Here is a 108,345-nt window from a genome sequence, read left to right on the forward strand (position 1 = left end):
CCGAAACCCCACCCCGCCCCACGACACCCCCCCGAACGGCCGGCGGCGACACCGCGCGGCGGTCTGGCCTCGGCCCGGCCGAGGCCCGGGCGGGCGGTGGTCGTGCCGGGCAGGGGAGCGGGGCCGGGTTGCACCCGCGTCCTGCTTCGGTGGCGCCCGGTGCTCATCAGTCCTTTGCGCGGCGGAGCGTGCCGTCCGCGCAGGGGCCGTCGGAGACCACCACCCGGCTGCGGCCCGTTCCCGCCAGGCCCGCCGGGCCGCCGCCGAGCGCGTCCCCGGTCAGCGGGGACGGAGCGTTCCGGGGTGAGTCGTTCACCGGGCCCGCCCGGCACATCCCCACGGCTCCGGAAGCGTCGCCGCTCCGGCCGTTCGTGTCCCTCGCGTCTCCGGACACGTACGACGTCGACACCGCGCGGGTGCGTCCGACGGGCCCCCGCCGGCGCAGCAGCGTGGCCGCCGCCGCGGCCTGCGTGGTGCTGGGGCTCGGCCTCATCGGCGGCGCGCTGACGGGGAGTTGGCTCACCGGGGACAGCTCGGGCGGCTCCGGCACACCGGACGCGTTCACCGCGGCCGGAGACCTGTGGCACAGCGTGCCCGTCGACGAACTCTTCCCGCCCACGGTCAAGGGCGACGGCGCGGGCCCCGGCGGCTCCGACCGCACCTGGACGCGTATCGCCGTGGCCCCCGACAGCGGCTGCGGGGACGCCTTCGACCCGCTCCTGCAGAAGGCCCTCGCGCCCGCCGGCTGCCTGCGCCTCCTGCGCGCCACCTACACGGACGCGACCCGCAGCCATGTGACCACGGTCGGCCTGCTGTTCACGAAGGCGGACGCCGCCGCCATGGGCGTACTGCACCGCCGGTTCGAGGAGCAGAAGCTCGACAGCCGCCGCGACCTCATGCCGCGCACGTACGCGGCGAAGGGCACCGTCGCGGCAGGTTTCGGCGACGACCAGCGCGCGTCATGGACGCTGTCGGTCCTCACCGACGCCCCGGTCGTCACCTACGCGGTCTCCGGCTTCGCCGACGGCCGTGCCGTGGGCGAACCGCAGCCCGCCCAGGACGCGATGAAGGCCGGCGCCACCACACCGCCCGCCCAGGCCGGCCTCGGCCACGACGCACAGGGCCTCGCCGACCGCGTCGAGCGCAGCCTCCGTAAAACCGTCGACTCGGCCACGGAGAAGCCTTCATGAGCCCCCGGACCCCGCGCGGCTCCCGCGGTGCGGCCCGCGGAGCACCCCGCGGAAGGGGCCTGCTGGTCGCCACGCTGGCCGCCGGTCTCGCCCTGCTGCCCTCCACCGCCGCCCACGCCGACGGCATCCGCGCGAAGCAGTGGGCGCTGGAGGCGATGCACACGCAGGAGGCCTGGCAGACGACGAAGGGCGCGGGCATCACCGTCGCCGTCCTCGACACGGGCGTCGACGACGAACACCCGGACCTCGCGGGCAACGTCCTCACCGGCAAGGACATGGTCGGTTTCGGCGCGGGCCGCGGCGACCGCCCCTGGGCACGGCACGGCACGGCGATGGCCGGCATCATCGCGGGCCACGGACACGGCTCGGGCAACGCCGACGGAGTCATGGGCATCGCCCCCGAGGCGAAGATCCTCCCCGTCCGCGTGATCCTGGAAGACGGCGACTCGGCCCGCGGCAAGGCCCGCAACACCCGCGGCAACGCCCTCGCCGAAGGCATCCGCTGGGCCGCCGACCACGGCGCCGACGTCATCAACCTCTCCCTCGGCGACGACTCCAAGTCCGCCCACCCGGAGGCCTCCGAGGACGCCGCCGTGCAGTACGCCCTGAAGAAGGGCGCCGCCGTGATCGCCTCGGCCGGCAACGGCGGCGAGAAGGGCGACCACATCTCGTACCCGGCGGCCTACCCGGGCGTGATCGCCGCGACCGCCGTCGACCGCTACGGCACCCGCGCCTCGTTCTCCACCCGCCGCTGGTACGCCACGGTCAGCGCCCCCGGCGTCGACGTCGTGATAGCCGACCCCGACCGCAAGTACTACGAGGGCTGGGGCACCAGCGCCGCGTCGGCCTTCGTCTCCGGGGCCGTCGCCCTGGTCAAGGCCGCGCACCCCGGTCTGTCCCCGGCGCAGATCAAGGACCTCCTGGAGGACACGGCCCGCAACGCCCCCTCCGGCGGCCGCGACGACTCCCTGGGGTACGGCTTCGTGGACCCGGCGGCGGCCATCAAGGCGGCGGCCGGTCTGAAGCCGGAGAACCTGAGCGCGGCGGCCAACTCCGACAAGTACTTCGGCGAGGGCCCGGACACCGCCGAGGACGACGGGCCCTCGACCGCCTGGGCCGGCCCCCTGGCGGGCAGCGTCGGCGGCGTCCTCCTCGTCGTGGCGGTCATCCTGTGGCGGGGCAGCAGGCGCCCCCGCGACCCCGAAACCCTGTAGGCCCTTCGATCTGCAGACACTCGATCTGTAGACCCTCGATACCCCGCAGGGGGCGTGGCGCGCCGGGTCAGGTCGTCGTCAAGGCGGTCACCGCGGCCTTCGCCGCCGCCTCCACCGTCGAAATCCCCCCGGCCTTGGTGGAGTTGCCGTCCGACAGCACCGCGACGAGGTATTCGCGGCCGTCCGCCGTCACCCGCCCGACACTGTTGATGTCCCACAGCCCGGTCGCGGTCCGCGGCAGCCACCCGTTCTTCAGGGCGAACCCGGTCGGCCCCGCGGCCGACACCCCCCAGTCCTGCCCCGCGGCGATGTCACCCATCAGCCCTCGCAGGTAGGCCCGGGAGTTCTCGTCGAGTTCCGAGTCGTCCGCGTCCCCGAACACCTGCCGCAGCAGGGTGAGCTGATCGGCGGCCGTGGTCTGCGTCAGCCCCCACAGCGCCCCCTCCCCGCCCTCGGTGCCGTCGAGGCCGAAACGTTCGTTGGCCCGCGCCAGCCCTTGAGCCTGGCCGATCGCCTCCCACAGCGCGGAGGCGGACGCGTTGTCGCTCTCGCGGATCATCGCGGAGGCATACGTCTTCTCCTGCGCGGTGAGCTCCCGCCCCGCGTCCTGGGCCCGCAGCAGCAGCGCGGCCAGGATGTCGGTCTTCACGATGCTCGCGGTGTCGAACGCCTCGTCGCCGTACACCGCGCTCCGCCCGGACTCCGTGTCCAGCACGGCCACCGACAGCCGCGCCCCGGCCTCGACGGCGACGGAACCCAGCGCCTCGGCGAGAGCCGCGTCCCCGGACGCGGGGGTGGGTTCCGCGGACGCGGATGCCGTCACAGGTTCCACCGTCGCCTCCGTCACGGCCTTCGTTCGGGTTCGGGATGACGCCGAGGAGGATACGATTTCACCGGCGTCATGCGCCTGCGCCGTCACGTACACCGTGCCCGCGCCCGTGACTCCCAGCAGTACGACGGAGGCGAGCGCCGTCCGCCCGAGACGCCCGAGCGGCCTGGCGCGGGACGGGCGGTCACCGTGCAGGCGTGCTCTGTGAGGGACCATGCCCCGAGCCTGGGCCGTGCCACTGTGCGCCCGGTTAGACGCGTGTGAGAAGCGTGTCAGGGATCGCTGAGAAACCCCTGAGTCCCGTGAACAGCCTGTTTCCGGGACGGGCAGGCACGGGCAAAAGGCCCGCGACCGGCCGACGGCGGCCCGCGTCGGCCCGTATCGGCCCCCGTCGGCGCACGCCGGCCCACGACAGCCCGCCGGAGCAGCCCGCCGCCCGCCCCCGATAGGCTCCGTGCCCGTGGCGAACAAGAACATCCCCGACCCCGGTTTCTCCGACGACGACGGCTCCGCCGATCCCCGGCTGAGCGCGGCGCTCGCGGCCTGGGCCGAGGACAGGTCCGCGCACGGCCCCGTCCTGGCGGCCCTCAAGGACGCGCGGCTCCTCGTCCCCGTCGTCGCCGTGCTCGGCGAGGTCGAGGAGGACGAGAACGGTCTGCGCCACGAGAAGACCAGCGACATGGCCGTCCCCACCCTGAAGGCGGGCGACCGCACCGCGCTGCCCGCCTTCACCTCCACCGCGTCGCTGGCCCGCTGGGACCCGGCGGCCCGCCCCGTCGCCGTACCCCTGCACCAGGCGCTGCAGGCCGCCGCGCACGAGAAGGCCGACACGGTCGTCCTCGACCTGGCGGGACCGGTCGCGTACGAGCTGACCGGCCCGGCGCTGCTGGCGCTCGCCGAGGGCCGTACGACGACGGACCCGCTGGCCGACCCCGCCGTGGTCGCCGCGGTACGCGCCGCGGTCGCCGCCGAGCCCCTGGTGCTCCGCGCCCACCTCGGCCCCGGGCGGGCCGACGGCACCCTGGCCCTCGTACTGGACCCGGCCGCCGCCCCGGCCGGCACCGCCCAGGCCGTCGCCCGGCGGCTCGCGGCCGACGAGACACTGCGGGCCCGCCTGGTGCGCGGCCTCGACCTGGCATTGCTGCCGGCCGAGGCGACGCCACCGGGCGAGCCCCTGTACGTACGCCAGTAGTTACTTTGATGGTCGGATACCTGGGAGCGGGGTCGCGGGGCCCCGGATCAGGTTCCGGTCAGCCGTAGACCGCGCCCGTGTACTTCTCGCCCGGGCCCTGGCCCGGCTCGTCCGGGACGAGCGACGCCTCGCGGAACGCCAGCTGCAGCGACTTCAGGCCGTCGCGCAGCGGCGCCGCGTGGAAGGAGCTGATCTCGGTCGCGCTCGCGTCGAGCAGCCCGGCCAGCGCGTGGACCAGCTTGCGCGCCTCGTCGAGGTCCTTGTACTTGTCGCCCTCCTCGGACAGGCCGAGCTTCACGGCGGCGGCGCTCATCAGGTTCACGGCGACCGTGACCAGGACCTCGACCGCGGGGACCTCGGCGATGTCGCGGGTCATGTCGTCGAAACCGGGGGTCTGGGGAGGGGTGTCACTCATGCCCCACACGATAGGCCCCGGCCCGCCGGGCCCCGCCCGCGGGAGACGCGTACGGCTCCGATGCGCGCCCGGAACCGATGCGCGTACGGCTCCGGCGCCGCGCCCGGAACCGGCGCGTGCCCGGAACCGGTGCCCGCACACCGATTCGCACCACCCGGGGGGAGCTGCTAACCTTGTGTAACGACCGGCCGGACACTCCTGTGCCCGGCCCACAAGTGGAGGCTCCGAACTCCCACCCGACCATCCTCCGGGAAGGCGGGTCACCCGGTCAGGCGGCCCCCATCGTTCCGTACGGACGATGGAGCCGCTGGATATGCGCCCCGCGGTTGACCGCGGCGGTGCTCCGGTCATCCTTGGAGCCACCGCCTGTGTCCCGTCCGGGGCATTTTTCATGTCCCATGGCGGTTGGTTCAGTGAGAAGACGTACGCGAGCTGTCTGCCAGACAGCCGTGTGGTGCTATCCGAGGAGGATCCATCAGCGCCGAGCCCCGCATCAACGACCGGATTCGCGTTCCCGAGGTACGACTTGTCGGTCCCAGCGGTGAGCAGGTCGGGATTGTTCCGCTTGCCAAGGCCCTGGAGCTTGCGCAGGAGTACGACCTCGACCTGGTCGAGGTGGCCGCGACCGCGCGTCCGCCGGTCTGCAAGCTCATGGACTACGGGAAGTTCAAGTACGAGTCGGCCATGAAGGCCCGTGAGGCGCGCAAGAACCAGGCGCACACGGTCATCAAGGAGATGAAGCTCCGGCCGAAGATCGACCCGCACGACTACGACACCAAAAAGGGTCACGTCGTCCGGTTCCTCAAGCAGGGCGACAAGGTCAAGATCACGATCATGTTCCGTGGTCGCGAGCAGTCCAGGCCGGAACTCGGCTACCGACTGCTGCAGCGGCTCGCCTCGGACGTCGAGGACCTCGGGTTCGTCGAGTCGAACCCGAAGCAGGACGGCCGAAACATGATCATGGTTCTCGGCCCGCACAAGAAGAAGACCGAGGCGATGGCCGAAGCCCGCGAGGCCCAGGCGGCCCGCAAGGCGGAGGCGAAGGCCAACCCGGGCAAGTCGCAGAACCACGCGGGTGACGACATCTCGGACGACGAGGTCGTCGAGACCGAGGCCGCCGAGGCCCCGGCCGAGGCTCCCGCCGAAGCCTGATCCCGGGATGCGAGTCCCAGGGGTTTCCGGACGCGAGTCCGGGGACGTCAACCGATCCATATGACGTTCCGTTGTGCCCGGTCTGACGACCGGGCACAGGAACGCCACCGACGAGGAGAGAACGGCGCCATGCCGAAGAACAAGTCGCACAGCGGTGCCAGCAAGCGCTTCAAGATCACCGGCTCCGGCAAGGTGCTCCGCGAGCGTGCCGGCAAGCGCCACCTGCTCGAGCACAAGTCGTCGCGCGTGACGCGCCGCCTCACCGGCAACGCCGAGATGGCCCCGGGCGACGCCAAGAAGATCAAGAAGCTTCTCGGCAAGTGACGTTCCGGCGCTCCGGCGCCGTATGTCAGAACCGGGACCCCATCGATTTCGGACCGTGTGACAACCACCACGGTCCCGCTACAAGGAGTTAACAAGTGGCACGCGTCAAGCGGGCAGTCAACGCCCACAAGAAGCGCCGGGCGATCCTCGAAGCCGCCAGCGGCTACCGCGGTCAGCGTTCGCGTCTGTACCGCAAGGCCAAGGAGCAGGTCACCCACTCCCTGGTCTACAACTACAACGACCGCAAGAAGCGCAAGGGCGACTTCCGTCGGCTGTGGATCCAGCGCATCAACGCTGCGGCCCGCCAGAACGGCATGACGTACAACCGCCTCATCCAGGGTCTGAACGCCGCCAACATCGAGGTGGACCGCAAGATCCTCGCGGAGCTGGCCGTCAACGACGCCAACGCGTTCGCCGCGCTCGTCGAGGTCGCGCAGAAGGCCCTGCCGTCGGACGTCAACGCGCCCAAGGCTGCGTGACACTGGCGCTGGCCTCGGCCGGAACCTCCGTGTGGGCTCGCTTGCCTCAGGGCTGCGGGCCCACATTTGTTTTGCCCGGGCATTGTTCCGTTCCAGAGGGCCGGCTCCTCAGCGCGGCAAGCGGTACGCCCCGCCCCCGTCCGTGAACCGAAGGTGAATTCATGTCCAGCGGCCCCGAGCTGATCTCCCCCCGCTCGCAGCGCGTCTCCGCCGCCCGGCGGCTCGCCAGGCGGAGCTTCCGGGGCAAGGAGCGGCTGTTCCTCGCCGAGGGCCCGCAGGCCGTGCGGGAAGCGGCCGCCCACCGCGTCGGCGGCGAGCCCGCGCTCGTCGAACTGTTCGCCACGGTCGACGCCGCCGAGCGGTACGCCGACATCGTGGGAGAGGCCCGGGACGCCGGAGCCCGGCTGCACCTCGCCGACGACGACGTGATCGCGGACATCTCCACGACCGTCACCCCGCAGGGACTCGTCGGGATCTGCCGCTTCCTGGACACCCCCTTCGAGAAGATCGTCGAGGCGCGGCCCAAACTGGTCGCCGTCCTGGCACATGTGCGGGACCCCGGGAACGCGGGCACCGTCCTGCGCTGCGCCGACGCGGCCGGCGCCGACGCCGTCGTCCTCACCGACGCCTCCGTCGACCTCTACAACCCCAAGTCCGTACGGGCCTCGGTCGGCTCGCTGTTCCATCTGCCCGTCGCGGTCGGCGTACCCGTCGAGCAGGCCGTGCAGGGGCTCAGGGACGCCGGGGTCCGCATCCTGGCCGCCGACGGGGCGGGCGAGGACGACCTCGACGACGAGCTGGACAAGGGCACCATGGGCGGACCGACCGCCTGGGTCTTCGGCAACGAGGCATGGGGGCTCCCGGAGGAGACACGTGCGCTGGCGGACGCCGTCGTGCGCGTACCGATCCACGGCAAGGCAGAGAGCCTGAACCTCGCGACGGCCGCCGCCGTATGTCTCTACGCGTCGGCTCGCGCGCAGCGTGCCCGCCGTGCTCGTTCCTGAGGGGGTCCGTCCGGTCACTCCCAGCTAGTAGGGTGACGGGCCCGGGGACCCGCCCCCAAGCTCTCGGCTGCGCTTGAGCAGGGAGGTTGCCCCGGATGCCGGACGAGAGGTGGGGTACGGGGATGAGTGTCGGCACGAGCGGTGCGCAGAGCGCGCTGCGGGCACACGAGGTGCGGAGCGCGCCCGCGCCCCGGCACGCCGGTCCCGCGGACCTCCCCGAACTCGGCATCGACCCCGACGACCTCCCCGACGGCCTGGTGATCGCCGACGAGCGCGGCCGGGTGATCTGCTTCAACGCCGCCGCCGCCCGGATCACCGCCACCCCCGCCGCCGAGGCCCTCGGCCACCATCTGGAGCGGGCCCTGCCGCTGGAGGACCTCGAAGGCCGCCGCTGGTGGCAGCTGACCGACCCGTACGGCGGTCTCACGATCCGGGTCGGACAGCCCGAGCGCAACCTCCTGCTCCCGGGCGGCCGGGAGGTCCTGGTCACGGCACGGTACGTACGGGTGCGGCCCACCGGCCCGGTCCGCCGGGTCGTCGTCTCGCTCCGCGACACCGAGGGCCGCCGCCGCACCGAACGCAGCCACGCCGAGCTGATCGCCACCGTCGCCCACGAACTGCGCTCGCCGCTCACCTCCGTCAAGGGCTTCACGGCCACGCTGCTCGCCAAGTGGGAGCGCTTCACCGACGACCAGAAGAAGCTGATGCTGGAGACGGTCGACGCGGACGCCAACCGCGTCACCCGTCTCATCGCCGAGCTCCTCGACATCTCCCGCATCGACTCCGGGCGCCTGGAGGTACGGCGCCAGCCGGTGGACATAGGCGCCGCCGTCGGCCGCCACATCCAGGCGTACGTGGCCTCCGGCCAGTCCGCCGACCGCTTCCTGCTGCGCATCGGCCAGCCGCTGCCCGACCTGTGGGCCGACCCCGACAAGGTCGACCAGGTGCTCAGCAACCTGCTGGAAAATGCGGTGCGGCACGGCGAGGGAACCGTCACCATCGACGTGGAGCCCGCACCGTCGCCCCGCGAAGGGGAGGACGTCTGCACGTCGGTCACGGTGAGCGACGAGGGCCCCGGAATCCCGGAGGAGTCCATGAACCGCGTCTTCACCCGCTTCTGGCGGGGCAGCAAGCGCGGCGGCACCGGCCTCGGGCTGTACATCGTCAAGGGCATCGTCGAAGCCCACGGCGGCACCATCACCGTCGGCCGCGCCCCCGAGGGCGGCGCACAGTTCCGATTTACGTTGCCCGTGGGCACCCCGGCGTATCTGCAGTAACGCCGAAGCGGCCCCCACGGGCGCGTTCGCACACCCAGCTCAGCTCGGACGGGCGTCCGGGACGAGCGCCCACCCCCGTTAGACTCGGCCTTTGGCACCTTTGCGTCCCCTTTTCAGGGACAGCGCATTCCAGGGCGCATTTCAGGGACAGCGCGTCCCGCGAGTCGCGACGGGGACCGTCGGCCAACCAATCGGAAGCACGGGAAGAGATGTCGGCACCGAACAAGTCGTACGACCCTGTTGAGGTCGAGGCACTGAAACCGGAAGAGATCGAGCGCATGCGGGACGAGGCGCTCGCCGCCTTCGCCGCCGCCGGTGACCTCGACACGCTCCAGGAGGCCAAGGTCGCCCACACCGGCGGCACCTCGCCGCTGGCCCTCGCCAACCGCGAGATCGGCGCACTGCCCCCGCACGCCAAGGCCGCCGCCGGCAAGCTCGTCGGCCAGGCCCGTGGCGCGGTGAACAAGGCACTCGCCGCCCGCCAGGTCGAACTGGAGGCCGAGCGGGACGCCCGTGTGCTGGTCGAGGAGGCCGTGGACGTCACACTGCCCTACGACCGCGTACCGGCCGGCGCCCGGCACCCGCTGACCACCATGATGGAGCGGGTCGCGGACGTCTTCGTGTCCATGGGATACGAGATCGCCGAGGGCCCCGAGGTCGAGGCGGAGTGGTTCAACTTCGACGCCCTCAACTTCACCCCGGACCACCCGGCCCGGCAGATGCAGGACACCTTCTTCGTCAAGGCCTCGAAGGGCGCTGAGGGCTCGAAGGGCTCCGAGGGCTCCACGGGCACGGACGGCGAGTCCGGGGTCGTGCTGCGCACCCACACCTCGCCGGTGCAGGCCCGCGCCATGCTGGACCGCGAGCCGCCCGTCTACATCGTGTGCCCCGGCCGCGTGTACCGCACGGACGAGCTGGACGCCACGCACACCCCGGTCTTCCACCAGATCGAGCTGCTGGCCATCGACGAGGGCCTGACCATGGCCGACCTCAAGGGCACCCTGGACCACATGGTCCGCTCGCTCTTCGGCGCCGACATGAAGACCCGGCTGCGCCCGAACTACTTCCCCTTCACCGAGCCGTCCGCCGAGATGGACATGCTCTGCTACGTCTGCAAGGGCGAGTCCGTCGGCAACCCCGACCGCCCCTGCCGCACCTGCTCCAGCGAGGGCTGGATCGAGCTGGGCGGCTGCGGCATGGTCAACCCGCGCGTGCTCGTCGCCTGCGGTGTGGACCCCCAGAAGTACAGCGGATTCGCCTTCGGGTTCGGCATCGAACGGATGCTGATGTTCCGCCACAACGTCGAAGACATGCGAGACATGGTCGAGGGTGACGTCCGGTTCACCCGGCCGTTCGGGATGGAGATCTGATGCGGGTCCCGCTTTCCTGGCTGCGGGAGTACGTCGACCTCCCCGCCACCGAGACCGGCCGCGATGTGCAGGCCAAGCTCGTGTCCGCCGGCCTGGAGGTCGAGAGGGTAGAGCAGCTCGGCGCCGGCCTCAAGGGGCCGCTCGTCGTCGGCAAGGTGCTGACCATCGAGGAGCTGGAGGGCTTCAAGAAGCCCATCCGCTTCTGCACGGTCGACGTCGGCACCGCCAACGGCACGGGTGAGCCGCAGGAGATCGTCTGCGGCGCCCGCAACTTCGCCGTCGGCGACAAGGTCGTCGTGGTCCTGCCCGGCGCCGTGCTGCCCGGCGACTTCGCGATCGCCGCGCGCAAGACGTACGGCAAGACCTCGCACGGCATGATCTGCTCCGGCGACGAGCTGGGCATGGGCGACGACGGCAGCGGCGGGATCATCGTGCTGCCGCCCGAGTACGAGGTCGGCACGGACGCGATCGAGCTGCTGGAACTCGTCGACGAGGTCCTCGACATCGCCGTCACGCCCGACCGCGGCTACGCCCTGTCGATGCGCGGCGTCGCCCGTGAGACCGCCACCGCCTACGGGCTCGACCTGCGCGACCCGGCGCTGCTCGACGTGCCGGGCCCGAACGCCTTCGGGCACCCGGTGCAGATCGCCGATCCGCTGGGCTGCGACCGCTTCACCGCGCGGACCGTCACCGGTCTGTCGCCCGAGGCACGCTCCCCGATCTGGCTGACGCGCCGTCTCCAGAAGGCGGGCATGCGCCCGATCTCGCTGGCCGTCGACATCACCAACTACGTGATGCTGGAGCTGGGACAGCCCCTGCACGCGTACGACCGTTCCCGGATCCAGGGTGCGATCGGCGTGCGCCGGGCCGAGCAGGGCGAGAAGCTCACCACCCTCGACGGCGCCAAGCGCACGCTCGACGCCGGGGACCTGGTGATCACCGACGACCGCGGGCCGATCGGCCTCGCCGGTGTCATGGGCGGTGCCAACACCGAGATCGACGACACCGAGGGCACCACCACCGAGGTCGTCGTCGAGGCCGCGCACTTCGACCCGATCTCCATCGCCCGTACGGCCCGCCGTCACAAGCTGGCCTCCGAGGCGTCCAAGCGCTTCGAGCGGGGCGTCGACCCCGAGGCCGCGGCCGCCGCCGCCCAGCGCACGGTCGACCTGCTGGTCCTCCTCGCGGGCGGTACCGCCGACGCCGGGGTCACCCAGGTCAGCTCCCCGTCCGCGCCGCACACCATCACCATCCCGGCGAACCACCCGGACAAGGTCGCGGGCGTCGACTACGGCCGCGAGACCGTCGTACGCCGCCTCCAGCAGGTCGGCTGCGACGTCTACGGGCAGGACGAGCTGATCGTCACCGTGCCGTCCTGGCGGCCCGACCTCACCGACCCGAACGACCTGGCCGAAGAGGTCATCCGCCTTGAGGGTTACGAGAACCTGCCCTCGACGCTGCCCAAGCCCCCCGCGGGCCTGGGGCTGACCGACCGGCAGCGGCTGCACCGCCGGGTCGGCCGCGCGCTGGCGGGTGCCGGGTACGTGGAGGCGCTGAACTACCCGTTCATCGGCACCGAGGTGCTCGACCAGCTCGGCCTGGACGCCGACGACCCGCGCCGCACCGTGGTGACGCTGGTCAACCCGCTCTCCGACGAAGAGCCCGCGATGCGTACGACGCTGCTGCCGGGGCTCCTCGGCGCGCTGCGCCGCAACGACGGCCGTGGCTCGCACGACCTGGCGCTCTTCGAGACCGGGCTGGTCTTCCGGCCGACCGGCGAGGAGGGGACGGCCGTACGGCTGCCCGTCGACCGCCGGCCCACCGACGAGGAGATCGCCGGGATCGACGCCGCGCTGCCGCGTCAGCCGCGCCGGGCCGCCGTCGTCCTCGCGGGCGCCCGCGAGCAGGCCGGCTGGTGGGGCAAGGGCCGTCCGGCGGACTGGGCGGACGCCGTCGAGGCCGCGCGGACCGTCGCCCGGGAGGCCGGGGTCGAACTGACCGTGCGCGGTGACCGGCACGCGCCGTGGCACCCGGGCCGGTGTGCGGCGCTGTACGCCACGGTGGACGGCGAGGAGACGCTCGTCGGGCACGCCGGTGAGCTGCACCCGCGGGTCATCAAGGCGTTGCACCTGCCGGAGCGCAGCTGTGCGATGGAGATCGAGCTCGATCTGCTGGAGCGGGCGGGTGCCGGTGTGGTTGTCGCGCCGCGCATCTCCACGTTCCCCGTCGCCACGCAGGATGTCGCGCTGGTCGTCGACCGGGACGTCCCGGCCGCCGACGTCGAGGCCGCGTTGCGTGAGGGCGCGGGTGAACTGCTGGAGTCCGTGCGGCTGTTCGACGTGTACGAGGGGGAGCAGCTCGGTGAGGGGCGGAAGTCGCTCGCCTACGCGTTGCGCTTCCGCGCGGCCGACCGGACGCTGACCGTGGACGAGGCGTCCGCCGCGCGGGATGCGGCGGTTGCCCTTGCGGGTGCTCGTACGGGGGCTGTTCTGCGTAGTTAGCTCCGCTGGTGTGGGGGCGGGGGCTGCGGGTTCGAGGGTCGGGTGCGGGTGCATCGTGGCTTGTTGCGCAGTTCCCCGCGCCCCTGAAGGCGGCGGTGGGCCCCCTGGGGTTGCTGGGTGGGTGCGGGTGCGTTGTGGCTCGGTGCGCCGTTCCCCGCGCCCCTGCAAGCAGGGGGTGCGTCGTTCTCCGTGACCCTGGAAGTGGGAGGGCGTCTCCGTTTGGGGGCGTCCTTTGTGCTGTTTGGGTGGGGCTCACTCATTTGGGTGACTTGGGTGGGGGATTCGGGGCTGTCGGGGGGTGTGGTCGACAGAATCGACCCGGCCGAACAGGCCGGTGCCTGCGCTGAACAGGGCCTAGGGGGGCCGTCGGCATGATCCGTACAAAGGCTCGGGGGAACCGTCCGACACTCGGTCGCGCCAGGGCCCGTGCCCGCCGCCGGCTCGGCCGCACCGAGGCCCGGCGTCTGGGCCGGAGCCGGCAGCGGCTGCGCCGTCTGCTCGCCCTGGGGCTGCCCACCGCCTGGGGCGCGGTGGCGATCACCTACAAGCTGGCCTGTCCACTCGCCCAGCAGAACGGGCTCGGCGCGCGGATCGTCACCTGCGCCGTGTTCTTCGCCGTCGGCACGGGTCTGGTGCTGCACGTCAGACGAGGGCTGCTGCGGGAGTTGCGGCAGATCCGCAGAGTGGCGGGGGCCGCTCAGGGCGTCCTCCTGCGTCCGCTGCCACCGAGTGTCGACGGGCTGAACATCGCGGCCGCCCAGGTGTCCGCGGACCGCGGGGCCAGTGTCGGCGGCGACCTGTACGAGGTGATCGGCACCGAACACGGCGTCCGGATCGTGATGGGCGACGTCCGCGGGCACGGGCTCGCCGCCATCGGAACCGTCGCGGCCGTACTGGGCAGCTTCCGCGAGGCCGTCCACGACGAACCCGAACTCCCCGGCGTGCTGCGGAAACTGGAGCGGGCCATGGCCCGGCACCTCAGGGAGCGCGCCAAGGCCGAGCACCCCTCGTCCGGGCTCGACCCCGACAACCCGGTCGCCGAGGAGTTCGTCACCGTACTGCTGCTGGAGATCGGCCACGACGGTGAGACGCGCGCCCTGAACTGCGGCCACCCATGGCCGTATCTGCTGCGCGCCGACGGGGGACCGGCCGAGCCGGGAGGCCGGGGGCGAGGGCGAGTGGAGCACCTGGGCCTCGGCGATCCGCTGCCACCCCTCGGGGCCTTTCCCCTCCCCGCCGAACTGCCCGTCGTCCGCTGCGGGCCGCTGCTGCCGGGCGAGGCGCTGTTCCTGTACACGGACGGTGTCGAGGACGCCCGCGACAGTGCCGGCCGCTTCTTCCCCTTACACGCCGCGCTCAGCGAGGCGACCCGCGCCCGCCCCACCGCACCGCAGGCGGTCCTGGGCAAGGTCTTCACCCAACTCCTCGCCCACGCCGACGGCTTCCCCGCCGACGACGTGGCCCTCCTGATACTGGCCAACGGCCGAACACAGATCCCGGCGCCGTACCGGGAGCAAGTGGCCACGCCCCTTTGAGGGCGCGGGACTGTGACATGTGCGGCTCCGCCGCGTGGGCGCGACCAGCCACGACGCACCCGCACCCGACGAGCGACCGTCGGCCCTCCTCCCGTACGACCCAGTGGAACGAAACAAGCCGGTGGAACGAAACGGCGCCGTCCGCCCGCCACGGAGTGTCGGGCAGGCAGCGGGGCGGACGGCGTAATTCCGGGCCGCCGCACTGTACGAGGGGGAGCCGGCGGCCCGGCCGGCCTCTTGCGAGGCAGTTCAGTCAACCGGCTCACCACTCTCAGCGACAGCGCGCGTACTGCCCGGATCCGGGCACTCCGTTCACACCCCGTGTGAAGGGAGAGGCGCTAGGTTGAAAAGCACCGTCTGCACCCAGCCATCGGATGGCCTTCATGCAGCCCAACACTCTGCTCGACGCGATCCTCGACGAGGCCGGAATCTCCCACGCGGGACTCGCCGCCCATGTGAACCAGGCAGGACGGGCACGCGCTCTCGCGCTCCGCTACGAACACACCGCCGTGGCACGGTGGTTGAAGGGGCAGCGCCCCCGTGGCCAGGTGCCCGACCTGATCTGCGAGGTCCTCGCGGCCCGCCTCCAACGGCCCGTCACGCTCGACGACATCGGCCTCGGAGTGCCCGGCGAACCGGCCACCCCGCACGGTACGACGCTCTCCGGCTTCGTCGAGCGGGCCACCGCGCTGTGGCGCTGCGACGAGCAGCAGCGCCCGCACATACTGGGCGCCCCCGCCGTCACGGGTACGCCCGCCGTGATGCCCGTGTGGGAGTGGGAGAACCCGCCGGAGGACGTGGACGTCTCCCGCGGCGGACGGCACCGCGTGCGCATGTCCGACATCGAGATGCTGCGCGCCGCCCGCGCCCACTACGAGCAGATGTACCGCAAGGCCGGTGGCGTCGCGACCCGCACGCGCATCGTCGGATTCCTCAACTCCGAGACCGCGCCGCTCCTGCGCGGCAGCTACACCGACGCCACGGGCCGTCAGCTCCACCGCGCCACCGGCGGCCTGGTGGCGATCGCCGGCATCTGCGCGTACGACTCCGACGCGCACGGGCTCGCCCAGCGCTACTTCCACCAGGCGCTCAGGCTCGCGAAGGCCAGCGGGGACAGGGGACTCGGCGCCTATGTGATCGCGCTCCTCGTCAACCAGGCGCTGTTCATGCGCGAGCACCGGCAGGCGGTGGCCTTCGCGGAGGCGGCGTTGCGCGCCGCGGGGCGCCACATCACTCCGGCGCTCGCGTCGGACCTCTCCGCGATGCAGGCCAAGGCGTACGCACACCTCGGCGACGGCAGCAGCGCGCTGTCCTGCATCCGGCGTGCCGAGCAGGCCGCCGACCGCATCCGGCGCGGCTACGAGCCGGACGAGACCGGTTATGTCCAGCCGGGCCTGGTCAACGTGCAGGTGGCGGAGGCGCTGTTGAGCCTCGGTGACCTGAGTGCCGCACGGGAACACGCGGCGGCCGCCGTGGACAATCCGGCGCACGACCGGGGCAGGGTGCACCGGCTCGCCATGCTCAGCCAGATCGAACTGCGCCAGGGGAACGCCGACAGAGCGGTGGTCACCGCGGTCGAGATGGCGGAACGCGCACGGGGGATGGAGTCCCAGCGGCTGCGCGACAGACTGCGGGCGGTACGCGAACACCTGGTGGCCAGCGGCTGCGCGGGCACCTCCGAGGCCGCCGAACTCATCGACGGAGCACTGCGCGTGCCGCTCTAGAGAACGCTCCGACCACTGATCGTCCCGACCGCCCCCGGGGGCCCTGAGCCCTCCCGGGCGGTTCACTCTGTGCCTGCCGCCGCGCTGGGAGCGGCCCACTGCGAGCCTGCTGTGCGGACACTCCTGCTGCGATATTGCCATCTACCCGGCGGAAGGTGGCAGAAAAGTGCAGTGGACGAAACAGAACGAACAAATCGTGTACGCAAATCGCTGGTTCAGCGTCAATCTCGCGGATGTCGAACTGCCGAACGGCCGGCATCTCGATCACTTCTTAATCCGGCTGCGGCCCGTCGCCGTGGCCACTGTCGTGAATGAGGCGAACGAGGTGCTGCTGCTGTGGCGGCACCGCTTCATCACCGACAGCTGGGGATGGGAGCTTCCCGCGGGTGTCGTCGAGGACGGCGAGGACATCGCCGTCGCGGCGGCCCGCGAACTGGAGGAGGAGACCGGCTGGCGGCCGGGACCTCTGCGCCATCTGATGAGCGTCGAGCCCTCGAACGGGCTCACCGACGCCCGGCACCACATCTACTGGGCCGACGAAGGCGCGTACATCGGGCATCCTGTGGACGACTTCGAGTCCGACCGACGGGAATGGGTTCCTCTCAAGCTCGCTCCCGACATGGTCGCCCGCGGTGAGGTTCCGGCCGCCAATATGGCTGCCGCGCTGCTCCTCCTGCACCATCTGAGGCTCGGGCAGGACGCCTTGCCCTGATCCCCCACCGCGTCCACGGGTCTAACGACCCAGAGCCTGCCAGACCGCCACGGCCAGCGCTCCCACTGCCGTGACGACCGCGACCGCGCGCAGCGGCCAGCGGGTGTGCTCCAGCGCGATGACCCGAGTACTCAGGTCGTCGAGCTCCTTGGCGGTCTGTTCGGCGCGATGACTGAGCAGAGTCATGCACCCCTCGACGGTGGCATGGGCCACATCGAGACGGCGACGTAACTCTGCGACTTCTCCTCGGACCACGGGATGCTCCGGGTCGGCGGTCACGTGTCCGCTCCTTTCCGTAGTCGTCACATCCCTAACATGTGCACGGAAAGTCAACAGGCCTGGTGGGTGCGTGGGGAGCGTGTGCGAGGGGCATATGCGTGCCCGGAGCGCACACGGTGTGTGAATGCGGCGGGCCCGGCCCTCAAAAGAGAGCCGGGCCCGCACAGGGCAGCACTTATACGGAGAGTAGTTGTGCCGTGGGGTGCGCAGTTCCCCACGCCCCTGAGAAGCGCGGGGCGCGGGACGCCTACGGGTACGTGTAGAACCCGGAGCCCGACTTGCGGCCCAGGCGGCCGGCGTCGACCATCCGCTGGAGCAGCGGCGGAGCCGCGTACAGCGGTTCCTTGTACTCCTCGTACATCGAGGCACTTGAAGGGGCGTCTGGGCTGTGATCGTCGATCATTCCGTGACCAGCCCAAAGGATCTTTCTATGTCTTTCCATGGCTTTCGCCGCCTTTCGGCACGCACCCCCCTCAGGCCTCCCTCGGTGGAGGGAACTCCCTGAGAACCCCCTCAGGAAACCCCCTTGGCGAGGGTCTGTGATGACGCATCCGCGAGGCCTCGGAGGTGGGAAAATGACGTAACCCCCCTGCGTCATGTGAGGACGCAGGGGGGCCGTCTCCCGCCGGCCTGACTCGCTTCCCAACGGGCTGCCGGCGGGGGTGTGTGGGGCGACCGGGAGGGCCGCGTTCCATTTACATCTTGTCTAACGGATGACTTCTGGCGAGGTAACCCGTAGACGACTCACTCGTTCGTGTGAACAGACGTTCGAATCCCGCACACTACCCGTAGCCCCACGGCATATGCCACATCGCCGCAGGGCTCGCAGTGCTTGGTGCGCCTGAGAGGTCGGCGCCCTGAGTGTCCTATGCCTCTACTGCTCACCCTCCCCTTCTATCATGATCACAAAAAGCGGAATATACTCCGCAGTCAATCGGTCATGATCACCCGAGCGTAGGGCGGGTGCGAGAGCTCCCTGAAGATGACGGCTGGCTCCGGTCCCGCCAGCGCCAGATCGGGCAGCGGGTCCAGGCCGCGCGACAGCAACAGAACCTGACCCAGGACGCTCTCTACCTCGCCACAGGACTCGACCGGCGCACCGTCCAGACACTGGAAGCCGGCACCGGAAACCCGACCATGGCCACCCTCCTGCGAATCTCCTACGTCCTCGACGTGCCACTCGCCGACCTGGTGAAGTGACCCGCCGCGACCATGGTCTGGGGCCGCGGCGGATCTTCCCACGCTGCCCGCCAGGAGGCGGGCGCGGCGGACCGGTGAGTACACCGCACGTGGGGGTTGGCCCCGCCCGCCCCGCCGGGGGGACGGAGGCGGACGGGAGTTCAGAGGTCGCGCCGTAGCCCGTCGACGCGGAGGCAGGCTAGGACGCCGGCTGGTATCGGGTCGGCCTTCAGTAAGCTGACGTGGTCGACGTGCGCGTAGATGAAGCGCCCCCCGCCAGCCGAGTTGTACGGCTCGACCGCGACCAGGACCTCGTCCTCGGGGTCCTCAATCGGCTCTTGGCAGTGACGACAGACCTTCACCGCCGCCCCTCTCGCATGAGGCGCCGGAGGGCCACCGCCGTGTCGCAGCCCGCGGCGGTCTCACGACACGGCTCGCAGCTCACGGCGTGCACGAACAGCTGCGCATACGCCTTGCCGCCCACGCACCGTTTGTCAGTGCGAGGGAACCAGTCTGCGGTGATCCCATGCACTTCGGCAGTCCGGACGCCTAGATCGACTGCGGTGTCATTGGACAGTGCGTCACCGCACCAGACGCAGGCCCGCCCACACATCTGCGGCTCCGACAAGGTCTCCGGAGCAGGGAGTTCGAGTAAGGCGAGGACGGCGGTCTGATCTGTGTCGATGCTGGTCGCCATGCTCAACGCCTCCGTGCTCGCCGTGATTTGCCTCACGTGACCGTAGGCAGACCATGTCGAGTCGACCCGAACTCTCAGCTCGGGTGAACCACAGGCTCCCCAGCTACACGAGCCCCATCCGCACGGCAAGCTGCTCAGCCTGCCGGGCGTGCATCGCTCGGGCCCGGCGGATCGCCGTCAGCACGAGCTGCCGGGCGAGCGGCGTACGAGCCAGGTCCTCCGGAGCGATGGCCTCCAAGCCGACCAAGGAGAGCAACGTGGCGGCATCGTCTCGGCGCTGGCTGTAGCAGGCCGCCACTTGAAGCCCGAACGTGAACTCCCGTTCCAGCGAGGGCAACCCGGTGGTGTCGATCGCGTCCGCCGTGTGCAGGGCCTCGCCGGTCTCGCCCGCCTCCATGTCGATGGACAGGGCGTGTAGAGCGATGTTCGTTGGCCCGAACACCGTCCATCCGATGTTGCTGTCGTCCGGCACTGCGCGCGCGGCAGGCGCCGCATGCTTGACCAGTCGCTCCCGGGCCTCCCACCAGCGGCGCCGACGGGTCGCCGCGACCACAGCCACCAACTGGAGTGCGCCAGCCATCGCTTTGCGTTCAACCTCCGGCATCTGGGCCGTGGCTACCTGCTCGGCCGCCCGCACCGCCAGCTCCTCCGCCTCGCCTGGCTGGTCGGCAGCAAGGAGCACGTGCCCCAGGTTCCACTGCGCCGCGGCGATGCGGAGCGGGTCATCAGCGTCTTCTGCGGCCCGCATCGCCCGGTCGGCAGCGAGGGTCGCGAGGTCGACGCGGCCCGTACGGCGGAGGTAAGAGCGGAGCAGGCAATACAGATCCGCGGCCGCGCGCAGGACAGCACGTCGCTCCTCGGCGTCAGCGCCGGCACGCGCCGCACGCAAGGTGTGTTCCACGTCGGCGACGAGGTCGGGCAACGTCTCGGCCGCCTCGGTGAACCTCTGCCCGCTCGTCTGCCAACTTTGCCAGGCGCCCTCTACCCGGTCCCTCAGTACGCCTGCTGGTACGGGAGCAGCGGTGCGAGCGGGCCCGTAGCCGAGGAGAGCGCGGCCCACCGCAGTCTCGGGGCTGCTGGCCACTTCTGCCTCGGGGGGAGGCTGGTCGGAGAGCAGGGCCGCGGTGGGGACCCCGAGTTCTTGCGCGAGGGCGTAGAGGATCGGCAACGACGGCATCTTCAGACCGCGCTCGATCTGTGACAAATAGTCCGGTGTGATGCCGACCAGTCCTGCGACCGCGTCCTGCCGGCGCCCTCCGCGGTAGTGCCTGATCCTGTCCCCGATAGGGAGGTCCGCTGCAACCATGGTGCCCACTCCTTGCTCGCTGTATCTGAGCGTAAGGTGCCCGCTACGCGGGGAGATGCGAATCCATGGAGAGAGGGACGGCCGTGCCGGAGCTTGTGCTGTGGGACATCGACCACACGCTGATGGCGACAGGAGGCCTCGGGCCTGAACTATGGGCGCAGGCCTTCAGAGAGGTAACCGGGGTCGAACTGCGTGAGCAGGCTTCCGTGACCGGGTCGACTGAGCGCGTCATCCTGCGGGAAACCGCGCGGCTGCATGATGTCCCGTACAGCGACGAACTGTTCGACGTCTTCGCCGCGGCCCTCGGCGCCGTGCACGCCCGCCGGGCCGTTGAACTGCGCGAGCGCGGGCACGCGCTGCCGGGAGCCGCAGCCGTCCTCGCTCGCCTCCAGGAGCAGGGCGTGCGCCAAACCGTGGTGACGGGCAACGTCCGTGTGGCCGCCGAGGTCAAACTGGCCGTGTTCGGTCTCGACACCTACCTACGCCTCGACGCCGGGGCGTATGCCGAGGACGGTGAGGAGCGGCCCGAGCTGCTGCGTACCGCCCTGGCCCGGTCCACCACCAAGCCCGAGAACGCTGTCTTCCTGGGGGATACGCCCGCCGACGTTGCCGGTGGGCGGGATGCCGGTGTCCGAATGGTGGCTGTCGCGACGGGACGTTCATCGGTAGCAGACCTGCGAGATGCTGGCGCGACTACTGTGCTGGAAGGCTTGGAACACACCGACGGAGTGCTCGACATCATCGCGTGAGCGGTAGCGCCGCCTGCCCCAGACACGACGAAGGGCCCCCTCCCGCCCGAAGGCGGAAGGGGGCTCGTTCAACGGTTGTCCCGAGCCGCGAGCAGCTCGGGGTCCATCGGGACCAGCGGCATACCGGCTCCGCGCAGCTGGTCGTCCTGCTTGCTGATGTGGTCGAGCGCCAGGCCGAGGAGCCGCTCCGTCCGATCCGCACGCGACCGAGACTCTCGCTCAGCGTTCTCAAGAACGCGCATCCTCGCGTGGAGAGCAGTCATCTGCTCCTGGAACCAGTGATACATCTCAGGCGAGACGCTCCACGTACCCACCGGCTGCGCAGGCGCGGCTGGCAACTCTGCGGCCGGTATCTCCTGGACGGTCGTCTTGGTCCTGCCCAGCCACGTCCCCCCGAGCGAACCCAGAGTGGAGACGACCACGGCGAGCAGGCCGAGCCAGCTACTCGGCTCCACGCGTCACCATCCTCGGGACGATCAGCTGAGGCCTGGTCACGTAGGCGACGATCGCGATGAGTAGAGCGTGTGACGCCCACGGGGCGACCGCCCCCCATGCTGTGCCCGAGGCCCCGGTGGCTCCCCCGAGCGCGTATGCCAGGGCCCAAAGCAACGGCGGAGCCATCGCCGCGAACACGCCAGGCAGGTCACGCCCAGCCCGGGCCGGTGAGAAACCGATGGCGATCACCCCGGCGCCGATCCAGAGCCAGCCCCAGCCGGCCATGCACATCAGGTCCAGGAGGACCGAGATGCCACGGACCGTGCCGTAGCGGGGCTGGATGGCGATAGAGGCGCCGTAGCTAATCCAGGCAAGGCCCGAGGAGGCCAGCGCAAGGCCGCGCCAGTCCAGCCGTGCCCAGAACTGGGCCAGCGCGGCACGCATCAGGTGTCCGAGCGAGGCGTGTGCGGAGCCGCCCATCCGGCGATCCAAGCCGCCGTGGCTGGAACGAGCGACAACACGAACGGCTCCAGCGCGTTGGGCATGCTGCTGATCAGTGACGGGTCATCGGTGACTCCGCCGAGGACTGCCAGCCCTGCGAGGCTGGCCAGGTACGCGAGCGCCGAGGAGGCCTTTACCTTCTTCTCGATCGGAGCGGAGGGAGAAGCCATGGTGATCATTCCCTTCAGGGTGTGACGGAGAAGCCGCGGCGCTTGCCGAGCTTCGTGAGAGAGGCGAGCCCGGGCAGGCCGTCGGCGTCCTCGCCCTTGTAGCCGCAGCGCATCTGCCACAGCCCGTACGCGGCCCGCGTGGCCGTACCGAAGTGCCCATCCGCGAGAGCTCGCGCGAGGAGCCGCTCCTCGACCAGGGCGTCCTCGACGACCCTCACGCCCTCGTAGCTGACGGGAGTGCCGGACCGGGGCGGGTCGGCCAGCGCCGCGGAGATGAGCTTGGACAGGTCGACGACCGGCCGGCCTGCACCCGGCTTCGGCACCACGGGCGTCCACACGGTCGGCCGCGGCGCGCCCTTCCGGACCCATGAGTAGAGCGGGCCCCCTGGGCACAGGGTGGCGTAGCCGTCCTGGTGGCCGCCGATCCGGTTACCGGCGCCGTGCTCCTGGAGGTGCTCGATCGCGTCTCGCAGGGCGTGCAGGAGGCCATCGTTCGGCTCGGTCAGACCGGTCTTGCCGACCAGTCCGAGGACGGCGTAGTCGTACCGGTTCAGCGCCTGGTTGCCGTTGGCGCCTGTCCGGCGGCCGGCGCCGCGGCCTTCGAGGACGTAGCCGTGCCAGCAGGCACCGTAGTTGTAGGCGATATCGCTGTAGCCCTCGGCGACGTTGGCGAGGTGTGCCTTCCGGAAGTCCTTCCACAGCGCCACGCAACCGGCGTGGTTCTTCAGCAGGCTCACCGGGACGTCCCCGCCCGTGTAGTGGACCTTCACGCCCCCCGCGGTGGCCTGCGCGGGCGCGGCCGAGGCAGGCCAGCCCAGTGCACCGCGCGTGATCAGCTTCATCAGCTGCCGTCCCGTGCTGAGTTCGAAGCGGCGAGGACCGCCCAGTTCTTCGCGTCCCACAGACGCTCAAGCGCCCGGGTGACCTCGGCGCCGGACAGCGTCTCGGCGAGGCCCTGCGCCAGGTCGTGGAACGGCCTGCTCACCTCCTGGAGATGGGCCGGCAGGTGGTCGTACCGGAAGTTGCCGAGCAGCTGCGCGACAGCGGGATGGAGTTCGGTGGCCATGCGTGCCTCCAGGGCATGAAGAGAGCCCCGTACCAGGCGGCACGGGGCTTCGATGGGGAGAGCAGTCAGACGGGCGAGGACATCACCTCGTACCGCGTCGCGGTCACCGAGATGTTGGGCTGCTGCGACAGGAAGTCCTTCACTGCGTCCACGACGTCCTGCTCCGTGACGCCCGGGATCGGGAAGGACGGAGCGTCGAAGCGCATCTGAAGCGAACACCCCACCTCGGGATCCGTGACGTCGACCGCCGTGATCTGTACCAACGGGTAGTCCATCGAACTCCTCCGATCAGGCCGCGGCCTCGTACTGCCCCCACGCGCGCAGAGCAGCGCCGCTGTCCCACGCCCACGGAGTCACCGCATCAATCAGACCGGCACCGGTAGCCGTCGAAACAGCGTTGATGTTGCCGCCGCTCATCTCGAACTCGAACGTTGTCGTGGTCGTCAGCCGGATCCGGAGCGGCTGACGCGTGCCAGCGGAGTTCGTGTAGCCGCCGGGCGCTGCCGCCTTCTGGATCTCCCCGTACCCGCACTCGCCGATCACGGCAGCGGCCGGTGCCGGAGCCGAGATCCGCCAGTTGTCCGACCCGGAGCCGCCGCCGAAGTTGGCCGTGGACCCGAAGACGATGTCGAGGCGCCAGAAGATCGTCGTTGCGGACTGCGCCCACCGGGCGGTGATCGTCGAGTTGCTGCCGAAGCTCGGCGTGTTCGCGCCGCTCGACGTGGTCCACACCGGAGTCCAGTCGGTCCAGACCGGCGAGATCGACAGCATCCGACCCGCCGTCAGTTTCATCCCAGGTTGGAACGACTCCCAAGGCATCCAAGGCCCCCTTTCACAGAGAAACGATCATCGGTTGCGCCAGCTCCACGACCGTCTCCGACGCCTGGGCCTTCTCCACGCCGTTCACCGCGCGCACCACGGTGAACGACTGCGGCGATGAGGTACCTGAGATCCCGGTTACCGTCATCACCTCGCCGCCCACCCGAATGTCGAACGGGAACTCGGCCGGATACGTGGCCGTCGTGATCCACGTAGGGCCATCCGTCACCGCGACCGACAGCACCGTCGCCGAGGCAGATACACCGGCCGCGAGTTCACTCCCGTCCGTATCGAGCCGCCCGTAGACCGCATCGTCGAGCACCCCCACCTGGTAGGGGCCGGCCGGAGCGCAGACAAGATCGATCTCCCACGTGCGGACCCCGATCCTCTCTGTGTAGCCCAGGACCAGCAGATCGACCGGACCGGGCGGCAGGAACTCCGGCAGGTCCACGATCTGCACCAGGTCGCCCTCGACCATCGCGACGATTGTGTCGATCAGTTGAGGGGCCTTGTGCAGCTTGATCGTGACGACCGGGTACCGGGCTTCATCCCAGGTCCGGACATGCATCAGCCAGTACGCAGAGGGCTCCGCCATGTCGTCATCGAACAGATTGCGATCGAAGGACTCGTCGTACGGACCGACCCCGTTGGGCGGATCGTTTACGGACAGACGTCCTTCAAGCAACCGGGCACGTCCCGAGCTGCCGTTCGGGAGGTTCACCGTCACGTCATTGCGTACCGTGTTGGAGTCGGGCTCAACTGGCGAGAGCGGCCGCGCTACACCCCTCGCTCCGTACGGGAGAGTGAGGGCCGGCGTCTGGTTCTGGAGGGTTGCCCGGGGCCGATAGCGCAGGCCGAGTCGGTCTGGCTCCTCTCCGAAGATCCCCCCATCGGCGTCGGCGGACTCCTGAAGCAGGCCGAGGAGCGTGCCCGGTCGCTGAGGCCCGAGGCGCATTGTGTCGCTGGCTGCGCCCAGCAGCCGGAACCGGACGCCTTCCTCCTGGCACAGACGAACCATTCGGGCCCCGGCGGTCTCGCCGTTGAATGCCTGGTCTGCCGAGTTGAACGGGGTATCGGTCTCGGTGTTGAAGACGGCGAGGTGTCCCCACCTCATGCCGTCCAAGCCGGTGCCGAACGACGACCTGACGTCCACGACGTAGCCCGGCACCGCCGCGACCGTGGTGTTGACGGACAACCCGGAGCCGCCGATGACGATCCACCGGAACACGTACTGGACGTTGCCGCCGGACTGAACTGCCTTGATCTGGAGGCGGGTCCACGCGCCTGTGAACTGTGGGGCCGTGGTGAAGGACGTGAATACCTGCTGCTCTTCGGCGTCCAGGCCTTCGATCCGTACCAGGTTGGTCGCGACGCGGGCCCTCACTCGTCGGGCCGTGCCCGTGGTGCGCACCTCAAAGAGCGTTGTCTCCGCCACGGGCATCGCGTCGAGGTTGTAGACCAGCTCCACCTGCCACGTGCCTGCCGCCACGGGCGGAACCCGCGCGACGAAGCTGGCGCCTGGCTGGACGATCGGCAACGGAGACGAGCCGGGCAGGGTGTCGTCGGACGCGAAGTCGAACGCGCTCGGCTTGAAGGGCTTCACCCCGGCGATGGGGCTGTAGACGCTCGTCGCGTCCTGGCCCTCCTCCATGGGCCAGTACGCCACCGGATTGTACGAAGGGACTCGGCGACGCAATGTTGACGCCACGGCCTTATCGCCCTGGCTCATCCGCTCGAGGATCCCCTTGCCCTCGCCCTGCACCTTGATGAGGTCACCGCGGCCGGACCACTCCGCCGGCCAGTCGCTGAACTCTCCGACGAACCGCACCCGCTTCTTGCTGATCGAGGCGCCGCCGGACAGAGTCCACGTCAGGCTCGTTGCGTCCACGAAGCTCGTCGCTCCGACAGTTGCCGCCGTGAAGTCGACGTTGGCCACGACGGTCCCCCCGATGCCGTCCCGCAACTGGAAGGCGTACACGCTGCCCGAGGGCGGCGAGAACCCGAGACCGGCAAGGTCACCCACCACCAGCGGCGCATTCGAGGCGAAGACCGCACCCGTCGCCGCGGTGACCGTCTCCCCGAGCTGGGTCCACGGACCGGCGAGCGACGGCGCCGTGTAGAAGGTGATGACCCCAGTCGTAGATGCGCGGGTGACCCGTACTGCGAGGCGCCCCGAAGGCGGCACCGACGGCGCCGCGGTCGAGTTGAACCCGGCCACCGCGGCGCCATCCGTGCTCGCCCGCAGCACCAGACTGCCGGCCGCAGAGAGCGACAGTTGCCACGACCTCTGGTTGCCCGTAGTCACGTACTTGCCGCACAGCTCGATCTCTTGGCCCGTGACCCAGTTGGTCAGCGCCATATCGAGCCGGGCGTCGAGGTCCCCCGCAATGTTCAACGCCGTCGCGCTGGGGGTTGAAGCAACGGCGCTCGCGCTGTCAGCTGGCAGGACGAGCCTCTGCTGTCCGGCATGCACGCTGACCTGCATCAGCGTGTTCAGGCCGATCTTCTCAAAATACTCCGAGCGCGGGTTGCGCGGAGAGTACAGGCCCTTCGGCGACTTGAGGGTGAGCGTGCAGGTAGCCCGCTGGACCGCCTGCACCTCATCCCGCATCCCCCGGGTGTGGGTGATGATGTCGCCCGTCATGGCGTGCTGCGTCACATCGGTGAGCACGCCACCGATGCCCAGCTCGGTGGTCGTACCAAGAGGCTCCTGAGGAAATCCCATCAGCGTGACCTCCTTCCCGTCAGGGCGAACTGAACGTCCGGGCCGCCCACCTGGCGGATACCACGCTGCATCCGCCCCATCAGGTAGTCGTCCTCGCCCCGGCCAGACGACCGGAGCTCGAGCACGACGCGCTGGGACGCGGCTGCGCGGGCGCGCCCGCTGGCCATGTCCAGGGAGCCAGCCGCAGGGGTGTCGACGAGGCTGGCCATGCTGCGGTTGACCGCGGAACGCTGACCCTCCACGCCCTTGATGAGGCCCTGCGCCGTGTGGGCGCCGACCTGCGCCATCACGCGGCTGGGGCTCTTGATGCCGAGTGCCTTACGGATGCTCGCCGTCATGCCCTTGGCGATCCGCAGCATGGTCGACTGGATCGTCTTCTCTTGCTTTTTCAGACCGTTGACCAGGCCCTGAGCGGCTTGGATCCCTGCCGAGTACATGGCGGATCCGGCCGTAGTCCCGGCTTTGCCAGCAGCTGTGACGAGCGCCTTCTGCTGAGAGTTGATCTGCTTGATCTGGGTCGCGTTGGCGTTCGCCAGCGCAGCCGCGGACGAGGCTCCCCCTTCCACTCCGGCTTGGGCGATCTGCGCGATCAGGTCGCTCCTGACGCCCTTTTTCCGCAGCGTCGAGAGGTGCTTCGCGAACGTGTCGGCCGCCAGACGGTCCTGCTTCAGACCGGCCAGGATCGTCTCTGCGGTCTGCGGCCAGCCACCGGTGTCCTGCTTCGTGACGTTCGCGCCGTCGAGAACGCCCTTCTTGACGTCCGCGGCCAGCTTGTCGCGCTCCTTCCGCAGGTCAGCCAGCTTCTTCGTTGCCGTCTTCAGCTTGGCGGCGACCTTCCCCTCCCTTACCGCCAGCCAGTCGAGCCACCCCGCCCCCTTGTTGATCTTCTTGAGGGCGGCGCGCTCCTTCTTCCCGGCCAAGGCGTCCCGCACGATGTCCGTCAGCTTGTACGCGGCGGCCCGCACCTGCTTCTGAGAGCCGGTGAGACCGGCGACCAGGCCGCGCGCGATCCAACGACCCTGCGCTGTGGTCACCTTGGACGGTGACGCGATTCCCAGGGCCTTCGCGATCGGGCCCGGGATCACGTTCCTCGCCCAGCCCCTGATCTGACCCTCGATCCAGCCGCCCATCGACTTGATGCCCGACCACAGACCCTGGACGACCTGGCGACCCTTCTCGTTGAGCAGCGAGCCGAGCGAGCCGATGCCCTTGTTGATCCGGCCAGGCAGCCCCTGCACCCACGCGACCATCGACAGCGCCCGCGCGACGGACGCGGCCTTGAAGCGGTTCCAGGCGCCCGTCGCAGACGCCGAGATGCGCGCGCCCAACGGCGCCAGAGCCGCGACCGCGCGCCCGGGAAGACCCCGGACCCAAGCCATGAAGCTGGCGCCCGTACGGGACACAGGGCCCGAGATGTACCGGCCCCACAGGCCCGAGAACCACGTGGTGAACGCGCTGCCGATCGAGTTGAGCCAGCCTCCGACCTGCCCGGCCTTCGAGGAGATCCAGCCCGTGAATCTCGCCCACCACTTCGGGAGGTTCTCGTTGAGGGCGGACAGCATGCGGCCGACGAAGCTGTAGATGATCGTCAACGCGGCCGCGGAGAACGCGGCACCAACCAGCGTCGGCAGCAGCACAATCGCGGCCACGATCGCCGCACCGATCGCCGCGATCTTCAGCACCTTCGTCGGGTTCGCCATCACCCACTCAGCGGCCTTCGACCCGGCCTGGGTCAGGCCTTCGATGATCTTCGGGCCCATCTCGCGGGCCTTCTCCACGAACTTCGTACCGAGGATCGAGAAGAAGCCCGTGAACCGGTCAACGCCCTCCTGGCCGCCCTTGCCCGCGTCGTCCCAGATGTCACCGATGGCCTTCTTCGCCGTGTCCAACGAATCGAGGACCGGGCCCCCGAGGAAGTCCACCACCTTCTGCTGCATGCCCCGCTTGAAGGCCTCCAGCTTGGTGCCGGCGTTGTCGCGCATCGCGTTGCCGAACTTGTCCGCGCTGCCCGCCGCGCCGTCCATGGACTTGGCTGCCTTGTCGACATCGAGCTTGTACGCGGCCGCGCCCAGGTCCTCGCCCGGCCCGCCAAACAGGTCCTTGACGGCCTGCTTCGCTTCTGCAGAGCCCGGGCCCAGCTTCCGCAGCTTGTCCGCGATCTGGTCCATGGCCTTCTCGCCTCTGGCACCGCCCGCGCGCATGTCGTCGATGACCTGCTTGGCGTCCAGACCGAGCGCCTTCAGCGAATCGGCCGCGGGCTTGGCACCCTCCCCGACCCTGAGTTGCAGCTCCTTGAAGGCGTCCCCGATCTTGTCGGTGTCCTTCGTCCAACCGCCCTGCACGGCCTGCTTGATCAGGCCCATCGCGGTCTTCCCCGAGAGGCCGGCCTCCTTCATGACGGGGCTGTACTCGGTGAACGTCTCCAGCAGGTCATCGCCTGCGGTGCCTAGGCCCTTCGACCCCTTCATCAGCAGGTCGAACGCCTGCTTCCCATCCTTCGCGAGGCCGTTCTTCACCATCGCGCCCGCGGCCTGGGCGGCCTGACCGACGTCGACCTCCATCACGTTGGCCAGGTCTGCGGCGTTCGTGGCGATCGATTTGATCTGCGCGTTCGTCGCTCCGGGCGGGATCAGCCCGGTTGAGGCGATGGCCTTGATGGTGTCCGCGGCGCCCTGGAAGTCCTCGGTGATCGCGGAGGTGTAGAGCTGGCCTGCGATCTTGCCGTACCGGGCGGCTTCCTGGCCGGTAGCGTCGAGTTGGGCACCGAGCCGGGCCTTGATCTTGCCCTGGTCCATGGCCTCGCTGAAGGCGCTGATAAGGAGCGCTCCGGCGGCGGCGCCAGCGGCCATGGCGGCACCGCCCGCAACCTGCTTGAGCCTTTCTAGCTTCCCGCCAGCTGCATCGACTGCGCCCGCAGCGCCTTGCTCGGCTCCTTCGGTGAGACCGTCCCCGAAGGAGTTTCCAGCCTGTTGCCCGGCCCGCGCGAACCGACCCTGAGCAGTCCTGAGCCGTCCGTCAGCACCACGAACGAGGCCCTCTCCGAGCCCTTCACCGGCCTGCTGACCAGCCTGTTCAGCGTCGTCGCCCATCTGCTGGCCGGACTGGCGGAGGGCCTGCTCCGCACGTCGCAGAGCTGGGTCCACCGTCCGGTCGTCGACGGACAGGATTGCGTTGAGTTCGCCGACGGTGAGCGACACGAAGGTCACCTCCTGGGAGTGCGGGGGTTTTTCTCGGGAGGTGGCGCGAAGTGCCTGTGCAGGCGTGACTCAGTGGAGAGGAGGCCGAAGACGCGGGCCTGGAACCAGCGCCAGGTCCGGCGCTTGAGGACGCCGCCCCCCACGTCGACCCCGTAGGTCTGGTGAAGGTCGGCCTCGATCAGCGGCCACTGCTGGAGCAGCCGCTCCCACGTCAGGTTCGAGAACCCTTTCGACGGCGCCGAGAGCCCGCCTTCGTACCACTCGTAGAGCCCCGTGGCTTCGTCGAGTTCGCCACAACCGACCCCGAGGTACCGGACTTCTCCTGCCGACGGGTTGTCCGGTTCCCCGCTTTTCCCGGGCGCGTTCCGGTCTTCCAGTACTCCTTGGCGGTGTCCTTATCAGTGGTCACCCAGAACATCGCGGTGAGCGCGACGTGCTTGAAGGGCCCCCACTTCACGTCCGCCAGGAGTTGCTCGTAGGCGTCGCCGAGGCACATGCGGTAGAGATCCCGCTCCTCGTCGTCGCCGAGGACCTCGGTATCCGGAGCCTTGCCACCCGCAGCCAGGCGGGCAGCGAGAGACGTGATCTTCTCGATCCGGATCCCGTCCTCCGCCGAGGGATCCTCGATCCGGTAGACACGAATCTCCCCGTCACGACCCTTGACGGGGAGATCCAGGTACTCGTCGAGGAACTGGTCGAGGGCCTCGAAGTCCTCTTCCTTGGCCGCCATCAGGGTGCCAGCGGGTTCGTGATCGGAGTGAGCGGGCCGTCTCCGGTGAATTCGATGTCCGTCTCACCGAGAGCCGTGTACTCCCCGCCCTGCGGCTGCCAGTTGGGGATGCCCTTGCCCTCGTACGCCTCGGGCAGTCCGGTCCTGTTCATGTAGCGGAGGTGGACCTTGTTCGCGTCGCCGTACGCGTAGTGCGCGAGCCGGATCGCCTCGTGCACCGGGTTGTACACCTTGACGCTCTTGTTCGCCTTGCGGCGGATCTTGACCGTCACCTTCCAGCTCTGGCCGGTCTTCTCCGCAGAGGACCAGCCCTCTCCGTCGTAGTCCGAAGCATCCTCGATGTTCGGCTCGCTCTCGGGCTGGAACTCCCTCACCCCAGGGCAGAGCTGCCAGTCCGGCGCCTCCGCCGTACCCATGTTGATTTCCAGCCGCCACTCGCGTGCGAGCTCGGTCTCTTCGGTAGGGGTCGCCACAGGGTCCTCCTCAGTCGTTCAGACGGATCCCGGACCTGACCGTCCGGAAGTAGAAGTTCGCGGCCAGCTCCATGCGGCCGCGGCTGTCCTGGCCGATCCAGGCCTGCGAGTTGCGCCAGGAGATCTCGACCTGCACACCGCGGGCGTTCCAGCTCTCGCGGTTGTGCAGCACGCGGAAGACGTCGTTCGCCAGCTGCACCAGGTCGAGCGGGTTCGTGCCCGCGCGCATGCGCACCTGGATACCGGTCACCGAGTCCGTGCTGTCGTCGTCGGCCACTGGATAGGGGGTCAGCGTGAGCACCCGGTCCGGGCCGTCCGGCATCCGGCCGAGGACGATGCCCGTCCCGTCCGCCGGCAGCGTCCCCGACTCGGAGTAGACGCCGACGTCCTCGGCGTCCAGGAGCTCGGCGGTCCCGCGAAGCAGGTCGACGTCGTGCGTCTCGCCGCTCACCGCAGCGCCCGCCGCATCTCAGCGGCCACCAGCGCCAGGACGGTGCCGCGCTCGGCGTTGAGACTGTTCTCCAGGAACTTGGCCTCACGCCCGGGAGCGTGCTCGAAGTCCATCTCCTCGTGCTGCCGGACCGCATACGGGGTGTCGTAGCTGACCATCCCGGTCAGATCGGCCTCGTCAACGCTGGCCGTGCCGGAGTGCTGGAGCGTGCCCTCGTCGAGCGGCACCCGGTCGTTGCTGACGCCCAAGACGTGCTCGGCCCCGAGCAAGAGGCCGCGGGCGGCCGCCTGCCGGAGCTCCCGCTGGACGTTGCTGGAGTCGAAGTCGAGCCGGAAAGACTGCGCCACGGCGGCCCCCTATTCGAGCTGAATTTCCAGGTGGTTAGGGGTGCCGAGGTTCTTGCCGTCGCGCCGCTTGGCCTGGATGACCGTGGTCTTCCGGCCATCGGGCAGGGTCACTCGGGACAGGGCCGGCGCGGTGGTGCCGAGGTCGGCGTACGCGGTCGACGTCGACGTGACCTGCTCGCCGCCCGGCGTCCGTACGGCCCGCGTCTGCTCGTCGAGGAAGCACCGCACCGTGACCGGCGGCTCGTAGAGGGTGCCGGTGCTGGACTCGCCGCCGTACGGCTCCACCGCGATCTCGTGAATGAAGAGCCGCCGTGGAATCCGCCTCACCATGTACAGCCGCCCGAGGAGGCGATCCAACGGAGTTTGTCCGCCGGGACGGCCCTCAGCGCGCGCCCGATGCCGGGCGCGTACCGAGACGGCTCATTGCCGCTTCCTGGAGCACCGAAGGTCAGATTCACGGACCCGATGCCCACAGCCGCGAGCGGACCGGATACGTCCGTCTCGACGCCGACCTCGCCCCAGAACTCCACCTGCGAGCAAACGGCTTCAGCGAACGCCGCGGCGACCACCGGATCCGTCGGCATGCCGTCGGCGTCCACGTCGTAGACCGCTGCCTTCAGAAAGTCCGAGTCCAGCAGCTCAGTTGCACGCTCAAGCAGTTCTACCGCGTCGAGCGGCGGTGCCTTGTGCAGCGCATTCGCGAGCTGCGTGGTCGTCGCGTACGAACGGACATCCGCCATCATCGCCGGAGCCGGAGCTACGGCCACCCGCTCGTGCTCCACCGAGGCGCCAGTGCCCGTCACCGTCCACGACAGCCGCCAGATCCCCGCCAACGTGTACGCCACCGGAGCCGTCCAGACCGAGCCGTTCTCCGCACCCGTCACGACGGGCGTCACGACGACCCCGTCAGGCCGCGTCACCAGCAAAGACGCACTCGTCGTCTCGTCCGCCGGAGTGACCGTCAGACGGGCCGTCACGAGGTCCCCGACATCAGGCATCGTCAGCCTCCTCCTGTACTGGAGGCCGCCAGGTACGGCCCGCTGCTGGACGTCGACAGGCCCGGGCCACTCGTGCTCGGCGTGAGCACCGGACCGGACGTACTCGGATCGAGGCGATCGGCTGGCCGCTGCCGACGGCCGGTGAGCGTGAGCGCCTGGCCGTGCTCGACCGCCGAAGTGAGCCGGATCTGCGGGCCGATCAAGGCCTGCGTGACCTCCGCCGCCCGGCCGAGTGGGCACGCCTTCGTCCCTCGGAGCGGCTGCGCGGCCTCGAGTCCGGCCGCCGCTGGCAGCGCGCGCACTCTGTGGCGCCCGACAGGCAGCGCACTCGCCACCTCGTCGGCCCGCCCGAGCGCGAGCACAGACTGCGCACCGAACTGCTGGGCTTCGGCCGTCTCCACCGCAGTGCCGAGCGCCGCGGTCTTCCCGCCGACCAGCGGCAGCGCCGTGCTGAACTCCTCCGCCGCAGCGAGGGCGCCCGGTACGAGCAGCCGCTGAGCCTCGGTCAGCTCGGTGGCGGGAGCGAGGTGGGCCCGCTTCCCACCCGTGAGCGGGCGCGCGGCCGCAGTCTCGACTGCAGCACCGATCGCAGTGGTCTTGCGGCCCGTGACCGGCTGCGCGACCTCGACCACCACCGCGGCGGCTAAGGTCTGCGTCTTGCGACCGGTGACGGGCCGAGCCGTGTCCGTCTCGTCGGCTACGCCCAGGGCGCCGGCCGAGACGGGCGTCAGGCCGAGAGCCTCGCTGGTCTCGACGGCGGTAGGGAGCTGCCGGGCCCTCGACCAGCTGAGAGGACGCGCTGTCGACGTCTCCTCAGCCGGTACGAGGGCCCGTCTCCGGCTGCCCGTGAGCGGCCGTGCGGTCGCGGTCTCGGCCGCCACGGTGAGACCGCGTACCTTGGCCCGGCCGAGTGGCCGAGCCTCCCCTACCTCACCTGCCACACCCACAGTGCGGGTCTTCACACGGCCCAAAGGCTGGGCTGTGCTGGTCTCTTCCGCCGGGACCAGGCCGGACGCCGGAGTGAGCGGCATGGCCGTAGCGGTCTCCTCCGCGACCGGCAGTACGGCTGCCTTCGCCGTGCCGACCGATCGGGCCGCCGTCGACTCGGCTGCGGCGCCGAGCGGCAGTTGCTTCCGGCCGGTCAGAGGCTGGGCGGTCTCGGTCGCGGCCGCCGGCAGGAGTACGCCGGTCTTGGCCTGGCCGAGTGGGCGTGCGACCGCAGTCTCCACGGCCCGGCCGAGCGCGGCCGCACGGGAACCGGTCAGCGCCCGGGCCTCGGCAACCTCCGCCGCGGCGGCGAGCGAAGCCGTCTTGCCCCGGCCGAGGAGCTGCGCGGCCGCGGTCTCTCCGGCGGGCGTGAGCGCGCGGGAGCGGGAGTGGCCGAGCGCCTGCGCGATGTCGGCTCCGGCCGCCGCGCCCAGCGCCCGGGTTTTCCGGCCGGTGAGTGCCTGCGCGGTGTCCCCTTCGGCGACTACGCCGAGCAGCCGCGCCTTCCGGCCTCCGAGGACCTGCGCGCTACCAGCCTCGGCCGCCGTGCCTAGCGCCCGGGTCTTGCGACCGGTCAGGGCCTGCGCGGTGTCCGCCTCTCCAGCACCGGTGAGCGCCAGCTCCTGGCCCGCTCCGGTGTTGAAGGAGTCGAACTCGGCGAAGTCGTTGACCCCGCCGTCGCGGTGAGAGATCAGCTGCACTTGCAGCGTTGTGTCCCCCACCCACGCGGGGTTCGTGGCCGTACGGCGGTTGGTCCACGTCACGCCGTCAGGGCTGGTGTCCCACAGGAGCTGGCCGCCGGTCTCCCGGATCCGCAGCCACGCGTGCGCGGTCGCGTCGTACGGGATCGCGGCCTGGCCCGGGTCGAAGTACCCGGTCCGCACGGCCATGATCAGGTTTCCGGTGACCGCGGACACCTCGAAGATTGCGTCAGTGCCGAGCGTGACGGTTTGGACGAGGAGCTGCGCCCACGCCTCCGTGGCCGCGCCCCCGGCGGCCGGCGGCCACATGCGGACGTGGACGGACGACTCGCGCAGCCGGTACGCGGCGTCGGAGGCGTAGGCGTTGTAGCCGGTGTTGCAGGCAACGCGGGCGCGGCCTCCGGTCTCGCTGTATCCGCCGGGCTCGTAGCTGTCCGGCCACTTCACCGCGTCGACCGTGTTGTCGTTGAAGCTGTCGGTAAGCGCGCTGAACGGGACGCCTGCGAGCGGCGCCAGCGTCTGCGCGGTGCTCGTCTCGGTCGCCGTGCCGAGCGCGAGCGTCTTACGGCGCCCGAGAGCCTGCGCCGCGCCGGTCTCAGTGGCGAGTGTCAGTGCCTGCGCGGTGATGGGGACCGTTTCGACCAGCGCCCACAGAGCGCTGACGCGACGAGCCGTCGCCTGAGAGACGTTCGACCGGTAGCCGATCTGCGCCTGGTCAAGCAGCGCCGTCGTCCACGCGCCGCCCGCCTGCGGATCGGTGTACGAGGTGAGCTGGTAGACGTAGGGCGCCGCGGCCTTCTGCGACGCCCACCCGTTCAGGGCGACGCTGACCGAGGCGGACTCCAGGACGGTGCCCGCGGTCTGCGACTTGATCCGGTAGACCAGCGAAGCGGCCGTCGCCGCGTTCGACCCGATCCGGGCGCCGACCTGGACGAGCGTGACCCGCTCGCCGGAGATCCCAGCCGTCGACGTCGAGCCGAGGTTGAAGTCGTCGGTGGTCGTGGTGCCGGTCGCGACGGTGGCGTTGTACGTCGTCACGTCGTCCGGGGTGACCTCGCTGACGCGCTGCCAGTTCGAGGTGCCGCCGACGGTCGTCGCGAAGCCGGTGTTGTCACCCGCGCTGTCCGGGCGGAGGTGGGTTACGTTCCCCGGGCCCGGAAGCCCGTTCTGCGCGCTGCCGGTGGTGTCGTTGACCGCGACGTCGTCGATGTGGAACTCGCCGGTCACAGCGGTCTGCGCGCCCAGCCTGACCCTCGACCAGCCGTTGATGTTAGAGCACAGGGTGTCGGAGAAGACGGCCCCGTTGATGTAGCCGCGGAAGGCGCCGGTGAAGCTGCCAGCGGTGCCGGCGACGTCGGTGTAGTCCAGCTCGATGCGGTACCAGACGCCCGTGGACAGGGCTGCGGACGCGGTGCCGATGTCGGCGCTGGTGAAGCCGTCCCGGAGCGTCAGGACGCCGGTCGTCTTAAGCCGCAGCAGACCGGGGAAATACCCGCTCTGCCCGATGCCGTAGATGGTGCAGTCGGCGCTCGGCAGGGTGGTGATGCGCAGGTAGAAGCGATGGGTGGTGCGCTTCACGGTGCCGCTGTCGATCTGCTGCTCGACGTACTGCGTCGCGGCTGTCGGGTTGATCCGCAGGGAGGCCGCGCCGGAGCGGCGGACGCTGGTCGAGATCGTCGGGGTGCCGGTGACCGAGAGGATCTCAACCCCGGCGGCCACCGACTGGAGCTCGAACCCGCACGTCCACAGTCGAGCCACGCGGCCCACCCCCTACCGGACGAGATGGGTCAGCTGGCCCGCGCGAAGTCGCTGATCGTGAGGGTGAAATCGGTCCCGTCGGGCGTCATGACGACGTCATGTTTGGTCAGCGGGATCGTGGTCGCGTCGTTGGGCGCCGTGTTGTCGGGCACGTAGCAGATCACCGCAGCCGAGATCGGGTTGCCGGTCGCACCGGTCCAAGTGACGTCGGCAGCGTCCATGTTGCGGCGATCATTCGCGTCGTCGACCGCGGACGTGACGCTGGCCAGCGTCTTCCGACCCATGGTCGTCTGCTCATTGCTCGCGCCCGCGAGCAAGTCGGCGAGGGTGTCGTAGTCGACCATCGTCGAGTCGCCGACGATGCCGGATGTCTCGATGGGGACGAGGATCAATGCGTCGTTGGTCAGGGGCAGGTTCGCGTAGTGGCCGACCAGGCCCTTGGCCACGTTGAACACGATGTTGGCCATGAGTCCTCCAGGACATGCGAAAGGGAGGCCACAAAGGGCCTCCCTTGCCGCGCAACTGATCGGCTACGCGCTCGCGCCGATGATGTGGATGTCGTAGGTGACCGAGGTGCCGGCCGCGCTGTTGGCGATCTTCAGCAGGTCGCCGGTCGACGCGGTCACCGCGTAACCGGTCGGGTCCGCGTCGCCGGTCCCGACCGCCAGGAAAGCGCCCGGCCTCAACGTCACCACGCCGGTGGAGTTCAGCAGCGTCGCCCACTGATTGCCGCTCGACGCACCGACCAGCAGGTTGTTCGTGTTCCCGGCCGCGGCCGCGATCACAAGCCCCTTGACCCGGGCGAACGTCACCTGAGCCCCGAAGGCATCGATGAGCGCGGTCCCGGCAAGGTCGAGGTCCTCGCTCGCCGAGGCCGCCAGGGTCCGACGATCCGAGAACAGCCTGTCGGCGTTACCTGCGCCGCTGCCGGAACCCAGGGACATCCGGCGCGCCAGGATCTGCGGGGCCCGGGCCGTGCCCAGGTCGATGGACGAGCTGGCCTCTCCAGACGCAGAGATCGCCAGCAGCGCTCCCGAGACCGCCATCAGCTACCGCCTCCGTACCGAGCGACCAGCTCGTCCTTCGTGAGGCCCGCGATGTCCGACTGCCGCTCCGGGTCGTCCTCGACCTTGGCGGCGTACTCCTGCCACTTGGCCAGACCCGCGTTCTTCGCCGGAGCCTTGATGACCAGGTCGTCGCCCCCGGGTTCGATCACCGTCAGTTCCTGCCCGACGACCTGCCCCGTCCCGCCCGGGTTCTCCTTGCGGAGCCCCTCGTTCGTAGCCGGGACGTCTGCAGACGGGTCGTGCACGCCGGGCGCGATCAACGTCGGCCTGGACAGGACACCGTCGTTGACGACCGTCGGCGTCTCGGTACCGTCCACGATTTGCCAGTTGTCCAGGGCGTCGAGCCGGGCCGAGCGGCCCTTGATCTCGACCCGGTCCCCGGTCCGCTTGTTGAAGTACTCCGTCATGCTGGCACCGCCGTTCGGAAATCGACCTGGACCAGCGTCTCCGTGGGGGAGCCCGCGGGTGTGCCGAGGACGACGCTGATGTTGTCGCCAGCCGCGCACGTGGCGTTCTGCACCGTGGTGCTGCCCGCCCACGCGTCGGTGGTGGTGGCCATCGGCGCCGCGAGGACGTCCGACGCGCCCTTCTTCACCTGCACCGTGCCGGAGCTGCCACCGGTCCGGTAGGCGCGAACGGCGATGATCGCCGCCCCCGCCGGGACCTTGCAGAGCTGGTAGGTGCCGGCCGCTGCGGAGGCGACGCGGACCTCCTTGCTGTACGTGCGGGCGGTGGAGGTGTCGACCTCGCCCGCCCTGCCGTCCACGCTGTGGACCTTGTAGCCCATGAGGGCTCCCTTCTACGAGTAGGGGCCCGCCCCCGCGGGCGGGCGCGCGGGCAGATCAGACGGCGTCGGCGCCCTTGATGAGGACAGCACGGTTCGCGTCGAGCGTCTTCGTGCCGTACAGGCAGTCGATGCTCACGACCATCTGCTTCTTGTCGATGTCGTAGTCGCGGATGATGCGCAGTGCGAAGCCCTTGTACGGCATGATCGCCGCGTCGAGAGCGCCCTGGGGGAGCTCCAGCGGGCGGAACGCCAGGGCGAACGCGGTCTTGTGGAAGGCGACGTTGACCTCGGTCGTCGGCTGCCCGGTGGTCGGGGAGCCGGAAGGCTGGCCGATGTTCTGCGTCCAGTACGGGTCGAAGCCGGAGACGCGGGGGCCCATGGAGGCTTCCAGGAGGCCCTCGGTGCTGCCGCGCTTGTCGGCCTGCCGCCAGGTCTTCTCGGCGACCCAGCGGGCCTTCGTGGTCGGACCGGCGATCACCGATCGCTGCTGGAGCGGCACGTTCTTCAGGTCAAGGACGGCGCCAGCCTCAACCAGGATCCGGGAGTCCGACCACGGGTAGTGGCCGTTTACGTAGTTGTGGTCCTCGCCGTTCGCGTTCTCGGTGACGGCGCCGACCTCCTGCACGATGTCGTCGCGCAGGGCGAGGACGTCGCGGTCGATCTTCTGGGCGATGGCCTCCATGGCCGGGGTGAGGAGCTGCTCGTCGAAGTCCTGGATCTTCAGCGTCATGTCCTCGCTGGTCACAGCGAAGGACACATCGGCGAAGTGGTTCAGCGTCATGTTGACGCTGGTCTCCTGAGCCTCCTGGACCGTGATGCCGGCGGCCCTGTTGTACTCCTGGGCGGTGAACACGGCGGGCTTGCGGATGGTGATCGCGTCGCCCTGCTTGCGGTTGAACTCCGCCTCGTAGTCGCGGTGGACCAGGCTCGCGGCGACCGTGGTCTCGTACAGGTTGGCGAGGGCCTGGCGCGCGATGACCTGCGCGGTCAGGAACTGGTTGGCCATGGGGTGCTACCTCCTATCCGTTCCGGCGCTTGCGGCGCTCGGCGCGGATCGTGTCGATGTCGTCGGGATCGGAGGAGCTCCCGGCCCCGCCGTTGAAGTCGCTGGACGTGCGCTTGGGCGCCGTCTGGACCTTGAGCTTCGGGTTGTCCTCGGCCGCCTTCTTCATGGCGGCCGCCACTGCCTTCGCGAACCCTGCATCCGTCGGGTCGAGGTCCTGGATCGACGCCATGAACTGGCGCGAATCCGTGATCGCGTCCGGGTCGACGCCCGCCTTGCCCGCGCCCCGGTAGACCGCCAGCTCGATGGCCGTGGACTTGTGGGCCGCCGTCGCGGACTCGACCTGCGCCTTGAGAGCGGCCGGGTCCAGCGGAGCGTCCTTGTCGTCCTTGATCAGGCCGAGGGCCTTGCCGAGTTCCTGGACGATCTCGTTGCGGGCCTCGTCGGCCGCCTGCTTCTTGGCTGTCGTACGAGCCTTGCCCGCGTCTGCGTTCGCTGCCTTCAGGTCTTTCTGGAGCCTGGCGATCGTCGCGGCAGGGTCCTCGTCGCTGGGCTTCTGGGCCGGCGCCTTGGGCTTCGGTTTGTCGTCCTTGCCCGCGTCGTCCTGGCCGTCGCCATTGCCGGTCCCGCCGGCATCGTCGTCGTCCTGGTCGTCGTCGGACCCGCCACCGTCACCGTCCCCGTCGCCGCTGTTGGATCCGGAGTCGTCTCCGTCCCCGCCGTCGGCGTACAGGTACGGGTCGAAAGGGCCCGTGGCGTAGGGGTGCGCCCATCCGGCTCGAAGGCCGTGGCGGGCGAGGGTTCGCTTCTGCATGTCGTGCACTCCCGGTGCGCGTAGAAAAGCCCCGCACCTGGCGGGGCCGTACTGCTGCCGAGCGCACCTGGCGCCCGGACGTCTAGGGCCCGCGTCCGGGCATGAAAAAGGCCCGCACGGTGGCGGGCCTGGATAAAGCTGCTGACGTCAGTCGACGTCGGGAAGCTGGCGGGTCTTCGCGTACCCGCGCACCCACGCGGACCGGCGAAGGTCTCCTGCGTCGTAGGGGCAGGACCGGACGTCAGCGTCGGTGCGGGCAGCTTCAGCACCCTCGGTCAGGGCCTGCACCAGGTCCTCGCGTCCGCCCACGTTCGCCCCCGCGTCAGAGTCTGTTCTGCTGGTCACTGGCTGACTTGCGGGCCTTGTCCGCGGCCGCGCTCGACTGCCCTGTGACCTGCTCTGTGTACTCCGCCAGCGTAGTGCGCGGGTGGTCCGCCCACCACCGTTTCAGCTCTTCTGAGGCACGCGCGTACGCGACGTGTGCGGGCCCGGTGAACAGCGAGATCGGATCCACCCCAGCGGCATCCGCCTCGCGCGACAGGAGCACGCCGCGGAGCTCGTCCTCGGCGGCCAGGAGCTGCGCGTAGATGTGCTCGCTGTACATCTCCCGTACCTGCTCGCGCGTGTACGCTCCGCGGGCCGCTTGCTGCTCTGCCTCCCGCTCAGCGATCCATCGCTCGGTCGACGTCATCCCGGCATACGGGTTGGGCAGCTCGTCGGCCAGGGCCGCCCACTCGTCGACTGCGCTCAGCGGGCCGAGGACCTCGTCCATCACGGCCCGGTCGGCCAGCTGCCCCTCAACCGTGTGTGCGCCCGCCGCTGGCGCGAGCGGTTCCGGCGGGTACCTGCGGTCCAGCTCGGCAGCGATCCGCGCGACCTGAGAGCCATCCGCGTAGCGCATTGCCCAGCCGAGGACCTCGTCCCCGACCACCGACAGGTCTGCCGCGAGATCCCCGCCGGGGAATACCGTGGCGAGCAGCTGGCGCCGGTCGGCCTCTGCCGCGATCCGGGCCAGGTCCTCGCCGGTCGCCTGTCCCGCTCGCTGGCCGAGCTGTTCGTCCGACAGACCGACCAAGGCCCGGTCGACGCCGGGCAGGTCGGCGTCCAGGTCGCGGCGGTCCATCTCTGCAGCGATCCTCAGGGCGTCCGACGGCGGAACATCCCGCAGGGCACGCCCCAGCTCGTCGTCGGAGAAGCTCGTCAGGTCGTCCGTGAGCTGTCCGCCCGGGCGGACCCGGTCCATCAGGACAGCATGGTCGCGCCGGTCGGCCTCTGCCTCGACCCGGGCGAAGTCCCGCTCGTCGAGGGTGCCGGACCGCATCGCGGCGCCGAGCTGCTCGTCCGTCATCTCTGCGGGCGTGCGCGCGTCGCCCGCGCGCACCCGCGCGGCCTCGACCGCGTCCTGCGTCGGCCGCGTCCCGGTCGGCAGGTTGCTTGCCCCGGGCTGCTCCCGGTACCGCTTCCGCATGAGCTCCGGGTGCTCGTCCAGGTGGCCGCGCATCTTGCCCTGCCACCCGCGGACACGCGCCTCGGCCGCCCGCTTCGCAGCTGGGTCCACGGCCGAAGCGGCCCGCAGCTTGTACTTGCGGATGTTCCGCTCGATCTCCCGCTGCCGCTGCGTCGCCTCGTACCCGTCCGGGTCCTTCGCCGCCTTCGTCGGCGGGCGCGTGATGCCCGGCAGATACGCGCTGGTCGTGTGCCTGCAGTTCGGATGCTGAAGGCCCGCTCCACGGGCCTCGTCGAGGGTCCCTCGCACCTCGACCTTGACCATCTGCCCGTCCTCGGTGGCGTGCTCCACCTCCACCGTGCGGCGCCCGTCCGGGCCGGACAGCGCCAGCACCTTCCCCTCCCAAGGCCGGCACTTCGGGCATTCGTGCGGTGACTGCGACACCATGACCAGCTCGATGCCGGCCGCGGACAGCTGGTCGTGATGGGCCTCGACCGCTGCCCGGCCCACGCTCGTCCGCATCGCCATCTCGGCATAGGTCGTCATTGACCAGTTGCGGCCGGAGCGGTCAACGAACGACGCGACGCCCCGCTGGGTGAAGCGGGCGACAGCGGTCTGGGTGGCCTGCCTGCGCGTCTCCACGCCCACCAGGGGCGTAGAGGCGGCCTGCGCCAGGACGTTGCGGTAGACGTCCTCGACGCCCCGCAGAATGCCCCGGTGAGACGCGGTGACGATGTCGACCGTCTCCATCGCGAGACGGTCGACTCGGCGTGTGCCCGGCGTCTGCTCGGCGAGCCGTACGGCCGTTCCGTCGTCGAGGACACCGAGCTCCAGCAGGCCAGCCCGGATGCCGACGTTGTATGCCTCGGCGATCGAGTCGTGCACCTCCAGCGAGGTGGCACGGCCGAGCTCGTCGACCACGGCCTGCGAGCCGCGGCGCAGCGCCTGGACGTCGGCAAGCTTCGCCTCCAGCCACTGCGGGGCGTCGATGCCGTCCGCCAACCGCCGGGCGATCATCGCGAGGAGCCGCTCCTCGGCGTCGGCGTACAGGTCCCGGACTCCCGTAGACAGGTCCTCAGCCATCCAAGGGGAGACCGGCATCGAGCACCCCCTACGGCAGGTCGCCCATCTGCATGGGGTCGGGCACGGTCATGCCGGTCTCGCGATGGATCTCGGCGACTTCCGCCGCGACCTGGGTGTCGTTCCATTCGGGGTGCTGCATCTGGACCAGTGTCGCCGTGGACGCTGCCTGAGCGCGTCGCAGTACGTCCGATGTGTTGGCCAGCGCGAGCGGGTCCTCCTGGACGGAGTCCTCGAACTCGATCGTCGGAGGCTGCACCTGCACTCCGCTGTGGAATACCTCCCGGTCGACCGCCAGGAGCGCCTCAACGGCATGAGACAGGCCCGGCCGCCAGCGAAGGATCTTCCGGCCGCGCGTCGTCATGCTGCGCCGCTCGCGGGACTTGACCTCGGTGGCGGTCACCGCGGCGTCGCCGCCGAGGCCGAACGTCTGCCCGCTGTAGCCAGCCGAGCGGAGGATCTGGTTGACGAGGTCCTCCGCAGTGTCCCGGTGCTCCTGCACGCGGATCTGGAACTGGGCCACGGTCAGGGTCGCCCCGTCGCCCGGGCGGGCGAGGGCGGTAATCCCGACGAAGGCCTCCTGATCCGGATTCCAGCTCGCACCGCGGCCGCGCCCGTTCGACTGGAGATAGGCGTCCGGAACGACGATGCGACCCTTGCCGAGCCGGATGTCCCGCATCCAGCTGGCGTACGTCTCGTCGAGACTGTCCATCAGTGGTTCTACGCCGTCGAGGTCGGAGCGGCCGAGGTCGGCGAGCTTCTCGTCGCAGCGCCAGCGGCGGGAGGGCTGGTTCGGGATGTACGAGACGTCGAGGCCGGCGTAGCCCGTGGCCAGGGCGCCCTCGTCGTTGACCTGTGAGGCGTAGCCCTCGGTCGCAGGGTGCTCTTCGAGAGGGACCGCGCGACCGAGCTTGCCCTTCGTGCCCTGGTACAGACCGTGAAGGATGACGCCCTTCTCGTGGCACTCCAGGTGCCGCCAGACCTGCCCGTCCTCCTCGTGCACGACCTTCCAGAAGATCACCGAAGAGAGCTTGTTCCAGGTGAAGGTGGGGATGGCACGGTCGGCGTGCGTGGCGTGGAGCCAGGGCCGGTCGGCGACGTCGAGGTCGTAGACCGGGCGGAGGTAGATCCCGCCGAGGGCGGCGCCGACCTCGGCAGCGGTCTGGAGGGTCGCAAGCATGCCCTCGTCGGCGAGGACTCCGAGGCGTTTCTGCGTGACGTCGCCCTCGACGGTGAACTTGGGCGGCTCGCTGAACAGGAGGTCCGCGGATCCGCCGCAGAGGTCGCCAGCGATCGGCACGTGCAGTTTGGTCCGGCGCTCACCCGGGGCGGTCGGGGTGCCCCACCACCAGCGGGCGATCTTGCCGACCACGCCGTTCGAGTACTGGAACGGCTTGGCGTCGCCGCCGGTGCCGTAGCCGCCGCTGCCCCCGCCGTAGAGGCTCTCCAGCCGGTCCGGGTCGCCGCTCCACCAGGTATCCCAGGTGTTCATGGAGTCGAGGGCGGGCTTCAAGTGGGGAGGGGGCCAGGCGACGTTACGAGTCGGCAGCGGCATGCTTCACCTCCTTCTCGGAACGCCAGGCGCGGAAGTTGCGTGCGTAGATCCAGCCGTACGCGAAGGCGGAGACCAGGAATCCGTACTGCCGGGTAGACAGGGCGTAAGCGATCCAGAGGAGTTGGGCGCCAAAACCGATGGCCCATCCCAGGGCTCGCTTCCGACCGGCGAAGTAGAGGCCGGTCACGCCAACTGCGGTGAGCAGCCAGGACCACCAGGCGATCACGCGGCCTCCAGATGGGTCGGCAGGTAGGGCCGCCACAGGGACTCGGTGGTGCGGATGCCGTAGCGCAGGGCATCGCAGCTGTGGTCGTTTTCCTTGATCGGCTTGTCGTCGCCGCGCTCAGCCGCTTCGTCGTCCCAGCTGTAGCCGGGCATTTCGTCGATCAGGCCGACGGCGGACTCATGGATGTACAGGTCCTCGGTGGACAGGAGGCTGCTGACGGTCCGGATTCCGTCGAGGACGGTGTTGTCGGCCTGGGTGACGCCGAGGACCTGGTCGCGGTGCAGCTGCTCGATGTACGACGCTGCGGACGGGTCGACGACCGTCCACTCCGGCTGTACCCCCACCGTGTTCGTGCCGGGCTGCGGTACCGCCTTGAGCCACTGCCGGCGGGCCCGGGAGTACTCGGCGTCCGTCATCTGCTTCCGCTCGACGCGGGAGTCGTACCGGTACTCGGAGACGACGTAGAGCTTCCGGTCCACGCCCAAGCCGATCAGCAGGTCGGCGTAGGGGTTGACGGTGCCGTAGTCGATCGCGTCGCACAGCCAGCGATCCATCCGGGGCAGCGTGCTGACCACGTGCTTCTTCACGTCGAATTGCTCGTAGATCGCGCCCTCGGACTGCACCCAGTGGCCCAAGATGTAGCGGCGGTACCAGAGGCCCGTGAAGTTCCGCTTCATGCGGGCCTTGTAGGCCTCGTCCAGGCCCGGGTTGTCGTCCATGACGAAGTGCCAGGTACGAATGCCCAGCTCGTCGGCCCTGTTCAGCCAGTCCTTACGCGCCCAGTGGCCCGGGTTGTCCGGGTTGGTTGTCGCAAAGATCAGGGCGCCTGGGACGGACATGCGGTCGATGAGCCGCTTGAAGAACTCCTTGGGTAGGAGGGTCAGCTCGTCGACGTACGCGCCCGCGCCCGTGAGGCCGCGGAGCCTGGCTTCGGCCTTGGCGTCGTTGGCGGTGATGACCTCGATCTTCTTGCCGAGGATCCACGCGACGCTGGAGCCACGGGTGTAGGAAACCAGCTTGGCGGTCTCGACGCCGACGATGCTCGGGTCCTGGAGCGGGCCGAACACGTTGCGGGCCACGGTGTCGTAGGTCTTGCCGACGACGACCAGGTCCCCGCCGGCCGGTGCTGTCCAGACGTACATCAGCCAGCGCAGCAGCGAGGCGATGGTCTTGCCGGACCGGACGCTGCCCTCCCAGACGTTCAACCACGCCGTCGAGTGGGCGATGCTCCGTTCCTGCTTGTCGGACAGCCCCAGCTCAGTGGTCGCCATGCTTGGCTCGGAGCTTGTCGAACAGGCCCACCAGGAGCGAGCCGACCTCGTCCGCGCCGCCCTCCTCCTTCGGCGGGGAGAGCTTCAAGGAGCGGTCCACGGCGGTAGCGACGAGGGACATGTAGGCCCGCTTGTCGCCGGGGGTCGGCTCGGGGGCGTCGTGCGTGTCGAAGTCATGCTCTTTGCCGCCCCAATCCCAGTAGGTGTGTGGGGCGTTGATCTTCGCGGCCTCGGTCTCGGCAATGTCCTGAAGCTTGATCGCGAAAGCTGCGCGTCGGGCAGCGAGATCGGCGCTGCGAATCTCGGTGGCCTGCTGGACCTGGGCGGCCCGGGAAAAGGAGAGGCCGAGGCCCTTCGCGATCTCGCTGATGGTGCGGCCGCCGCGTCCGAGGATCTCGGCGATCTCGTTGCGACCCTTGCCCTCCGCGTGTAGTTCGCGGACGCGCTCGCGCTCTGCGTCGGTGACCGGCTTGGCGGTGCCCATGGGCGGGTCACCCCCCTGGACATGGCGAAGGCCCGCACGGTGGCGGGCCTTCGTGGTGCGCGCGAGGCGCGATCTATGAGTATTTGTGTCCGGGCACGCCGGACTTGCGCTCAGGATGGATCACGCGGTCGCGGAATGCAACTAAGTCACGCGGCTACTTCACGGTCCACTGGCCGGTCTGGTTGGCGAAGCCGGAGTTCATCGCGAACTGCACGCTCACGATCTTCGAGTTCTTCGGCACCTCGAACACGATCCAGCCGAGTGTCTTATCGCCCTTCGGCATGCTGACGTCGCTCGACATTCCAGGGCCGGCGGCGATCTCACCGAACCATGAGTCGAAGCGCTGCCCTTCCGAATCGACGGCCTTCGCGCCGTTCGACGGGGCATCGGCGTACACCTTGCTGCCCGTGTTGACGAGCTCGAACTGTGCCGCAGCCCAGCGCTTCCCGTCTGTGGGGACGTTGAACTCGTTGCTGCCAGGGGCTGTGGGCAGCCACTTCTTCAGGGTGACGTCGAGTTGCTCGCCGTCTTCCGTTCCCTTGAGGGAGAGGGTGTCGCCGACCGCGGCGTCCTTCGTGTCCTTCTTGCCCGCGTCGCCGGTGCTCTCGGCGCTCGCCTTGGGGGTCGTGGAGACCTCTTCGTCGGGGAGGCAGCCGGTGAGGGCGAGACAGATGGCTGCGGCGAGAGCGGTAGCGGTGATTCGAGTGCGCATGTATCCCTCTGGGGTGTTGGTGTGAGAGGGAATCATTGCGACGGTTGTGTGGGAGATGTGCGGTTGTGGCGGTTCCGTGACGCTACGTTCGATCGTGACGTCCGTCAGCGCCGTCATGACGGGCCGAACAGAGGAACCGTGAGTCGATGAGAGCGCGTCTGCCTCGGTGAATTCGGGACGGAAGTTGGGAGTGTGACGTGGGGCCGTTGCAGTGGGGCGATGTACCGACAGCCGTAGGCGCGTTGTTTGCTGGCGGTGCGGCTTGGTTCGCTCTTCAGACGATCAAGAGCCAGCGCCAGCAGATCGGTGAGCAGCGGCAGTTCATTGGTGATCAACTTCGATTCATGGCCGAGCAGCAGCAGAATCTTGCGCTGGAGCGAGCTGAACTTCGGGCTGCTGCCGAAGACCGAAGATGGTCTCAGGCGCGAAAAGTGGAAGTGAGCCACGTGAGGGCTGCAAGCACCGTTAACGATCAGGGTGAAGCACTGGTAGACCACTGGCTGGTTATCGTGGCGAACAGGAGCGATTCGCCTGTGCACCAGGTTGATGTTCGTTTTGGAACCGCCTACACCGCACACGAAGTCCACGAATGGAACCCCCAGCGCAGCCATCCGACCTACGAACCCGGCGAGCGTGTGGTGGCGCCTGTGGACCTCGTCGGCCCGGGGCGGGCAGTGCGATTCGCTTCACAGCGATGGTCTTCCGCCACAGTCCATAACAACCGGCCCACGGTGTACTTCACGGACGACAGCGGCGTTCGCTGGTCGAAGGATTGGTACGGGAAGCGGGATGAGGTGCCTACCGCGGAGCCGCCAACGCCCTCTTGACGGGTCTAATCGTCTTCGTCAGAGAGCGAGATGAAGGCTTCCTTGATTTTGCCGCTGTACGAGACCTCGGCGCGGACGGATCGGTCGCCGGGGACGCCTGCCTTCCGGGCGTCTTCGACGAACTGGGCGAGCTCGTCGAGTGTCATGTCCTTGGCTTCGCCGGTGGCCCTGAGCACGGTTGGCATGAGGTCAGGATGGCGTACGTGGGCCCCGTCGCGGGAGGGGTCTGCGAAGGGGCCGGGTCCGGCGGGTGGAGTGCGGTCAGTAGTCGGCCAGGCAGAGGGCGTACCTGCCGGCCCGTTGGACCTGGGTGGTTTCGGGTAAGGCCGCGCATGGTCGGCTGCCGGGGTCGCCGAACCAGCCGACGATCCGCTGCGCACCTGGGGTGCAGTCGATGATCCGGAGCTGGGCGGTGACGCAGTCGCCGAGTTCCCACGGGACGTTCGTGCTGCGCGGCCTGGGCGACGGCGCGGCCTTGGTCGGTGTCGGCTTCGCAGCCGGGCGGGGCTTGGACGGCTGGGGAGTAGTCCACTCCGTGCCGTCGAGCATGTGATGGGTGATTGCGACTGCGGTGCCGGCGGGGACGCCGACGGCGAGCATGAGGTAGGCGAGTCCGCGGGCGATGGTCGTGAGCATGGGACTCATGTCGTCCTCTTGGTGTGGCGGTTGATGTTGTCGTTGGGGTTGTAGATCGCCCGGGCAGACCGGATGCGTCGTACACGCGACCTCTCTCCCCTCGGGGCCGGGGAGGGGGTGTTGGTGTTGGTGTTGGCCTCTGACCTGCAACAACAACCGTCCCCATGGGAATCATCGGCAGGAGAGGGGGCCGGCGGGATAGCGTTCTTGTGTACGCCCGGGCCGTTCCCTTTGCCCGTGCGGACGCCTGCTTTCCACTCGATGCCCTCGTCCTCAAGCAGTGCCTTCACTGCCTTCGTGTTCACGACCTTCAAGTCCCGCTGGAGCCGCGTGAGGAGGACGCCGTTGTCGTCGCCGACGAGGCGGCGCAGCGCCTCCCCGACGTCCGGCGTCGACGGCTCCGACACCTCGGTCTCCTCGCCCTTTGCGCGGGCGGTACGCCACGCTGAGATCCTCTGAACGCCGATCGTGCCGATGCTTCCGACGACGATGTAGGCGACTTCGGGGAAGACGGCTACCAGGCGCCAGGCGCCCACTACGATGACCGCGGACAACACGATGAGAGGGCCGCGCCCGCTTCCCTCGTCGTCCTCCGTCTCTTCATCGGCTTCGGTGGGCTCAGTGGATTCCGTCGGCTCGGAGGGCTCAGCGTCCGACTTGCGGGCCTTCACAGCAGCCCCACTACGTAGTCGCCGGCCAGTGACACAGTGGGCGCGACGGCCATGCCGATGAAGCCAGCGATGCTCTTCGCCAGGCCGAGGCTAAGCCCGGCGAAGATCTGCCGGACGAAGTCCCAGCGGAAGCCTCGGCGGCTGCACACGGCGACGATGACGACCGTGATGACGATGACGGCCACGTGCCCGCCCGGAGTGAGGGCGAGGTGGCTGGCCCGCGTCACGGCCGGGGTGGTCGCTCCGAAGCCGTAGACGAGCACGACGTCGCCAACGGTGTTGCTGCCCCACAGGGACCAGTCGGCGGCGCTGCCGATGATCCCGCCGACGCAGAGGATGAGGAGTGCGCCGTACGAGAGGCAGAGGACCTGCGGGGCGAGATCGCGGAGGGCCTTGAGGTTGAACCGTTTCTTGTGGTCCGTCCACCAGCGGGTGAAGTCCCAGGCGAACAGAGAGAGTCCGGTGGCGACGCCTCCGAGGGAGACGATGCCGTAGGCGGGGATGTCGAGTGGCGGCAGTGCCATTGCTGGTCCTCAGTGGAGGAGAGCCGCGATGGTGGCGGCGAGGGCGAGGATGAAGGCGCCGGTGCCCGTGACCGGGAGGACGGCGCGGGGGGCCACTCGGGCCAGGGTGGCGAGGGCGCTGGCAGCGCTCGCTGCACAGAACGCACCGAAGATCACGGTCACGGGCACGGCCTAGGCGCCCATGGCGAACGGCGCGCGCGGCAGGGCCTTGAGGTGCGGCTCGTACCGCTCGACCTCGTCGCGCAGGGTGCCTCGGATGTAGCCGTCGGACGCATCGCTGAGGCCTGCGGCGACGATCGCCGTACGCATGGCGCCGGTGCCCGGGCGCGTGGGCGGGGTGGTGTTGTAGAGGCCGCGGATGACGGTGCAGCGGTCGTCGCTGTATTGGATCGGCGCGGGAGCCTGCGCGGGTGAGGCCGCGGGGGTCGGGATGGATCGGCGGCACACGACCGGCAGGAGCCGCGCGCCCGTCGGTACCACGGGCGGCCGCGGAACGCTCCTACGCGCGGGCGGCGGAGGGGGCGGCGTCGGCACGGGAGCCGCAGGCAGCGCCGGCGCAGCGACCGGAGCCTCCAGCGGGGCCGTCACGGGCGTCATGACGGGGGCGTCATCGACCCTGTCAATGCTGGTCACGGCCGTCACAGGTGCGGTGACGGAGTCGAGGGTGTCGAGGCGGACCTTGACTGCCGCTCGCAGCGTCGTCCACGACTTCCGGGGGAACATCACCCAGGCCAAGACCGGGATGTGCGGCATCCGCTCGGCGATGAGGCCGCGGGCGACGCGCTGCTCGTCCCGAACGTCGCGGCGGTGCAGCTCGAAGAGCAGCTCGACCGCGAAGGAGATCGACGCGAGGCCGATACCGCCGACGAGGCCGCCGACCTCGCGACCGTGCGACCAGTTGAGGACGCCGGAGACGCCGACGAAGGCGAGGACGGCGATCCTCGGGAGGCCGGCGGGGGTGCCGCGCTCGATCGCGCGCTTGGCGTACTGCGCGCAGAGCAGACCGGCGAGGTCGAACATCAAGCTGAGGGCGTAGGCGGGCTCTTCGCGCATGCCCCAGCCCATGAGCTTGGAGCTGATGGACCAGGCGGCGGCGACGAGCATCATCGTGAGGACGATGAACCAGGCGGTCCCGACGCTGGCGCCGAGGCGGCGGCCGGTGCCGGTGGGTGGGGTCTTCAAGGGTTCTCCTGGTGGAGGGAGAGGGCCGCTCCCGCTCGGGGGATTGCGGGGGCGGCCCGGTCTCGGGTCAGGCGTGGCTGATCGCGAAGATCAGGGCCGCGATGCTGAGGAAGATCGCGAGGGCGTAGAGGAGGCGCTCCATGGGTCAGCGCCCCCAGCGGGTGATGCGGAAGCCGCCGCGCTTCTCGGCCGCGCGGTCGCGGTCCTCCCAGTCCCGGCCCTCCTGGTCGGCTTCACGGGCTCCGACGGTCTTGTGGGCGTGGAAGCGGCCGGCCCATCCGCTGACGGATACTCCGGCGGCGGGGTAGGCGCGGGTCATCTTGTCGCGGCGGGCCATCAGCAGCGGCCAGCGGCGTCGAGGACGACGAGCAGCAGGCCCAGGCCCGTGACGGCGAGGCAGATGCCGTACCAGATCACCTTGGTGCGGCGGCTCATCGGACGGCGAGGCTGCTCGTTCATGCGGTCGCCACCGGCCCGTCCTGATCGCCGGTGCCGTCGGCGGCGTCCTGCTTCAGGTCGGCAAGCCACTGGTCGGGGGTCCGGTACCGGACCGGCTTGGCGGCGTGGCGCAGGTAGTCGGCTTCCCACTGCGGCCCGCGGGTGTCGTCGGCGAGGACGTCGCGGATCGCCAGCTGGATGAGGTGCGTCCGCTCGTCGACGGCGGCCTCGTACTTGCTGAGGTCCTCGACCGTGATGGCCGGGGTGGGGAGGGTGAGGGTCTCGCTGATGGCCGCGAGGAGGTTGCGGATGGGCTCGGGGATCGTCTCGGGGCTGGGCTGCTGGCTCATGCCGCCACCGCCGGGGCGCTCACGGGGATGACGCAGATCGTGTCGAGGAAGTCCGGGTCCGCCATGCGGACGATGCGCAGCAGCTGGCCGTCGCGGTCGGCGGCGCCCCACTCGTCGACCGCGGTGCCGTTGGCCCGCTCCTGGGTGATGCCGGCCTCGGCTTGTGCGACGGTCTCGTACCCCCAGTAGGAGCCGTGGTTGTCGTAGTTGTGGGCGAGGCGCTGGGGCATGGGCAGCGGGGTGGGGGTGTGCCGGGGCGCGGGCGGGGTGGGGAGGGTGATGGGGGCGAGGATGAGGGCGGTCGCGGCGACGATGGCGGCGAGGGCCTGCTCGGGGCTGGGCTGCTGGCCCGGCTGATCTGTACCGTGTGTCACGGTCGTTTCTCCTGGTCGCTCAGGGGATTTGGCCCCCCGGCCCATATGGAGCGGCAACTCCGGGCCGGGGTTTTGTGCATGCAGCGCGGGCGTTCACCTCGGGCTGTATGGTGACCATACCCCAAAGTGTGCGGTGACCATACAGGCATTGAGGGATTCGCCCGCCAGGACCAGGAAGGCGCGGGCATTGGCAGATGACGAGGAGGTGCAGCGAGTGTTCGACGCCCTTGACGATGTGGAGCGCATCGCCGATCCGGAGGCGCGGTCGCGTGCTCAGGCTCAGATCACGGCGGCGACCAGGGAGCGGAGTGCGAAGTGGAATGCCGAGCGCGCCGAGCTGGCTCAGCAGTTGCAGGCTGAGGAGGGGGAGTCGGTGCGGGGGATCGCTGCGCGTCTCGGGGTGAAGCCGAGCACGGTGCAGGACCTACTGCGTGGCTACAAGGGCTCGGGGAAAGACCGGCCGCCGGCGGAGGAGCGGAAGCCGGGCGACGGGGTGAAGGGGTAGTTGTGGAACTGGGAGACGGCGCAGGCTGGGTCGGGGGCGTCGCGGGTGTTGCCGCTTTCGTGACCAGCATTTTCGGCCTGTCCAAATCGAGCGAAGCCAACAGGCTTGCTCGGGAGGCGAACAGTAAGAGTGACGAGTCCAACAACATCGCCCGAGAATCTAATGGTGTGGCTCGTGAGGCGAATGGCATTGCTGAGACCGCGAACGCTTTTGCGCGTCACGCAAACGATCTTGCCAATAGGCAGGAAGCTCGGAGCACGGAAAGCCATGCCATCCAGTGGGAAGGCGAATGGATCGCGCCGGGTCAGTATGAGCTGACGTGTCGCGGTTCTAGTGTGGCGCTCGACGTTGTCGCCGTCGTCACGGTCGATGACGAAGAGGCCAAGGTGGAGCGGGACCGGGTGCAGGCTCCCGAACGCTTTCTCCTGCAATTCCCGCGAGCGCAGCAGAATCTGATGAATGAGAGGGTCGAATATGCTGCGGATCAGCGTGCTGCCCGAGCTCACCCTTTCGGGCAGGTCTCTTTCACCAACCAGATGCGATACAGCAATCATTCGATCGAAACCTGGGTGCACTGGAAGACGGAGACAGGTGCACCGAAGGAACACCGGGATACCTGGAATTTGGCGAACTTGGGCGAATTGGAATGAGCTCCTGAGCTGAGTTCAGGCTTCCTAGCCATGTCGCGAACGCAGAGCGCCCCCTCGACCTTCGGGGTCGAGGGGGCGCGTCGTTGTACGTGAGTCGTCAAGACGGGTGAAGGGTGATCCGGGCGGGGAAGTCTTCAGGCGACGGTGGTGTAGCCGGTCCAGGTGCGTCCGCAGCCGCGGCACTTGACGGCGGGGTCCTGGCCGTCGCCGCCCTCGATGCGCAGTACTCCGCGGCAGTGCGGGCAGGGCCGGTCGAGGACCTGCGTCTTGCGGGTCATTTCCAGGGCGTGCTCGACCTGTGAGGCCGCGTGCCGGGCGGCAGTGGCGATGGCGTCCTGGTGGAGCGGGGTGAGCTTGGCGAAGGGCCCGGGAGCCCCGTCATGACGGGCCAGGAGCCAGGCCGCGGCGAAGGGCGCCGTACGTCGGCGGGGGTCCGTGAACGACCAGCGGCGGGCGTCCGCTTCGTCCTTGAGGATCAGTGTTCGCAGGGCGAGGGCGACGTCGTCTCCGGGGCCGGCCACCCGCACCTTGCCGGATGTGGCCGGTCGCTGGACGTGGTCGGCGATGATGTCGGCGGCGTCGACCAGCTGCTCGTCGAGCGCGCGCATCGTGTCGAGGATCTGCACGCGCAGAGGTGCGGCGGTGGCGCCGATCTGGTCGGGGGAGCGCTCAAGGGCGCGCTGCTCCTGGCGCTCGTCGTCGGCCTTGAGGTGGTCGGCGAGGCGGGCGATGCCCATAACGGGGGGCCAGGTGTCGGCCTGCGTGGTGCCGAGAGCCTGCTGGAGATCGGTCCAGTGATTGATCACGGTTTGGAGATGGGTGGCGGCGGTCATCGCGACTCCTGTGGCGTGTGAGTACGGTGATCACTGCCGGGGGCGCGCCTCGCCTGGGGAGGTTGGCGGCGCGCCCCTTCGTGCTGCTCAGCGGCTGCTGTGCGGTCCGTCGTTGGGCCAGGTGAGAGTGCCGTCCGCATGACGGCCTTCGTGTCCGGCGAGCAGGGCGCAGCGTTCGGCGCCGCTCGCGTTGGGCGTGCTGCTGCCTGCGCTGCACGGCGGGCCTGCGAGAGCCGTGCGGATGCGCTGTCGCCAGTCGAGGGCGGACGGGTCGTCGAGGACGGCTCGTACGCGGTCGAGGGCTTGGCCTCGGGCGGCGTAGACGTCGAGGAGTGCGTCGACGGTCTTCTGCTCGGCGATGGTCAGCTCCTCCTTCGGGGCGGTCCGTACGGGGACTGCCAGGCCGGGCGGACGGGGTTGCCGTCCTGGTCGATGACGCGCGGCCGCGGTTCGGAGAGTCCCTGCATCGCTCTCCGCACGCGGTCGAAGGCCTCGTCGTACCGATCGGTGCACACCGTGATCACGGTCGTCTCGAAGGTCCCCGAGAGCTGCGGCATCGAGAAGGCCAGCGCGTCGAGGGCGTCGTGACGGCGCCAGTACGCCTCGTCCGGCATCTCCTCGTCGAGCTCGACGGAGACGACGCCCTCGATCTCCTGCCACTCGCCGTCGAGGAAGACGTGCAGACGGCCCGTCATGACGGGTTTTCCGGGCCGGCGCCGTTGATGACAGCGCAGAGTTCGAGCAGGCGTGTGTCCCACCAGCGGGCCATGCTCGTGCCGAGCGGCGGTGGGCCGGCCTTCACCCAGCGCTCGTACAGGTCGATGACGCGCTGCACGTCAGCGTCGGCGCTGCGGGCGAGGCCTGCGTAGGTCCGGGCGTGGGGCTTGATTACGGCCAGGACCGCACTGACGAGGTCAGGGACGTAGGCAGTGATGCGCAGAGGCCCGGTCCCGTCTTGGCGGAGCTCCTGGCTTGGAGCCGAGGTGATGGCGGCACCGAGTTGCCCGCGCAGCGCTGACATGTCGGGCCGGGCGCAGGATCCGCTGGCGGTCTCCTCGCAGGGGCTGCCGTGGCCGACGTGGTCCGTCGCCTTCCACCCGATGCCTGTGGTGAAGCCCGTCATGACGGGGGATCCGGCGGCCTGCATCGCGTCAGCCGCGCTGGTCGCGCTGTCGAGGGCGGCGAGGGTGTCGAGCGCCTGCTGCCGAGCGCCGGCCCGCACCGAGTGCTTGATGGTCGCCTCGCTGAGGCGGCGTACGCGAGCGATGGCGGCCTGCGCCTGCTCCAGCTCGGCGCCCACGGTGTTGAGGCTGCTCTCCTCCTCCGGTTCGAGACCAGGGACCAGGTCCGACGGCTGCTCGGGGAGCTTGCCGTCGAGGTACGCCTGGCCGATCGCAGCCGCCAGGCGCTGGCCCATCTTCTCCAGCGAGCCCTCAGCGGTTCCGCCGTCGAGGATCTCCACCGAGGCGGCGAGGCCGGAGAGCATGCCGGAGAGGAACGCCTGGACATGCAGCGGTCCGTCGGCGGCCTGGCGCTTCGTCTCCTCAAGGAGGGCCCTGATGTGCCTCCGGACGCGGTCGTCGCCAGCTCGGCGCGGGTTGGGGTGGCTCATGCGCTGCTCCGTGGGTGGTGGTCGGTGTCGAGGTGGGCGGCGACGATGCGGTGGAACTCATCCGTGCACGACCGGCTGTCGTGTCGGGTGCCGTCGCTGTGGCGGGCGAGCATGCAGCACGGGTTCAACGGCTCAGGACGCTCTCCGAGTACGCGCGCCCGCGCCCAGGCGGCTTCGGCGATGGCTCGGTGGTGCGCCGTGTAGTAGCGGGCGGCGCACCAGGCGAAGAACGCCGCGGCGTACAGGCCGGGGATCGCGCACCAAGGGCCGGCCGTCGAGCAGTAGAGGCCGGTGGCCGCGAACCCGCCCGCGCCCAGAGTGCAGGCGCGGGCGGTACGACGGTGCGCGGTCACGGACGGGTCCGGCGCGCTCGGCGCGCTCTGACCCTGCGCATCGCCAGGAGGCCGAGCTCGATCACGACGACGACGGCGACGCCGAGGGCGACGTCCGTGAGGTCGGTGTTGCCGAGGGGGTTCATGAGGGCTCCTGGCGGGTGCGGTGGGCGTGGCGGCGGGCGCCGGATCGGCTCCGGGCCCAGGTCGGGCGCGGGCGGCGAGAGAGGGGCGGGAGCTCCTGGCCCTGGTGGCCGCAGAGCAGCGCGGACAGGGCGATGACGCAGCCCAGGTACGCTGCGACGCCCGTCATGACGGGGCGCTGACGGGCTCGGGCGTCTCCTTCGGCGGGACGTGCTCGGCCTCGACGGTGAACGTGGTGTCGGAGCGTACGAGCCGGTACGCCCACTTGTGGCCGCTGGTGTCGACCTGGTGCTGGAAGTCCTCAAGGGCTTCGGCCAGTTCGAAGCGGTCGCCGAGCCAGCGGTGCCAGCTGCCGCGGCGGTGGGTCTGGATCGTCCACGCGGTGTTCAGCGGGTACGGCGGAGCAGGTGCGACAGCGTCGGCCTGCTCGCGAAGGTGCGTCGCCATGTCGCGGACAGCTGTGCCTTGGAGGACGGTCTCGTGGTCGAGGTGGCCGAACTCGGCGCGCTCCTCGGCGTCGAGACGATCCTGCCGGGCCTCAATCTTGTCGGCGGCCTCGCGTAGCACCTCGGCGCGGTGCTTGGCGTCCAGCTGCTCGCGGATGGCTCGGGCCTTGGCCTCCAGCGGGGCCAGGAGCTGCGCGGCGCGCCGGTCGGTCATGGGGTCGGGCACAGCGTCGGGCGCGCCGAGGCGTCGGACCTCCGTGCCCGCGCGCTCGTTGGCGCGCACCGCGGCCTCGAAGCGCTCCAGGGCGTCGGTGAAGCCGGGGAGGATCACGAAGTGCTTCAGTGCGGCTCGGGTGTTGTCCAGCTCGGACACGGTCGTCTTCTCCTCGGCGCGGGCGGTCAAGAAGTCGCGGAACTCGGCGACCACTTGGGCGTCGTCCGGGGTCATCTGGTGGTGCGGGTTGTTGCCGCAGGGAGGGCCGGACATCAAGGGCTCCTGGGTGGTGGGAGGGTTGGGGCCGGCCGCCCGCGCTGCCTGCGGGCGGCCGGACCGCGGTCAGACGTGGCGGAAGGTGATCTCGGCGAGCTCTTCGCGGGCCTCGGCGATGGTCTTGCGCCCGTTCGCCAGGTCGCCGATGAGGCCGACGGCCTGGTATTCGCCTTCGTCGGTCGCGTCGGTGAGGCGTCCGGCGATCTCGGAGATCAGCTCGAAGACGTCGCCGTCCGCGTCGCCTGTCTCCTCGACCTCCTCCTCCTCGTCCTGGTCGTCGAGGGCGTCCGGGCCCGGGCAGGCGTCCGCCGGGTGCGACTGCCGAGTGCTCTTGTCCGCACGGTGCTGGGCGCACTCGGGGACGGACTGGGAGACGAGGCCGCACGGGGCCTTCGTGCAGGGGCAGGCGTCCTCGATCTCGTGGCCGACCCAGGCGCGGCCGTAATGGTGATCGCTGACGATGGCGGGCTGTTGCGGCGTGCCCGCGGTTGTCGAGGTGGCGAGGCGTTGCACAGCGGCGATCAGGCCCTCGATCTCGTCGACCGGGACGTGCACGGGCTCGGAGCTGGTGCAGAAGCTGACCGCCGGTTCCCCGCCTGCCGGTTCCTGGGGGATGCCGATGTGGAGGTAGTCGCCCTCGGCGTCTTCGAAGCGGTATGCCGTGATGTCGCTCGTCATGACGGGGCGTGACGGGATGTCGAAGGCGTTGCAGAGCGCGATGATGTCGGCTCCAACGGTCCTGGCCCACGGGCCGCGGTCGGAGTCGTCGAGTACGTCCTGAAAGCCGATGGCGTGCGCGGCGAGGCGGCGGGCGATCTCTCGGGCTCGCTCGGCCGCGGCGCGTACGTCGGCGACGTCCTCGACGACGCCTCGGATCGGCCCGAGGCCAGCCCGCCCCGTGGCCGCCTCGTGCATCTCGGCGATCGTGCGACAGGCGCTGAGGTGGTCCTCCTTGTATCGCTCGGCGTCGTGCGCGAGTTCGGCGTTGCTGCGGCGTGCGTCCTCCAGCTCGACGGCGGTCGAGGTGTACAGCCCGAGAGCGTGCTGCGCGCGGCCTTCCCACGACAGCGGGAACTTTTCCCGCGTCATGACGGCGTCGTACACGTCGCGCGCCCACCTGGCGTCGCCGAGCGCGGTGTGCGCGACGTCGTCAGCCGGCGGCTCGACGCCCACGGCCCGGGACAGGATGCGCGACGACCACGGGAGCGGGCCCGCAGCCTGGGCGCCGATCTTCGCGGCGGCGAGCAGGACGATGTCGTACGGCCGGTAGTGCCACTGGGCGCTGCCGGGACCGAGGAGCTTGCGGAGGAACCGCTCGTCGAAGCCGGGATTGCTGCCGACGAGGACGGCGCCGCATAGAACCTGCGCGATGGCGGTGACAGCCTCGGCCCGGCTCATCAAGACAGGCGGGACGGAACCGGTGAACGCGGCCTGAGTGGTGCCGACGGGCAGCAGGCGGCGCTCCTCGAAGCGGCCGACGCGCAGGGCCTCGGGGTCCGCAGCCTCCAAGTCGACGGAGAACTGCCAGAGGTACGCGGTGTCGGTGGTCTGCTCGCCGTCCTGCTCGCGGAGGATGACGCCGACTTCCCAGGCTTCGCCGATCTCGGCGGACAGGTGGGTGGTCTCGCAGTCGATGAAGGCGATGGGCAGGGTCATGAGGTGCTGCTCCTGGTGGTGGAGTGGGATGGTGACCGGGGCCGCCCCCGCCTCGAACGGGGGCGGCTGGCGGGGTGGGCTACTTGCTCCAGCCGAGGAGGCGGAGCTCCGCGCCTTCGCCTTCCATCTCCCGCTTCGAGAAACGCTCTTCGGGCGCCCAGAGGAGGCGGAGGAGCATGTCACCGTGCGAAGACGGGGCGGTCTGGTACTCGCCGTAGAGGAAGCCCTCGTCGTCGAGCCAGATTGCGTTGTGCTCGTCGGTCGGCCTCTCGGCGGGCGGGGCAACGCCGGCGGCGATCGCGGCGGCCAGCCAGGCGGTGGCCTCGTTGAGGAAGAGCTGTTGCTCGTCCGCCGCGAGGCTGCTCCAGTGGGCGGTGGAGCCGTAGGCCGCGTGGCCGATCTGCTGGCGCGCCTTGGCCAGGGCGAGGGCGCGCGGGTCGGTGGGCTGCGTCATCGCTGCGCCTCCGGCCCCGTCATGACGGCCGTCAGCGACCCGTCAGGACGGCTCAGGTCGTCGAGCGCCAGGAGCCGCACGAGGTTGTGGATCCGCTCGTACTTCTCGACCGTCCCGTGCCCATCCCACTGCGCCCGAGGATCGGTCACGTCGACCACCGTCACGTGCCGGAACAGATCGGCGTCGCGCGGGTGGATGTGCCAGGACATCTGCCATCCGCCGGCCACGAGGTACAGCAGCTGCCAGCCGTCCTCGTCCACATCCGGCGAGGGCGCGATCACGGAGGACGAGGGGTGCAGCGCGGTGATCCAGGCGAGGAGCTGCGCACGTTCCCGGTACGCGCCGTCCCGCTCCTTCGTACGGTCCTCGGCCTCACGGGCCAGGCTGTCGGCGTAGCTCTTCCAGCGCTGGAGGTCGTCGGCCGCGAGGCGGCGTTCGTCGACCCGGCGGAACGCGGCAACCATGGCGTCGGCGGGGTCTACGGCCACGGCCGTCAGGCTGGCCCGGGCGGGCTCGGCGACCGTGGGCCTGCAGCGGAACAGGCGCGCGAACCAGGGACGAACCGGTTCCGGTTCCTGGTTCCTGGTGGTTCGGGTTGTTGTTGTGGACATGGTGTCTCCGGTGTTGGCCGGAGGCGGGTACCTGCGTGGGCTCCCTGTCCTCGGGTGGGCTGAATCAGGCGCTGTTGGTGATGAAGTCGGCCATGACGCGGTTGTGACGGGCGTCAGCGAGGGCGTTGTGCTGCCCTTCGGCCTGCTTCGGGAGGTCCTTGGGGGAGAGGCCGGCGAGCTTGGCGAGGGTCACCAGGTCGTCGGTCTGCATGGGGATGCCCTCGGGGAGATTCATCATCGGGCCCCAGAGTTGCGCGAGGGCGACGTGGTCGTATGCCGCGTAGTACGCCCAGAGTTCGACGTAGGGCAGTTCGCCGGTGGTGTGGTGGTCGGGTCCGAGGATGAAGTCCTCGACCATGCGGGCGATCTGCGCGCGGGTGCGGACGTGGGGGCTGTTGAGGTCGAGGTGGCCGGGGCCGCAGTGGCAGCGCAGGGTGCCGGGGTGCTTGTAGGTGGGGAGCGAGGACCAGACGTTGTCGACGAGCCAGGGGTTGGCCTGGAGCTTGAAGACGTCGAACTCGGCGCTGACGGCGTAGAGCTCGGCTCCGTCTTCGCGGACCATGCCGATGCTGACGAGGTCGATGGTGGTTCCGTCGTCGATGAATTCGGTGTCGTAGTAGATCTTCATTCGGTGTCCTGTCGTGGTGGTGGGAGGGCGTCGAGTGCGTCGCCGATGTCGTCTGCGAGTTGGCGCCAGCGAGTGGCGAGTTCGGGTGCGGTTTTTTCGCGGGCTCCGGCGGCGACGAGGAGGGCTTCGATGAGTTCGGAGGCGTCTCGGGTGCCGCCGGAGAGTTTGAGGAGGGCGGCCATCAGAACGGGGGCTCGGTGGGGCCGGTGGCCCACGGGTCGTCCTGGGGCGGCGGGCCCTGGCGGTACTGCTGCTGCCCCTGGGGTCGCTGCTGGTTCTGCGGGGGCCGTTGCTGGCCGCCCTGGCCGTTCTGCTGGCTGGCGGCGTCCTTGAACACCTGGGCGATGGCGAAGGCGAGGTTCGGCGCGATGGAGCGGATGAGGAGGGCCGGCCGCTCGTGCTTCTGGCCGTCCTTCTCCCAGGATTCGGTGCGGATCTCGCCGGTGACGATGACCTCCATGCCCTTGGCAAGGGTCTCGGTAGCGTTCTCGGCGAGGCGTTCCCAGACGGAGCCGCGGATGTAGAAGACGTCTCCGTCTTCCCACTGGTTCGTCTGCTTGTTGAGGCGGCGGCTGTTGAAGGCGAGGGGGATGGAGGCGACGGCTTTTCCGGCCTGGGTGAAGCGGAGTTCGGGGTCGGCGGTGAGGCGGCCGACGCCGGTCAGGGTGGGCAGCAAGGTCAGTTCTCCTCAGTGGTGGTGGGCTTGACGGTGGAGTGGATGGCCTCCATCCACTCGCCCCAGTCCTCGCCGTCGTATCCGCGGCTGTCGGGGTCGCCGGCCAGGGGCTGGGCGAGGACCTGAGCGGCGACCTGGGCGAGCCTGGCGTGAACGTCGGCGCGGGCGATGAGTCCGGCGTGGGTCTCGTGACGGATGGGCATTCCGTGGCGCGAGACGGGGTTGCCCGCGATGTCCTCGTGCGAGGCCTGGGACAGCAGGCGTTCGGCTGCGCGGTAGTGCTCGGGGCCGTTCATTGATGCGGGTCCTCCGGGAGTTGGGGCTGGATGGGGATGGTGATCTGGTCGGGGTGGACGCGGCCCGTCATGACGGGCTTGATGGGCGTCAGCGCTGGCCTGTGACGGGGTGTCGGCTTCGGGATGAGGCCGAGTTTCTGCCCGCAGATCAGGCCGTAGCCGCGGTCTCGGGAGACCTTCGTGCGGAGTGGCCGCGGGCAGTAGCGGCACTTCATGGGCGCTTCTTTCGGCGGCGGGCGTCGAGGCTGGCGACTCCGATGGGGAGGGCGAGCTGCTCGATGCGGTCGGGGCAGGTAGCGATGTGCGGCATGTGGAGTCGCTCCCAGCCGCAGAGCGGGAGGTCCGCGCTGGGGCGGCGGGAGCGCCAGGCGCCGGTTCCGTCGCGCCAGCACGCTGCGTTGCCCGCGGGGTCCGGGTCGGGGTCGACCGCGAGGCGCCGTCCGGCCTCGGTGATAGTCCAGAGGATGGGGCGGCGGCAGTCGCGGCACGGGAGGGTTCGTTTCATGGCGTGGTGGTGGGGGTGGGGACCGCGGTGGTGCGGGCCTGGTGGATGTCGGGGGTGATGGTGCAGGGCTGGCCGGCGGGTGCTTGGCAGATGCGCTCGGGGCACCGGGTTGACATGACCCGGTCGTATTCGGTGTCGCGGCCTTCGTGGGTGCTCTGGCGCCGGTCCTTCGTGGCGCGCTGGTTCCTGCACAGTTCTCCGGCCGGGGCCTTGCACCAGGTGCACTTCACGGCCATGGATGCGAAGCGGTACGGCTTGCGCTGACGCGGGATCGGGCCCGTCATGACGCCTCGACCTCCGGCTCCTGGTCCTCGTCGCGGAGGGCGAGTGCGGCGGCGGCCGCGGCCTTGATGCGGTCCTGCTCGGCGTCGGGGTCGAGCAGCGGGAGGCCGGCGGCCGCGCGCTGCGTGTCCTGGAGCCGGATGGGGTGGGGGTCTTTGAGGCGGCGTTTCCCGGCGGTACAGCTGCTTCCGGCGGCGGCTCCGCAGCGTCGGCAGGCGCGGCCGCGGGGGTCGTGAGTGGTGTCGCGGCCGGTGGGCATTTTGCCGATGCCAGCGCGGGCGGCGGCTGCACGCCCTGCGTAGGGGCCGTGATCATCGCCTGGGGGCAGTGCGAGGCGCTCGGCGGTCCCCAGCGACCTTCCGATGCTGTTGGGGCCTGTGAGGCCGTTTCCAGCGGCTCGGAGGATCTCGCGGAGGGCGGCAGCGGACTCGGCGCCAGTGTGGGACGGGTCGCCGTCGACGACGATGTTCGCGAGCTCGATGCGCTCGGCACGGCGGGCCTTGATCTCGGCGATGATCTCGGCCGGGGCGACGAAGGGCTGGCGAGAGGCGACGGCGACGACGGCCGCGCGGGCTTCGGTCGCGTCGTACGGGCCGAGGACGTCGCCCCAGACGTCGGGGGTGAACTCGTTGATCCGCTGCTGGGGGCACAGCTGGCGGACGTAGGCGCAGAGGGCCGTGGCCTCCTGGTGGTTCATCGGGTGGCTCCTTCGGCGGCTGCGGCGGCTGCTTCGTCGCGGGCCCGGGCGCGGGCCATAGCGCGGTCGAAGAGGTCATCGCCGGTGGTGGGGTCGAGGCCGGGGCCGGTCTGGGGGCCCGCGGCGCTGTTCATGGCCCCGTTGACGACGCTGGCGAGCGTCGAGGGGTGGAGGTCCTTCTGCATCCAGCGGGCGATGCCGCGGCGGATCCAGTCGGGGTGGATGCCGTCCTCGTCGAGGAGGACGCGGATTTCCTTGGACAGCTGGCCGATCACGCGCTTGGGCGGGCGGAGGGTGCAGCGGTCGAGCCACTCGCTGACGATCGTCTGCGCGGTGACGAGAGCTTCCGGAGCGTCGGCCTCAGCGTCGTCGAGGACCTCTCCGTCGAGAACCTCGTCTGGTGTGTCGTTGTGGCCGTCGGCCGACGACGGTTCGTCACCACAAGAGAGAGGTCTTGTAGAGAGAGGAGAGTGAGTAGGCGTCCGGGATTCCCGGACACTGACGTCCGGCGTTTCCGGACACTGAGACTCGTCAGCGTCCGGGTTTTCCGGACACTGGGTTTCTGGGTCAGTGTCTGGGTTTTCCGGATGCTGAGGGGGCTCAGTGTCCGGGTTTTCCGGACCCTCAAGTTCGGGTCCAGGGTCCGGAGTTCCCGGACTCTGATCGTCGTCAGTGTCCGGAGAATCCGGATCCTGAGGGGGTTCGTCAGTGTCCGGGATTTGCGGACTCTGAAGGGGGAGGATCCGGTACTTCGCCGTGCCGTTCTTCTGGCCGGCCGAGACCTTCTCCAGGACGCTCTTCTTCATGAGGGCCTTGAGGACCTCGTACATCTGAGGGCGTGACACCTGCGCACGGCGGAGGATCTTCTCCGACTCGACGGAGGACCAGGTGACCCTCGTCGAGTCGCGGGCGTCGTCCGCCAGCACCGAGAGCGCGAGCTTCTCGCGGTGCGTTAGCGTCGTCGGTGCGTAGTCGAGCACCTCGACGTACAGGCGGCTGCCCACGTGCGTATCTCCTAGGTGGTGATGGCCGGTGGCCCGGCGGCCGATGTCATCCGCCGGACCACCGGGGCTACAGGGCGGCGAGGACCTGGGTGGACCCGGTGAGCTGGTACTGGGTCTTGCCCTCGGTGTTCGCACCCCGGCAGGCGTCGTCGATGGGCTCCCCGTTGCGGACGTGGCGCTGGTACGCGGCCCGGGTCCCGCACGGCGCCAGATTCCACCGCCGGGTGCTCGACTTCTTCGCCTTCGGCTTGGCCACGCTGGCGGCCGGCTGCTTCTTCTCCAGCTCCCACCGCTGTGCCCCGGTGAGTCCGGCGAAGATGCCCTCACGGCCGGTCCTTCCCAACCCCGCCTCGCGGTCGAGGGTGGCGTCCAGGCACTCGCTCTTCACGGGGCAGATGGCGCAGATGGCCTGGGCCTCGCTGGCGGGCGCCGGAGGGAAGAAAATGTCCGGGTCCGCGAAGCGACACGAGGCCCTGAGCTCCCACTCGCGTTCCATGATCACGCTCCTTCTCAGCTGCTGGCGGGTATACGACGGGGCGTCATGACGGGCGTCACTCGAAGAACTCGGGGGCGCCGATGTACGTCTTGTGCTGCTTGTAGTGGCGGTCCGCGGCCCTTCTGGCCTTGCGGCACAGCTCGTCCACCGGCTCCCGATTGCGTTTGTGTCGCCGGGCTGCCTGGTACGTTCCGCATCGCGCGAGCGGCTTGGGCGGGGCCTTGAGTGCCGCCTTGCGGGCTGCTTCGGTAAGGCCTTGGTCTCGGGCTCGGCTCAGCGCGTCGTGCAGCGGAGTGTCCGCGCTGGGAAACCAACGATCGAGGGCCCTGTAGTCGACCCCGAGCAGCTTCGCGATCGTGTGGTGCTCGATGCCCTGACACCGCTGGCGCAGGAGATCCGCCGCATAGGCCGCTTCGGGCGCGGTGAGCTTCCAGCCGTTACGGCGGCCGTTCACCGCGAGCTCGACGGCGACCAAGTCCAGGCAGCAGACGAGCCCGTCGGGGGTGGCCATCCACACGGTGGGGACGGACAGAGTGGTGACGGGGATCCAGTCGCGCTCACGTCCGACCGGGACACCGCGGTGGGATGGGCGGTTCTGGAGCTTCATTCGCGCACCGCCGTCACGGTCGACACCCAGGCGAGGGCGGTGTCGTCGAGTTGCTCGCGGGCCCGGGTCACGGCGACGTACGCCAGGCGGGCTTCCTCGCGCGGCAGGATCACCAGACCGGTGGACTGGTCGGGCTTCGGGGCCCGGAAGTCGCCGTGGATGCGGACCGCCGGCCACTCGCGGCCCTTGGATCTGTGAGCGGTCGATACGACGAGCTCGGCCTGCTGCTCGGAGACCAGTCCGTCCGCTGCGGCGACGATCCGAGCGGGGCCGTGCTCATCGATGAGCTTCGTGAGCACTTCGAGTGAGCTGTCTTCCTCGGCCGCGTACTGACGGACGTCGTCCCAGGACGCGAACCCGCACAACTCGGGGTGGTCGGTTGGGCGACCACCCTGGAGGGCTTCGGCGGCCCACGCGAGGTTCTTGATGGCGGCACCGCCCCCGACGAGCGCGACCTTCCGCCCGGCTGCGAGGCCTTCCATGACGATGCCCATCGCGCCTGCGTTGGTGCGGCAGAGGATGGCGTCCGGGACGTCGAGCGGGCCGACGGTGGACTCGGCGGCCTCCCAGCCGGTGAGGCGGAGCGGGGCGTCGATGAGGCGGAGCCATTCGTTGGCGCGGGCGGCGATGGCCGGACCGAACCGGAAGCTTTGCGAGAGCGTGAGTTCCGGGCAGCCGAGCTCGTGGACGAAGCCTTCGAGCGCGTCGTTCGCGCCGCGCCAGCTGTAGATCTGCTGGGCGGAGTCGCCGACGGCGATGCGCTGGGCGTGCTCCTGGGCCAGGAGCACGGCGGAGAGCACGTCGTTGGTGTCCTGTGCCTCGTCGAGCAGCACAACGTCTGTGGGGATGGTGGGCTTCGAGAGCGCCCACATCTTCAGGTAGTGGTCGTGGGCGAGGTTGAGGACGCTGTCGTCGTTCTTCAGGTCGTCCCAGGCGGCGCGGGCGACGGGGAGGACGAGTTTGACGACCTCGCCGCGGTTCTTCTTGAGGCCGTCGTAATGCGGGATGTGCTTCTGGATGATCTCGTCGTCGGCGCTGTAGCAGTACCGGGTGACGGTGTCCAAGGCCATCCGCATGATGATCTTGGACGTCATGGCCTTCATGCCGCCGAGGTCCGTGAGGATCGTCGGCGTCGCGCCGATGATGCCGAGGATCGAGCGGACGTCGAGGGCCTGCGCGGCCTGGTGGGCGGTCTGGCGCGGGCGGCCGAGCCGCTGCCCGTACCTGGGGTCGAAGGCCAGGCCATGGCCGGTCTTGGCCATGACGTTGGACGGAAAGCTGCGGCGGGCGTCGGACGCGATGGCCGAGTTGTAGGCGACGTAGGTCATGCGCCTACGCGCGTCAGCCTGGGCAATCATGCGGAGCGTTGCGCTTTTGCCGCAGCCTGCGCCGGCCTGGAGGACGAGGTCGAGTCCGTCGCCGTACGAGTCGATCGCCTCGGCCTGTTCGATGGTCGGATTCACCACTGGGGTGCACCTCCTTTCTGGGGTGCGGGCCCGCCCCAGGGAGGGGTAGGGGCGGGCCCGCGGTCAGTGGTGAATCAGGCGGGCTGAGGGACGGAGCGACGGGCGTCCTGCTCGGCGATCTCCCGGGCAGCGTCTTCCAGGCCACGCACCATGGCGGCGAAGTCGGAGGCTGCGGTCTCGCCGCGCTCGCCGTAGTTGGTGAGCGTGTCGAGGAGGGTTTGGGCCTCGTCCTTGGTCAGCTCGTTCGCGGTGCCGATCTGGCGGCCGATGATCAGAGCGGTGGCGCGCAGTCGGTGCTCGCGGGAGTCTTTGGAGCCGAGGCCGACCTTGGTGAAGCAGGCGTGCATCATCCGCATCTGCGGGGCCGTGACGGGCGTAGGGCCCTGGTCCTGCCCGGGGTCGGCCGGGGGGTCCAGCGGCGCGGCGCGGGTCTCTTCCGCCGGGCGGCTGTCGTCGGCCTGCCCGGCGGTCGTGGCCGACGAGGGCGGTGGCGGGCTCGTGACGCCCGTCGTGACGGGCTTGACGGCCTGCCCGTACTCGACGATGACGGGCCCGAGCTTCGCGGGAGCGCCGGTCTTCGGGTGCATGAGGTCGGCGCCGAGCAGGTTCCGCCCCTTGGCCCGCCCGTGGAGTTCCAGCGCCTTCTCATACGTCAGACCGTCGGCGATGAGCTCGTCCACGATGACCTGCACCGGGTCGACGCCCTGGCCGAGCTGCTCCAGGATCGCCTCGGCGAAGGCCTCACCGGGGTGGTGGACGCAGGCGCCGTTCAGAGCCGTGTACCGGGTCTTGGTGACGGTGCCGGTGCCGGCGACCATGTCGATCACGACGTCGACTTCGTACTCGGCCCCCTCACGCTGGACGGTCTTGACGCCGACCTTCGTGACGTTCTTGCCCTCCATCGAGTACTCGTTCTTCGTTCGCATGGTGACGATCACGTGACCCGGGAAGTTGAGCAGCGCGTCGAGCATGTCCTGCTCCAGCTCGTTCACCGGGCCCCAGGCCGTGAACTTGCCGCCGTAGTTCCCCGCCTTCTTCGACTCCTCGTCGACTCGGGCGAGGAGTCCGCCCTTGCCCGCCCAATAGTGCGACCAGCTGTCGATGATCAGGACGGCGAGGCGAGCCTCCTCGGCTGACTTGACCGCGGCGATCAGGTTCTCCGGGGAGCAGAACGCCATCGGCAGGTGGACGAATTCGTGCGCCTCGATGTCCGGACGGCCGGGCACGGGGGCGTACTTGAGGGCGGAGCCGCGCTCGGAGTCGACCACGCCGATCAGACCGCCAGCCGCGAGTGCTTCGGCCATGCGCAGGGACGTCTTGGTCTTGCCGGAGCCGCCGGGGCCCTGAACGGCGATGCGGGCTTTGGCCGTTTCGCGGGTCGCCGGGGCGAAGGTGAAGGTGCTCATGAGGTGCTCCGGGGGTCGCGCTGGGTGGGCGGGGTGAAGCCGCGAGGGTTCGTGGCGAACTGGCGGACGAGGTTGACGGTGCGGATCGCGGCGCCGAGCTTGTGGCGCTTCACACGGACCGCGCTGCTGCTGTCGGCCTCAGCCGGTCGGTACTGCGCTTCGACGGCCTGCTCGACCGCGTCCGCGAGCTCCTGGCCGAACTCCGTGCGGAGCTCGCCGAGGAGGGCCGCGGCGTCTGTTTCGCTGAGCGGCTGACCGCTGGTGAGGGCCTGGTGGGCCTTGCTGTAGGCGTTCACGGGGCGGTGACCTCCCCGCGTAGGACCTGCACGGCGGCGAACGTCCGGGTGATCCGGTCCGCGGGCTGGTCGGTCACGGAGGCGGTGAGGTCCTCCCACCGTCCTCCGCCGAGGTGGTGGGTGAAGCTGATCAGCCGGCCGTACTTGGCGTGCCGTCGCGCCTCGCTGAAGGCCTTCCGCCGGTCGCTGGTGGCGAACTGGCTGCCTTCCAGGGGCCCGTAGAGGTTGCGGGAGTGGACAACGTACGTACGGGTGTTGGCGGTCCGTTCCTTGCCGTGGTGGCGACGTCGCTTCACTCGGCGGCCTCCGGGTCGTACTCGGAGTCGAGCTCCAGAGCGGTCACGATGTAGCCGGTCGGCCGCTCGTCCTCGCCGAAGGCGGCGACCAGCTCGGCGACGCGGTCCTCGTCGTCCTCGATCCAGTCGAGAGCGGCGCCCGGGATGTCACGCCGGCTCATGGCCTCGCAGTGCGCGCGGGCCGCGGCCTCGGTGCCGTAGTGGCCGAGGACGATGCCGGAGTCCGGGTGCTCGGCGCGGTAGACGGCGGTCGGTGCGGCCTCCAGCTCACTGAGACGCTCGATTTCCGCCTCGGCGTCGAGGAGGCGGCGCAGGACCGGCGCCATCCGCTCCCCCATGTAGGAGGAGAGGTTCATGCAGTAGAGGTCCTCCCACGTTGGGTGTTCGTGCTCACATCGGTTCCGCACGGCGTCCCCGAAGCCGAGCAGGAGTCCGGTGGTGGCGGGCTTCGCGTCCCCGAGCTGCTCGGAGAGCTTGGCGCGCTGCTCCGGTGTCAGCGGGGTGGCGTCGCCACCGGGGACTGGGATAGCTCCAAGCTCACGGACGGCGGTCTCGGTGTCACGGATCGGCTCGCTCATGCGCGCTCACCGCCCTCGGTACCCGTCATGACGGGCGTGGCCTGCGGTGACGGGGTGTCCGTGACGGGCGTCAGCGGCCCGTTGAGGCAGGCGACGTTCGCCAGCGTGCAGCGCTCCGGACGTCCGTCGACGGACAGCAACGGCATCCCGTCCGCCGTACGCACGCCCTGGTAGAACCAGACGTCACCGCCAGCGTCGCGCTGAGGCCGCGCCAGGTCGTAGACGATCCCGTCCAGCTCGTACGGAGCCTTCGCGATCTCCGTCGCGAGCGTCCGGGCCTGCGGCAGGTCGTACGCCACGACCGACACCCGGACACCATCCCGGTAACCGTCGCCGCGGACCATGTAGGGGAGCGCGGTCTCCGTGTCGTGCTGGACCCCGAAGTACCGGCGCCACTCGCCCCACTGGGCCTGATTCGTGATGTGGAGGGCTACCAGGACGCGGTCGCCGTCCAACTGCACGCTCTGGTACGAGGGGTGCGAGCCGACCTGGCGCTGGATGACGTCCGCGACGCGGCGGGCTCGCTCGCAGGACTGGTCCCACGCTCGGGCCTGCTGCTCCAACTCGGTCAGCTCCGGCTGCTCCACCGGCGCCGAGGGCTGCGAGAGCTCCGGACCCTCGGGGTGCGCTTGGTGCTCACGCGCCCAGTCACCGGCAGGCGTGCGCCGAAGGACTGCGCCGAACGAACGCTCCGGGTCGACGAGCAGCTGCGCGCCGTCGAGGGCGTGGACGATGGCGGCTGCTGGGTCGCTACCGCTGGAGGCCAGCGCCGCACGGACGATGCGGACTGCCTGGGGGAGGTTCTTGTTCATGCCGACACCGCCTGGTCCGTGAGGACACGCCGCATGGTGTGCACCGCGCGGAACTGGAGGGTCTTGGTCGCACTCAGGTTCTTGTGCATGCGGATTGCGATCTCCGGGAACGACAGCCCTTCAACGAACCGCAGCCGCACGCACTCGCGCTGGGAGACGGTGAGGGACTTCAGCGCGACGACCGTCGTCTGGACCGCCTCGACGATGTCGAGCTCCCGCAACGCGGTCAGCTCTGCGGAGAGCACGCTCTCGTCCACATCCCGAATCTGGCCGACGGGGATTTCCAGACGGAACCGCGCCGACCGGGTGTAGTCGAGGTGGATGTTCCGGGCGATGGTCATGAGCCAGGCGCCGAAGCCACCGCCGCGCTCGGCGTGGAACGTCTCCAGGCGGCTCAGGGCCCGCAGGAACACGTCCTGGGTCAGGTCCTCGGCGAGGGGGCGGTTCATGGTGCGCCGGTCGAGGTAGGTGAACACCTGGGGCCGGAACTCGTTGTACAGAGTGGCGAAGGCGTCGCGGTCGCCTGCAGCGGCTCGGGCGACCAGTTCGGTCACCGAGCCTCCCGGTCGACTGATCTTGGCGTTAGCCTGGGAAGACACAGTCGAATCTCCTTTTCTGTAGAGGGCTTTCGGGTTGTGCAGAGGGCCGCTTCGGGTCGCATCCGGGGCGGCCTTCGTCTGTGCGTCAGGCACGGGCCTGGCGGGCGCGGCCGCGGCGGGCGGTGCGCTCGGCGGGCCGGTGCTCGGTGGTCGTGCCGCGGTGGGACGGCTTGTCGCCGGCCAGCCGCTCGGCCTCGAAGGCCTCGACCGCGGAGAGCGGAAACAGGACAGCTCGGCCGCGCTTGAATCCGTGGGGGGCTTTACCGCGGTGACGTGCGACGTAGATCGCCGTCTTCGTGGTCTTCCATCGCGCGGCCAGCTCGGCCACGTTCAGGTGGGGGGAGCTTTCGCTCTCGGCCGGGGGTGTCATCAGTTGCCTCGTCTTCGCTTCGTGTGATCTCAGCGATGGCAGCCCGGGTCTCCCGTGCGGATCGCAGCTGTACGGCGATCCGCTTCACGACGCCCGGACTGGGTCTGGCCTGGTTGGTCTCGATTCGCGACAGGTACGAGGCAGAGATCCCGATGTGGCTGGCGAACTCGCGCAGGCCGTAGCCCGACTCCTCGCGACTGCGCCGGATGATCTCTCCTTGCGCCTTCACGCTGGAAAGATTAGGAAAGATCCAGCAGTGATGCAAGTGATGTGTAGGAAAGATTAGGAAAGATTACGAAGTGGCAGGTCAGAGGCCCGAAGTCGTCTGTTGAAGCGGCGCGCCACGGGGGTACTTTGTTTCCGGACGTTGCCTGACGTTGCCTGCGGAGCGAGCGGAGACCGAGATGAAGTACGCCCCCGAGATGTGGGCAGTGCTCGGCCGCGCCATCCGCGCGGATCGAGAACGGCAGGGTCTCTCCCTCAAGCAGCTCTCGGCCCGAGTCGCCAAGCTCGGCGGGCAGGCGAGTGACCGGAGTATCGGGAGTCTGGAACGCGGCGTGGTCCCGAAGCGGGGCGACAAGCCGCCGACGCTGGAACCGACCGTCGCCGCCCTCGGATGGCTGCCCGGCTGGGCGGACCGCATCCTCGCCGGAGAGGACCCGAGTGTGGTCCTGCAGCGCTCGGAACGGCCCGCTCCTGAAGAGTCGCCCCGTGCTCACCTGCTGGAACTCGTGCCGACGGTCTACGAATTCAGCCGGACCGCGGCCGGCCTCGGCGCTCCGTCAGGCCTCCGTGACGAGTTCGACCAGCTCGTCCAGCGGATCCTCTCCGCAGTGGCTCCGGACGGTCGGTCGTACGCCCTTGCTGCCTACCGTCCGCACGCTGCCGGCGAGGGCGTGCCGGTCGACGACGTGGCCCGGATCAACGACGCGCTCAACTCGAACGACTGACCTGTACAACCATTTCTGCGGCGCATCGGTCTACCCCCTGCCGCGATCCATGCGCTTGCTGCGCGTCGCGGTTGTCCCGTGGTGCCCGGATTCAGCACCGTGTGAAGTCAGTTGAAATATTTCCCACTGTTTCCTTCCCGTACCTGTGTGTGATCAGGTAAACATGACGATCTGACGCGCTTCCCACCCGTCCATTTCCCTGGGGGGCGCATGTCCGCAGCTCAGTTGCTATCCACCGGTATCCACTACGCGCCAGCCGCGATCTTGGACGATCTCGGGATCGTCGTCATCCGGACGTGGCTGCGTGATACGTGGGGAGCCTGGTGTCGCGACCGCCAGCGCATCGTCATCGCCTCCGGACTCAGCGAGGTGCAGGAACGATGCGTCCTCGCACATGAGCTGGAACACGCGCTGGCAGATGACGCTGAATGCTCCACTCCGCTTGCGCGGATCCGGCAAGAACGGCGCGCCGACCTTGAAGCATCCAGGAAGTTGGTAGCCATCTCGGACCTTGCCGAGGTCGCCCAATGGGCCGGTGACCCGCATACCGCTGCTGCGGAACTGCGCGTCACGGAACGCCTGTTGGAGGTCCGCCTCAACGACCTCGCAGGGGAGGGCTGGCCGTGGCGTCCACAGGATGGATCGAGGACCGCTGGCTGAAGAAGCGCAAGGACCCGAAGACCGGCAAGCGCGAACGCACCGAGCTCTGGGGCTCCAAGACGATGCGGTACCGGGTCTGCGGCATCCCCGGCGTCAAGAAGAGGTCCTTCGAGACGCTGGAGGAGGCCAAAGACTGGAAGGCCGCGACGATCGTCGCGGTCAAGAAGCACGAGTTCGTCGACGAGCGCGACGGAGAGATCCTCCTCGGCGACTACGTCACAGACGAGTGGTGGCCCAAGCGCGACGACCCGGTCAACACCGCCGGCCCCATGAAGTCGAAGATCTTCAATCACATCGTCGACAGTCAGCTCGGCCGTACGCCAATGAACCTGATCGACGAGGACGCCCTCATCGACTGGAAGCGCGAGCTCAAGGGCCGCGGCCTCGCGCCCGCCACGATCGAGGTGATCTGGAACCATCTGTCCAGCATCTTCAAGGCCGCAGTCGGCCGGCGCATCGCGAAGAACCCGTGCAAGAGCGTGGACAAGGGCGTGCGGCCCACCACGAGCAAGGGGACGAAGGCGCGCGCCTGGGCCAGGACCGAGGCCCGCGCGATCCGCACGGCCATGCCGGACCGGTACCAGGTCATCGCGGATCTGGGCATGTTCAGCGGTCAGCGGCAGGGGGAGTGCTTCGGATTCAGCCCTGAGGACATTGACCGCGAGCTCATGGTGCTGAACGTGCGTCGCCAGCTGCTGTGGGAGAACGGTACGAAGCCCTTCTTCAAACTGCCCAAGGGCGACAAGGAGCGGCAGGTCCCACTCTCGCCCACGCTGCTGAGGTTCCTCGACGCTCACGGCAATCGGTTCCCGTCGGTGAAGACGAAGTTGCCGTGGCTGGGTCCGGGCAATGATGGAAAGGACGAGGCGACCGTGCCGCTTCTGGTGACGACCTGGCATAAGAACCGGATGAACCCGAACACCTTCAACGACCGGACGATGAAGCCGGCCCTCGCAGCGGCCGGGCTGATTGCCGAGCGCGACAAGGAGAAGTCGAAAGGTCGGTGGGGCTGGGAGGCCTCGCGCGAGATGATGCACCACCGCTGGCGACACACCTACGCGAGCGTCCAGCTCGGCGCTGGCGAGGATCCGATCTCGGTGTCCCATTGGATGGGGCACGCGTCGCCGGACATCACCCTGCGGATCTACGCCCACTTCATGCCGGACCGTGGGAACCGTGGTCGGACGGCGGTCGACAGGTGGCTGGAGCCGGAGCTGAAGCAGGGGGGTGCCGCGTCGGCGCCGCGGCTGCGCGCGGTGAGTTCCGAGGGGGACGGATCGGAGGGAGTCGCGTGAGGTCCGGCCGGAACCCCCTCACAACTCCCTTGGCCGTGTGGCGAGTTGCCGGAGGCCGCTTCCCGATCATGGGGGAGCGGCCTCCGGCGTGTTCCGGTGATCACTTTCGCGGTGCCGCGAAAGTGATATCGGTGCAGGTCAGGCGTAGGCGTAGAAGCCCGACCCCGACTTCCGCCCAAGGCGCCCCGCGTCAACCATCCGCTGGAGCAGCGGCGGGGCCGCGTACAGCGGTTCCTTGTACTCCTCGTACATCGAGTACGCGACCGAGGCCACCGTGTCGAGGCCGATGAGGTCGGAGAGCTTGAGCGGCCCCATCGGGTGCGCGCACCCCAGCTCCATGCCGTTGTCGATGTCCTCGCGACTCGCCATGCCGGACTCGAACATCCGGATCGCGGAGAGCAGGTACGGGATCAGCAGCGCGTTGACCACGAAGCCCGAGCGGTCCTGGGCGCGGATCGCGTGCTTGCCGAGGATCTTCTCCACCAGGGACTGCGCCCGGCTGATGGTGCCCTCGGAGGTGGTCAGCGCCGGGATCAGCTCGACGAGCTTCTGCACCGGGGCCGGGTTGAAGAAGTGGATGCCGATGACCTGGTCGGGGCGCGAGGTGGCGACGGCGAGCTTCACCAGCGGGATGGAGGAGGTGTTCGAGGCGAGGATCGCGTCCTGGCGCAGCACCACCTGGTCGAGGACCTGGAAGATCTCCGTCTTCACCTGCTCGTTCTCGACGACCGCCTCGATCACCAGATCGCGGTCGGAGAACTCGCCGAGGTCGGTGGTGAAGGAGAGCCGGTCCTGGGTGGCGGCCCGCTCCTCCTCGGAGATCTTGCCGCGCTCGGCGGCCTTGGAGAGCGAGTTGTAGAGCCGGGTCCGGCCAATCTCCAACGCCTCACCAGTGGTCTCGGCGACCTTCACATCCAGGCCGGCGCGGGCGCACACCTCGGCGATGCCCGCTCCCATCTGGCCGCAGCCCACCACTCCGACGCGTTCGATGTCGGTCACATCGTCCCTTTCGCTCTCACTGTCCGCTCTCACTGTCATGGGTCCGGCGGGTGTCCGTTGTCCGGTACCCGCCGACGCCACGCACGTTACTCCGGATCTGTCCTTGTACGACGGGCCGGGTCGGGCATGCTGTGCGAGGTAAACGGTCCGTGACCGGGCGGACCCACTGTGTTTGGGGTGTACGGCATGGGGCGTATGTCACGACGGGGATTCGCGATGACCGCGGCGGCCGGACTGTCGGGACTCGTCACGGCGGGAGTGGCTGTGGCGGCGGAGATGTCCGGGGGAGGGGGCGGCGGTGGAGGGGACAGGGGCGGGCACGGCGGCCGTCGGCCCCGGCGCCGGGACCGCGCCGGCGCGCTGCGCGGTATGTGGCTGGCGACCGTGGCGAACCGCGACTGGCCCTCGAAGCCCGGTCTGACCGCGGACCGGCAGCGCGCCGAACTGCTCGCGCACCTCGACACGGCGGTGGAGCGCCGGCTGAACGCCGTGATCTTCCAGGTGCGCCCCACGGCCGACGCCCTGTGGGCCTCGCCCTTCGAGCCCTGGGCGCAGTGTCTGACCGGGGTGCAGGGCCAGGACCCCGGCTGGGACCCGCTGGGCACCGCCGTGACGGAGGCCCATGCGCGGGGCCTCGAACTGCACGCCTGGTTCAACCCGTACCGCGTCGCCAACCACACCGACCCGACACGGCTCGTCGCCTCGCACCCGGCCCGTGTCCACCCCGACTGGATCGTGCCCTACGGCGGGAAGCTCTACTACAACCCCGGTCTGCCCGAGGTCCGTGCCTTCGTGCAGGACGCGATGCTGGACGCGGTGGGGAAGTACGCCGTGGACGCCGTCCACTGGGACGACTACTTCTATCCGTACCCGGTCGCGGGCCAGGTCTTCGACGACGACGCCGCGTACGCCGCGCACGGCGGGCAGTTCCCCGACCGGGCCGCCTGGCGGCGCGACAACATCGACCGGCTGGTCCTGGAGACGGCCGCCCGGCTCAAGGAGGTCCGGCCCGGCACGCGGTTCGGGATCAGCCCCTTCGGGGTGTGGCGCAACGCCGGCACCGACCCGACGGGCTCGGACACCCGGGCCGGCGTGCAGACGTACGACGACCTGCACGCGGACACCAGGAAATGGGTCCGGGAGAACTGGATCGACTACATCTGCCCGCAGCTGTACTGGAACATCGGTCTCGCCGCGGCCGACTACGCCAAGCTCGTCCCCTGGTGGTCGCAGGTCGCGCGGGGCAGCAGGACGAAGCTGTACGTGGGCGAGGCGCTCTACAAGGCCGGTGACCCGGCGCAGCCCGCGGCCTGGCAGGACCCGGCCGAGCTGTCCCGGCACCTCACCCTCGCCGCGGACCACCCGGAGGTGGGCGGACACGTCTTCTTCTCGGCGAAGGAAGTGGCCGCCGACCGGATCGGAGCCATGGCGAGGGTGGTCGCCGACCACTACCAGCAGCCGGCGAAGCCCTCACGCTGACCTATCCGGGGGTGTCCTCGCGGTGCTGGACCACGCAGTCGGGGCCGGGAGACATCAGGGTCTCGTGACCGTCCTCGAAGCGGACCCGGTACGGGGGACTCCCCTTCTGTCCGAGCACTTCGATGACTTCCGCGACCCGGTCGTGCTGCCCGACGATCCTGCCGTGCACCAGCAGATGGTCGCCTACGGTTGCCTGCATCTGTAGGGCCTCCTCGTTCCGCACGGGAGTGGCGATTCGTGACCGCAAGTCTACGGCGGGTAGCGCGCGTTGGGGCCGGGCCGTACGGACCGGTCAGCCCCGGGCCCGTTGGGTGACGGCGATGCAGACGAGCACGGCGGCGGCCGTCAGCGGAGCGGCCGGCGTCAGCTGCTCGCCCAGGAGCAGCACCGACCACACCAGGGTGAGCAGCGGCTGGGCCAGTTGCAGCTGGCTGGCCTTCGGTATGCCGATCGCGGCCATCCCGCGGTACCAGACGACCAGGCCGACGAACTGCGAGCCGACCGCGACCCACAGCAGCCCGGTCACACTGTGCGCGGTCAGCTCCACGGGCTCGTACGACAGGGCGATCGCGGCCACCGGCACCGTGAGCGGCAGACACAGGACCAGCGCCCAGCCGATGACCTGCCAGCCCGGCATCACCCGGGCCAGCCGCCCGCCCTCCGTGTAGCCCGCCGCGCAGATCAGGAGGGCCCCGAAGAGGTAGGCGTCCGCGCTGCTCAGGGCGCCGCCGCTCTGCTGCACGGTGAACCCGATGACCACGGCGGCGCCCGCGGACGCCGCCGCCCAGAAGGTGCGCGAGGGGCGGGTGCCGACACGCAGGGCCGAGAACAGGGCGGTCGTCAGCGGGAGCAGACCGACGACGACCGCGGCGTGCGCGGTGGTCGACGTCTCCAGGGCGAGCGTGGTGAGCATCGGGAAGCCGAGGACGACTCCGGCGGCGACGACGGCGAGCCCCGCCCAGTGGCGGCGGCCGGGCGGCGGGACGCGCAGGGCGAGCAGACAGCCGCCCGCGACGACCGCGGCCAGGACGCTCCGCACGGCCACGAGCGACCAGGGACCGAAGCCCTCCAGACCCCACGCGGTGGCGGGGAAGGTGAGGGAGAAGGCGACGACGCCGAGCGCGGCCATGAGGGTCCCGGCCCGGGGGTCCGGCCGGCCCGCGTCCCGGAGGTCCCCGGACGGGCCGGCGTGCGTACCGGACGTGTGGGGCGGGGCGGGCACCGCTATCGAGGCCCGTGTGGTAGCGCTATTCTCTGCTCTCATGCATGAGCGTAGCAGTGTCGCTGATCTGGCCGATCGGTTGCGGAACGAGCTGGACCGCTACTCTCCCGGTGGAAAGCTGCCGTCCAGTCGCGTACTCGTCGAGCGGTTCCGGGTCAGTCCCGTGACCGTCTCCCGGGCGCTCGCCCAGCTCTCCGCCGAGGGCCTGGTGGTCACCCGGCCCGGGGCGGGCGCGTTCCGGGCCGAGCCGCGCGCCGCCGGGCCTGCCGTCGGGGACACCTCCTGGCAGGAGGTAGCGCTCAGCGCCGACGCCACGACCGAACTCGTACCCCGCACGGTGGACGCCTCGGGGGTGCTCGTCTCGCTGGCCGCCCCGCCGCCGGGAGTCATCGAGTTCAACGGTGGCTATCTGCACCCCTCGCTGCAGCCGGAACGGGCGATGGCCGCGGCGCTGTCCCGGGCGGGCCGTCGCCCCGGCGTCTGGGCGCGCCCGCCGGTGGAAGGGCTGCCGGAGCTGCGCGAGTGGTTCGCGCGGGGCATCGGCGGCGCCATCACGGCCGCCGAGGTGCTCATCACGGCCGGCGGCCAGTCCGGGCTGACCACCGCGCTGCGCGCACTCGCCCCGCCCGGCGCGCCGGTCCTCGTCGAGTCGCCCACCTATCCCGGCATGCTGGCGATCGCCCGCGCGGCCGGGCTGCGGCCCGTGCCCGTGCCCGTGGACCGGGACGGGGTGAAGCCGACCCTGCTCGCCGACGCCTTCCGGGCCACCGGCGCCCGCGTCTTCGTCTGCCAGCCGCTGTTCCAGAACCCGACCGGCGCGGTGCTCGCCCCCGAGCGGCGCGGCGAGGTGCTGCGGATCGCCCGCGAGGCGGGCGCGTTCGTCATCGAGGACGACTTCGTACGCCGTCTCGTGCACGACGACGCCGGACCGCTGCCGCGTCCGCTGGCCTCGGACGACCCCGACGGAGTCGTCGTCCACGTCTGCTCGCTGACCAAGGCGACCTCGCCGAGCTTCCGGGTGAGTGCCCTGGCCGCCCGCGGGCCCGTACTGGAACGGCTGCGGGCGATCCAGGTCGTCGACACCTTCTTCGTGCCGCGCCCGCTCCAGGAGGCGGCCCTGGAACTCGTCGGCTCGCCCGCCTGGCCCCGCCATCTGCGAGCCGTCTCGGCCGAACTGCGGGTCCGGCGGGACGCGATGGCCGCCGCGCTGCGCCTGCAGCTGCCCGAACTCGCCCTGCCGCACATCCCGTCCGGCGGCTACCAGCTGTGGGTGCGCCTGCCCGACGGCACTGGGGGTACCTCCCAGGCTTTCGGCTCCGGGGGAGAGACGGCGCTCCTGTCCGCGGCCCTGCGCGCGGGCGTGGCCGTCACCCCGGGCCGCCCCTACTTCAGCGCCGAGCCCCCGGCGGCCCACCTGCGGCTCAGCTTCGCGGCGGTCGCGAGCACTGCCGAGATCACCGAGGGTGTCCGCAGACTGCGCTCGGCCTGCGCCGAAATCGGTTCGACAGCGGGACCCTGACCTGGAACTCTCCCGCCATGACCGACATACCCAGCCTGCCCGAGGGCTACGAGATCTCCACCGACCGCGCGCGCATCGACGTGGGGAGGGTCCACCGCTGGCTCGCCACCGACGCGTACTGGGCGATGGACCGGCCGCGTGAACGGCACGAGCGCGCGATGGCCGGATCGCTCAACTTCGGGGTGTACGAGACGATTTCGGGCGACCAGGTGGCGTACGCGCGCGTGGTGACCGACGGGGCTACCTTCGCCTGGCTCTGCGATGTGTACGTGGACCGGGCCGCGCGGGGCAAGGGGCTCGGCACCGCCCTGGTCACCGCCGTACGCGACCACCTGCGGCCCATGGGCCTGCGCCGCGTGGTGCTCGCCACCCATGACGCGCACGGGGTCTACGAGAAGCTCGGGTTCAAGGTGCTCGACCGGCCCGACCGGTGGATGGCGCTGGGCCTCGAATGACGCTGCCGTGATTCTCCGCCCGTGCACCGTCCCGCGAAATTTGTGGGGGCCTTCGCGTGAGCATTCCGTGTGTGCCGTCGATCAGCTCTTGACCTGCGCAGTTCCGGCGCTCACGATCGCCGCATGCATGTTCGGGTCACGCTGATCGCCGCCGCCCGCGGTTCCTCGTTGCTCGCCGAGCGCTTCGACGACGACCGGCCGCTGGACCAGGCGGGCTGGGGCGAGGTGCAGCGCGTCGCCCACACCCTCGTACCGCTCGCCGCGGCCGAGCTGCGGTACTGCTCACCGACCCCGCGCAGCCGGTCCACCGGTGACGGGCTGGGGCTCTCGCCGCTGGCCCAACCGGCCCTGCGGGACTGCGACATGGGCCGCTGGCGCGGGCTGACCCTCGGGGAGGCGATGGCCCGTGAACCCGAGGCGGTGGACGCCTGGCTCGCCGACCCGTACTCCGCGGCCCACGGCGGCGAACCGCTCGCGGAGTTCGTCCAGCGGGTCGGCGGCTGGCTCGACACCCGCCCCGCCGACGACGGCGGCCGGATCGTCGCCGTGGCGGAACCCGCGGTCGTGCGCGCGGCGCTCGTCTACGCCCTGAGGGCGCACCCGTCGACGTACTGGAACTTCGACGTCCGCCCGCTGTCGACGGCCACTCTCATCGGCTGGGCCGGCCGCTGGAATCTGCGCTTCGACGCCCAGTACGACCGTCTGTGAGCCGGTGGTCGGGCGCGGGGTGCGGTCCGTCGTGAGTTGTCCGTCGTGAGTAGTCCGTCGTGAGGACCAGGTCCTTGGCGGGCCCGCCCACCCGCCACACCGTCCGCCAGCGGTCCGCGTCGTACACGGTGAACTCGCCGCGGTAGAGGTCCGCCGAGCACGGATGGTCGGCGACGTACCTGCCGGTGGCGAGGTCCAGGTCGTGGAAGGGGCGGCCGTCGGCGAACCGTACGTCGGCCCGGCTCGCCCCGTCACCCGGCAGGAACCTGAGGGTGCGCTCGGCGGGCCGGGCCACGCCCTGCCACACGAAGGTGCCGGACTCGTGGTGCAGCAGCCCCGGGCCGCCGTCGTCCAGCGGCCCGAACACCGTCGTCCCCTCGAAGGCGCCGCTCGCCCCGCTCGCGAGATCCCGCACGGAACGCTCCACGTGCCAGCTCCCGGCCAGATACGCCAGCACATCGCCCACCGGCCGGAATCCGGCCATCCCCTCCGTCACCGCGGCCTCTCCTGTCCAACCCATTGACGTGATCCTGCCCCCTACCTATCTTGCCGTTCGAAGTATTGATCAGTGTCCGGTATATCGAACATGATGCACCCTCTCAGAGCCGCGGAGGATCCATGTCACATGCCCGCACCCGCACTCGCTGGAGACTCGCCCTCACGGCCACCACCCTGCTGGCCGCCTCCTTCCTCGTCCCGCCCCCGGTGAACGCCGCCCCGGCGGACACCACTTCGACGAGCGCCGCCTCCGAGGACGTCACCGACTACGCGATCACCGTGGACCCGGCGTCCACGGGCGCGACGATCGACGACACCATGTACGGCGTCTTCTTCGAGGACATCAACCGGGCCGCGGACGGCGGTCTGTACGCGGAGCTGGTGCAGAACCGGTCCTTCGAGTACTCGACCGCCGACAACCGCTCGTACACCCCGCTCACCTCCTGGGCCACCACGGGCACCGCGGCGACCGCGGACGACGACGGCCGGCTGAACGCCCGCAACCGCACCTACCTCGCCCTGGGCGCCGACTCGTCCGTGACCAACTCCGGCTACAACAGCGGTATTTCGGTGGAGGAGGGCAAGACCTACGACTTCTCCGTCTGGGCCCGCACCGACGGATCCTCCGCCCTCACGGTGACCCTCCAGGACGCCGACGGCGAACTGGCACAGGCCCGCCGGGTCACCGCGCGCGGCGGCTGGGCCAAGTACACGGCACGCCTCACCGCCACCCGCACCAGCGCCGCCGGCCGCCTCACGGTGGCCTCGGACAGCCCTGCCGCGCTCGACATGATCTCGCTCGTCCCGCGCGACACGTACAAGGGCCACGGGCTGCGCGAGGACCTCGCCCGGAAGATCGCCGCCCTGGACCCCGCCTTCGTCCGCTTCCCGGGCGGCTGCCTGGTCAACACCGGCAGCATGAAGGGGTACGACGAGGAGTCCGGCTGGGAGCGCAGGCGCGCGTACCAGTGGAAGGACACGATCGGCCCGGTCGAGCAGCGCGCGACGAACGCCAACTTCTGGGGCTACAACCAGAGTTACGGCCTCGGCTACTACGAGTACTTCCAGTTCTCCGAGGACATCGGAGCCATGCCGCTGCCCGTGGTGCCCGCCCTCGTCACCGGCTGCGGCCAGAACCAGGCCGTCGACGACGACGCGCTCCTCAGGCGCCACATCCAGGACACCCTGGACCTCATCGAGTTCGCCAACGGACCGGTGACCAGTGAATGGGGCAAGAAGCGGGCCAGGATGGGCCACCCGAAGCCGTTCCGCCTCACACACCTCGCGGTCGGCAACGAGGAGAACCTGCCGAACGAGTACTTCGAGCGCTTCAAGCAGTTCCGCGCGGCCGTCGAGGCGACGTACCCGGAGATCACCGTCGTCTCCAACTCCGGCCCCGACGACAGCGGTTCGACCTTCGACACGGCCTGGAAGCTCAACCGGGAAGCGAACGTCGACATGGTCGACGAGCACTACTACAACAGCCCGCAGTGGTTCCTGCAGAACAACGACCGCTACGACTCGTACGACAGGAACGGCCCCAAGGTCTTCCTCGGCGAGTACGCCTCCCAGGGCAACACCTTCAAGAACGCCCTCGCGGAGGCCGCGTTCATGACCGGCCTCGAACGCAACGCGGACGTCGTGAAGCTCGCCTCGTACGCCCCGCTGCTCGCCAACGAGGACTACGTGCAGTGGCGCCCGGACCTGATCTGGTTCAACAACCACGCGTCCTGGAACTCCGCCAACTACGAGGTGCAGAAGCTCTTCATGCGCAATGTCGGCGACCGGGTCGTACCGTCGCGCGCGACCGGCACACCGTCGGTCAGCGGACCCGTCACGGGTGCGGTCGGCCTGTCGACGTGGGCGACGAGTGCCGCGTACGACGAGGTGAGGGTGACCGGCGCGGACGGCACGGAACTGCTCGCCGACGACTTCTCCGGTGACGCCTCGAAGTGGACCCACACGGGCGGCGGCAGCTGGAGCGTCCAGGACGGGCAGTACGTGCAGAGCGACGAGGCCGCCGAGAACACCATGGTCTCCGCGGGCGACCCCGCCTGGCACGACTACGACGTGCACGTGAAGGCCACCAAGAAGGCCGGCAAGGAGGGCTTCCTCGTCGCCTTCGGCGTCAAGGACACCGGCACCTACTACTGGTGGAACCTGGGCGGCTGGAACAACACCCAGTCCGCCGTCGAACAGGCCGTGGACGGCGGCAAGTCGACGCTGATCTCCAAGGCCGGGTCGATCGAGACGGGCCGCGCCTACGACATCGACATCAAGGTGCGCGGCCGGCAGGTGACCCTCCTCCTCGACGGCCAGGAGTGGGGCGGCTTCACCGACGACAAGCCCGCCGAGCCGTTCCGGCAGGTGATCACCAAGGACCAGAAGACCGGTGACCTGATCGTCAAGGTGGTCAACGCCCAGGCGGCGGACGCCCGTACGGCGGTCGACCTCGGGAGTGCGAAGGTCCGCTCGAAGGCCTCGGTGACCACCCTCGCCGCCGCCCCCGACGCCGTGAACACCGAGACGGACACGGCCGTCGCACCGGTCACGTCCACCTTCTCGGGAGTCGCGAGGAAGTTCACGTACACCTTCCCGGCGAACTCCGTGACGTTCCTGCGCATCAAGAAGGGATGAGCGGGCGGGTGGCCCGGGTGTGGTGACTCCACGCCCGGGCCGCCCGGCGGGAAGACGACCGGGTCAGCCCTTCTCGGTGGTGTCCTTGGTGCTCAGGAAGAGGTCCTGGCCGTTCTTCGTGACGGCGAAGCTGCCGTCGGCGCGGAGTTCCAGGACGGCCCCGCCGTCCGGGTAACCCGTGTTGGTGGCCCACACCGGCTTGTCGTCGGCGGTGTAGACGACCAGGTTGCCGTCCTCCTGGAACACGGCCTTGTAGTTCTCGCCCGAGGTGAGGGACGCCCAGGTGGCCTTGTCGTTCACGTCGTAGGCGACGAGGTTGCCGTCCGGCTGCATGACCAGCTTCATGTGCGCGGTCTGCAGGAACTCACCCGTCAGCAGGGTCCGCCGGGGCTCGACCGTCAGCGTCTCCGGCAGGGGAGCGGGGCTCGTCGGCTTCTCGCTCGCCGCCGGATCCTTCGCGTCGGCCGTGCTCCGGTGGGAGTCGCCGCGGCTCGCCGACGCCTTCGGGTCCTTGGCGCCGGTGGTCGAGCCGGAGCCCTCCAGGGCGACCGCGGTGGCCACCACGACGGCGACCGTGACGATCGCGCCGGCCGCGATGAGCGGTGTGCGGCGGCGCCAGACCGGCCGGGTGCCGCGCGGGGGCGTACCGCCCGGTCCGTCCGGTGGCGGAGAGGGCAGGAAGCGGGTCTGCGCGACGGTAGCCGGGGCCGGAGCGGGGGACGGTACCGGTGACTGGGGTAGGGCACCCGGCAGGGCGGCGGCGTCCACGGTGGCGGTGGGCGCGGTGGCGTCGACCCGTGTGGGCGCGTACGGCGCCGAGGGCGCGGGCGGAGCGGGCGGCGTGGGCGGAGCGGCGGCCGCCGCCGTGTCCGAGGCGGGCGCCATGGCGATGATCTGCTGGTAGGCGGGGTGCCGCACGATGTCGGTCTCGCTGGCGCAGAGTTCCACGATGCGCTGCGGCCCGGGGCGCTGCGCCGGGTCCTTGTGCGCGCAGAGGGCGATCAGCTCGGCCATCTCCGCGGGAACCCCGGCGAGGTCCATCTCCTCGTGGACGGTGCGGTAGGAGACGGTCGCCAACGCGCCCTCCCCGTAGGGCGCGCGGCCGGTGAGGCAGTAGGCCAGGGTGACGGCGAGCGCGAACACGTCGGACGGCGGTCCGGCCTCGCCCCGGGTCAGGCTCTCCGGGGCTATGAACCCGGGGGTGCCTATGGCGGTGCCGACCTGCGTGATGTTCGACATCTCGTCGCTGCGGGCGATCCCGAAGTCGATGAGCTGGGGACCGGTGGCGGACAGGATCACGTTCTGCGGCTTGATGTCCCGGTGCAGCACACCGTGTACGTGGACATCGGCGAGCCCTTCGGCCAGCGCGGCCAGCACGGCGCGAGCGAGGTCGACCGGGAAGGGGCCCGTCGCCGCGACCGCGTCGGCCAGCGTCGGGCCGGGCACGTACTCGGTCGCCATCCAGAACGGCGGGCTGTCCACCTCGGCGTCGATGAGCGCCGCCGTGAAGGCGTTGCGGATGGTCCCCAGGGTCTCCACCTCACGACGGAAACGCTGCAACGCCGCCGGGTCGTACTGGAGATGGGCGTTGATGACCTTGACCGCGGCGGGCCGTCCCCCGGGCGTCCGGCCGAGGTAGACGCTTCCCATGCCGCCGGAACCGAGCCGGCCGAGCAGACGGTAACGACCCATGTTCGTAGGGTCGGAATCTTGCAGCGGGTACACCTGACACGCCCTCCAGGCAGTCGGGACACGCGCGTCCGTAGGGACGGGGCTTGTGTCCAAGACTCTCTGCGGCGGGATGTCGGTTCCGGTGCCACCGTTACTTCGCTCCGCCCTGAGGACGAAGAATATAGCCCTCGTGTGACACCGAGGATCCTGGTCGGCCGCCCGGCACGGCAGTTGGCCATCTCGGCCCGACCGGGAACCGGTCCGGTGCCCCGCCGCACCCCTGCCCCTTGCCCCCGGCGCGGCCCTCGCACCTCTTGCGCCCGGCCCTCACCTCTCCTGCGTCCCGCCCTCGTACATCTTCTGCCCCGTGCCGTACTTCGTGCGTCCCGCGGCTCTGCGTACCCTCTTCCCCGTGCCAGCCTCACCCCTGCATCACGTCGCCGTCCTCGTGCTCGAAGGTGCGAAGCCCCTCGATGTCGGCATCCCCGCGCAGGTGTTCACGACCCGCGCGAGCATGCCGTACGAGGTGCGGGTGTGCGGTGCGGCGACCGGTCCCGTGGCCGGCGGCGACGGTCTGTCGTACCACGTGGCCCATGACCTCGACGCGCTCGCGTGGGCCGACATCGTCTTCGTCCCCGGCTACCGGTTCCCGGACCGCGAGGACCCGCCGCCGGCCGTCGTCGACGCGCTGATCGCCGCCCACGAGCGCGGCGCGCGGCTCGCCGCCATCTCGACGGGCGCCTTCGCGCTCGCCGCCACGGGCCTGCTCGACGGCAGGCGCGCCACGACGCACTGGCACTACACGGCGGCACTGGCGGCGAAGCGTCCGCTGGTCCGGGTCGACGAGAACGTGCTGTTCGTCGACGAGGGCAGCGTGCTGACGTCGGCCGGGGCGGCCTCGGGCATCGACCTGTGCCTGCACATCCTGCGCGGCGACCTCGGGGTGGCCGCCTCGAACCACGCGGCCCGGCGCCTGGTCGCGGCCCCCTACCGCAGCGGCGGCCAGGCGCAGTACGTGCCGTACAGCGTGCCCGAACCGCTGGGCGAGCGGTTCGCCGCGACCCGCGAGTGGGCACTGCACCGGCTGGGCCGGCCCCTCACCCTCGACATGCTCGCCCGGCACGCGGCGGTGTCGCCGCGGACGTTCTCGCGGCGCTTCGTCGAGGACACGGGGTACACGCCGATGCAGTGGGTCATGCGCGCTCGGATCGACATGGCGCGCGAACTGCTCGAACGTTCACAGCGGGGCATCGAGCAGATCGCCGCCGACGCCGGTCTCGGTACGGGTGCGAATCTGCGGCTGCACTTCCAGCGCATCCTGGGCACGACGCCGAGCGAATACCGGCGCACGTTCGCGCAGGGCGAGTAACCCGCCAGGCGGTGCTCCACATGGCGCCCCAGCGCGTGGCGCGATCCTTTCGGACCGTGGCGATCACGCCGCTGTCACCGTCGGATGCCGCACGAGAACCTGAGGGCATACCGAACAAGGGACATCACTCATGACTCGCATCGCCATCAACGGATTCGGCCGCATCGGACGCAATGTGCTGCGCGCCCTGCTCGAACGCGAGAGCGGCCTGGAGGTCGTCGCGGTCAACGACCTCACGGAGCCCGCCGCCCTCGCTCGGCTGCTCGCCTTCGACTCGACGTCGGGCCGGCTCGGCCGCCCGGTGAGTGTCGACGGGGACGCCCTCGTCGTGGACGGCCGGCGCATCACCGTGCTCGCCGAGCGTGAGCCGGCGCAGCTGCCGTGGGCCGGACTCGGCGTCGACATCGTGCTGGAGGCGACCGGCCGCTTCACATCCGCCAAGGCCGCCGGCGCCCACCTCGACGCGGGCGCGAGGAAGGTACTCGTCAGCGCGCCGGCGGACGGCGCCGACGTCACCCTCGCGTACGGGGTCAACACGGACGCGTACGACCCCGCCGCGCACACGATCGTCTCGAACGCCTCCTGCACGACCAACGCGCTCGCCCCGCTGGCCAAGGTGCTCGACGACCTCGCCGGTATCGAGCACGGCTTCATGACGACGGTGCACGCCTATACGCAGGAGCAGAACCTCCAGGACGGTCCGCACCGCGACGCGCGCCGCGCCCGCGCCGCCGGTGTCAACATCGTGCCGACCACGACCGGCGCCGCCAAGGCGATCGGCCTCGTGCTGCCGCAGCTCGACGGCAAGCTGTCGGGCGACTCGATCCGCGTGCCGGTGCCGGTGGGCTCGATCGTCGAACTCAACACGACCGTCGCCCGCGAGGTGACGCGCGAGGACGTCCTGGCGGCCTACCGCGCGGCGGCGCAGGGGCCGCTCGCCGGCGTACTCGAGTACTCGGAGGACGCGCTGGTGTCGTCCGACATCACGGGCAACCCCGCCTCGGCGATCTTCGACTCGGCGCTGACCCGTGTCGACGGCCGCCACGTCAAGGTGGTCGCCTGGTACGACAACGAGTGGGGCTTCTCGAACCGCGTGATCGACACCCTCGAACTCCTCGCCACGGGCTGACCCGACCGGAAGCGCGTCGCACCACACCTCCGCGAAGGCCGCGCGCCGGAGTACGTCCGCTCCAGGAACCCCTCCGACGGGAGTTCACCGTGCGGCCGGCGGCTCGGGCACAATCAGGACTCGTGCCCACACCACCCGAACCCTCCGTCCTGTACCCCGATGTCGCGGCCTGCGGCAGTCTCGCCGCGGCGGTCAGGGCGGAGCCGGACGGCTGCCTCGGCGCCGTCCCCGTCACGTCCCCGGACGTCGATCCGCTGGGCCACGCGGCCGTCGCGAGCACCCTGCCGCACCGAAAGCCGCTGACGGTCAGCGCGTGGGCGCGCGAACGGCGCTGGTCCGTCAGGGGCGAGGAAGCGTTCCAGGACATGGCCCTCATCGACGGCAGGACGGACGACCTGGCCCAGGTCGCCAGGGCCGCCCGGGCGTGGCACGACGGGGCGCCCCTGGACGACATCCGGCAGGCGGCCTCCTTCGTGCACCTGACCGGCCGGTTCGAGGTGCCCGACAACGATCCCGCGCGCCTGACGGAATCCGAATGGCAGGGCATGCGCCGGGAGGCGGCCGAACTGGAATACGCCTGGCGGGAGACGTACCGCAACCTGATCGAGGCGGCGCACGCCGATCCGGTGCTGCGCGCCCTCTACCCGTTCACGAGCCACTGGGCCCTGCGCTTCTCGACCACCACCCGCCCGCAACTGACCGTCGTCGGCCCGTGCCTGAGCGCCAACAGCGACGGCACGTACGGTGTGGGCAGGGGTTTCATCACCCAGGACCTCGGCGAGTTCTCGACAGCGCGGGAGGCCGTGGCAGCGGCAGTACACCACCTGCCACCCGAACTCGCCCCCGTCACACTCGGCGGATGATCCCGCCCCTTGCCGTGACTGAGCACTGTGGACGGCCCAGCCGGACAGCTTCGGCGCTCGGCCCCGGACGGGGAACGTCATGGGTTCGGTGCGCGGTGGCGGGTTGCGTCACAGCAACGCGGCGACGCCCTCCCGGGTCTCCGGCAACCCGGCCGCGCGGAACCACAACCAGTTGCCGCCGATGCTGCCCGTCGCCTCATCCGTGTCCACGAACGCCCGCAGCAGGGCGCGTTGGGCGGTGGTGAGCGCGTGGGCCCCGTCGTAGCCGCCGGGAAAGGCTCTGTACAGGATCGGCCCGTTTTCGTTGTCGACGAAGGACCGGTCGCCGGCGGCCACCATGGCGATGGCCACCGGTGCCACCTCCTCGAACGACGCGGCCAGGTCGAGGGCGGAACGCAGCACGGTGAACCGGAACCAGCCTTCGACCCCGCACAGCGGCTTGGGGAACCAGCCGTCTGTCGCGCGCGGGTCCCGCAGCGCGTCGAGGAGCACGGCGAGAGCGCGTGGCCGATCGACTCGGACGGGACCGAGCGCGGCGCAGACCCGCACGGCCGGGTCGGTGTCGGCGAGCAGGTCGGAGGTGTCCGTCCCCCACAGGCTCAGTGCCCGCGCCACGGCCGCGCGCTCCCGTCGGCCCGTCATGGCGCCCAGCCGGGCCCGCAGCAGTGCGGCGGCACGCGGTATCCGGTCGGCGAGGGCGGGTGCGTGGAGGAGCGGCACCGCGGCGCCGAGGGCGGTCTCACGGACGTGGGGGTCACGGGAGGAGAGGAACGGCTCGACGGCGTCGTACAGGGCGGGCCGGATGCCCCGGCACGCTTGCAGCGCGGCGAGCACGTCGGAGTCGCGCTCGCCTCCTCGCCTGCCCTCGTGCCAGGGCTGCCACTCCCAGTTGGCCCGGTCCCGCGTCGGATCCTCCCCGTAGGCGGCCGACTCAGCCACCTGTCCCAGCCAGCCGAGCAGGGCGGCCCGCAAGCTGCGTGGTGGACCGTCGTCCCACGGGAAGTACCCCTCGTGCTCGGTGAGGGACACGGGATGGTCGAGGATCGCGGCGACGAACAGTGCGGCGGGCGCGGTGACCGTGTACAGCGAGCCCTGATGCAGCACGCCCATGTCCAAGGCGGCCAACGCCGCGGAGCGCACCTCGGGATCCTCGTCCACGAGGGAGCACAGGGAGGCCGGGATGTCCTCGGCGGAACCGTAGGCGTGCCGGTGGGCAGCCCAGTCCGTCTCCCTCAGCAGTTCCCTGGCCGCTGCGGGCAACCCGCTCAGGACCCGCGTCATACGGGCCATCTCGCTGTCCGTCATACGAGCACCCTGCCAGCACCCACTGACAACGCCCTCTTCTCCGAAAGAAGATTGCATAAACGTGCAGCGAAACGTATAGTCATGCCATCCAAGAGGAGGGTTCCATGGCGGTACGTGCGGCAGTGGCCGGAGCGAGTGGGTACGCGGGCGGGGAACTGCTGCGGCTGCTTCTGGTGCACCCCGAGATCGAGATCGGCGCCCTGACCGGCAACTCCAACGCGGGACAGCGCCTCGGTGCGCTGCAGCCTCATCTTTTCCCGCTGGCCGACCGCGTACTCCAGGAGACCACGGCCGATGTCCTCGCGGGGCATGACGTCGTCTTCCTGGCGCTGCCCCACGGGCAGTCCGCCGCCGTGGCCGAACAGCTCGGGCCGGAGGTCCTGGTCGTCGACATGGGCGCCGACTTCCGGCTGAAGGACGCGGCCGACTGGGAGCGGTTCTACGGCTCGGCGCACGCCGGGACCTGGCCCTACGGCCTCCCCGAGCTGCCCGGCGCCCGCGCGGCGCTGGAAGGCTCGAAGCGCGTCGCCGTGCCCGGCTGCTACCCGACGGCTGTCACGCTCGCGCTCTTCCCCGCCTACGCGGCCGGGCTCGCCGAGCACGAGGCCGTCGTCGTCGCCGCGTCCGGGACGTCCGGCGCCGGCAAGTCCCCCAAGACGCATCTGCTCGGCAGCGAGGTCATGGGGTCCATGTCCCCGTACGGCGTCGGCGGCGGCCACCGGCACACCCCCGAGATGATCCAGAACCTCGGCGCGGTCGCGGACGGGCCCGTCACCGTCTCCTTCACCCCGACCCTCGCCCCGATGTCCCGGGGCATCCTCGCCACGTGCAGCGCCAAGGCGAGGCCCGGCGTCACCGCGGAGTCCGTACGGACCGCCTACGAGAAGGCGTACGCGGACGAGCCGTTCGTGCGCCTGCTGCCCGAGGGGCAGTGGCCGGCGACCTCGTCCGTCCACGGTTCCAACGCCGTTCAGGTGCAGGTCGCGTACGACGAGGCCGCGGGGCGGATCATCGCGATCAGCGCCATCGACAACCTCACCAAGGGCACCGCGGGCGGTGCCGTCCAGAGCATGAACATCGCCCTCGGGCTCGACGAGACCACGGGGCTTTCCACGATCGGAGTCGCACCGTGAGTGTCACGGCAGCAAAGGGGTTCACGGCGGCGGGCATCGCCGCCGGGATCAAGGACAGCGGTGGCCCCGACCTGGCCCTCGTGGTCAACAACGGACCCCGCCTCGCCGCCGCGGGCGTCTTCACCTCCAACCGCGTGAAGGCCGCGCCGGTGCTGTGGTCCGAGCAGGTCCTCAAGGGCGGCCAGCTGACCGCCGTCGTCCTCAACTCCGGCGGCGCCAACGCCTGTACGGGACCCAAGGGCTTCCAGGACACGCACGCCACCGCGGAGAAGGCGGCCGACTCCCTCAACAGCGCCGGGCTCGACGACACGGGCGGTCACTCCCCGGGCTGGATCGCCGTCTGCTCCACGGGCCTCATCGGCATCCTCCTGCCGATGGACAAGGTGCGCCGGGGCATCGACAAGGCCGTCGCCCAGCTCAGCCCGCACGGCGGCGAGAAGGCCGCCATCGCCATCAAGACCACCGACACCGTCCACAAGACCTCGGTCGTCCAGGGCGACGGCTGGACCGTCGGCGGCATGGCCAAGGGCGCGGGCATGCTCGCCCCCGGCCTCGCCACGATGCTGGTCGTCCTGACCACGGACGCCGACGTCGACAGCGAGGCGCTGGACAAGGCGCTGCGCGCGGCCACGAAGGTCACCTTCGACCGCGTCGACTCCGACGGCTGCATGTCGACGAACGACACCGTGCTGCTGCTCGCCTCCGGCGCCTCGGGGATCACCCCGGAGTACGCGGAGTTCGCCGAGGCCGTACGGGCCGTGTGCGACGACCTCGGACAGCAGCTCATCCGGGACGCCGAGGGCGCCGCCAAGGACATCAAGATCGAGGTCGTCAACGCGGCGAGCGAGGACGACGCCGTCGAGGTGGGCCGCTCCATCGCCCGCAACAACCTCCTCAAGTGCGCGATCCACGGCGAGGACCCCAACTGGGGCCGCGTCCTCTCCGCCATCGGCACCACCTCCGCCGCCTTCGAGCCCGACCTGCTGAACGTCGCCATCAACGGCGTCTGGGTCTGCAAGAACGGTTCTGTGGGCGAGGACCGCGACCAGGTCGACATGCGCTACCGCGAGGTCCACATCGTCGCCGACCTCGCCGCGGGCGATCAGACCGCCACGATCTGGACCAACGACCTCACCGCGGAGTACGTCCACGAGAACAGCGCGTACTCGTCATGAGCGCCACCCGTAAGCACACCGCGCTGCCCAAGGCCCAGATCCTCATCGAGGCGCTGCCCTGGCTGACCCGGCACAACGGGAAGACGGTCGTCATCAAGTTCGGCGGCAACGCGATGATCGACGAGGACCTGAAGGCCGCGTTCGCGCAGGACGTCGTGTTCCTGCGCCAGGCCGGGCTCAAGCCCGTCGTCGTGCACGGCGGCGGCCCGCAGATCAGCGCGGCCCTGGACCGGCACGGCATCGTCAGCGAGTTCAAGGCGGGCCTGCGGGTCACCACCGAGGACGCCATGGACGTCGTACGCATGGTGCTCGCCGGACAGGTCCAGCGCGAACTGGTCGGACTGCTCAACCAGCACGGTCCGCTCGCCGTGGGACTCACCGGCGAGGACGCGCACACCATCACCGCCGTCAAGCACCAGCCCGAGATCGACGGGGAGTTGGTCGACATCGGGCGGGTGGGCGAGATCACCGCGATCGACACGGGCGCGATCGAGGCACTGCTCGCCGACGGCCGTATCCCGGTCGTCTCCTCGATCGCCCGTAGCGAGGACGACGGACATGTCTACAACGTCAATGCTGATACGGCGGCTGCGGCACTCGCTGCGGCGCTTGGCGCCGAAACACTGATGGTCCTCACCGACGTCGAGGGCCTCTACGAGGACTGGCCCAACTCCGACGAGGTCATCAGCCGGCTCACCGCCAAGGAGCTGGAGAAGCTGCTGCCCGAGCTGGCCAGCGGCATGGTGCCCAAGATGGAGGGCTGTCTGCACGCCGTACGCAACGGTGTGAACACCGCCCGCGTGATCGACGGCCGGGTCCAGCACTCGATCCTGCTGGAGATCTTCACGGACGAAGGCATCGGCACGATGGTCGTGCCCGATGCGGAGGGGAAAGCTGCCGCATGACCGCCAACGAAGAACTCACCCAGCGCTGGCAGGGCGCGCTCATGGACAACTACGGCACCCCCCGGCTGCCGCTCGTCCGCGGCGCCGGCACCAAGCTGTGGGACGCCGACGGCACCGAGTACCTCGACTTCGTCGGCGGGATCGCGGTCAACGCGCTCGGCCACGCCCACCCGGCGATCGTCGAAGCCGTGACCAAGCAGATCTCGTCCCTCGGGCATGTCTCCAACCTCTTCGTCGCCGAACCGCCCGTCGCGCTCGCCGAACGGCTCCTCCAGCTCTTCGGGCGGGAGGGCCGCGTCTACTTCTGCAACTCGGGGGCCGAGGCCGTCGAGGGCGCCTTCAAGATCGGCCGGCTGACCGGCCGCCCGCACATGGTCGCGACCGACGGCGGCTTCCACGGCCGCACCATGGGCGCGCTCTCGCTCACCGGCCAGCCGGGCAAACGGGACCCGTTCCTGCCGCTGCCGGGTGACGTCACGCATGTCCCGTACGGGGACCCGCAGGCGCTGGCCGCCGCCGTCACCGAGGACACCGCGCTCGTCGTCATCGAGCCGATCCAGGGCGAGAACGGCGTGGTCGTGCCGCCGCCCGGCTATCTGAAGGCGGCCCGTGCCATCACCGCCGCCACCGGCAGCCTTCTCGTCCTGGACGAGGTGCAGACCGGGGTCGGCCGGACCGGGCACTGGTTCGAGTACCAGGCACACGAAGGTGTCCTGCCGGACATCGTCACGCTGGCCAAGGGCCTCGGCGGCGGCCTGCCGCTCGGCGCGACCGTCGCCTTCGGACGCGCCGCGCAGTTCCTGAAGCCCGGTCACCACGGCACGACGTTCGGCGGCAACCCCGTCGCCTGCGCCGCTGGGCTCGCCGTCCTCGACACGATCGAGTCCGAGGGCCTGCTGGACAACGTGAAGCGGTCCGGCGAGAAACTGCGTGACGGAATCGAGTCGCTCGGCCACCCACTGGTCAGTCATGTCCGGGGCTCGGGCCTGCTCCTGGGTATCGTGCTCACCGAGCCGCTCGCACCCCGAGCGCAACAGGCGGCTCAGGACGCCGGCCTCCTGGTGAACGCGCCCGCCCCCGATGTCGTACGGCTGATGCCGCCCCTGAACATCACCGAGGACGAGGTGGACACGTTCCTCCGTGCTTTCGCCGGCGTTCTCGACGCGGTGACCGACGCGACCGACGGGGCCGGACGAACCGAGGGATGACCGGAGAATGAGACGACGATGAGTCAGGCGCAGGATCACGACCACGCGGGGCCTGCCGTTCCGCAGACCCGCACCGCACGCCACCGCCGGATCGTGGACATCCTCAACCGGCAGCCGGTGCGCTCGCAGAGCCAGTTGGCGAAGCTGCTCGCCGACGACGGGCTGCACGTCACGCAGGCGACGCTGTCCCGGGACCTGGACGAGCTGAACGCGGTGAAGATCCGCAACAACGACGGCGACCTCATCTACGCGGTGCCGAGCGAGGGCGGTTTCCGGACGCCTCGCGCTCCGCTGGGGGAGTCGGCGAAGGAGGAGCGGATGCGGAGGCTGTCCGCGGAGCTGCTGATCTCCGCGGAGGCGTCGGCGAACCTGGTGGTTCTGCGGACTCCGCCCGGGGCCGCGCAGTTCCTCGCCTCGGCCATCGACCAGGCGGAGCTGCAGGACATCCTGGGGACGATCGCGGGGGACGACACGCTGCTGCTGATCAGCCGCGATCCGACGGGCGGGCAGGCACTGGCGGACCACTTGCTGCGCCTGGCCCAGAACCACCACTGACGCGCATTGCGGTGTGCGGGTCCGCCGTGGCGGGGTGCGCAGTTCCCCGCGCCCCTGGGGGACGGGCCTGCGCCCCGGGCCCGGCTTTTCGGCCGCGGGTACGTAGTGGCCGGCCGCGCCGTTCCCCGCGCCCCTGACCCCGCTTTTGGGTGCGGGTACGTAGTGGCTGGCCGCGCAGTTCCCCGCGCCCCTAAAAGCGCGGCACCCATGGGCCCCGAAAGACAGGGGCGCGGGGAACGGCGCGGGTGACCCTGGCGTGCCCGCACCCGAGAAGGTGCCGGGGTCGGACCCCCTTAGGGGCGCGGGGAACGGCGCTGGCGGCCACGGCGGACCCGCAGCCGAGAAGCGGGGCCGGGGTCGCGCCCCTGAAGGGGCGCGGGGAACTGCGCAGCCCACCGTCGCGGACCCGCACCTGGCAACAGGCCCGGTCAGCCCAGCCGGTCGGCCAGGCCACCCGTGCAGCGGACCTCGTCCCCCGCCGTGATCAGCAGCGCCTCGATCCCGGGCAGGGACTCCAGCCAGGCGAGGGCCTGCCGCGACCCCATCGCGAAGGCCGCAGTCGCCCAGGCGTCCGCCCAGGTGATCCGGGGCCCGACGACGGTCACCGCGACCAGGTCGGTCACCGCGGAGCGCCCCGTACGCGGATCCACGATGTGCGTACCCCGCTCCGCGGACCCCGACGTGGCCACGGCCAGCCGATCGACCCCCGCCGCGGAGACGACCGCCGCCAGCCCGCCCGGCCGCAACGGGTCCGCCACCCCGACCCGCCAGGGCCGGTGCGGCCCCGGCACGCCGTGCATCTGCACGTCACCCCCGCCGTTCACGCTCACCCCGCTCGCCCCGGCCTCCACCAGCCGCAGGGCGGCCCGTTCGACGGACCAGCCCTTCACGATGCCGGTAGGGTCGACGGAACCCGCGTACGTCGAACTGAACCAGCCGTCGCTCAACCGCTCGGCCTCCGCGCACAATTCGAGCACCTCGGCGACCTCGGGATCACACTCGTCCACGGTCACCAGCCCCAGCGCCAGCCGCGAGATCTGGCTGTCCTGGCGGTAGGTGCTGAACACCTCGTCCACCAGATGGAGTTCGGCGACGGCCGCCGCCAACGCGGCCTGTACGGCCTCGGGTTCACCCCCTCGTACGTCGAAGGAGAAGACCGTGCCCATCACCTCCTCCGCATGACGCACCGCCAGGGGCGCCTCAGCGGATTCGGCGGATTCAGCCACCGGCCTGGTCCAGGGCCGACTGCAGGGACTCCTTGTAGCCGCCACTGGTGTACGTGGCCCCGGACACGGCGTCGATGTCGGCGTTGCCCGCGGCGACCGCCGCCGCGTTCAGCTTCGGCACCGCGTCGGCGCTGATCTGGTCGCTGCGACCGCCCTTGGGCTGCTGCACCGCCTCGGCCTTGGTGATCTTCCCGCCGGTCACGGTGACCCGTACCTGCACGGGCCCGTAGTCGGTCGTGACGGCCTTGCCGGTGACGGTCTTCGCCTGAGCGGCACCGGCCCCGGACCCGCTCGCGTCACCACCGGTGCCACCCGTACCGCTGGCCTCGGCCGACCCACCGCCGGTCGCGCCCGCCGCACCAGCCGCACCCGCCTTGTCCAGGGCCGACTGGAGTGACTTCTTGTAGCCGCCGCTGGTGTAGGTGGCGCCGGACACCGCGTCGATGTCCGCGGTACCGGCCGTGACAGCCGCCCTGTTCAGCTTGGGAACCGCGTCCGTGCTGACCTGAGTACTGCGCCCACCGGTCGGCGACTGCAGCGCCGCGGCCGAGGTGATCTTCCCACCGGCCACGGTGATCCGGACCTGCACGTTGCCGTAGTCGGTCTTGACGACGTCACCGGTGAGCGTCTGGGCCTCGGTGCCTCCGGCGGCCTGCACTCCTCCGGAACCTTGCGGGGCGGCCGGCTGCTGCTGCGACGCGCCGTCGGCGGACGCCGCCGCCGGGTCCGAGGCGGGCTTCAGCGACAGCAGCAGGACGATACCGGACACCGTGGCGGCACCGGCCAGCACGATGCGGCGCAGGGGATGGCTCTTCTTCATGGGTCCGGACTCCCGTTCCTGGGGGATTCTCAGAGTTCTCAGGGTTCTCAGAGTTCGAAGGACTCGTGGTGGATGCGGCGGGCGGGCACGCCCGCGCCGCGCAGTGCGGTGTACGCGCCCTCGGCGAAGCCGGGCGGCCCGCACAGGAACACGTCGTGGTCGTCGATGTCGGGCAGCTTCTGCCGCAGCGTCTCCGGGTTGATGTCGGGGCGTTCCCCGTCGGGGCTGTTCACCGCGTACATCAGCCGGGCACCGCGCTCGTCGGCGATGGCCGACAACTCGTCCCACAGCGCCAGGTCCTGGGTGCTGTTGGCCCGGTACAGCAGGGTGAGGTCGCCACGCTCCGCGGGCAGCGTCTCGAACAGCGCCCGCATCGGGGTGATGCCCACACCGCCGGCCATCAGCAGCACCTTGCCCTGGCTGCGCCGGGACGCGGTCAGCGCGCCGTACGGGCCCTCGGCCCACACCCGCGTGCCCCGCTTCAGCCCCTTCAGCGCGGTGCTGTGGTCGCCCAGCGCCTTGACGGTGATCCGCAGCAGCCCGGGGCGCGGCGCGGCCGACAGCGAGTACGGGTGCGAGCTGAGCCGCATGCCCGGCGCCATGAACCGCCAGCGGAAGAACTGCCCCGGCTCGGCCCCGATCCGGTGCAGCCGCTTCCCGCTGATCAGCACGGAGACGATGCCGGGGGCCTCCTCGACGACCTCCTCGACCTGCATCCGGTGGCGCAGGTTCAGCCGGACCGGCGTGATCACCCGGTACCAGATCACCAGTGCGGTGACCGTCCCGTACAGCGCGTACCAGGCGGTGGTCGCGGTCGGTTCGACGGCGAAGTCGTTGCCGGTGGAGAGCTGGTGCCAGAACGACAGGTACACGGACACGTACGTGAGCAGGTGGATGTGGTACCAGGTGTCGTACGGGATCCTCTTGCGCAGTCCGCCCACCGAGATCAGGCCGATGAACAGCAGCAGACCCGTACCGATGGCCGCCTTGCCCATGTCGGGCAGGGTCTTGACCGAGTCGACGGTCTGCTGGACGACCCCCGTGTTCGCCTGGAGGGCGTAGCCGTACATCGTCAGCCCTATGTGGGCGAGGACGAGACAGAGCATGTAACGGCCGCTCATGGCGTGCCAGCGGGCGACCCGGTCCGAGCCGACCCGGCGTTCCAGGGCCGGTACCCGGGCCATCTGCAGCACCACGAGAGCCATCAGATACCCGGCGAGCAGACCGGTGATCCGGCCCGCGTTCAGGATCCGGCCCTTGTCGTCCGCGATGGACGGCGTGTTGCTCCACCAGAGCCAGACGACGCCCGCCGCGCCCGCCCATACGGCGATCAGCAACGGGATGGCGGGGGAGCGGCGAGGGCGGATACGGCGCATCGTCTGGCGCCGCGCGGCGCGACCGCCGGCGATCGTGCTCACGGTTCCTCCGTGGGGGACGCTGGAAAGGGGAGTGACCCCTAGGGCCTGTCTGACAGTTCCCGTCTGCCGGGCGACGCCATGCACGCACTCTCGCCGCACCGGGCACAGAGCCAAGTACGTCCAGTACGAGGCTCTGTGCCCGGCACGCCGAGAGCACGCATCTGACGCCGCCCGGCCGCCCTCCGGGCGACGACGGGAATTGTCAGACAGGCCCTAGGCCCACTGGTACGTCCCGGGACGGCCGTGTGTTCAACGGGCCGCGGGGCAAGCCGTGAACTGCTGAGACTCGCGGTAACCGGCAGAGGTTACGTTCCAGTAGTTCCAGTAGCTCCAGTAGTTCCAGTAGCTCCAGTAGCTCTACTGGTGGCCGGTGAGGGCGGTCGGCCCGCCGCCGTCCGTCCCGATGGCGATGTGCGGATCCCGGTCGGGGTCGGCCCAGTTCAGGATGCGCCGCATGGCGTCCTCGGGCACGGACACACAACCGGCCGTCGCCCCGGCCCCGTTGACGTGCAGAAAGATGCCCGCGCCCCGACCCCGTACGGGTTGCGCGTAGTTGAAGCCGACGACGAGGGCGTACGCGTACTGCGCCTTGTACGAGATCAGGTGCTCGGACTCGGCGGCGCGGCAGTCGGCGGGGCGGGGGTCGGTCCACCGGTTGTAGGAGCGGGAGGCGTTGTCCTGGCACCACCAGGAGGTGTCCCGCACCCGGCGGTACGGCGTGCGCGTCCCCTCGGGCGCCGGGGCGATCCCGAACGCGTACGGCAGGTCGTACAGGCCGGTGGGTGTGGTGTTCGTGCCCTGCTTGCGCGAGCCGCCCTCGACGAGTCCCTTGGCGCCGAAGCGCGCGGGCGCGGAACCGGCCCGCACCCAGTGGCCGCCGCGCCGGTTCCACCAGGTGACCGTGCCGGTCGTCGAGGAGGTCCGGGCGGCCCGCGCGGTGATGAGCTGGCTCCCGCCGCCCGTGTCCGCCATCCGCTCGGGCAGCGGGGCCCGGCCGGCGGGAGCCGATCCCGCGTGGGCCGGTCCCGCGTGAGCCGGTCCTGCGTGAACCGGCCCCGCGGCGAGCACGAGGAGGGACACGGACGCGAGGACGGCGGCTCCGGGGCGCATGCTCAAACGGTACGGGCCGGCATGGGCAGCGGCAGCCCGGGCAGGCCGTCCATGCTGGTCCCGATGTGCTCCTTCTTCTCGAAGTACGCGTTCAGCGAGACGTCGTCCTCGCGCGCGAAGCGCTTGGCGTGCAGGTCACGGTCCTCGTCGTACGACATGAAGGGCACGGCGTAACCGCAGCTGTCCCGGACGAGTTCGGCCGTCACCACGATGATCGCCCGTAGGCCGTGCGGGTCAGGGGTGATGGCCGGGAAGTGTGCGAGGAGGTCCTCGAACCGGGGGTCGTCACGGAAGACCGGCTCGCCCCGGCCGTGCACCCGGACGATGTTCGGCGGGCCCTGGAAGGCGCACCACATCAGGGTGATCCGGCCGTTCTCCCGCAGGTGCGCGATCGTCTCGGCGTGGCTGCCGGCGAAGTCCAGGTAGGCGACGGTGAGGTCGTCGAGCACCGCGAACGAACCGGTCAGTCCTTTGGGGGAGAGGTTGACCGTGCCGTCGCCCGACAGGGGCGCGGTCGCGGTGAAGAAGAGGGGCTGCGCCTCGATGAACGTACGCAGGCGGCCGTCTATGCGTTCGTAGGTCTTTCCCATGGTCGTTGATTATCGACGAAACTCTTTCGCCTGTCTAACTATTTGCATGACTCAGGACCCGCCCCGGCCGGTGAGCGGGGCGGGCCCGTGAGCGCCGGGACTACTGGTTCAGTTCGCAGGCGGCGAGTGCTTCGAGGCCTTCGGGCTTGGCGGCGGTGCGGCCGATGGCGGTTTCGATGCGGTTGAGGGTGGCGACGCGCTTGTCTTCGAGGGGGCCGAGGATGGCGTTCTGGACGAAGTTGGCGCCGCCCTGGCCGACGGTGTCGATGAGCCGCTGGTTGGCTTCGGCGATCTGGGCGTCGAGGAGGGCGAGGTTCCTGGTGACCTCGTCCTGCGCGGAGGCGGGGATCGCGGGCAGACTGCCCTCGACGGCGGGGCAGTTGACGGTGCCGACGGCACCCGCGTCGCCGGCGTCACCCGCGCCGCCATCGTCCGCTCCGCCGGGCTCTTCCGTGGCCGTCTCGGTCGGCTCGGCCCCGGCCTCGCCGCCTGCCTCACCGCCCGCCTCGTCGCCCGTGTCGGCCGCGCCGTCGGCGTTCAGTTCGCAGGGGGCGAGTGCTTCGAGGCCTTCGGGCTTGGCGGCGGTGCGGCCGATGGCGGTTTCGATGCGGTTGAGGGGGGCGACGCGCTTGTCTTCGAGGGGGCCGAGGATGGCGTTCTGGACGAAGTTGGCGCCGCCCTGGCCGACGGTGTCGACGAGTCGCTTGTTCGCCTCGGCGATCTGGGTGTCGAGAAGGGCGAGGTTCCTGGTGACCTCGTCCTGCGCGGACGCGGGGATCGCGGGCAGGCTGCCGTCCACGGCGGGGCAGCTGATCGTGCCGGGGGACGCGAGGGTGCCGGCCTGGCCGTTGGTGTTCTCGGACGTCTCCCCGGCGAGGGCGGAACCTGCGATCACCGCTCCGGACAACGCCACCGCGGCAGCGCCGCCGATGATCGCCACGCGGCGCTTGTTGTACTTCGGAAGAGCCCTGGACATGGGGGTGCCTCACTTGGGTCAGGAGTGGGTCGGGGGAGGGTTGGCAGTGACTTCGACGTGGGGTTCGAAGGTGCTGCACGGACGCGGCGCCGGCGTTCGGGGTGAAGTACGGGTAAGCGGTTTCTCGCGTTCAATCGGGGCCGCGATTTCCTGTCGGCGCGGTCTGGATTGACGAGTCATGCGTTGCTCTGCATAATCATGCATAGCGGTGAGTGTGCCGCACCGAGGCCCCGCGGATGGCCGGGTGCGGGTGTGTCGTGGCTGATCGCGCAGTTCCCGGCGCCCCTTCCGAGGTGCCCTCTTCCCAACAGTTCTGAGGAGCGCAGCCAGTGAGCAGCAACAGTGGTGACGTACGGCTCTGGGGCGGCCGGTTCGCCGACGGTCCCGCCGAGGCCCTGGCGAAGCTGTCCGCGTCCGTCCACTTCGACTGGCGGCTGGCGCCCTACGACATCGCCGGTTCGCGTGCCCACGCGCGCGTGCTGCACAAGGCCCACCTCCTCGACGACGACGAGCTGACCCGTATGCTCGCGGGCCTCGACCGGCTGGAGGCCGCCGTGGCCGACGGCTCCTTTGTCGGAACCGTCGCCGACGAGGACGTCCACACCGCCCTGGAGCGCGGGCTCCTGGAACAGCTCGGCCCCGACCTCGGCGGCAAGCTCCGTGCGGGCCGCTCGCGCAACGACCAGGTGGCCACGCTCTTCCGGATGTACCTGCGTGACCACGCCCGGATCATCGGCGGTCTGATCGCCGACCTCCAGGACGCGCTCGTCGGGCTGGCGGAGGCGCACCCGGACGTCGCGATGCCCGGCCGTACGCATCTGCAGCATGCCCAGCCGGTGCTGTTCGCCCACCATGTGCTGGCCCACGCGCAGGCCCTCTCCCGGGACGCCGAGCGGCTGCGGCAGTGGGACGAGCGGACCGCGGTGTCGCCGTACGGCTCCGGCGCGCTCGCGGGCAGCAGCCTCGGTCTCGACCCGGAGGCGGTCGCGAAGGACCTCGGCTTCGAGAACGGCAGCGTCGGCAACTCCATCGACGGCACGGCCTCGCGCGACTTCGCCGCCGAGTTCGCCTTCATCACCGCGATGATCGGCGTCAACCTCTCCCGGATCGCCGAGGAGGTCATCATCTGGAACACGAAGGAGTTCTCCTTCGTGACCCTCCACGACGCGTTCTCCACCGGCTCGTCGATCATGCCGCAGAAGAAGAACCCGGACATCGCGGAGCTGGCGCGCGGCAAGAGCGGGCGCCTGATCGGCAACCTCACGGGTCTGATGGCCACGCTCAAGGCTCTCCCCCTCGCCTACAACCGCGACCTCCAGGAGGACAAGGAGCCGGTCTTCGACTCCTGCGACCAGCTGGAGGTCCTGCTGCCGGCCTTCACCGGGATGATGGCGACGCTGACGGTCAACCGGGAGCGGATGGAGGAGCTGGCTCCGGCCGGGTTCTCGCTCGCCACCGACATCGCCGAGTGGCTGGTGAAGCAGGGCGTGCCGTTCCGGGTCGCGCACGAGGTCGCGGGGGAGTGTGTGAAGGTCGCCGAGGCCGACGGTGTCGAGCTCGACGGGCTCACCGACGAACAGTTCGCGAAGATCTCCGTCCACCTCACGCCGGAGGTGCGGTCGGTCCTGAACGTACCGGGCGCGCTGGCGTCCCGCGACGCGCGCGGCGGTACGGCGCCGAGTGCGGTCGCGGTCCAACTCACGGAGGTGAAGTCGGACGTGGCGTCGCAACACGCGTGGGCCACGGCGAAGTCGAGGGGTTAGGCTGCGCCGCTTCTTCGGATACGCCGGCCAGGACTGACGGCCGGTCACCTGCGCAGTTCCCCGCGCCCCTGGGGGTGCGATGGCCGGTCACCTGCGCAGTTCCCCGCGCCCCTTGGGGGGTTTGTGTGACGGTTGGTTGCCTGCTGCGGGTGGGTCGTGGTTGCCCGCGCAGTTCCCCGCGCCCCTAAAAGACGGGGCTGCGCCCCGGTCTTTTCGCCCCTCGGGGGCACAGGGAAGGTCGCGCTCAGCCCCATACGGCCCCCAGCAGGCGACCAACCTGTTTGGGGGCGCGGGGAACGGCGCGGGTGACGATGGCGTACCTGCAGTGGATGGCTGGGCTGTTTGGGGGCGCGGGGAACTGCGCGGCCAGCCACGACGTACCCGCACCCGCCCCGCCCCGGCCCCCGGAGGGGCGTCCGTGGGAACGGCGTCGGGATACGTTGGTCGCACAGCCGTACCGCAGCCGACCCACGGAGCTCGCGATGCCCTTCGCCCGACTGGCAACAGCAACCACCCCAACCTGCCACATCGGCCTCGGCCTCGCCGCGATCGGTCGCCCCGGCTACATCACCCTCGGCCGCGACGAAGACCTCGGAGAGGACCGCAGCGTCGACACGCTGCGCACCCGCACCCACGAACTCCTCGACGCCGCCTACGCCCAAGGCGTCCGCTACTTCGACGCCGCCCGCTCCTACGGCCGCTCGGAGGAGTTCCTCGCCGGCTGGCTGAAGGCACGCCCCGGCATCGACGACATCGTCGTCGGCAGCAAGTGGGGCTACACCTACACGGCCGACTGGCGTACCGACGCCGAGGCGCACGAGATCAAGGACCACAGCCTCACCACGTACGAGCGGCAGCGCGCCGAGTCCGCCGAACTGCTCGGCGACAGGCTCGACCTCTACCAGATCCACTCGGTGACGCCCGAGAGCCCGGCCCTCACCGACAAGGAACTGCACGCGGAACTGGCCGAGGCCGCAGCCCGGGGCCTGACCGTCGGCTTCTCCACCAGCGGTCCCGCCCAGGCCGACGCGATCCGCGCCGCACTCGCCGTGACCGTCGGCTCGGCGCCCCTCTTCCGGACCGTCCAGGCCACGTACAACGTCCTGGACACCTCCGCGGGCCCCGCGCTCGCCGAGGCGCACGAGGCCGGACTCACCGTGATCATCAAGGAGGGCATGGCCAACGGCCGCCTCGCCGACCCGCACGCACCGCCCGCCGTGCGCGCCATCGCGGAGGAGGCGGGCGTCGGCTCCGACGCGGTCGCCCTCGCCTTCGTGCTGCGCCGCCCCTGGGCCGGCGTGGTCCTCTCCGGCGCGGCCACCACCAACCAGCTCGCGTCCAACCTGCACGCCGCGGTGGTCGATCTCGATGACGGGCAGGTGGCCCGTCTCGACACACTGGCCGAGGAGCCGACCGCGTACTGGGAGTACCGCGGCACACTGCCCTGGCACTGACCTCCGACCTCTACCCTCTGACCTCCGACTTCTGACCCCAGACTCCGGGTCCTGGCGGGCCCGGCCGGTGAGCGTCGCGTGCCCCGCGTGAGACATGTATGTCTCATATGGGCTATGGTTGTCTCATGGCCGTCGACCGTGAACACGTGCTGCGCAGCGCAGCCGCCCTGCTGACCCGCAGAGCCACCGCCACCATGGACGAGGTCGCCAAGGCGGCCGGGATCAGCCGGGCGACCCTGCACCGCCAGTTCGCGGGCCGCGACGCCCTGGTGCGGGCGCTCGAAGAGCTGGGCATCCAGGAGTGCGAGGCCGCGCTGGACGCGGCCCGGCTCGACGACGACACCGCCCGCGAGGCCGTACGCCGTCTGGTGCGCGAGTTCGAGAGCGCCGCGGGGCTGCTCGGCTTCCTCTACACCGAGAACCAGCTGTTCGAGGGCGAGGAGCAGAACGCGGGCTGGGCCCGGATCGACGCCCGGATCGCCGCGCTGTTCCGGCGCGGCCAGCAGAGCGGCGAGTTCCGTATCGACCTGACCCCGGCCTGGCTGACCGAAGCCCTCTACGGGCTCTTCGCCTCCGGGGCGTGGGCCGTGAGCGAGGGCCGGGTGGCGGCCAAGGACTTCCAGTACATGATCGTCGAGCTGTTGCTCGGCGGCGCACTACGGAGAGAGGAATCATGACCAGCACGACGCGGCCGGCGTTCGCCACGGAGACGGAGAAGCGACCGGGCCGCTGGCTCGCGCTCTCCGTCCTCGTCCTCGCCGTGCTGCTGGTGGCCGTCGACGCGACCGTCCTCGGCCTCGCGACCCCCTACATCAGCGAGGACCTGAAGCCCTCCGGCAACCAGCTCCTGTGGATCGGCGACGTCTACTCGTTCGTCATCGCCGGTCTGCTCGTCTCCATGGGCAGTCTCGGCGACCGCGTCGGCCGCAGGAAGCTGCTGCTCATCGGCTCGGTGGCGTTCGGCCTGATCTCGGTGCTCAACGCATACGCGAACAGCCCCGAGGCGCTGATCGTGGCGCGGGCGCTGCTCGGTGTCGCGGGTGCCACGCTGATGCCCGCCACTCTCGCCCTCATCCGCAACCTCTTCCACGACCCGCGCGAACGCAGTCTCGCCATCGGTATCTGGGGCGCCACCGCCTCGGCCGGAACCGCGGTCGGCCCCGTCCTCGGCGGCTTCCTGCTCGAACACTTCTGGTGGGGCTCGGTCTTCCTGATCAACCTGCCCGTGATGGCGGTCCTCGTCCTGGTCGGCGTGAAGCTGCTGCCGGAGTCCCGCAACCCCGAGCCGGGCCCCTGGGACCTCGTCAGCGTCGTGCTGTCCCTCGTCGGCATGGTGGGAATCGTCTACGGCATCAAGGAGGCCGCTTCGCACGGCCCGAACGTGACGGCGGCCGCGGCGGCCCTGCTGGGCGCGGCGGCGCTGTACGGATTCGTACGCCGCCAACTGACGCTCCCCGTACCGCTCCTGAACATGCGGCTGTTCCGCAACCGCGGCTTCTCCGGAGCGGTGCTCGCCGACCTGCTGACCATCCTCGGCCTGTCCGGAGTGGTCTTCTTCCTCTCGCAGTACCTGCAACTCGTGCAGGGACGCGGGCCGCTGGAGGCCGGACTCGCCGAACTGCCCGCCGCGGTGGGCGCGGTGGCGGCGGGCCTCGTGGCGGGAACGTTCGCGCGCCGCTACTCGGTACGTGCCGTCGTGGCGGGCGGCCTCGCCGCGATCGGGCTCGCCCTGGGCGCGCTGACGGTCCTGGACCAGTCCACCGGCTATCCGCTCCTCGGTGGGGCGCTGCTGGTCGTCGGTGTCGGCGCGGGTTTCTCCTTCACCGTGACCGCCGACGTGATCCTCTCCAGCGTGCCGAGGGAGCAGGCGGGCGCCGCGTCCGCGGTCTCCGAGACGGCGTACGAACTGGGGGCGGCCCTCGGCATCGCGCTGCTGGGCTCGATCGTCACGGGCGTCTACGCCGGCTTCACGGCACCCGCGGGCACACCGCGGGACGTGGCCGACGCGGCCCACGAGTCCCTCGGCGGAGCGGTGGAGGCCTCCTCGGCCCTGTCCACCCCCGAGCCCCTGCTGGACACGGCCCGCACGGCCTTCGTGGACGGCGTGGCCCTGGCGGCAGGCCTGGGCGCGACGGTCCTCCTGGCCGCATCGGCAGCAGCCTGGATCCTCCTACGCACCCAAAAACTGGGCGACACCCCCGAACACCCGTAACCGAGCCCCCCACCCCCCCCAGGGGCGCGAGGAACCGCGCACTCAGCCCACGACGGCCCGCACCTACGAACGGCCCCCGCACTCATCCCCCAGGGGCGCGGGGAACGGCGCACGAAGCCGAAGACAATGCGCGGCCGACAGGCAAAAAACCCGCGGCTACGCCGCTTCCTTCGCCTTCGTGGCGTACATGTCCACGTACTCCTGCCCCGACAACCGCATGACCTCGGCCATCACCGAGTCCGTCACGGCCCGCAGCACATACCGGTCACGGTCCATACCCTCGTACCGCGAGAACTCCATCGCCTCGCCGAAGCGAACGGTGACCCGCCCGGGGCGGGGGAACCCGGCGCCACCGGGCTGGATCTTGTCCGTGCCGATGATGGCGAACGGCACCACAGGCGCCCCGGTCATCAGCGCGAGCCGCGCGATACCCGTGCGGCCGCGGTAGAGCCGGCCGTCGGGGGAGCGGGTGCCCTCCGGGTAGATGCTGAAGACCTTGCCCTCCTCCAGCACCCGACGCCCCGTCATCAGCGCGGCGACACCGCCGCGTCCGCCGTCCCGGTCGACCGGGATCATGCCGCAGCCGGTGAAGAACCACGCCATCAGCCGCCCCTTGAGGCCCTTGCCGGTGACGTACTCGTCCTTGCCGATGAAGAAGACCTGGCGGTCGCAGAACAGCGGCATGATCATCGAGTCGATGAACGTGAGATGGTTGCCGGCGAGGATGACCGGGCCCGTGCCCGGGATGCGCTCCGCACCCTCCACCCGTGGGCGGAACATCAGGCGCATGATCGGTCCGAGCACTGCCTTGATGAGCGCGAAGCGGGACAACGGGCCCTCCGGTGTCAAGGGGTGGGTGACAAGTCTGTGTGGGTTTCAAGTCTGTGCAGGTGAGGACGATACTCGCGCGCGCCGGGGTCTTGCACATCGGGTTCACCGACTGGATACGCACGGTTGACCCTTGTTTACCTGGGGTGGCGGTACGTCACACGGCTGTCATCCACGAGTCGCGATGTGACGAAGCCCGCACGAGTTAGCCCTCCAGGGTCAGGTTCCCGCCCACCGCCGCCCAAACTTCCGCCCGCCGTCGGCTGCCCTCCGGCCCGTCCGGCGTTCGAGGACGAGCGCGGAAAACCGCCCCCGCCCCACCGCCGCCCACAAGACACCCACCGTCACCCACGTGTTCCGTCCAAGGTCTCCCACCCGTCACCCCACCGCACCTACGATCAGTCCCGCTTTGACAGGTGCAGGGCAGTATGCGGAGGAGCGCTCATGGGCACGCAGGGGACGCGGGACACGCAGGGGTCGGACGACGGCCGGACCGGGACCACTCCCGGCCGGCGCGCACTGCTCGGGGCCGCGGTCCTCGGCGCCGGCGGAGCGGTCCTCGGACTGCCGGCCACGGCGAGAGCCGCCGAGAAGCACGGGAGCGGCGGCTACAGGAGCCTGCCCAAGCCCACGGTCATCGGGCACCGCGGAGCCAGCGGCTACCGCCCGGAGCACACGCTCGGCTCGTACCAGCTCGCCCTCGACATGGGCGCGCACATCATCGAGGCCGGCGACCTGGTGCCGACCAAGGACGGCCACCTCGTGTGCCGCCACGAGCCGGAGATCGGCGGTACGACGGACGTCTCCGCGCACCCCGAGTTCGCGGACCGCAAGGTCACCAAGCTCCTCGACGGGGTCTCCACGACCGGCTGGTTCACCGAGGACTTCACGCTCGCCGAGCTGAAGACCCTCCGCGCCAAGGAGCGCGTCCCGGCCAACCGCCCGCACAACACGCTCTACGACGGCCGCTGGGAGATCCCCACCTTCGAAGAGGTGCTGCGCTGGCGCGAGGAGCAGAGCAGGAAGCTCGGCCGGCAGGTCTGGATCTACCCCGAGCTCAAGCACCCCACCTACTTCCGCAAGCTGGGCCTCGGCCTGGAGGAGCGGGTCGCCAAGGTGCTGCGCAAGCACGGCCTGCACAAGAAGAACTCGCCGGTCATCCTCCAGTCCTTCGAGCCGACCAGCATCCAGCGCCTGAACAAGCTGGTGGACAACCCCCTGGCCGTGCTCCTGTCCGCCGCGAACAGCCGCCCCTGGGACTTCGTGGAGACGGGTGACCCGCGTACGGTCGCCGACCTGGTCAGGCCCGCGGGCCTGAAGTGGATCGCCTCCTACGCGCAGGGCATCGGGCCGACCCTCGACCTGATCATCCCGAAGGACGCGAGCGGCAACCTCACCACGCCGACCACCCTGGTCCGGGACGCGCACGCCGAGGGCCTCATCCTGCACCCGTACACGATGCGCAACGAGAACCCCTTCCTGCCCGCGAACTTCCGCAAGGGCACCGACGTGGACGCCTACGGTGACGTCTT

General features: G+C 70.3%; 123 protein-coding genes and 3 pseudogenes (1 of these 126 only partly in view). 39 read left to right on the top strand and 87 right to left on the bottom strand.

Going from position 1 to position 108,345, the window contains the following annotated elements; all coding sequences use genetic code 11:
- Nucleotides 1-188 precede the first annotated feature (188 nt).
- Nucleotides 189-1,190, top strand: a complete 1,002-nt coding sequence (locus IE278_RS14840) for a hypothetical protein (protein ID WP_246570326.1) — start codon at nucleotides 189-191, stop codon at nucleotides 1,188-1,190.
- Nucleotides 1,187-2,404 carry a type VII secretion-associated serine protease mycosin gene (gene mycP / locus IE278_RS14845; RefSeq protein ID WP_189772472.1) on the top strand — a complete coding sequence of 406 codons (1,218 nt, stop codon included), beginning with the start codon at nucleotides 1,187-1,189 and terminating at the stop codon, nucleotides 2,402-2,404. Before IE278_RS14840 ends, mycP begins: the two co-directional genes overlap by 4 nt.
- A gap of 67 nt (nucleotides 2,405-2,471) precedes the next feature.
- Here the strand turns inward: mycP and IE278_RS14850 are convergent, their stop codons facing one another.
- Complete coding sequence (locus IE278_RS14850; RefSeq protein WP_246570327.1) at nucleotides 2,472-3,449, bottom strand: serine hydrolase; 978 nt, start codon at nucleotides 3,447-3,449, stop codon at nucleotides 2,472-2,474.
- A gap of 244 nt (nucleotides 3,450-3,693) precedes the next feature.
- Here IE278_RS14850 and IE278_RS14855 point away from each other — a divergent pair, with 244 nt between their 5' ends.
- Nucleotides 3,694-4,425 (top strand): SseB family protein, encoded by a 732-nt coding sequence (locus IE278_RS14855; RefSeq protein ID WP_189772475.1) that lies wholly within the window; start codon nucleotides 3,694-3,696, stop codon nucleotides 4,423-4,425.
- A 58-nt stretch (nucleotides 4,426-4,483) separates the two neighbouring features.
- On the opposite strand, the gene IE278_RS14860 is transcribed toward IE278_RS14855, so the two are convergent.
- Nucleotides 4,484-4,840 carry a DUF1844 domain-containing protein gene (locus IE278_RS14860; RefSeq protein WP_189772477.1) on the bottom strand — a complete coding sequence of 119 codons (357 nt, stop codon included), beginning with the start codon at nucleotides 4,838-4,840 and terminating at the stop codon, nucleotides 4,484-4,486.
- Nucleotides 4,841-5,289: 449 nt separating this feature from the next.
- On the opposite strand from IE278_RS14860, the pseudogene infC reads away from it, so the two are divergent.
- The 10 genes and pseudogenes from infC to IE278_RS14910 all read left to right on the top strand — a co-directional run bounded on the left by infC (nucleotide 5,290) and on the right by IE278_RS14910 (nucleotide 16,918).
- Nucleotides 5,290-5,992: pseudogene (gene infC / locus IE278_RS14865) on the top strand (translation initiation factor IF-3).
- 129 nt (nucleotides 5,993-6,121) lie between these two features.
- A complete protein-coding gene (gene rpmI / locus IE278_RS14870; protein ID WP_019065473.1) occupies nucleotides 6,122-6,316 on the top strand; it encodes a 50S ribosomal protein L35 in 195 nt (64 codons plus the stop codon).
- A 95-nt stretch (nucleotides 6,317-6,411) separates the two neighbouring features.
- Nucleotides 6,412-6,795 carry a 50S ribosomal protein L20 gene (gene rplT, locus IE278_RS14875; RefSeq protein ID WP_024494113.1) on the top strand — a complete coding sequence of 128 codons (384 nt, stop codon included), beginning with the start codon at nucleotides 6,412-6,414 and terminating at the stop codon, nucleotides 6,793-6,795.
- A gap of 161 nt (nucleotides 6,796-6,956) precedes the next feature.
- Complete coding sequence (locus IE278_RS14880; protein ID WP_189772479.1) at nucleotides 6,957-7,799, top strand: TrmH family RNA methyltransferase; 843 nt, start codon at nucleotides 6,957-6,959, stop codon at nucleotides 7,797-7,799.
- Between the two features lie 122 nt (nucleotides 7,800-7,921).
- A complete protein-coding gene (locus IE278_RS14885) occupies nucleotides 7,922-9,076 on the top strand; it encodes a sensor histidine kinase (protein ID WP_189772481.1) in 1,155 nt (384 codons plus the stop codon).
- Between the two features lie 209 nt (nucleotides 9,077-9,285).
- On the top strand, nucleotides 9,286-10,446 hold the full coding sequence (gene pheS, locus IE278_RS14890) for a phenylalanine--tRNA ligase subunit alpha (protein WP_189772483.1): 1,161 nt from the start codon (nucleotides 9,286-9,288) through the stop codon (nucleotides 10,444-10,446).
- Nucleotides 10,446-12,947: a phenylalanine--tRNA ligase subunit beta gene (gene pheT, locus IE278_RS14895; protein ID WP_189772485.1), complete on the top strand. Its 2,502-nt coding sequence runs from the start codon at nucleotides 10,446-10,448 to the stop codon at nucleotides 12,945-12,947. The genes pheS and pheT overlap by 1 nt, the downstream gene beginning before the upstream one ends.
- 371 nt (nucleotides 12,948-13,318) lie before the next feature.
- On the top strand, nucleotides 13,319-14,482 hold the full coding sequence (locus tag IE278_RS14900; RefSeq protein ID WP_189772487.1) for a PP2C family protein-serine/threonine phosphatase: 1,164 nt from the start codon (nucleotides 13,319-13,321) through the stop codon (nucleotides 14,480-14,482).
- A gap of 383 nt (nucleotides 14,483-14,865) precedes the next feature.
- Nucleotides 14,866-16,206: an NsdA family TPR-like regulatory protein gene (locus tag IE278_RS14905; protein ID WP_189772489.1), complete on the top strand. Its 1,341-nt coding sequence runs from the start codon at nucleotides 14,866-14,868 to the stop codon at nucleotides 16,204-16,206.
- Between the two features lie 166 nt (nucleotides 16,207-16,372).
- A complete protein-coding gene (locus IE278_RS14910; protein ID WP_189772491.1) occupies nucleotides 16,373-16,918 on the top strand; it encodes an NUDIX hydrolase in 546 nt (181 codons plus the stop codon).
- A 21-nt stretch (nucleotides 16,919-16,939) separates the two neighbouring features.
- Here the strand turns inward: IE278_RS14910 and IE278_RS14915 are convergent, their stop codons facing one another.
- Together IE278_RS14915 and IE278_RS14920 are read right to left on the bottom strand one after the other, a co-directional pair.
- Nucleotides 16,940-17,197, bottom strand: a complete 258-nt coding sequence (locus IE278_RS14915; protein ID WP_189772944.1) for a hypothetical protein — start codon at nucleotides 17,195-17,197, stop codon at nucleotides 16,940-16,942.
- A gap of 247 nt (nucleotides 17,198-17,444) precedes the next feature.
- A pseudogene (locus tag IE278_RS14920) lies at nucleotides 17,445-17,576 on the bottom strand (3-hydroxyacyl-CoA dehydrogenase family protein); the annotation flags it as partial.
- A 584-nt stretch (nucleotides 17,577-18,160) separates the two neighbouring features.
- On the opposite strand from IE278_RS14920, the gene IE278_RS14925 reads away from it, so the two are divergent.
- A complete protein-coding gene (locus IE278_RS14925; RefSeq protein ID WP_189772493.1) occupies nucleotides 18,161-18,397 on the top strand; it encodes a helix-turn-helix transcriptional regulator in 237 nt (78 codons plus the stop codon).
- Between the two features lie 779 nt (nucleotides 18,398-19,176).
- Here IE278_RS14925 and IE278_RS14930 read toward each other — a convergent pair.
- On the bottom strand, nucleotides 19,177-20,379 hold the full coding sequence (locus tag IE278_RS14930; protein WP_189772495.1) for a helix-turn-helix domain-containing protein: 1,203 nt from the start codon (nucleotides 20,377-20,379) through the stop codon (nucleotides 19,177-19,179).
- A 65-nt stretch (nucleotides 20,380-20,444) separates the two neighbouring features.
- Between IE278_RS14930 and IE278_RS14935 the strand changes: the two genes are divergently transcribed.
- A complete protein-coding gene (locus IE278_RS14935; protein WP_246570328.1) occupies nucleotides 20,445-21,128 on the top strand; it encodes an HAD family hydrolase in 684 nt (227 codons plus the stop codon).
- 68 nt (nucleotides 21,129-21,196) lie between these two features.
- Here IE278_RS14935 and IE278_RS14940 read toward each other — a convergent pair whose 3' ends face one another.
- The 29 genes from IE278_RS14940 to IE278_RS15075 form a co-directional block, all read right to left on the bottom strand.
- On the bottom strand, nucleotides 21,197-21,583 hold the full coding sequence (locus tag IE278_RS14940) for a hypothetical protein (protein WP_189772496.1): 387 nt from the start codon (nucleotides 21,581-21,583) through the stop codon (nucleotides 21,197-21,199).
- The gene (locus IE278_RS14945; protein WP_213089725.1) at nucleotides 21,570-22,007 is read right to left on the bottom strand and encodes a hypothetical protein; all 438 of its coding nucleotides are present in this window, start codon (nucleotides 22,005-22,007) and stop codon (nucleotides 21,570-21,572) included. The genes IE278_RS14940 and IE278_RS14945 overlap by 14 nt, the downstream gene beginning before the upstream one ends.
- Nucleotides 22,007-22,243: a holin gene (locus IE278_RS14950; protein ID WP_246570329.1), complete on the bottom strand. Its 237-nt coding sequence runs from the start codon at nucleotides 22,241-22,243 to the stop codon at nucleotides 22,007-22,009. The genes IE278_RS14945 and IE278_RS14950 overlap by 1 nt, the downstream gene beginning before the upstream one ends.
- A gap of 5 nt (nucleotides 22,244-22,248) precedes the next feature.
- Entirely contained in the window at nucleotides 22,249-23,076 is an 828-nt protein-coding gene (locus tag IE278_RS14955) for an N-acetylmuramoyl-L-alanine amidase (RefSeq protein WP_189772497.1), read from the bottom strand.
- Complete coding sequence (locus IE278_RS14960; protein ID WP_189772498.1) at nucleotides 23,076-23,300, bottom strand: hypothetical protein; 225 nt, start codon at nucleotides 23,298-23,300, stop codon at nucleotides 23,076-23,078. Before IE278_RS14960 ends, IE278_RS14955 begins: the two co-directional genes overlap by 1 nt.
- Before the next feature lie 65 nt (nucleotides 23,301-23,365).
- Nucleotides 23,366-23,575, bottom strand: a complete 210-nt coding sequence (locus IE278_RS14965) for a hypothetical protein (protein WP_189772499.1) — start codon at nucleotides 23,573-23,575, stop codon at nucleotides 23,366-23,368.
- Between the two features lie 13 nt (nucleotides 23,576-23,588).
- Complete coding sequence (locus IE278_RS14970; RefSeq protein WP_189772500.1) at nucleotides 23,589-24,092, bottom strand: hypothetical protein; 504 nt, start codon at nucleotides 24,090-24,092, stop codon at nucleotides 23,589-23,591.
- Between the two features lie 40 nt (nucleotides 24,093-24,132).
- A complete protein-coding gene (locus IE278_RS14975) occupies nucleotides 24,133-26,844 on the bottom strand; it encodes a hypothetical protein (RefSeq protein WP_189772501.1) in 2,712 nt (903 codons plus the stop codon).
- On the bottom strand, nucleotides 26,844-30,041 hold the full coding sequence (locus IE278_RS14980; RefSeq protein WP_189772502.1) for a phage tail tape measure protein: 3,198 nt from the start codon (nucleotides 30,039-30,041) through the stop codon (nucleotides 26,844-26,846). Before IE278_RS14980 ends, IE278_RS14975 begins: the two co-directional genes overlap by 1 nt.
- Before the next feature lie 211 nt (nucleotides 30,042-30,252).
- Nucleotides 30,253-30,771 carry a DUF7426 family protein gene (locus IE278_RS14985; RefSeq protein ID WP_189772504.1) on the bottom strand — a complete coding sequence of 173 codons (519 nt, stop codon included), beginning with the start codon at nucleotides 30,769-30,771 and terminating at the stop codon, nucleotides 30,253-30,255.
- Nucleotides 30,771-31,244, bottom strand: a complete 474-nt coding sequence (locus tag IE278_RS14990; RefSeq protein ID WP_189772506.1) for a phage tail tube protein — start codon at nucleotides 31,242-31,244, stop codon at nucleotides 30,771-30,773. Before IE278_RS14990 ends, IE278_RS14985 begins: the two co-directional genes overlap by 1 nt.
- A gap of 10 nt (nucleotides 31,245-31,254) precedes the next feature.
- Nucleotides 31,255-31,695: a minor capsid protein gene (locus tag IE278_RS14995; RefSeq protein WP_189772508.1), complete on the bottom strand. Its 441-nt coding sequence runs from the start codon at nucleotides 31,693-31,695 to the stop codon at nucleotides 31,255-31,257.
- Nucleotides 31,692-32,042, bottom strand: coding sequence for a hypothetical protein (locus IE278_RS15000; RefSeq protein ID WP_189772510.1), 351 nt, complete (start codon nucleotides 32,040-32,042; stop codon nucleotides 31,692-31,694). Before IE278_RS15000 ends, IE278_RS14995 begins: the two co-directional genes overlap by 4 nt.
- 9 nt (nucleotides 32,043-32,051) lie before the next feature.
- Nucleotides 32,052-32,372: a hypothetical protein gene (locus IE278_RS15005; RefSeq protein ID WP_189772512.1), complete on the bottom strand. Its 321-nt coding sequence runs from the start codon at nucleotides 32,370-32,372 to the stop codon at nucleotides 32,052-32,054.
- On the bottom strand, nucleotides 32,366-33,040 hold the full coding sequence (locus IE278_RS15010; protein WP_189772514.1) for a hypothetical protein: 675 nt from the start codon (nucleotides 33,038-33,040) through the stop codon (nucleotides 32,366-32,368). The genes IE278_RS15005 and IE278_RS15010 overlap by 7 nt, the downstream gene beginning before the upstream one ends.
- Nucleotides 33,041-33,042: 2 nt before the next feature.
- Nucleotides 33,043-36,486 carry a hypothetical protein gene (locus IE278_RS15015; protein WP_189772516.1) on the bottom strand — a complete coding sequence of 1,148 codons (3,444 nt, stop codon included), beginning with the start codon at nucleotides 36,484-36,486 and terminating at the stop codon, nucleotides 33,043-33,045.
- A gap of 29 nt (nucleotides 36,487-36,515) precedes the next feature.
- Nucleotides 36,516-36,953 (bottom strand): hypothetical protein, encoded by a 438-nt coding sequence (locus IE278_RS15020; protein WP_189772518.1) that lies wholly within the window; start codon nucleotides 36,951-36,953, stop codon nucleotides 36,516-36,518.
- Nucleotides 36,954-37,016: 63 nt separating this feature from the next.
- Nucleotides 37,017-37,532 carry a hypothetical protein gene (locus IE278_RS15025; protein ID WP_189772520.1) on the bottom strand — a complete coding sequence of 172 codons (516 nt, stop codon included), beginning with the start codon at nucleotides 37,530-37,532 and terminating at the stop codon, nucleotides 37,017-37,019.
- Nucleotides 37,532-37,960 (bottom strand): hypothetical protein, encoded by a 429-nt coding sequence (locus tag IE278_RS15030; protein WP_189772522.1) that lies wholly within the window; start codon nucleotides 37,958-37,960, stop codon nucleotides 37,532-37,534. The genes IE278_RS15025 and IE278_RS15030 overlap by 1 nt, the downstream gene beginning before the upstream one ends.
- Nucleotides 37,957-38,340: a hypothetical protein gene (locus tag IE278_RS15035; protein WP_189772524.1), complete on the bottom strand. Its 384-nt coding sequence runs from the start codon at nucleotides 38,338-38,340 to the stop codon at nucleotides 37,957-37,959. The genes IE278_RS15030 and IE278_RS15035 overlap by 4 nt, the downstream gene beginning before the upstream one ends.
- A 55-nt stretch (nucleotides 38,341-38,395) precedes the next feature.
- Nucleotides 38,396-39,346 carry a major capsid protein gene (locus tag IE278_RS15040; RefSeq protein WP_189772526.1) on the bottom strand — a complete coding sequence of 317 codons (951 nt, stop codon included), beginning with the start codon at nucleotides 39,344-39,346 and terminating at the stop codon, nucleotides 38,396-38,398.
- Between the two features lie 13 nt (nucleotides 39,347-39,359).
- Nucleotides 39,360-40,157, bottom strand: coding sequence for a hypothetical protein (locus IE278_RS15045; RefSeq protein WP_189772528.1), 798 nt, complete (start codon nucleotides 40,155-40,157; stop codon nucleotides 39,360-39,362).
- 147 nt (nucleotides 40,158-40,304) lie between these two features.
- Nucleotides 40,305-40,502 carry an Rmf/CrpP fold protein gene (locus IE278_RS43075; protein WP_308434903.1) on the bottom strand — a complete coding sequence of 66 codons (198 nt, stop codon included), beginning with the start codon at nucleotides 40,500-40,502 and terminating at the stop codon, nucleotides 40,305-40,307.
- A complete protein-coding gene (locus IE278_RS15050) occupies nucleotides 40,480-42,705 on the bottom strand; it encodes a phage minor capsid protein (protein ID WP_189772530.1) in 2,226 nt (741 codons plus the stop codon). Before IE278_RS15050 ends, IE278_RS43075 begins: the two co-directional genes overlap by 23 nt.
- Nucleotides 42,706-42,715: 10 nt before the next feature.
- Complete coding sequence (locus IE278_RS15055; protein ID WP_189772532.1) at nucleotides 42,716-44,239, bottom strand: phage portal protein; 1,524 nt, start codon at nucleotides 44,237-44,239, stop codon at nucleotides 42,716-42,718.
- On the bottom strand, nucleotides 44,220-44,465 hold the full coding sequence (locus IE278_RS15060) for a hypothetical protein (RefSeq protein ID WP_189772534.1): 246 nt from the start codon (nucleotides 44,463-44,465) through the stop codon (nucleotides 44,220-44,222). The genes IE278_RS15055 and IE278_RS15060 overlap by 20 nt, the downstream gene beginning before the upstream one ends.
- The gene (locus IE278_RS15065; protein ID WP_189772536.1) at nucleotides 44,462-45,736 is read right to left on the bottom strand and encodes a PBSX family phage terminase large subunit; all 1,275 of its coding nucleotides are present in this window, start codon (nucleotides 45,734-45,736) and stop codon (nucleotides 44,462-44,464) included. Before IE278_RS15065 ends, IE278_RS15060 begins: the two co-directional genes overlap by 4 nt.
- Nucleotides 45,723-46,220, bottom strand: coding sequence for a helix-turn-helix domain-containing protein (locus tag IE278_RS15070; protein ID WP_189772538.1), 498 nt, complete (start codon nucleotides 46,218-46,220; stop codon nucleotides 45,723-45,725). The genes IE278_RS15065 and IE278_RS15070 overlap by 14 nt, the downstream gene beginning before the upstream one ends.
- 154 nt (nucleotides 46,221-46,374) lie before the next feature.
- The gene (locus tag IE278_RS15075) at nucleotides 46,375-46,932 is read right to left on the bottom strand and encodes a DUF4352 domain-containing protein (RefSeq protein ID WP_246570330.1); all 558 of its coding nucleotides are present in this window, start codon (nucleotides 46,930-46,932) and stop codon (nucleotides 46,375-46,377) included.
- 197 nt (nucleotides 46,933-47,129) lie between these two features.
- On the opposite strand from IE278_RS15075, the gene IE278_RS15080 reads away from it, so the two are divergent.
- Complete coding sequence (locus tag IE278_RS15080; RefSeq protein ID WP_189772540.1) at nucleotides 47,130-47,759, top strand: hypothetical protein; 630 nt, start codon at nucleotides 47,130-47,132, stop codon at nucleotides 47,757-47,759.
- 5 nt (nucleotides 47,760-47,764) lie between these two features.
- Here the strand turns inward: IE278_RS15080 and IE278_RS15085 are convergent, their stop codons facing one another.
- From IE278_RS15085 to IE278_RS15125, 10 genes are all read right to left on the bottom strand, one after another.
- Complete coding sequence (locus IE278_RS15085) at nucleotides 47,765-47,944, bottom strand: hypothetical protein (RefSeq protein WP_189772542.1); 180 nt, start codon at nucleotides 47,942-47,944, stop codon at nucleotides 47,765-47,767.
- A 76-nt stretch (nucleotides 47,945-48,020) separates the two neighbouring features.
- A complete protein-coding gene (locus IE278_RS15090) occupies nucleotides 48,021-48,404 on the bottom strand; it encodes a hypothetical protein (protein WP_189772544.1) in 384 nt (127 codons plus the stop codon).
- Entirely contained in the window at nucleotides 48,401-49,066 is a 666-nt protein-coding gene (locus IE278_RS15095; RefSeq protein ID WP_189772546.1) for a hypothetical protein, read from the bottom strand. The genes IE278_RS15090 and IE278_RS15095 overlap by 4 nt, the downstream gene beginning before the upstream one ends.
- The gene (locus tag IE278_RS15100; protein WP_189772548.1) at nucleotides 49,063-49,590 is read right to left on the bottom strand and encodes a hypothetical protein; all 528 of its coding nucleotides are present in this window, start codon (nucleotides 49,588-49,590) and stop codon (nucleotides 49,063-49,065) included. Before IE278_RS15100 ends, IE278_RS15095 begins: the two co-directional genes overlap by 4 nt.
- Before the next feature lie 9 nt (nucleotides 49,591-49,599).
- Complete coding sequence (locus tag IE278_RS15105) at nucleotides 49,600-49,752, bottom strand: hypothetical protein (protein WP_189772550.1); 153 nt, start codon at nucleotides 49,750-49,752, stop codon at nucleotides 49,600-49,602.
- Nucleotides 49,753-49,761: 9 nt separating this feature from the next.
- The gene (locus IE278_RS15110; protein ID WP_189772551.1) at nucleotides 49,762-50,772 is read right to left on the bottom strand and encodes a DUF2637 domain-containing protein; all 1,011 of its coding nucleotides are present in this window, start codon (nucleotides 50,770-50,772) and stop codon (nucleotides 49,762-49,764) included.
- 145 nt (nucleotides 50,773-50,917) lie between these two features.
- Nucleotides 50,918-51,109, bottom strand: a complete 192-nt coding sequence (locus IE278_RS15115; RefSeq protein WP_189772552.1) for a hypothetical protein — start codon at nucleotides 51,107-51,109, stop codon at nucleotides 50,918-50,920.
- Nucleotides 51,109-51,231, bottom strand: a complete 123-nt coding sequence (locus IE278_RS42945; protein WP_281403178.1) for a hypothetical protein — start codon at nucleotides 51,229-51,231, stop codon at nucleotides 51,109-51,111. The genes IE278_RS15115 and IE278_RS42945 overlap by 1 nt, the downstream gene beginning before the upstream one ends.
- Nucleotides 51,228-51,560: a hypothetical protein gene (locus IE278_RS15120; protein ID WP_189772553.1), complete on the bottom strand. Its 333-nt coding sequence runs from the start codon at nucleotides 51,558-51,560 to the stop codon at nucleotides 51,228-51,230. The genes IE278_RS42945 and IE278_RS15120 overlap by 4 nt, the downstream gene beginning before the upstream one ends.
- Nucleotides 51,557-51,934 (bottom strand): hypothetical protein, encoded by a 378-nt coding sequence (locus IE278_RS15125; protein ID WP_189772554.1) that lies wholly within the window; start codon nucleotides 51,932-51,934, stop codon nucleotides 51,557-51,559. Before IE278_RS15125 ends, IE278_RS15120 begins: the two co-directional genes overlap by 4 nt.
- 187 nt (nucleotides 51,935-52,121) lie before the next feature.
- Here IE278_RS15125 and IE278_RS15130 point away from each other — a divergent pair, with 187 nt between their 5' ends.
- Entirely contained in the window at nucleotides 52,122-52,439 is a 318-nt protein-coding gene (locus tag IE278_RS15130; protein ID WP_189772555.1) for a helix-turn-helix domain-containing protein, read from the top strand.
- A gap of 2 nt (nucleotides 52,440-52,441) precedes the next feature.
- Nucleotides 52,442-53,089 carry a hypothetical protein gene (locus IE278_RS15135; protein ID WP_189772556.1) on the top strand — a complete coding sequence of 216 codons (648 nt, stop codon included), beginning with the start codon at nucleotides 52,442-52,444 and terminating at the stop codon, nucleotides 53,087-53,089.
- A gap of 134 nt (nucleotides 53,090-53,223) precedes the next feature.
- Here IE278_RS15135 and IE278_RS15140 read toward each other — a convergent pair whose 3' ends face one another.
- From IE278_RS15140 to IE278_RS43180, 30 genes are all read right to left on the bottom strand, one after another.
- A complete protein-coding gene (locus IE278_RS15140; protein ID WP_189772558.1) occupies nucleotides 53,224-53,922 on the bottom strand; it encodes a zinc ribbon domain-containing protein in 699 nt (232 codons plus the stop codon).
- Nucleotides 53,923-54,284: 362 nt separating this feature from the next.
- Nucleotides 54,285-54,617, bottom strand: coding sequence for a hypothetical protein (locus tag IE278_RS15145; RefSeq protein ID WP_189772560.1), 333 nt, complete (start codon nucleotides 54,615-54,617; stop codon nucleotides 54,285-54,287).
- The gene (locus tag IE278_RS15150; RefSeq protein WP_189772562.1) at nucleotides 54,614-55,534 is read right to left on the bottom strand and encodes a hypothetical protein; all 921 of its coding nucleotides are present in this window, start codon (nucleotides 55,532-55,534) and stop codon (nucleotides 54,614-54,616) included. Before IE278_RS15150 ends, IE278_RS15145 begins: the two co-directional genes overlap by 4 nt.
- Nucleotides 55,531-55,887 (bottom strand): hypothetical protein, encoded by a 357-nt coding sequence (locus IE278_RS15155; protein WP_189772563.1) that lies wholly within the window; start codon nucleotides 55,885-55,887, stop codon nucleotides 55,531-55,533. Before IE278_RS15155 ends, IE278_RS15150 begins: the two co-directional genes overlap by 4 nt.
- A complete protein-coding gene (locus IE278_RS42950) occupies nucleotides 55,884-56,012 on the bottom strand; it encodes a hypothetical protein (RefSeq protein ID WP_281403179.1) in 129 nt (42 codons plus the stop codon). Before IE278_RS42950 ends, IE278_RS15155 begins: the two co-directional genes overlap by 4 nt.
- Entirely contained in the window at nucleotides 56,009-56,179 is a 171-nt protein-coding gene (locus IE278_RS41805) for a hypothetical protein (protein WP_213089726.1), read from the bottom strand. Before IE278_RS41805 ends, IE278_RS42950 begins: the two co-directional genes overlap by 4 nt.
- Complete coding sequence (locus tag IE278_RS15160) at nucleotides 56,176-56,943, bottom strand: hypothetical protein (RefSeq protein WP_189772565.1); 768 nt, start codon at nucleotides 56,941-56,943, stop codon at nucleotides 56,176-56,178. Before IE278_RS15160 ends, IE278_RS41805 begins: the two co-directional genes overlap by 4 nt.
- A 69-nt stretch (nucleotides 56,944-57,012) precedes the next feature.
- The gene (locus tag IE278_RS15165; protein ID WP_189772995.1) at nucleotides 57,013-58,602 is read right to left on the bottom strand and encodes a 3'-5' exonuclease family protein; all 1,590 of its coding nucleotides are present in this window, start codon (nucleotides 58,600-58,602) and stop codon (nucleotides 57,013-57,015) included.
- A gap of 79 nt (nucleotides 58,603-58,681) precedes the next feature.
- Nucleotides 58,682-59,056, bottom strand: a complete 375-nt coding sequence (locus tag IE278_RS15170) for a hypothetical protein (RefSeq protein ID WP_189772568.1) — start codon at nucleotides 59,054-59,056, stop codon at nucleotides 58,682-58,684.
- Nucleotides 59,053-59,667: a WDGH domain-containing protein gene (locus IE278_RS15175; protein ID WP_189772570.1), complete on the bottom strand. Its 615-nt coding sequence runs from the start codon at nucleotides 59,665-59,667 to the stop codon at nucleotides 59,053-59,055. The genes IE278_RS15170 and IE278_RS15175 overlap by 4 nt, the downstream gene beginning before the upstream one ends.
- A 64-nt stretch (nucleotides 59,668-59,731) precedes the next feature.
- Nucleotides 59,732-60,295, bottom strand: a complete 564-nt coding sequence (locus IE278_RS15180) for a 3'-5' exoribonuclease domain-containing protein (RefSeq protein WP_189772572.1) — start codon at nucleotides 60,293-60,295, stop codon at nucleotides 59,732-59,734.
- The gene (locus IE278_RS15185) at nucleotides 60,292-60,477 is read right to left on the bottom strand and encodes a hypothetical protein (protein WP_189772574.1); all 186 of its coding nucleotides are present in this window, start codon (nucleotides 60,475-60,477) and stop codon (nucleotides 60,292-60,294) included. Before IE278_RS15185 ends, IE278_RS15180 begins: the two co-directional genes overlap by 4 nt.
- The gene (gene ssb / locus IE278_RS15190) at nucleotides 60,477-60,971 is read right to left on the bottom strand and encodes a single-stranded DNA-binding protein (protein ID WP_189772576.1); all 495 of its coding nucleotides are present in this window, start codon (nucleotides 60,969-60,971) and stop codon (nucleotides 60,477-60,479) included. The genes IE278_RS15185 and ssb overlap by 1 nt, the downstream gene beginning before the upstream one ends.
- A 2-nt stretch (nucleotides 60,972-60,973) precedes the next feature.
- The gene (locus tag IE278_RS15195; protein ID WP_189772577.1) at nucleotides 60,974-61,267 is read right to left on the bottom strand and encodes a hypothetical protein; all 294 of its coding nucleotides are present in this window, start codon (nucleotides 61,265-61,267) and stop codon (nucleotides 60,974-60,976) included.
- Nucleotides 61,264-61,482: a DUF6011 domain-containing protein gene (locus IE278_RS15200; RefSeq protein WP_189772579.1), complete on the bottom strand. Its 219-nt coding sequence runs from the start codon at nucleotides 61,480-61,482 to the stop codon at nucleotides 61,264-61,266. Before IE278_RS15200 ends, IE278_RS15195 begins: the two co-directional genes overlap by 4 nt.
- The gene (locus IE278_RS15205; RefSeq protein ID WP_189772581.1) at nucleotides 61,479-61,772 is read right to left on the bottom strand and encodes a hypothetical protein; all 294 of its coding nucleotides are present in this window, start codon (nucleotides 61,770-61,772) and stop codon (nucleotides 61,479-61,481) included. Before IE278_RS15205 ends, IE278_RS15200 begins: the two co-directional genes overlap by 4 nt.
- Nucleotides 61,769-62,056 carry a zinc finger domain-containing protein gene (locus IE278_RS15210; protein WP_189772583.1) on the bottom strand — a complete coding sequence of 96 codons (288 nt, stop codon included), beginning with the start codon at nucleotides 62,054-62,056 and terminating at the stop codon, nucleotides 61,769-61,771. The genes IE278_RS15205 and IE278_RS15210 overlap by 4 nt, the downstream gene beginning before the upstream one ends.
- Nucleotides 62,053-62,751, bottom strand: a complete 699-nt coding sequence (locus tag IE278_RS15215) for a hypothetical protein (protein ID WP_189772585.1) — start codon at nucleotides 62,749-62,751, stop codon at nucleotides 62,053-62,055. Before IE278_RS15215 ends, IE278_RS15210 begins: the two co-directional genes overlap by 4 nt.
- Nucleotides 62,748-63,755 (bottom strand): hypothetical protein, encoded by a 1,008-nt coding sequence (locus tag IE278_RS15220; protein ID WP_189772587.1) that lies wholly within the window; start codon nucleotides 63,753-63,755, stop codon nucleotides 62,748-62,750. Before IE278_RS15220 ends, IE278_RS15215 begins: the two co-directional genes overlap by 4 nt.
- 67 nt (nucleotides 63,756-63,822) lie before the next feature.
- Nucleotides 63,823-64,251 carry a WhiB family transcriptional regulator gene (locus IE278_RS15225; RefSeq protein WP_189772589.1) on the bottom strand — a complete coding sequence of 143 codons (429 nt, stop codon included), beginning with the start codon at nucleotides 64,249-64,251 and terminating at the stop codon, nucleotides 63,823-63,825.
- A gap of 55 nt (nucleotides 64,252-64,306) precedes the next feature.
- Complete coding sequence (locus IE278_RS15230; protein WP_189772591.1) at nucleotides 64,307-64,858, bottom strand: hypothetical protein; 552 nt, start codon at nucleotides 64,856-64,858, stop codon at nucleotides 64,307-64,309.
- Nucleotides 64,855-66,324 carry a UvrD-helicase domain-containing protein gene (locus IE278_RS15235; RefSeq protein WP_213089727.1) on the bottom strand — a complete coding sequence of 490 codons (1,470 nt, stop codon included), beginning with the start codon at nucleotides 66,322-66,324 and terminating at the stop codon, nucleotides 64,855-64,857. The genes IE278_RS15230 and IE278_RS15235 overlap by 4 nt, the downstream gene beginning before the upstream one ends.
- Nucleotides 66,325-66,398: 74 nt before the next feature.
- Entirely contained in the window at nucleotides 66,399-67,730 is a 1,332-nt protein-coding gene (locus IE278_RS15240; RefSeq protein ID WP_189772593.1) for an AAA family ATPase, read from the bottom strand.
- Nucleotides 67,727-68,026: a hypothetical protein gene (locus IE278_RS15245; RefSeq protein WP_189772595.1), complete on the bottom strand. Its 300-nt coding sequence runs from the start codon at nucleotides 68,024-68,026 to the stop codon at nucleotides 67,727-67,729. Before IE278_RS15245 ends, IE278_RS15240 begins: the two co-directional genes overlap by 4 nt.
- Nucleotides 68,023-68,322: a hypothetical protein gene (locus tag IE278_RS15250; RefSeq protein ID WP_189772596.1), complete on the bottom strand. Its 300-nt coding sequence runs from the start codon at nucleotides 68,320-68,322 to the stop codon at nucleotides 68,023-68,025. Before IE278_RS15250 ends, IE278_RS15245 begins: the two co-directional genes overlap by 4 nt.
- Nucleotides 68,319-68,900 carry a hypothetical protein gene (locus IE278_RS15255; protein ID WP_189772597.1) on the bottom strand — a complete coding sequence of 194 codons (582 nt, stop codon included), beginning with the start codon at nucleotides 68,898-68,900 and terminating at the stop codon, nucleotides 68,319-68,321. Before IE278_RS15255 ends, IE278_RS15250 begins: the two co-directional genes overlap by 4 nt.
- Complete coding sequence (locus tag IE278_RS15260) at nucleotides 68,897-69,712, bottom strand: BN159_2729 family protein (RefSeq protein WP_189772598.1); 816 nt, start codon at nucleotides 69,710-69,712, stop codon at nucleotides 68,897-68,899. Before IE278_RS15260 ends, IE278_RS15255 begins: the two co-directional genes overlap by 4 nt.
- Nucleotides 69,709-70,311, bottom strand: a complete 603-nt coding sequence (locus tag IE278_RS15265; RefSeq protein ID WP_189772599.1) for an RNA polymerase sigma factor — start codon at nucleotides 70,309-70,311, stop codon at nucleotides 69,709-69,711. The genes IE278_RS15260 and IE278_RS15265 overlap by 4 nt, the downstream gene beginning before the upstream one ends.
- Nucleotides 70,312-70,396: 85 nt before the next feature.
- A complete protein-coding gene (locus IE278_RS15270; RefSeq protein ID WP_246570331.1) occupies nucleotides 70,397-70,681 on the bottom strand; it encodes a helix-turn-helix transcriptional regulator in 285 nt (94 codons plus the stop codon).
- Nucleotides 70,572-70,910 carry a helix-turn-helix domain-containing protein gene (locus IE278_RS43180; RefSeq protein ID WP_189772600.1) on the bottom strand — a complete coding sequence of 113 codons (339 nt, stop codon included), beginning with the start codon at nucleotides 70,908-70,910 and terminating at the stop codon, nucleotides 70,572-70,574. The genes IE278_RS15270 and IE278_RS43180 overlap by 110 nt, the downstream gene beginning before the upstream one ends.
- Before the next feature lie 175 nt (nucleotides 70,911-71,085).
- Between IE278_RS43180 and IE278_RS15280 the strand changes: the two genes are divergently transcribed.
- From IE278_RS15280 to IE278_RS15290, 3 genes are all read left to right on the top strand, one after another.
- Nucleotides 71,086-71,631, top strand: coding sequence for a hypothetical protein (locus tag IE278_RS15280; protein ID WP_189772601.1), 546 nt, complete (start codon nucleotides 71,086-71,088; stop codon nucleotides 71,629-71,631).
- Nucleotides 71,632-71,841: 210 nt separating this feature from the next.
- On the top strand, nucleotides 71,842-72,291 hold the full coding sequence (locus tag IE278_RS15285) for an ImmA/IrrE family metallo-endopeptidase (protein WP_189772610.1): 450 nt from the start codon (nucleotides 71,842-71,844) through the stop codon (nucleotides 72,289-72,291).
- Nucleotides 72,255-73,586, top strand: coding sequence for a tyrosine-type recombinase/integrase (locus tag IE278_RS15290; RefSeq protein WP_189772612.1), 1,332 nt, complete (start codon nucleotides 72,255-72,257; stop codon nucleotides 73,584-73,586). Before IE278_RS15285 ends, IE278_RS15290 begins: the two co-directional genes overlap by 37 nt.
- Nucleotides 73,587-73,724: 138 nt before the next feature.
- Here the strand turns inward: IE278_RS15290 and IE278_RS15295 are convergent, their stop codons facing one another.
- A complete protein-coding gene (locus tag IE278_RS15295; protein ID WP_281403180.1) occupies nucleotides 73,725-74,624 on the bottom strand; it encodes a 3-hydroxybutyryl-CoA dehydrogenase in 900 nt (299 codons plus the stop codon).
- Between the two features lie 147 nt (nucleotides 74,625-74,771).
- On the opposite strand from IE278_RS15295, the gene IE278_RS15300 reads away from it, so the two are divergent.
- Nucleotides 74,772-76,064 (top strand): glycoside hydrolase family 10-like protein, encoded by a 1,293-nt coding sequence (locus IE278_RS15300; protein ID WP_444546110.1) that lies wholly within the window; start codon nucleotides 74,772-74,774, stop codon nucleotides 76,062-76,064.
- A 1-nt stretch (nucleotide 76,065) separates the two neighbouring features.
- Here the strand turns inward: IE278_RS15300 and IE278_RS15305 are convergent, their stop codons facing one another.
- Both IE278_RS15305 and IE278_RS15310 read right to left on the bottom strand, forming a co-directional pair.
- Nucleotides 76,066-76,263: a DUF1918 domain-containing protein gene (locus IE278_RS15305; protein ID WP_189772617.1), complete on the bottom strand. Its 198-nt coding sequence runs from the start codon at nucleotides 76,261-76,263 to the stop codon at nucleotides 76,066-76,068.
- 93 nt (nucleotides 76,264-76,356) lie between these two features.
- Nucleotides 76,357-77,328 carry a DMT family transporter gene (locus IE278_RS15310; RefSeq protein ID WP_189772619.1) on the bottom strand — a complete coding sequence of 324 codons (972 nt, stop codon included), beginning with the start codon at nucleotides 77,326-77,328 and terminating at the stop codon, nucleotides 76,357-76,359.
- On the opposite strand from IE278_RS15310, the gene IE278_RS15315 reads away from it, so the two are divergent.
- The 3 genes from IE278_RS15315 to IE278_RS15325 all read left to right on the top strand — a co-directional run bounded on the left by IE278_RS15315 (nucleotide 77,327) and on the right by IE278_RS15325 (nucleotide 79,968).
- Nucleotides 77,327-78,805 carry an aminotransferase-like domain-containing protein gene (locus IE278_RS15315; RefSeq protein ID WP_189772621.1) on the top strand — a complete coding sequence of 493 codons (1,479 nt, stop codon included), beginning with the start codon at nucleotides 77,327-77,329 and terminating at the stop codon, nucleotides 78,803-78,805. The genes IE278_RS15310 and IE278_RS15315 overlap by 2 nt on opposite strands.
- A gap of 17 nt (nucleotides 78,806-78,822) precedes the next feature.
- Complete coding sequence (locus tag IE278_RS15320) at nucleotides 78,823-79,260, top strand: GNAT family N-acetyltransferase (RefSeq protein ID WP_189772623.1); 438 nt, start codon at nucleotides 78,823-78,825, stop codon at nucleotides 79,258-79,260.
- 123 nt (nucleotides 79,261-79,383) lie between these two features.
- Nucleotides 79,384-79,968: a histidine phosphatase family protein gene (locus IE278_RS15325; RefSeq protein WP_189772625.1), complete on the top strand. Its 585-nt coding sequence runs from the start codon at nucleotides 79,384-79,386 to the stop codon at nucleotides 79,966-79,968.
- Between the two features lie 43 nt (nucleotides 79,969-80,011).
- Here the strand turns inward: IE278_RS15325 and IE278_RS15330 are convergent.
- Nucleotides 80,012-80,452, bottom strand: a pseudogene (locus IE278_RS15330) (DUF6314 family protein); the annotation flags it as partial.
- Between the two features lie 134 nt (nucleotides 80,453-80,586).
- Here IE278_RS15330 and IE278_RS15335 point away from each other — a divergent pair.
- Nucleotides 80,587-83,103, top strand: coding sequence for an alpha-L-arabinofuranosidase family protein (locus IE278_RS15335; RefSeq protein ID WP_189772626.1), 2,517 nt, complete (start codon nucleotides 80,587-80,589; stop codon nucleotides 83,101-83,103).
- A gap of 63 nt (nucleotides 83,104-83,166) precedes the next feature.
- Here the strand turns inward: IE278_RS15335 and IE278_RS42260 are convergent, their stop codons facing one another.
- Nucleotides 83,167-84,795: a protein kinase domain-containing protein gene (locus IE278_RS42260; RefSeq protein ID WP_246570332.1), complete on the bottom strand. Its 1,629-nt coding sequence runs from the start codon at nucleotides 84,793-84,795 to the stop codon at nucleotides 83,167-83,169.
- Between the two features lie 391 nt (nucleotides 84,796-85,186).
- Between IE278_RS42260 and IE278_RS15345 the strand changes: the two genes are divergently transcribed.
- The 3 genes from IE278_RS15345 to IE278_RS15355 all read left to right on the top strand — a co-directional run bounded on the left by IE278_RS15345 (nucleotide 85,187) and on the right by IE278_RS15355 (nucleotide 88,135).
- A complete protein-coding gene (locus IE278_RS15345; RefSeq protein ID WP_189772629.1) occupies nucleotides 85,187-86,143 on the top strand; it encodes a GlxA family transcriptional regulator in 957 nt (318 codons plus the stop codon).
- Nucleotides 86,144-86,273: 130 nt separating this feature from the next.
- Nucleotides 86,274-87,272 carry a type I glyceraldehyde-3-phosphate dehydrogenase gene (gap, locus tag IE278_RS15350; protein ID WP_189772631.1) on the top strand — a complete coding sequence of 333 codons (999 nt, stop codon included), beginning with the start codon at nucleotides 86,274-86,276 and terminating at the stop codon, nucleotides 87,270-87,272.
- A gap of 122 nt (nucleotides 87,273-87,394) precedes the next feature.
- On the top strand, nucleotides 87,395-88,135 hold the full coding sequence (locus tag IE278_RS15355; protein WP_189772633.1) for a DUF6193 family natural product biosynthesis protein: 741 nt from the start codon (nucleotides 87,395-87,397) through the stop codon (nucleotides 88,133-88,135).
- 108 nt (nucleotides 88,136-88,243) lie between these two features.
- Here the strand turns inward: IE278_RS15355 and IE278_RS15360 are convergent, their stop codons facing one another.
- Nucleotides 88,244-89,440: a hypothetical protein gene (locus tag IE278_RS15360; protein ID WP_246570333.1), complete on the bottom strand. Its 1,197-nt coding sequence runs from the start codon at nucleotides 89,438-89,440 to the stop codon at nucleotides 88,244-88,246.
- Nucleotides 89,441-89,544: 104 nt separating this feature from the next.
- On the opposite strand from IE278_RS15360, the gene argC reads away from it, so the two are divergent.
- From argC to IE278_RS15385, 5 genes are read left to right on the top strand one after another with little or no spacing between them, the layout of a single operon-like run.
- A complete protein-coding gene (gene argC, locus IE278_RS15365) occupies nucleotides 89,545-90,573 on the top strand; it encodes an N-acetyl-gamma-glutamyl-phosphate reductase (RefSeq protein ID WP_189772635.1) in 1,029 nt (342 codons plus the stop codon).
- Nucleotides 90,570-91,748, top strand: coding sequence for a bifunctional glutamate N-acetyltransferase/amino-acid acetyltransferase ArgJ (gene argJ / locus IE278_RS15370; RefSeq protein ID WP_189772636.1), 1,179 nt, complete (start codon nucleotides 90,570-90,572; stop codon nucleotides 91,746-91,748). Before argC ends, argJ begins: the two co-directional genes overlap by 4 nt.
- A complete protein-coding gene (gene argB, locus IE278_RS15375) occupies nucleotides 91,745-92,653 on the top strand; it encodes an acetylglutamate kinase (protein ID WP_189772638.1) in 909 nt (302 codons plus the stop codon). Before argJ ends, argB begins: the two co-directional genes overlap by 4 nt.
- Nucleotides 92,650-93,861 (top strand): acetylornithine transaminase, encoded by a 1,212-nt coding sequence (locus IE278_RS15380; RefSeq protein ID WP_189772640.1) that lies wholly within the window; start codon nucleotides 92,650-92,652, stop codon nucleotides 93,859-93,861. Before argB ends, IE278_RS15380 begins: the two co-directional genes overlap by 4 nt.
- An 18-nt stretch (nucleotides 93,862-93,879) precedes the next feature.
- The gene (locus IE278_RS15385) at nucleotides 93,880-94,416 is read left to right on the top strand and encodes an arginine repressor (protein WP_189772642.1); all 537 of its coding nucleotides are present in this window, start codon (nucleotides 93,880-93,882) and stop codon (nucleotides 94,414-94,416) included.
- Between the two features lie 428 nt (nucleotides 94,417-94,844).
- On the opposite strand, the gene IE278_RS15390 is transcribed toward IE278_RS15385, so the two are convergent.
- The 6 genes from IE278_RS15390 to IE278_RS15415 all read right to left on the bottom strand — a co-directional run bounded on the left by IE278_RS15390 (nucleotide 94,845) and on the right by IE278_RS15415 (nucleotide 100,556).
- Nucleotides 94,845-95,582: an FAD:protein FMN transferase gene (locus IE278_RS15390; RefSeq protein WP_189772952.1), complete on the bottom strand. Its 738-nt coding sequence runs from the start codon at nucleotides 95,580-95,582 to the stop codon at nucleotides 94,845-94,847.
- Nucleotides 95,583-95,634: 52 nt separating this feature from the next.
- Nucleotides 95,635-96,462, bottom strand: coding sequence for an FMN-binding protein (locus IE278_RS15395; RefSeq protein ID WP_189772644.1), 828 nt, complete (start codon nucleotides 96,460-96,462; stop codon nucleotides 95,635-95,637).
- Nucleotides 96,463-96,509: 47 nt separating this feature from the next.
- Nucleotides 96,510-97,838: a ferredoxin reductase family protein gene (locus IE278_RS15400; RefSeq protein WP_189772954.1), complete on the bottom strand. Its 1,329-nt coding sequence runs from the start codon at nucleotides 97,836-97,838 to the stop codon at nucleotides 96,510-96,512.
- 399 nt (nucleotides 97,839-98,237) lie between these two features.
- Complete coding sequence (locus IE278_RS15405; protein ID WP_189772647.1) at nucleotides 98,238-98,990, bottom strand: L,D-transpeptidase family protein; 753 nt, start codon at nucleotides 98,988-98,990, stop codon at nucleotides 98,238-98,240.
- Nucleotides 98,991-98,992: 2 nt separating this feature from the next.
- Nucleotides 98,993-99,580: a pyridoxamine 5'-phosphate oxidase family protein gene (locus IE278_RS15410; protein WP_189772649.1), complete on the bottom strand. Its 588-nt coding sequence runs from the start codon at nucleotides 99,578-99,580 to the stop codon at nucleotides 98,993-98,995.
- 100 nt (nucleotides 99,581-99,680) lie between these two features.
- Nucleotides 99,681-100,556, bottom strand: a complete 876-nt coding sequence (locus IE278_RS15415; protein ID WP_189772651.1) for a hypothetical protein — start codon at nucleotides 100,554-100,556, stop codon at nucleotides 99,681-99,683.
- A 329-nt stretch (nucleotides 100,557-100,885) separates the two neighbouring features.
- Here IE278_RS15415 and argH point away from each other — a divergent pair, with 329 nt between their 5' ends.
- The 4 genes from argH to IE278_RS15435 all read left to right on the top strand — a co-directional run bounded on the left by argH (nucleotide 100,886) and on the right by IE278_RS15435 (nucleotide 105,985).
- On the top strand, nucleotides 100,886-102,319 hold the full coding sequence (argH, locus tag IE278_RS15420; protein ID WP_189772653.1) for an argininosuccinate lyase: 1,434 nt from the start codon (nucleotides 100,886-100,888) through the stop codon (nucleotides 102,317-102,319).
- A gap of 482 nt (nucleotides 102,320-102,801) precedes the next feature.
- Nucleotides 102,802-103,773: an aldo/keto reductase gene (locus IE278_RS15425; protein WP_189772655.1), complete on the top strand. Its 972-nt coding sequence runs from the start codon at nucleotides 102,802-102,804 to the stop codon at nucleotides 103,771-103,773.
- Between the two features lie 125 nt (nucleotides 103,774-103,898).
- On the top strand, nucleotides 103,899-104,450 hold the full coding sequence (locus tag IE278_RS15430) for a TetR/AcrR family transcriptional regulator (protein WP_220451677.1): 552 nt from the start codon (nucleotides 103,899-103,901) through the stop codon (nucleotides 104,448-104,450).
- Nucleotides 104,447-105,985, top strand: coding sequence for an MFS transporter (locus tag IE278_RS15435; RefSeq protein WP_189772659.1), 1,539 nt, complete (start codon nucleotides 104,447-104,449; stop codon nucleotides 105,983-105,985). Before IE278_RS15430 ends, IE278_RS15435 begins: the two co-directional genes overlap by 4 nt.
- Nucleotides 105,986-106,141: 156 nt before the next feature.
- Here IE278_RS15435 and IE278_RS15440 read toward each other — a convergent pair whose 3' ends face one another.
- The gene (locus tag IE278_RS15440; RefSeq protein WP_225891333.1) at nucleotides 106,142-106,765 is read right to left on the bottom strand and encodes a lysophospholipid acyltransferase family protein; all 624 of its coding nucleotides are present in this window, start codon (nucleotides 106,763-106,765) and stop codon (nucleotides 106,142-106,144) included.
- Nucleotides 106,766-107,257: 492 nt separating this feature from the next.
- Between IE278_RS15440 and IE278_RS15445 the strand changes: the two genes are divergently transcribed.
- A protein-coding gene (locus IE278_RS15445; protein ID WP_189772661.1) for a glycerophosphodiester phosphodiesterase crosses the window boundary here: on the top strand, nucleotides 107,258-108,345 show its 5' portion. It continues 103 nt past the right edge of the window; 1,088 of the gene's 1,191 nt are visible here — the first part of the coding sequence; the start codon lies at nucleotides 107,258-107,260; its stop codon lies beyond the right edge, outside the window.

The organism is Streptomyces tauricus, assembly GCF_014650955.1.
GTDB lineage: Bacteria > Actinomycetota > Actinomycetes > Streptomycetales > Streptomycetaceae > Streptomyces > Streptomyces tauricus.

Bases quoted from the DNA above. Each gene is read 5' to 3' on its own strand.
- IE278_RS15090 (WP_189772544.1), bottom strand. From the start codon at position 48,404: ATGAGTCCCATGCTCACGACCATCGCCCGCGGACTCGCCTACCTCATG.
- IE278_RS15440 (WP_225891333.1), bottom strand. From the start codon at position 106,765: ATGTTCCGCCCACGGGTGGAGGGTGCGGAGCGCATCCCGGGCACGGGC.
- argC (WP_189772635.1), top strand. From the start codon at position 89,545: ATGGCGGTACGTGCGGCAGTGGCCGGAGCGAGTGGGTACGCGGGCGGG.
- pheS (WP_189772483.1), top strand. From the start codon at position 9,286: ATGTCGGCACCGAACAAGTCGTACGACCCTGTTGAGGTCGAGGCACTG.
- rpmI (WP_019065473.1), top strand. From the start codon at position 6,122: ATGCCGAAGAACAAGTCGCACAGCGGTGCCAGCAAGCGCTTCAAGATC.
- IE278_RS15210 (WP_189772583.1), bottom strand. From the start codon at position 62,056: ATGACGGGCCCGATCCCGCGTCAGCGCAAGCCGTACCGCTTCGCATCC.
- IE278_RS15100 (WP_189772548.1), bottom strand. From the start codon at position 49,590: ATGGCACTGCCGCCACTCGACATCCCCGCCTACGGCATCGTCTCCCTC.
- IE278_RS14965 (WP_189772499.1), bottom strand. From the start codon at position 23,575: ATGGACTACCCGTTGGTACAGATCACGGCGGTCGACGTCACGGATCCC.
- IE278_RS14975 (WP_189772501.1), bottom strand. From the start codon at position 26,844: ATGGGATTTCCTCAGGAGCCTCTTGGTACGACCACCGAGCTGGGCATC.
- IE278_RS14945 (WP_213089725.1), bottom strand. From the start codon at position 22,007: ATGCGTGCCGCGCTGGCCCAGTTCTGGGCACGGCTGGACTGGCGCGGC.
- IE278_RS14905 (WP_189772489.1), top strand. From the start codon at position 14,866: ATGCAGCCCAACACTCTGCTCGACGCGATCCTCGACGAGGCCGGAATC.
- IE278_RS15255 (WP_189772597.1), bottom strand. From the start codon at position 68,900: ATGAGCGAGCCGATCCGTGACACCGAGACCGCCGTCCGTGAGCTTGGA.
- IE278_RS15240 (WP_189772593.1), bottom strand. From the start codon at position 67,730: ATGAGCACCTTCACCTTCGCCCCGGCGACCCGCGAAACGGCCAAAGCC.
- IE278_RS15390 (WP_189772952.1), bottom strand. From the start codon at position 95,582: ATGGGCACGGTCTTCTCCTTCGACGTACGAGGGGGTGAACCCGAGGCC.
- IE278_RS15085 (WP_189772542.1), bottom strand. From the start codon at position 47,944: ATGCCAACCGTGCTCAGGGCCACCGGCGAAGCCAAGGACATGACACTC.
- IE278_RS15165 (WP_189772995.1), bottom strand. From the start codon at position 58,602: ATGACCCTGCCCATCGCCTTCATCGACTGCGAGACCACCCACCTGTCC.
- IE278_RS15075 (WP_246570330.1), bottom strand. From the start codon at position 46,932: ATGCGCACTCGAATCACCGCTACCGCTCTCGCCGCAGCCATCTGTCTC.
- IE278_RS15415 (WP_189772651.1), bottom strand. From the start codon at position 100,556: ATGTCCAGGGCTCTTCCGAAGTACAACAAGCGCCGCGTGGCGATCATC.
- IE278_RS14900 (WP_189772487.1), top strand. From the start codon at position 13,319: ATGATCCGTACAAAGGCTCGGGGGAACCGTCCGACACTCGGTCGCGCC.
- IE278_RS15200 (WP_189772579.1), bottom strand. From the start codon at position 61,482: ATGAAGTGCCGCTACTGCCCGCGGCCACTCCGCACGAAGGTCTCCCGA.
- IE278_RS15180 (WP_189772572.1), bottom strand. From the start codon at position 60,295: ATGAAGATCTACTACGACACCGAATTCATCGACGACGGAACCACCATC.
- IE278_RS15140 (WP_189772558.1), bottom strand. From the start codon at position 53,922: ATGACCGCCGCCACCCATCTCCAAACCGTGATCAATCACTGGACCGAT.
- IE278_RS14885 (WP_189772481.1), top strand. From the start codon at position 7,922: ATGAGTGTCGGCACGAGCGGTGCGCAGAGCGCGCTGCGGGCACACGAG.
- IE278_RS15405 (WP_189772647.1), bottom strand. From the start codon at position 98,990: ATGCGCCCCGGAGCCGCCGTCCTCGCGTCCGTGTCCCTCCTCGTGCTC.
- IE278_RS15215 (WP_189772585.1), bottom strand. From the start codon at position 62,751: ATGAACCACCAGGAGGCCACGGCCCTCTGCGCCTACGTCCGCCAGCTG.
- IE278_RS15225 (WP_189772589.1), bottom strand. From the start codon at position 64,251: ATGGAACGCGAGTGGGAGCTCAGGGCCTCGTGTCGCTTCGCGGACCCG.
- IE278_RS15145 (WP_189772560.1), bottom strand. From the start codon at position 54,617: ATGACGGGCCGTCTGCACGTCTTCCTCGACGGCGAGTGGCAGGAGATC.
- IE278_RS15325 (WP_189772625.1), top strand. From the start codon at position 79,384: ATGCATGTTCGGGTCACGCTGATCGCCGCCGCCCGCGGTTCCTCGTTG.
- IE278_RS15385 (WP_189772642.1), top strand. From the start codon at position 93,880: ATGAGTCAGGCGCAGGATCACGACCACGCGGGGCCTGCCGTTCCGCAG.
- IE278_RS14860 (WP_189772477.1), bottom strand. From the start codon at position 4,840: ATGAGTGACACCCCTCCCCAGACCCCCGGTTTCGACGACATGACCCGC.
- IE278_RS15360 (WP_246570333.1), bottom strand. From the start codon at position 89,440: ATGACGGACAGCGAGATGGCCCGTATGACGCGGGTCCTGAGCGGGTTG.
- IE278_RS15030 (WP_189772522.1), bottom strand. From the start codon at position 37,960: ATGACGGAGTACTTCAACAAGCGGACCGGGGACCGGGTCGAGATCAAG.
- IE278_RS15045 (WP_189772528.1), bottom strand. From the start codon at position 40,157: ATGCAGAAGCGAACCCTCGCCCGCCACGGCCTTCGAGCCGGATGGGCG.
- IE278_RS14850 (WP_246570327.1), bottom strand. From the start codon at position 3,449: ATGGTCCCTCACAGAGCACGCCTGCACGGTGACCGCCCGTCCCGCGCC.
- IE278_RS15230 (WP_189772591.1), bottom strand. From the start codon at position 64,858: ATGAAGCTCCAGAACCGCCCATCCCACCGCGGTGTCCCGGTCGGACGT.
- IE278_RS15185 (WP_189772574.1), bottom strand. From the start codon at position 60,477: ATGGCCGCCCTCCTCAAACTCTCCGGCGGCACCCGAGACGCCTCCGAA.
- IE278_RS15025 (WP_189772520.1), bottom strand. From the start codon at position 37,532: ATGGCGGTCTCGGGAGCGCTGCTGGCGATCTCTGCGTCTGGAGAGGCC.
- argB (WP_189772638.1), top strand. From the start codon at position 91,745: ATGAGCGCCACCCGTAAGCACACCGCGCTGCCCAAGGCCCAGATCCTC.
- IE278_RS15205 (WP_189772581.1), bottom strand. From the start codon at position 61,772: ATGAAACGAACCCTCCCGTGCCGCGACTGCCGCCGCCCCATCCTCTGG.
- IE278_RS14930 (WP_189772495.1), bottom strand. From the start codon at position 20,379: ATGGTTGCAGCGGACCTCCCTATCGGGGACAGGATCAGGCACTACCGC.
- IE278_RS14950 (WP_246570329.1), bottom strand. From the start codon at position 22,243: ATGATCACCATGGCTTCTCCCTCCGCTCCGATCGAGAAGAAGGTAAAG.
- IE278_RS15305 (WP_189772617.1), bottom strand. From the start codon at position 76,263: ATGCAGGCAACCGTAGGCGACCATCTGCTGGTGCACGGCAGGATCGTC.
- IE278_RS15260 (WP_189772598.1), bottom strand. From the start codon at position 69,712: ATGAACAAGAACCTCCCCCAGGCAGTCCGCATCGTCCGTGCGGCGCTG.
- IE278_RS15380 (WP_189772640.1), top strand. From the start codon at position 92,650: ATGACCGCCAACGAAGAACTCACCCAGCGCTGGCAGGGCGCGCTCATG.
- IE278_RS15430 (WP_220451677.1), top strand. From the start codon at position 103,899: ATGGCCGTCGACCGTGAACACGTGCTGCGCAGCGCAGCCGCCCTGCTG.
- IE278_RS15035 (WP_189772524.1), bottom strand. From the start codon at position 38,340: ATGGGCTACAAGGTCCACAGCGTGGACGGCAGGGCGGGCGAGGTCGAC.
- IE278_RS14955 (WP_189772497.1), bottom strand. From the start codon at position 23,076: ATGAAGCTGATCACGCGCGGTGCACTGGGCTGGCCTGCCTCGGCCGCG.
- IE278_RS15295 (WP_281403180.1), bottom strand. From the start codon at position 74,624: ATGACAGTGAGAGCGGACAGTGAGAGCGAAAGGGACGATGTGACCGAC.
- IE278_RS14960 (WP_189772498.1), bottom strand. From the start codon at position 23,300: ATGGCCACCGAACTCCATCCCGCTGTCGCGCAGCTGCTCGGCAACTTC.
- IE278_RS15280 (WP_189772601.1), top strand. From the start codon at position 71,086: ATGAAGTACGCCCCCGAGATGTGGGCAGTGCTCGGCCGCGCCATCCGC.
- IE278_RS15065 (WP_189772536.1), bottom strand. From the start codon at position 45,736: ATGGCGACCACTGAGCTGGGGCTGTCCGACAAGCAGGAACGGAGCATC.
- IE278_RS15410 (WP_189772649.1), bottom strand. From the start codon at position 99,580: ATGGGAAAGACCTACGAACGCATAGACGGCCGCCTGCGTACGTTCATC.
- IE278_RS15285 (WP_189772610.1), top strand. From the start codon at position 71,842: ATGTCCGCAGCTCAGTTGCTATCCACCGGTATCCACTACGCGCCAGCC.
- IE278_RS42950 (WP_281403179.1), bottom strand. From the start codon at position 56,012: ATGAACCCCCTCGGCAACACCGACCTCACGGACGTCGCCCTCGGCGTC.
- IE278_RS15400 (WP_189772954.1), bottom strand. From the start codon at position 97,838: ATGCGCCGTATCCGCCCTCGCCGCTCCCCCGCCATCCCGTTGCTGATC.
- IE278_RS14935 (WP_246570328.1), top strand. From the start codon at position 20,445: ATGGAGAGAGGGACGGCCGTGCCGGAGCTTGTGCTGTGGGACATCGAC.
- IE278_RS15115 (WP_189772552.1), bottom strand. From the start codon at position 51,109: ATGGCCCGCCGCGACAAGATGACCCGCGCCTACCCCGCCGCCGGAGTA.
- IE278_RS14880 (WP_189772479.1), top strand. From the start codon at position 6,957: ATGTCCAGCGGCCCCGAGCTGATCTCCCCCCGCTCGCAGCGCGTCTCC.
- IE278_RS15320 (WP_189772623.1), top strand. From the start codon at position 78,823: ATGACCGACATACCCAGCCTGCCCGAGGGCTACGAGATCTCCACCGAC.
- IE278_RS15310 (WP_189772619.1), bottom strand. From the start codon at position 77,328: ATGAGAGCAGAGAATAGCGCTACCACACGGGCCTCGATAGCGGTGCCC.
- IE278_RS15395 (WP_189772644.1), bottom strand. From the start codon at position 96,462: ATGAAGAAGAGCCATCCCCTGCGCCGCATCGTGCTGGCCGGTGCCGCC.
- IE278_RS15270 (WP_246570331.1), bottom strand. From the start codon at position 70,681: ATGACACCCCCGGCCGAGAGCGAAAGCTCCCCCCACCTGAACGTGGCC.
- IE278_RS15175 (WP_189772570.1), bottom strand. From the start codon at position 59,667: ATGTCCACAACAACAACCCGAACCACCAGGAACCAGGAACCGGAACCG.
- IE278_RS15040 (WP_189772526.1), bottom strand. From the start codon at position 39,346: ATGGCCAACCAGTTCCTGACCGCGCAGGTCATCGCGCGCCAGGCCCTC.
- IE278_RS15335 (WP_189772626.1), top strand. From the start codon at position 80,587: ATGTCACATGCCCGCACCCGCACTCGCTGGAGACTCGCCCTCACGGCC.
- IE278_RS15020 (WP_189772518.1), bottom strand. From the start codon at position 36,953: ATGGCCAACATCGTGTTCAACGTGGCCAAGGGCCTGGTCGGCCACTAC.
- IE278_RS15195 (WP_189772577.1), bottom strand. From the start codon at position 61,267: ATGAACGGCCCCGAGCACTACCGCGCAGCCGAACGCCTGCTGTCCCAG.
- IE278_RS15160 (WP_189772565.1), bottom strand. From the start codon at position 56,943: ATGTCCGGCCCTCCCTGCGGCAACAACCCGCACCACCAGATGACCCCG.
- IE278_RS14970 (WP_189772500.1), bottom strand. From the start codon at position 24,092: ATGAAACTGACGGCGGGTCGGATGCTGTCGATCTCGCCGGTCTGGACC.
- IE278_RS15120 (WP_189772553.1), bottom strand. From the start codon at position 51,560: ATGAGCCAGCAGCCCAGCCCCGAGACGATCCCCGAGCCCATCCGCAAC.
- IE278_RS15055 (WP_189772532.1), bottom strand. From the start codon at position 44,239: ATGCCGCTGCCGACTCGTAACGTCGCCTGGCCCCCTCCCCACTTGAAG.
- gap (WP_189772631.1), top strand. From the start codon at position 86,274: ATGACTCGCATCGCCATCAACGGATTCGGCCGCATCGGACGCAATGTG.
- IE278_RS41805 (WP_213089726.1), bottom strand. From the start codon at position 56,179: ATGACGGGCGTCGCAGCGTACCTGGGCTGCGTCATCGCCCTGTCCGCG.
- IE278_RS15150 (WP_189772562.1), bottom strand. From the start codon at position 55,534: ATGAGCCACCCCAACCCGCGCCGAGCTGGCGACGACCGCGTCCGGAGG.
- IE278_RS15170 (WP_189772568.1), bottom strand. From the start codon at position 59,056: ATGACGCAGCCCACCGACCCGCGCGCCCTCGCCCTGGCCAAGGCGCGC.
- mycP (WP_189772472.1), top strand. From the start codon at position 1,187: ATGAGCCCCCGGACCCCGCGCGGCTCCCGCGGTGCGGCCCGCGGAGCA.
- IE278_RS15300 (WP_444546110.1), top strand. From the start codon at position 74,772: ATGGGGCGTATGTCACGACGGGGATTCGCGATGACCGCGGCGGCCGGA.
- IE278_RS15050 (WP_189772530.1), bottom strand. From the start codon at position 42,705: ATGCCGGTCTCCCCTTGGATGGCTGAGGACCTGTCTACGGGAGTCCGG.
- IE278_RS15010 (WP_189772514.1), bottom strand. From the start codon at position 33,040: ATGCCTGATGTCGGGGACCTCGTGACGGCCCGTCTGACGGTCACTCCG.
- IE278_RS15005 (WP_189772512.1), bottom strand. From the start codon at position 32,372: ATGGTGAGGCGGATTCCACGGCGGCTCTTCATTCACGAGATCGCGGTG.
- IE278_RS15435 (WP_189772659.1), top strand. From the start codon at position 104,447: ATGACCAGCACGACGCGGCCGGCGTTCGCCACGGAGACGGAGAAGCGA.
- IE278_RS14985 (WP_189772504.1), bottom strand. From the start codon at position 30,771: ATGGCGGCCAAGGAAGAGGACTTCGAGGCCCTCGACCAGTTCCTCGAC.
- IE278_RS15425 (WP_189772655.1), top strand. From the start codon at position 102,802: ATGCCCTTCGCCCGACTGGCAACAGCAACCACCCCAACCTGCCACATC.
- IE278_RS42260 (WP_246570332.1), bottom strand. From the start codon at position 84,795: ATGGGTCGTTACCGTCTGCTCGGCCGGCTCGGTTCCGGCGGCATGGGA.
- IE278_RS42945 (WP_281403178.1), bottom strand. From the start codon at position 51,231: ATGAACGAGCAGCCTCGCCGTCCGATGAGCCGCCGCACCAAGGTGATC.
- IE278_RS15070 (WP_189772538.1), bottom strand. From the start codon at position 46,220: ATGGGCACCGCCAAGCCGGTCACCGACGCAGAGCGCGAGCGCGTCCGC.
- IE278_RS15315 (WP_189772621.1), top strand. From the start codon at position 77,327: ATGCATGAGCGTAGCAGTGTCGCTGATCTGGCCGATCGGTTGCGGAAC.
- pheT (WP_189772485.1), top strand. From the start codon at position 10,446: ATGCGGGTCCCGCTTTCCTGGCTGCGGGAGTACGTCGACCTCCCCGCC.